The sequence below is a fragment of the Fodinibius sp. Rm-B-1B1-1 genome (assembly GCF_038594945.1).
GTDB lineage: Bacteria > Bacteroidota > Rhodothermia > Balneolales > Balneolaceae > Fodinibius > Fodinibius alkaliphilus.
The window spans coordinates 1,384,114-1,499,456 of sequence record NZ_JBCFYD010000001.1 but is presented as its reverse complement, the minus strand read 5'-3'; the positions used below and the strand labels follow the sequence as shown (position 1 = coordinate 1,499,456).

General features: G+C 42.9%; 101 protein-coding genes and 1 tRNA gene (2 of these 102 only partly in view). 50 read left to right on the top strand and 52 right to left on the bottom strand.

The window, feature by feature from the left end:
- From AAFH98_RS06785 to ftsZ, 9 genes are all read left to right on the top strand, one after another.
- Positions 1-1,026: the 3' portion of a UDP-N-acetylmuramoyl-L-alanyl-D-glutamate--2,6-diaminopimelate ligase gene (locus AAFH98_RS06785; protein WP_342521941.1), read on the top strand. 456 nt of this gene lie to the left of the window's left edge; only the last 1,026 of its 1,482 coding nucleotides appear in the window; its start codon lies off the left edge, out of view; it ends in the stop codon at positions 1,024-1,026.
- On the top strand, positions 1,026-2,162 hold the full coding sequence (gene mraY, locus AAFH98_RS06780) for a phospho-N-acetylmuramoyl-pentapeptide-transferase (protein ID WP_342521940.1): 1,137 nt from the start codon (positions 1,026-1,028) through the stop codon (positions 2,160-2,162). The genes AAFH98_RS06785 and mraY overlap by 1 nt, the downstream gene beginning before the upstream one ends.
- Positions 2,159-3,526 carry a UDP-N-acetylmuramoyl-L-alanine--D-glutamate ligase gene (gene murD, locus AAFH98_RS06775; RefSeq protein ID WP_342521939.1) on the top strand — a complete coding sequence of 456 codons (1,368 nt, stop codon included), beginning with the start codon at positions 2,159-2,161 and terminating at the stop codon, positions 3,524-3,526. The genes mraY and murD overlap by 4 nt, the downstream gene beginning before the upstream one ends.
- A 73-nt stretch (positions 3,527-3,599) precedes the next feature.
- Positions 3,600-4,790 (top strand): FtsW/RodA/SpoVE family cell cycle protein, encoded by a 1,191-nt coding sequence (locus AAFH98_RS06770; protein WP_342521938.1) that lies wholly within the window; start codon positions 3,600-3,602, stop codon positions 4,788-4,790.
- The gene (gene murG / locus AAFH98_RS06765; protein ID WP_342521937.1) at positions 4,783-5,943 is read left to right on the top strand and encodes an undecaprenyldiphospho-muramoylpentapeptide beta-N-acetylglucosaminyltransferase; all 1,161 of its coding nucleotides are present in this window, start codon (positions 4,783-4,785) and stop codon (positions 5,941-5,943) included. Before AAFH98_RS06770 ends, murG begins: the two co-directional genes overlap by 8 nt.
- Positions 5,944-6,071: 128 nt before the next feature.
- Positions 6,072-7,469 (top strand): UDP-N-acetylmuramate--L-alanine ligase, encoded by a 1,398-nt coding sequence (gene murC / locus AAFH98_RS06760; RefSeq protein ID WP_407935493.1) that lies wholly within the window; start codon positions 6,072-6,074, stop codon positions 7,467-7,469.
- A 119-nt stretch (positions 7,470-7,588) separates the two neighbouring features.
- Positions 7,589-8,338, top strand: coding sequence for a cell division protein FtsQ/DivIB (locus AAFH98_RS06755; RefSeq protein ID WP_342521935.1), 750 nt, complete (start codon positions 7,589-7,591; stop codon positions 8,336-8,338).
- Between the two features lie 160 nt (positions 8,339-8,498).
- The gene (gene ftsA / locus AAFH98_RS06750; protein ID WP_342521934.1) at positions 8,499-9,764 is read left to right on the top strand and encodes a cell division protein FtsA; all 1,266 of its coding nucleotides are present in this window, start codon (positions 8,499-8,501) and stop codon (positions 9,762-9,764) included.
- A gap of 101 nt (positions 9,765-9,865) precedes the next feature.
- Complete coding sequence (gene ftsZ, locus AAFH98_RS06745; RefSeq protein WP_342521933.1) at positions 9,866-11,206, top strand: cell division protein FtsZ; 1,341 nt, start codon at positions 9,866-9,868, stop codon at positions 11,204-11,206.
- Positions 11,207-11,357: 151 nt separating this feature from the next.
- Here the strand turns inward: ftsZ and AAFH98_RS06740 are convergent, their stop codons facing one another.
- Together AAFH98_RS06740 and AAFH98_RS06735 are read right to left on the bottom strand one after the other, a co-directional pair.
- Positions 11,358-12,167 carry a sulfite exporter TauE/SafE family protein gene (locus AAFH98_RS06740; RefSeq protein ID WP_342521932.1) on the bottom strand — a complete coding sequence of 270 codons (810 nt, stop codon included), beginning with the start codon at positions 12,165-12,167 and terminating at the stop codon, positions 11,358-11,360.
- Positions 12,167-12,946, bottom strand: a complete 780-nt coding sequence (locus tag AAFH98_RS06735; RefSeq protein ID WP_342521931.1) for a PhzF family phenazine biosynthesis protein — start codon at positions 12,944-12,946, stop codon at positions 12,167-12,169. The genes AAFH98_RS06740 and AAFH98_RS06735 overlap by 1 nt, the downstream gene beginning before the upstream one ends.
- Positions 12,947-13,161: 215 nt before the next feature.
- Between AAFH98_RS06735 and AAFH98_RS06730 the strand changes: the two genes are divergently transcribed.
- Entirely contained in the window at positions 13,162-15,567 is a 2,406-nt protein-coding gene (locus AAFH98_RS06730; RefSeq protein WP_342521930.1) for an endonuclease MutS2, read from the top strand.
- Here the strand turns inward: AAFH98_RS06730 and AAFH98_RS06725 are convergent, their stop codons facing one another.
- The 5 genes from AAFH98_RS06725 to AAFH98_RS06705 all read right to left on the bottom strand — a co-directional run bounded on the left by AAFH98_RS06725 (position 15,568) and on the right by AAFH98_RS06705 (position 20,065).
- Positions 15,568-16,119, bottom strand: a complete 552-nt coding sequence (locus tag AAFH98_RS06725) for a hypothetical protein (protein WP_342521929.1) — start codon at positions 16,117-16,119, stop codon at positions 15,568-15,570.
- Positions 16,120-16,122: 3 nt separating this feature from the next.
- Positions 16,123-17,376 (bottom strand): hypothetical protein, encoded by a 1,254-nt coding sequence (locus tag AAFH98_RS06720; protein WP_342521928.1) that lies wholly within the window; start codon positions 17,374-17,376, stop codon positions 16,123-16,125.
- 360 nt (positions 17,377-17,736) lie between these two features.
- Entirely contained in the window at positions 17,737-18,474 is a 738-nt protein-coding gene (locus AAFH98_RS06715; protein WP_342521927.1) for a uroporphyrinogen-III synthase, read from the bottom strand.
- Positions 18,475-18,540: 66 nt separating this feature from the next.
- The gene (locus AAFH98_RS06710; protein ID WP_342521926.1) at positions 18,541-19,617 is read right to left on the bottom strand and encodes a BamA/TamA family outer membrane protein; all 1,077 of its coding nucleotides are present in this window, start codon (positions 19,615-19,617) and stop codon (positions 18,541-18,543) included.
- Between the two features lie 76 nt (positions 19,618-19,693).
- Positions 19,694-20,065 (bottom strand): carboxymuconolactone decarboxylase family protein, encoded by a 372-nt coding sequence (locus AAFH98_RS06705; RefSeq protein ID WP_342521925.1) that lies wholly within the window; start codon positions 20,063-20,065, stop codon positions 19,694-19,696.
- 104 nt (positions 20,066-20,169) lie between these two features.
- Here AAFH98_RS06705 and AAFH98_RS06700 point away from each other — a divergent pair, with 104 nt between their 5' ends.
- The 5 genes from AAFH98_RS06700 to AAFH98_RS06680 all read left to right on the top strand — a co-directional run bounded on the left by AAFH98_RS06700 (position 20,170) and on the right by AAFH98_RS06680 (position 28,041).
- Entirely contained in the window at positions 20,170-21,669 is a 1,500-nt protein-coding gene (locus AAFH98_RS06700) for a hypothetical protein (RefSeq protein ID WP_342521924.1), read from the top strand.
- A 143-nt stretch (positions 21,670-21,812) separates the two neighbouring features.
- Positions 21,813-22,991: a DUF4856 domain-containing protein gene (locus tag AAFH98_RS06695; protein WP_342521923.1), complete on the top strand. Its 1,179-nt coding sequence runs from the start codon at positions 21,813-21,815 to the stop codon at positions 22,989-22,991.
- Between the two features lie 66 nt (positions 22,992-23,057).
- Positions 23,058-24,158: an imelysin family protein gene (locus AAFH98_RS06690; RefSeq protein WP_342521922.1), complete on the top strand. Its 1,101-nt coding sequence runs from the start codon at positions 23,058-23,060 to the stop codon at positions 24,156-24,158.
- 5 nt (positions 24,159-24,163) lie between these two features.
- On the top strand, positions 24,164-25,567 hold the full coding sequence (locus AAFH98_RS06685; RefSeq protein ID WP_342521921.1) for an HTTM domain-containing protein: 1,404 nt from the start codon (positions 24,164-24,166) through the stop codon (positions 25,565-25,567).
- Complete coding sequence (locus AAFH98_RS06680) at positions 25,564-28,041, top strand: TonB-dependent receptor (protein WP_342521920.1); 2,478 nt, start codon at positions 25,564-25,566, stop codon at positions 28,039-28,041. The genes AAFH98_RS06685 and AAFH98_RS06680 overlap by 4 nt, the downstream gene beginning before the upstream one ends.
- 82 nt (positions 28,042-28,123) lie before the next feature.
- Here the strand turns inward: AAFH98_RS06680 and AAFH98_RS06675 are convergent, their stop codons facing one another.
- Complete coding sequence (locus AAFH98_RS06675) at positions 28,124-29,179, bottom strand: iron ABC transporter substrate-binding protein (RefSeq protein WP_342521919.1); 1,056 nt, start codon at positions 29,177-29,179, stop codon at positions 28,124-28,126.
- A gap of 131 nt (positions 29,180-29,310) precedes the next feature.
- Between AAFH98_RS06675 and hemG the strand changes: the two genes are divergently transcribed.
- Both hemG and pruA read left to right on the top strand, forming a co-directional pair.
- Positions 29,311-30,669, top strand: coding sequence for a protoporphyrinogen oxidase (gene hemG / locus AAFH98_RS06670; protein WP_342521918.1), 1,359 nt, complete (start codon positions 29,311-29,313; stop codon positions 30,667-30,669).
- A gap of 107 nt (positions 30,670-30,776) precedes the next feature.
- Positions 30,777-32,408: an L-glutamate gamma-semialdehyde dehydrogenase gene (pruA, locus tag AAFH98_RS06665; protein ID WP_342521917.1), complete on the top strand. Its 1,632-nt coding sequence runs from the start codon at positions 30,777-30,779 to the stop codon at positions 32,406-32,408.
- A 160-nt stretch (positions 32,409-32,568) separates the two neighbouring features.
- On the opposite strand, the gene AAFH98_RS06660 is transcribed toward pruA, so the two are convergent.
- Positions 32,569-33,003: a sll1863 family stress response protein gene (locus AAFH98_RS06660; RefSeq protein WP_342521916.1), complete on the bottom strand. Its 435-nt coding sequence runs from the start codon at positions 33,001-33,003 to the stop codon at positions 32,569-32,571.
- A 141-nt stretch (positions 33,004-33,144) separates the two neighbouring features.
- Between AAFH98_RS06660 and AAFH98_RS06655 the strand changes: the two genes are divergently transcribed.
- From AAFH98_RS06655 to AAFH98_RS06640, 4 genes are all read left to right on the top strand, one after another.
- Complete coding sequence (locus tag AAFH98_RS06655; protein ID WP_342521915.1) at positions 33,145-33,960, top strand: SDR family oxidoreductase; 816 nt, start codon at positions 33,145-33,147, stop codon at positions 33,958-33,960.
- Between the two features lie 223 nt (positions 33,961-34,183).
- Complete coding sequence (locus tag AAFH98_RS06650; RefSeq protein WP_342521914.1) at positions 34,184-34,837, top strand: CDGSH iron-sulfur domain-containing protein; 654 nt, start codon at positions 34,184-34,186, stop codon at positions 34,835-34,837.
- Between the two features lie 261 nt (positions 34,838-35,098).
- On the top strand, positions 35,099-35,473 hold the full coding sequence (locus tag AAFH98_RS06645; RefSeq protein WP_342521913.1) for a DUF423 domain-containing protein: 375 nt from the start codon (positions 35,099-35,101) through the stop codon (positions 35,471-35,473).
- A gap of 211 nt (positions 35,474-35,684) precedes the next feature.
- Positions 35,685-36,050 (top strand): MmcQ/YjbR family DNA-binding protein, encoded by a 366-nt coding sequence (locus AAFH98_RS06640; protein ID WP_342521912.1) that lies wholly within the window; start codon positions 35,685-35,687, stop codon positions 36,048-36,050.
- On the opposite strand, the gene AAFH98_RS06635 is transcribed toward AAFH98_RS06640, so the two are convergent.
- From AAFH98_RS06635 to AAFH98_RS06585, 11 genes are all read right to left on the bottom strand, one after another.
- Positions 36,047-36,343 (bottom strand): DUF6787 family protein, encoded by a 297-nt coding sequence (locus AAFH98_RS06635; protein WP_342521911.1) that lies wholly within the window; start codon positions 36,341-36,343, stop codon positions 36,047-36,049. The two genes, AAFH98_RS06640 and AAFH98_RS06635, sit on opposite strands and share 4 nt — an antisense overlap.
- A 33-nt stretch (positions 36,344-36,376) precedes the next feature.
- On the bottom strand, positions 36,377-37,675 hold the full coding sequence (gene hemL / locus AAFH98_RS06630) for a glutamate-1-semialdehyde 2,1-aminomutase (protein ID WP_342521910.1): 1,299 nt from the start codon (positions 37,673-37,675) through the stop codon (positions 36,377-36,379).
- 95 nt (positions 37,676-37,770) lie between these two features.
- Positions 37,771-38,763 carry a porphobilinogen synthase gene (gene hemB / locus AAFH98_RS06625; protein ID WP_342521909.1) on the bottom strand — a complete coding sequence of 331 codons (993 nt, stop codon included), beginning with the start codon at positions 38,761-38,763 and terminating at the stop codon, positions 37,771-37,773.
- Positions 38,764-38,840: 77 nt separating this feature from the next.
- Positions 38,841-39,776 (bottom strand): oxygen-dependent coproporphyrinogen oxidase, encoded by a 936-nt coding sequence (gene hemF / locus AAFH98_RS06620; protein ID WP_407935492.1) that lies wholly within the window; start codon positions 39,774-39,776, stop codon positions 38,841-38,843.
- 108 nt (positions 39,777-39,884) lie between these two features.
- Positions 39,885-40,931 (bottom strand): uroporphyrinogen decarboxylase, encoded by a 1,047-nt coding sequence (gene hemE, locus AAFH98_RS06615; RefSeq protein ID WP_342521907.1) that lies wholly within the window; start codon positions 40,929-40,931, stop codon positions 39,885-39,887.
- A gap of 74 nt (positions 40,932-41,005) precedes the next feature.
- Positions 41,006-41,740: a uroporphyrinogen-III synthase gene (locus AAFH98_RS06610; RefSeq protein WP_342521906.1), complete on the bottom strand. Its 735-nt coding sequence runs from the start codon at positions 41,738-41,740 to the stop codon at positions 41,006-41,008.
- A gap of 95 nt (positions 41,741-41,835) precedes the next feature.
- A complete protein-coding gene (gene hemC / locus AAFH98_RS06605; RefSeq protein WP_342521905.1) occupies positions 41,836-42,753 on the bottom strand; it encodes a hydroxymethylbilane synthase in 918 nt (305 codons plus the stop codon).
- On the bottom strand, positions 42,746-44,008 hold the full coding sequence (gene hemA, locus AAFH98_RS06600) for a glutamyl-tRNA reductase (RefSeq protein ID WP_342521904.1): 1,263 nt from the start codon (positions 44,006-44,008) through the stop codon (positions 42,746-42,748). The genes hemC and hemA overlap by 8 nt, the downstream gene beginning before the upstream one ends.
- A complete protein-coding gene (hemH, locus tag AAFH98_RS06595) occupies positions 44,009-45,133 on the bottom strand; it encodes a ferrochelatase (RefSeq protein WP_342521903.1) in 1,125 nt (374 codons plus the stop codon).
- Positions 45,134-45,429: 296 nt separating this feature from the next.
- The gene (locus tag AAFH98_RS06590; RefSeq protein ID WP_342521902.1) at positions 45,430-46,824 is read right to left on the bottom strand and encodes a sensor histidine kinase; all 1,395 of its coding nucleotides are present in this window, start codon (positions 46,822-46,824) and stop codon (positions 45,430-45,432) included.
- Between the two features lie 86 nt (positions 46,825-46,910).
- A complete protein-coding gene (locus AAFH98_RS06585; RefSeq protein WP_342521901.1) occupies positions 46,911-47,612 on the bottom strand; it encodes a response regulator transcription factor in 702 nt (233 codons plus the stop codon).
- Between the two features lie 197 nt (positions 47,613-47,809).
- Here AAFH98_RS06585 and AAFH98_RS06580 point away from each other — a divergent pair, with 197 nt between their 5' ends.
- Positions 47,810-48,601: an SDR family oxidoreductase gene (locus AAFH98_RS06580; protein WP_342521900.1), complete on the top strand. Its 792-nt coding sequence runs from the start codon at positions 47,810-47,812 to the stop codon at positions 48,599-48,601.
- 54 nt (positions 48,602-48,655) lie between these two features.
- On the opposite strand, the gene AAFH98_RS06575 is transcribed toward AAFH98_RS06580, so the two are convergent.
- Positions 48,656-49,099, bottom strand: coding sequence for a fasciclin domain-containing protein (locus tag AAFH98_RS06575; protein WP_342521899.1), 444 nt, complete (start codon positions 49,097-49,099; stop codon positions 48,656-48,658).
- A gap of 103 nt (positions 49,100-49,202) precedes the next feature.
- Positions 49,203-50,123, bottom strand: a complete 921-nt coding sequence (locus AAFH98_RS06570) for a DUF58 domain-containing protein (protein ID WP_342521898.1) — start codon at positions 50,121-50,123, stop codon at positions 49,203-49,205.
- A gap of 178 nt (positions 50,124-50,301) precedes the next feature.
- On the opposite strand from AAFH98_RS06570, the gene AAFH98_RS06565 reads away from it, so the two are divergent.
- From AAFH98_RS06565 to mdh, 9 genes are all read left to right on the top strand, one after another.
- Positions 50,302-51,198 carry a dimethylarginine dimethylaminohydrolase family protein gene (locus AAFH98_RS06565; RefSeq protein ID WP_342521897.1) on the top strand — a complete coding sequence of 299 codons (897 nt, stop codon included), beginning with the start codon at positions 50,302-50,304 and terminating at the stop codon, positions 51,196-51,198.
- Between the two features lie 196 nt (positions 51,199-51,394).
- Positions 51,395-51,598 carry a CPXCG motif-containing cysteine-rich protein gene (locus tag AAFH98_RS06560; RefSeq protein ID WP_342521896.1) on the top strand — a complete coding sequence of 68 codons (204 nt, stop codon included), beginning with the start codon at positions 51,395-51,397 and terminating at the stop codon, positions 51,596-51,598.
- A 390-nt stretch (positions 51,599-51,988) separates the two neighbouring features.
- A complete protein-coding gene (gene carA / locus AAFH98_RS06555) occupies positions 51,989-53,107 on the top strand; it encodes a glutamine-hydrolyzing carbamoyl-phosphate synthase small subunit (protein WP_342521895.1) in 1,119 nt (372 codons plus the stop codon).
- An 86-nt stretch (positions 53,108-53,193) separates the two neighbouring features.
- Positions 53,194-56,031, top strand: coding sequence for a carbamoyl-phosphate synthase large subunit (gene carB, locus AAFH98_RS06550; protein WP_342521894.1), 2,838 nt, complete (start codon positions 53,194-53,196; stop codon positions 56,029-56,031).
- Positions 56,032-56,152: 121 nt separating this feature from the next.
- Complete coding sequence (recQ, locus tag AAFH98_RS06545) at positions 56,153-58,354, top strand: DNA helicase RecQ (protein ID WP_342522054.1); 2,202 nt, start codon at positions 56,153-56,155, stop codon at positions 58,352-58,354.
- Positions 58,355-58,475: 121 nt separating this feature from the next.
- Complete coding sequence (locus AAFH98_RS06540) at positions 58,476-59,684, top strand: D-alanine--D-alanine ligase (protein WP_342521893.1); 1,209 nt, start codon at positions 58,476-58,478, stop codon at positions 59,682-59,684.
- A 24-nt stretch (positions 59,685-59,708) separates the two neighbouring features.
- Positions 59,709-61,187 carry an ABC transporter substrate-binding protein gene (locus AAFH98_RS06535; protein WP_342521892.1) on the top strand — a complete coding sequence of 493 codons (1,479 nt, stop codon included), beginning with the start codon at positions 59,709-59,711 and terminating at the stop codon, positions 61,185-61,187.
- A 10-nt stretch (positions 61,188-61,197) separates the two neighbouring features.
- A complete protein-coding gene (locus AAFH98_RS06530; RefSeq protein WP_342521891.1) occupies positions 61,198-62,070 on the top strand; it encodes an NAD(+)/NADH kinase in 873 nt (290 codons plus the stop codon).
- Positions 62,071-62,213: 143 nt separating this feature from the next.
- Positions 62,214-63,170: a malate dehydrogenase gene (gene mdh / locus AAFH98_RS06525; RefSeq protein WP_342521890.1), complete on the top strand. Its 957-nt coding sequence runs from the start codon at positions 62,214-62,216 to the stop codon at positions 63,168-63,170.
- 114 nt (positions 63,171-63,284) lie between these two features.
- Here mdh and AAFH98_RS06520 read toward each other — a convergent pair whose 3' ends face one another.
- The 5 genes from AAFH98_RS06520 to AAFH98_RS06500 all read right to left on the bottom strand — a co-directional run bounded on the left by AAFH98_RS06520 (position 63,285) and on the right by AAFH98_RS06500 (position 67,674).
- Complete coding sequence (locus tag AAFH98_RS06520) at positions 63,285-64,094, bottom strand: LabA-like NYN domain-containing protein (protein ID WP_342521889.1); 810 nt, start codon at positions 64,092-64,094, stop codon at positions 63,285-63,287.
- Positions 64,095-64,198: 104 nt separating this feature from the next.
- Positions 64,199-65,671: a lipopolysaccharide biosynthesis protein gene (locus AAFH98_RS06515; RefSeq protein WP_342521888.1), complete on the bottom strand. Its 1,473-nt coding sequence runs from the start codon at positions 65,669-65,671 to the stop codon at positions 64,199-64,201.
- 61 nt (positions 65,672-65,732) lie between these two features.
- A complete protein-coding gene (locus AAFH98_RS06510) occupies positions 65,733-66,167 on the bottom strand; it encodes a type II 3-dehydroquinate dehydratase (RefSeq protein ID WP_342521887.1) in 435 nt (144 codons plus the stop codon).
- Positions 66,164-66,562 carry an HIT family protein gene (locus AAFH98_RS06505; RefSeq protein WP_342521886.1) on the bottom strand — a complete coding sequence of 133 codons (399 nt, stop codon included), beginning with the start codon at positions 66,560-66,562 and terminating at the stop codon, positions 66,164-66,166. The genes AAFH98_RS06510 and AAFH98_RS06505 overlap by 4 nt, the downstream gene beginning before the upstream one ends.
- 167 nt (positions 66,563-66,729) lie before the next feature.
- A complete protein-coding gene (locus AAFH98_RS06500) occupies positions 66,730-67,674 on the bottom strand; it encodes an MBL fold metallo-hydrolase (RefSeq protein ID WP_342521885.1) in 945 nt (314 codons plus the stop codon).
- Positions 67,675-67,856: 182 nt separating this feature from the next.
- On the opposite strand from AAFH98_RS06500, the gene AAFH98_RS06495 reads away from it, so the two are divergent.
- From AAFH98_RS06495 to mscL, 4 genes are all read left to right on the top strand, one after another.
- A tRNA-Lys gene (locus AAFH98_RS06495) sits at positions 67,857-67,929 on the top strand.
- Between the two features lie 171 nt (positions 67,930-68,100).
- Positions 68,101-70,140 carry an ATP-dependent zinc metalloprotease FtsH gene (gene ftsH / locus AAFH98_RS06490; RefSeq protein ID WP_342521884.1) on the top strand — a complete coding sequence of 680 codons (2,040 nt, stop codon included), beginning with the start codon at positions 68,101-68,103 and terminating at the stop codon, positions 70,138-70,140.
- A gap of 99 nt (positions 70,141-70,239) precedes the next feature.
- A complete protein-coding gene (locus AAFH98_RS06485) occupies positions 70,240-70,410 on the top strand; it encodes a hypothetical protein (protein WP_342521883.1) in 171 nt (56 codons plus the stop codon).
- 102 nt (positions 70,411-70,512) lie between these two features.
- The gene (gene mscL / locus AAFH98_RS06480) at positions 70,513-70,968 is read left to right on the top strand and encodes a large-conductance mechanosensitive channel protein MscL (RefSeq protein ID WP_342521882.1); all 456 of its coding nucleotides are present in this window, start codon (positions 70,513-70,515) and stop codon (positions 70,966-70,968) included.
- Between the two features lie 125 nt (positions 70,969-71,093).
- Here mscL and AAFH98_RS06475 read toward each other — a convergent pair whose 3' ends face one another.
- Positions 71,094-72,644: a Na+/H+ antiporter NhaC family protein gene (locus AAFH98_RS06475; protein WP_342521881.1), complete on the bottom strand. Its 1,551-nt coding sequence runs from the start codon at positions 72,642-72,644 to the stop codon at positions 71,094-71,096.
- Between the two features lie 143 nt (positions 72,645-72,787).
- On the opposite strand from AAFH98_RS06475, the gene AAFH98_RS06470 reads away from it, so the two are divergent.
- The 5 genes from AAFH98_RS06470 to AAFH98_RS06450 all read left to right on the top strand — a co-directional run bounded on the left by AAFH98_RS06470 (position 72,788) and on the right by AAFH98_RS06450 (position 79,146).
- Positions 72,788-73,555: a lysophospholipid acyltransferase family protein gene (locus AAFH98_RS06470; protein WP_342521880.1), complete on the top strand. Its 768-nt coding sequence runs from the start codon at positions 72,788-72,790 to the stop codon at positions 73,553-73,555.
- Between the two features lie 115 nt (positions 73,556-73,670).
- Positions 73,671-74,186, top strand: a complete 516-nt coding sequence (locus AAFH98_RS06465) for a class IV adenylate cyclase (RefSeq protein WP_342521879.1) — start codon at positions 73,671-73,673, stop codon at positions 74,184-74,186.
- Between the two features lie 88 nt (positions 74,187-74,274).
- Positions 74,275-75,837, top strand: coding sequence for a glycerol-3-phosphate dehydrogenase/oxidase (locus AAFH98_RS06460; RefSeq protein ID WP_342521878.1), 1,563 nt, complete (start codon positions 74,275-74,277; stop codon positions 75,835-75,837).
- Between the two features lie 198 nt (positions 75,838-76,035).
- Positions 76,036-78,552 carry a glycoside hydrolase family 31 protein gene (locus AAFH98_RS06455; protein ID WP_342521877.1) on the top strand — a complete coding sequence of 839 codons (2,517 nt, stop codon included), beginning with the start codon at positions 76,036-76,038 and terminating at the stop codon, positions 78,550-78,552.
- 102 nt (positions 78,553-78,654) lie between these two features.
- Entirely contained in the window at positions 78,655-79,146 is a 492-nt protein-coding gene (locus AAFH98_RS06450; protein ID WP_342521876.1) for a hypothetical protein, read from the top strand.
- Positions 79,147-79,370: 224 nt separating this feature from the next.
- On the opposite strand, the gene AAFH98_RS06445 is transcribed toward AAFH98_RS06450, so the two are convergent.
- The 4 genes from AAFH98_RS06445 to AAFH98_RS06430 all read right to left on the bottom strand — a co-directional run bounded on the left by AAFH98_RS06445 (position 79,371) and on the right by AAFH98_RS06430 (position 87,436).
- Entirely contained in the window at positions 79,371-80,327 is a 957-nt protein-coding gene (locus tag AAFH98_RS06445) for a flagellin (protein WP_342521875.1), read from the bottom strand.
- Between the two features lie 503 nt (positions 80,328-80,830).
- Positions 80,831-81,799 carry a flagellin gene (locus AAFH98_RS06440; protein ID WP_342521874.1) on the bottom strand — a complete coding sequence of 323 codons (969 nt, stop codon included), beginning with the start codon at positions 81,797-81,799 and terminating at the stop codon, positions 80,831-80,833.
- 221 nt (positions 81,800-82,020) lie between these two features.
- Entirely contained in the window at positions 82,021-83,016 is a 996-nt protein-coding gene (locus tag AAFH98_RS06435; RefSeq protein ID WP_342521873.1) for a hypothetical protein, read from the bottom strand.
- Positions 83,009-87,436, bottom strand: coding sequence for an FkbM family methyltransferase (locus AAFH98_RS06430; protein ID WP_342521872.1), 4,428 nt, complete (start codon positions 87,434-87,436; stop codon positions 83,009-83,011). Before AAFH98_RS06430 ends, AAFH98_RS06435 begins: the two co-directional genes overlap by 8 nt.
- A gap of 509 nt (positions 87,437-87,945) precedes the next feature.
- Here AAFH98_RS06430 and AAFH98_RS06425 point away from each other — a divergent pair.
- The 5 genes from AAFH98_RS06425 to AAFH98_RS06405 all read left to right on the top strand — a co-directional run bounded on the left by AAFH98_RS06425 (position 87,946) and on the right by AAFH98_RS06405 (position 92,132).
- Positions 87,946-88,266 (top strand): flagellar export chaperone FliS, encoded by a 321-nt coding sequence (locus tag AAFH98_RS06425; RefSeq protein ID WP_342521871.1) that lies wholly within the window; start codon positions 87,946-87,948, stop codon positions 88,264-88,266.
- A gap of 38 nt (positions 88,267-88,304) precedes the next feature.
- Positions 88,305-89,702 (top strand): flagellar filament capping protein FliD, encoded by a 1,398-nt coding sequence (gene fliD, locus AAFH98_RS06420; protein WP_342521870.1) that lies wholly within the window; start codon positions 88,305-88,307, stop codon positions 89,700-89,702.
- A gap of 58 nt (positions 89,703-89,760) precedes the next feature.
- Positions 89,761-90,048, top strand: coding sequence for a hypothetical protein (locus AAFH98_RS06415; RefSeq protein WP_342521869.1), 288 nt, complete (start codon positions 89,761-89,763; stop codon positions 90,046-90,048).
- 40 nt (positions 90,049-90,088) lie between these two features.
- The gene (locus AAFH98_RS06410; protein WP_342521868.1) at positions 90,089-90,442 is read left to right on the top strand and encodes a hypothetical protein; all 354 of its coding nucleotides are present in this window, start codon (positions 90,089-90,091) and stop codon (positions 90,440-90,442) included.
- A 265-nt stretch (positions 90,443-90,707) separates the two neighbouring features.
- The gene (locus tag AAFH98_RS06405) at positions 90,708-92,132 is read left to right on the top strand and encodes a sigma-54-dependent transcriptional regulator (protein WP_342521867.1); all 1,425 of its coding nucleotides are present in this window, start codon (positions 90,708-90,710) and stop codon (positions 92,130-92,132) included.
- A gap of 282 nt (positions 92,133-92,414) precedes the next feature.
- On the opposite strand, the gene AAFH98_RS06400 is transcribed toward AAFH98_RS06405, so the two are convergent.
- From AAFH98_RS06400 to AAFH98_RS06355, 10 genes are read right to left on the bottom strand one after another with little or no spacing between them, the layout of a single operon-like run.
- The gene (locus tag AAFH98_RS06400; protein ID WP_342521866.1) at positions 92,415-93,770 is read right to left on the bottom strand and encodes a tetratricopeptide repeat protein; all 1,356 of its coding nucleotides are present in this window, start codon (positions 93,768-93,770) and stop codon (positions 92,415-92,417) included.
- Between the two features lie 42 nt (positions 93,771-93,812).
- Positions 93,813-94,697, bottom strand: a complete 885-nt coding sequence (locus AAFH98_RS06395; protein WP_342521865.1) for a flagellin N-terminal helical domain-containing protein — start codon at positions 94,695-94,697, stop codon at positions 93,813-93,815.
- A 3-nt stretch (positions 94,698-94,700) separates the two neighbouring features.
- Complete coding sequence (flgK, locus tag AAFH98_RS06390; protein ID WP_342521864.1) at positions 94,701-96,071, bottom strand: flagellar hook-associated protein FlgK; 1,371 nt, start codon at positions 96,069-96,071, stop codon at positions 94,701-94,703.
- A gap of 2 nt (positions 96,072-96,073) precedes the next feature.
- Positions 96,074-96,577, bottom strand: coding sequence for a hypothetical protein (locus AAFH98_RS06385; protein WP_342521863.1), 504 nt, complete (start codon positions 96,575-96,577; stop codon positions 96,074-96,076).
- Positions 96,578-96,620: 43 nt separating this feature from the next.
- Positions 96,621-96,905 carry a hypothetical protein gene (locus AAFH98_RS06380; RefSeq protein WP_342521862.1) on the bottom strand — a complete coding sequence of 95 codons (285 nt, stop codon included), beginning with the start codon at positions 96,903-96,905 and terminating at the stop codon, positions 96,621-96,623.
- Between the two features lie 43 nt (positions 96,906-96,948).
- Positions 96,949-98,076, bottom strand: coding sequence for a flagellar basal body P-ring protein FlgI (locus AAFH98_RS06375; protein ID WP_342521861.1), 1,128 nt, complete (start codon positions 98,074-98,076; stop codon positions 96,949-96,951).
- A 31-nt stretch (positions 98,077-98,107) separates the two neighbouring features.
- Positions 98,108-98,674, bottom strand: a complete 567-nt coding sequence (locus tag AAFH98_RS06370) for a flagellar basal body L-ring protein FlgH (RefSeq protein WP_342521860.1) — start codon at positions 98,672-98,674, stop codon at positions 98,108-98,110.
- A 38-nt stretch (positions 98,675-98,712) separates the two neighbouring features.
- Positions 98,713-99,441, bottom strand: coding sequence for a flagellar basal body P-ring formation chaperone FlgA (gene flgA / locus AAFH98_RS06365; RefSeq protein WP_342521859.1), 729 nt, complete (start codon positions 99,439-99,441; stop codon positions 98,713-98,715).
- 6 nt (positions 99,442-99,447) lie between these two features.
- Positions 99,448-100,245: a flagellar basal-body rod protein FlgG gene (gene flgG / locus AAFH98_RS06360; protein ID WP_342521858.1), complete on the bottom strand. Its 798-nt coding sequence runs from the start codon at positions 100,243-100,245 to the stop codon at positions 99,448-99,450.
- 20 nt (positions 100,246-100,265) lie between these two features.
- Positions 100,266-101,129 (bottom strand): flagellar hook-basal body protein, encoded by an 864-nt coding sequence (locus tag AAFH98_RS06355; RefSeq protein WP_342521857.1) that lies wholly within the window; start codon positions 101,127-101,129, stop codon positions 100,266-100,268.
- An 84-nt stretch (positions 101,130-101,213) separates the two neighbouring features.
- Between AAFH98_RS06355 and flhB the strand changes: the two genes are divergently transcribed.
- From flhB to AAFH98_RS06330, 5 genes are all read left to right on the top strand, one after another.
- A complete protein-coding gene (gene flhB, locus AAFH98_RS06350; protein ID WP_342521856.1) occupies positions 101,214-102,449 on the top strand; it encodes a flagellar biosynthesis protein FlhB in 1,236 nt (411 codons plus the stop codon).
- 8 nt (positions 102,450-102,457) lie between these two features.
- A complete protein-coding gene (flhA, locus tag AAFH98_RS06345) occupies positions 102,458-104,560 on the top strand; it encodes a flagellar biosynthesis protein FlhA (RefSeq protein WP_342521855.1) in 2,103 nt (700 codons plus the stop codon).
- A complete protein-coding gene (locus AAFH98_RS06340) occupies positions 104,557-106,059 on the top strand; it encodes a hypothetical protein (protein ID WP_342521854.1) in 1,503 nt (500 codons plus the stop codon). Before flhA ends, AAFH98_RS06340 begins: the two co-directional genes overlap by 4 nt.
- 94 nt (positions 106,060-106,153) lie before the next feature.
- A complete protein-coding gene (locus tag AAFH98_RS06335; RefSeq protein WP_342521853.1) occupies positions 106,154-106,387 on the top strand; it encodes a hypothetical protein in 234 nt (77 codons plus the stop codon).
- Between the two features lie 2 nt (positions 106,388-106,389).
- A complete protein-coding gene (locus AAFH98_RS06330; RefSeq protein ID WP_342521852.1) occupies positions 106,390-107,154 on the top strand; it encodes a sigma-70 family RNA polymerase sigma factor in 765 nt (254 codons plus the stop codon).
- A 512-nt stretch (positions 107,155-107,666) separates the two neighbouring features.
- Here the strand turns inward: AAFH98_RS06330 and fliR are convergent.
- The 10 genes from fliR to AAFH98_RS06280 form a co-directional block, all read right to left on the bottom strand.
- Entirely contained in the window at positions 107,667-108,443 is a 777-nt protein-coding gene (gene fliR / locus AAFH98_RS06325) for a flagellar biosynthetic protein FliR (protein WP_342521851.1), read from the bottom strand.
- 34 nt (positions 108,444-108,477) lie between these two features.
- Entirely contained in the window at positions 108,478-108,747 is a 270-nt protein-coding gene (locus tag AAFH98_RS06320) for a flagellar biosynthetic protein FliQ (RefSeq protein ID WP_342521850.1), read from the bottom strand.
- Between the two features lie 15 nt (positions 108,748-108,762).
- Positions 108,763-109,560: a flagellar type III secretion system pore protein FliP gene (gene fliP, locus AAFH98_RS06315; protein ID WP_342521849.1), complete on the bottom strand. Its 798-nt coding sequence runs from the start codon at positions 109,558-109,560 to the stop codon at positions 108,763-108,765.
- A 1-nt stretch (position 109,561) separates the two neighbouring features.
- Entirely contained in the window at positions 109,562-110,128 is a 567-nt protein-coding gene (locus AAFH98_RS06310; RefSeq protein ID WP_342521848.1) for a flagellar biosynthetic protein FliO, read from the bottom strand.
- Complete coding sequence (fliN, locus tag AAFH98_RS06305; RefSeq protein ID WP_342521847.1) at positions 110,112-111,119, bottom strand: flagellar motor switch protein FliN; 1,008 nt, start codon at positions 111,117-111,119, stop codon at positions 110,112-110,114. Before fliN ends, AAFH98_RS06310 begins: the two co-directional genes overlap by 17 nt.
- Positions 111,120-111,127: 8 nt before the next feature.
- Positions 111,128-112,066 (bottom strand): flagellar motor switch protein FliM, encoded by a 939-nt coding sequence (locus tag AAFH98_RS06300; protein WP_342521846.1) that lies wholly within the window; start codon positions 112,064-112,066, stop codon positions 111,128-111,130.
- A 31-nt stretch (positions 112,067-112,097) separates the two neighbouring features.
- Positions 112,098-112,583, bottom strand: coding sequence for a flagellar basal body-associated FliL family protein (locus AAFH98_RS06295; RefSeq protein ID WP_342521845.1), 486 nt, complete (start codon positions 112,581-112,583; stop codon positions 112,098-112,100).
- Positions 112,584-112,603: 20 nt separating this feature from the next.
- On the bottom strand, positions 112,604-113,338 hold the full coding sequence (locus AAFH98_RS06290; protein WP_342521844.1) for an OmpA/MotB family protein: 735 nt from the start codon (positions 113,336-113,338) through the stop codon (positions 112,604-112,606).
- Positions 113,296-114,180: a motility protein A gene (locus tag AAFH98_RS06285; RefSeq protein WP_342521843.1), complete on the bottom strand. Its 885-nt coding sequence runs from the start codon at positions 114,178-114,180 to the stop codon at positions 113,296-113,298. Before AAFH98_RS06285 ends, AAFH98_RS06290 begins: the two co-directional genes overlap by 43 nt.
- Before the next feature lie 172 nt (positions 114,181-114,352).
- Positions 114,353-115,343, bottom strand: the 3' portion of a protein-coding gene (locus tag AAFH98_RS06280; protein WP_342521842.1) for a flagellar hook protein FlgE. 647 nt of this gene lie beyond the right edge of the window; the window shows 991 of its 1,638 coding nt (coding positions 648-1,638); the start codon falls outside the window, past its right edge; the stop codon is at positions 114,353-114,355.

Here is a 115,343-nt window from a genome sequence, read left to right as displayed (position 1 = left end):
ACCTCTGACCCTATTGAGCTTGCAGCTGATATGGCTCAAATGGTCGAAGCTGGTTCTACACACCTGGTGATGGAAGTTTCCTCACATGCTCTTGATCAACTGCGTGTTCGTGGAATTGATTTTCAAATTGCTGCCTTTACAAACCTCAGCCACGACCATCTGGATTATCACGAAGATTTAACCTCCTATGCCGAGGCAAAGAAAATATTATTTGATAACCTTGACCCCGATGCTACAGCTGTCATTAATGGTGATGATGATAAAGCCAGATTTATGGTGATGGATTGCCCAGCAAAGGTTATAGACTTCAGCTTTAAGAAAGCACTCAACGTTGATTGTCAAGTGCTTGAAAACACCATGGATGGGCTTATCATCCGTATCGATAAAACAATGGTTGAAAGCCCACTCGTTGGCATCTTCAATGCCTATAATCTGGCGCAAGCATTTATCATTTGCACAGTTATGGGATATAGTAACCAAGAAGTAAAAGAAGCCTTAGAAAATGCCCCGGGGGCAGCAGGTCGGCTCGAGCGCGTTGCTGGCTCAGAAGCAGAATACAATCCCGTTATTCTCGTGGATTATGCTCACACTCCCGATGCTTTGGAAAATGTAGCCTCTACCCTGGCTGCTGTCAAAGCTGAACAACAGCAACTCCATATTGTATTTGGATGTGGCGGGAATCGGGATAAAACAAAGCGCCCTACAATGGCGCAGATTGCCGAACAGTATGGCGATAACATAACCGTTACTTCAGACAATCCCCGGGACGAAGATCCTGATGCTATCATTGATGACATCATGAAAGGCTTCGAGAATCCCCAAAAGGTTAAGCGCATCACAGACCGCAAAAAAGCAATCGAATATGTAATAAAACATGCAGCGCCCAATACCATGATTTTAATTGCGGGCAAAGGTCACGAGACCTATCAGGAAATTAGAGGAGAGCGATTTGATTTTGATGATCGATTAATTGCTCGTAATGCATTAGGAAACCGAAATGTGAACCCTAAAAATGAGGATTCCTAATGTTATACGAACTCTTACATTGGTTGGAAGTAACCTATGAGCCACCGGGCTTTGGTGCTTTTGAATTTATCACTACGCGTGCCGCTATAGCTGCTGCTATGGCATTGTTTATCAGCATCATGATAGGCAAACGTATTATCGAATGGCTCGAAAAGATGCAGCTGCGCGAAGTCATCCGTGAAGATATTGGACTCGACACCCACTTGGGGAAGGCTCATACCCCAACTATGGGAGGACTAATCATCTTGTTGGCAATCTTGATTCCAGCCGCTTTCTGGATGAAAATGGACAGTATTTACACTTGGATGATTATTTTAGTCACACTCATTTTGGGGATCGTTGGCTTTGTAGATGATTATATCAAAGTAGTTAAAAAAGATAAATCTGGACTAAGTGGAAGGCTCAAAGTAGCCGGGCAAATATCTGTAGGATTAATGCTCGGCATCACGCTCTATTTGTGGCCCGACTTTCAGGACTTTAATACACTTTCTACCGTTCCGTTTCTGAAGAACGTAAATATCGATTACGCCATTTTAGGCGAAGCACTCGGATGGATTATATATATCCCCATGGTTGTTTTTGTGATTACTGCCGTAAGTAATGCCGTCAACTTAACCGATGGTCTTGATGGACTTGCGGCGGGTACGTCGGCCATTGCAGGACTTATTCTTGGTATTTTTGCTTATGTCTCCGGGCGAACCGACTTCTCAGATTTTCTCGATATCATTTACCTGCCGGGAGCTGGCGAACTCACCATTTTTGCAGCATCCCTGGTAGGAGCCTGCATGGGCTTTTTATGGTATAATACGCATCCCGCTTCGGTGTTTATGGGTGATACCGGATCGTTAGCCCTTGGTGGATCATTTGGCGCCATTGCATTGATGCTGCATAAAGAACTACTACTGCCCATTATCTGTGGGATATTTTTCGTAGAAACGATATCCGTAATCATCCAGACAACCTATTTCAAATATACCCGGCGAAAATATGGTGAAGGTAAGCGCGTATTTTTGATGACGCCAATCCATCACCACTTCGAAAAAAAGGGACTTCCAGAATCTAAAATCGTCGTACGTTTTTGGATTATTGCGGTACTTCTTGGAATTCTAAGCCTCTTAACTCTCAAGTTACGATGATAGATGTAGCAAATAGACATATCGTCGTTGTCGGTGCCGCCCGTAGCGGACTGGCCGCAGCATCGTTGCTTAAGCGCAAAGGGGCAGCCGTATTTGTAACTGATCACGGCCCGATTGAGGATTCTGCAAAAGAAAAATTGAGTCGCCTTAATATCAACTTTGAAGAACGCGGACATACTGAAAAGGCTAAAGGGGCAGCATTTTTAGTCATTAGTCCCGGCGTACCTACGGAAGCACCCTTAGTACAAGAATATTTAAACAACGGGAAAAAAGTATTTTCAGAAATTGAAGTGGCCAGCTGGTTTAACAAAAGCCCCATTGTGGCCGTAACTGGTAGTAACGGAAAAACAACAGTCACAAATTGGCTTGATCACACTTGGAAAAAAGCCGGCCGTAAACATGTAACCGCTGGCAATATCGGGTATGCATTTTCTGATACTGTGGACAGCACTACTAACGATGGTGAGGCGCTGTTAGAAGTAAGCAGTTTTCAGCTGGATCACATTGCTACTTTTAAACCGCATATCAGTCTGTTACTGAATATTACCGCTGATCATCTGGATCGCTATGACGAGGATTTTTCGAAATATGCAGCTTCAAAATTTCGCATTACCGAAAACCAAACTACAGACGATTGGTTTATTTACAACTACGATGATCCTACGATTACAAACCATGTATCATCACTGAAAAAAAAAGAAAATGGACCACGTCTCTTGGCTTTCTCGAACAAGCAGGAGATTCAAGAAGAAGACGGAGCATTTGTTCGAGACCAAAACATCATCCTAAAAATAGACCAACAGGAAGAGGTGCTCATGCCAACTAATGATGTACGACTTTCAGGTAAACACAATTTAAATAACGGGCTGGCAACAGCTCTTGCGGCCCGGGCTTCTGAAATCAAAAGTGATATTATTCGCGAAAGTCTGCGCACGTTCGAAGGAGTTGAACATCGCCTCGAACAAGTGCGAACAGTGAATGGAGTGAAGTATATCAACGATAGTAAAGCCACGAATATAAATGCAGTTTGGTATGCGCTGGATAGCTTTGATGTACCTCTAACCCTGATTTTAGGCGGACGTGATAAAGGAAATGATTACTCGGAATTGGTAGGCCAGATCCGCGAAAAAGTACATACGGTTATTGCGATTGGAGAAGCAAAACCCATGATTGAAGAGCAACTAAAATCGATAGTTCCGCACTTTAAAACGGCAAAAACCATGAATGATGCAGTACGATCTGCTAAAGAGGGAGCAAAGCGCGGCGAGGTAGTTTTGCTAAGCCCCGCCTGCTCTTCATTTGATATGTATGATAACTACGAACATCGAGGTAATGAATTTAAAAAAGCAGTAAATCGACTTTAATAACTCAGCCTTGAGTTTTCAGTTATCTGCTCATTATCAGATAGCTGAAAGCTGAAGACTGAAAACAGAAATTATGCTATACACAACGCCAAAAAATAACATATCATCGATACTGGGCACCAGCCCGGACGACATCGATACACCCAAGCAGGGTAGTGATCGTTTCTTGCTGGTATCGGTAATACTGCTGATGATTTTCGGCATGCTGGCGGTGTATTCGTCTATTGCCTTTTTTGCGGAGACGAAACATACCACTGCAGGCAGCCTTGTAGTAGGGCATGCCGTAAAAGTGGGTATTGCCTTTCTGGCTATGCTTATTGTTTCAAAAATTGACTATCATCTGCTGGCTAAATTTAGCCGACTGGGCGTTATTGTCAGCTGGATACTCCTGATTATAGTTCTTGGATTTGGGAATGAAGTATTTGGAGCAAAACGATCTTTAAATATTGGAGGATTTTCATTCCAGCCAGCGTCATTTGCAATCCCCACCCTGTTAATTCATATCTCAGTTTTATTAGAGCGAAAACAGGATTATATCAAAGACTTTAAACGCGCCTTCTTGCCCATCATGTTTTGGGTGATTATCACCTGTGGACTTATTGGTATCGAGGATTTTAGTAGTGCAGCACTACTCTTTGCACTTTCACTATTGGTGATGTTTGTGGGTCGAGTCAGTATGACGCAGTTGAGTACCCTGGTATTGATTGGCCTGCTTGGCGCCAGTGCCTTTGTGTGGCAATCCCCAGAACGCCAGAGCCGAATTGACCAATATGTAGATCAAATTGTTGATATCAACAGCACGGAATTTAACGTCAGTGAAGGATATCAGGCACAACAAGCTCATATTGCCATTGCGCAAGGTGAACTATTCGGAGTAGGAATCGGAAAAAGTACACAACGCAATTTCCTGCCAGCTCCTTATAATGATTTCATCTTTGCCATCATCGCTGAAGAGTATGGCCTTGTAGGTTCTGGGCTGGTTATTCTGATATTCACTGTTATCCTATTCCGCGGCATCGCGAAAATTGCCAAAAATGCCCCGGATATCATGGGAATGCTCATCGCCGTGGGCTGTACCCTAACTATTGTTCTATATGGATTTATTAATGCCGGCGTAGCAAGTGGATTGCTGCCCGTTACTGGTCTGCCTATGCCATTTGTGAGTTACGGAGGTACCAACATTCTCTTTGCAGGCATTATGATAGGTATCCTAATGAATATTTCGAAATACGACAGTAGCAAAAAAGCGGTGTTTTATGCATAGCGCTGCAACAAAGAACATATCATCGCACGACGGTCCAGACTCCGCTGCTATGGGTGCTGTTAAAGTACTCATAGCAGCCGGGGGTACTGGCGGTCATGTATACCCGGCCATCGCTATTGCTGATGCGCTACAAGATTCTCGTGCCGATACGGAAATACTCTTTGTGGGTACTAAAAGTCACATGGAATGGGAAGTCGTTGCCAAGGCTGGTTATGATATTACCAGCATCTGGATTAGCGGATTTCATCGCCGATTTACGCTTAAGAACCTGCTATTCCCAATAAAACTGGGAACAAGTATTGTTCAAAGCTTTGCGACTGTCAAAAAGTATAACCCTGATGTGGTTATCTCTTGCGGCGGTTATGTGGCTGGACCCGTCGGATGGGTTGCCGGTAAAATGGGTATCCCATTGATTATCCAAGAGCAAAATAGTTATCCCGGCGTAACCAATCGCATACTGGGGAAAAAAGCCGTACGCATTTTTACGGCCTTTGCTGATGCTGAAAAATATTTTCCGACAGATAAGGTAAAGTTAGCCGGAAATCCTACAAGAAAATCGTTGAGTATAAAAGATCGTAATGAAGCCTTACAAACGTTTGAGTTCAACAGTGATAAAAAGACGCTTCTCATCTTAGGTGGAAGTGGTGGTGCCAAAAGCATCAATGAGGCGATGCAGCAGAATATAAACAGGCTGCATAATGAATTGGATCTACAGATTATTTGGCAATGCGGAAAACGATATTTCGATAAGCTTAATAGTAAAATCGATACAACAGCTTTTAGCCATTTACGACTCAAGGATTTTATCCACGATATGCCAGCTGCTTATGCAGCGGCAGATTTAGTAATAAGTCGTGCCGGGGCCCTCTCCTGTTCGGAGCTGGCTCTAACGGGCAAGCCAAGCATCTTGGTCCCTTCGCCAAATGTAGCCGGTGACCATCAAACAAAAAATGCACGTTCAATGGTGGAAAATGGAGCTGCCGAATTACTGACTGACGATGAGTTAAATGATAAGCTGATAAATACAGTCAAAGAAATCATTAATAATGATCAAAAACTGGATAGTATGAACAAGGCTGCAAAGCAATTAGCGCGACCCGATGCAGCCAATGAAATCGCAACTGAAATCGTAGAATTGGTTAAATCAAAATAACTACGGTGTCATGCTGAACTTGTTTCAGCATCTAATAAAACGATGTTGAAGATCCTGAAATGAATTCAGGATGACACAGTTACAAAGTGATAAGACAAAAGATGAGTAAAAAAATACAAACACAACCTATTTTCGGGCGCACCCGCCATATCCACATGGTTGGTATTGGTGGCATCGGTATGAGTGGCATGGCTGAGATCCTGCTTCAAAAAGACTACAAAGTAACTGGCTCGGATGCCAACATGGGAGAAACGATTGAGCGTCTGCAAGAGCTCGGTGCTGATATTTCTATCGGCCACAATGCCCAAAATATCGAAGGCGCCGATGTAGTTGTGTTCACCAGTGCCGTGCAAGCCGAAGAAAATATTGAAACCAAGGCCGCACTGGAACAAGGTATTCCCGTTATCAAACGGGCCGAAATGCTGGCCGAACTGATGCGCATGAAGTATGGCGTAGGAGTAGCAGGAACCCACGGCAAAACAACGACTACGACTATGATTGGGCACGTGATCCAGGATGGCAGCTTTGATCCCACTATCATGGTTGGCGGCAAAGTGCACAGTTTTTCCAAGACCAATGCCGTAGTTGGTAAAGGTGATATTATCGTGGTTGAAGCCGATGAGTTTGACCGCACCTTTTTGCGGCTTACGCCAAGTTTGGGGGTTATTACAAATATTGAGGCCGAACATCTGGATATATATGACAACTTAGAGGATGTAAAGGATGCCTTTATCGAATTTGCCAACAAAGTTCCCTTTTACGGGGCCGTAGCACTTTGCCTTGATGATCCGAATGTACGGAGTATTATTCCATCGATAGAACGTCGCACAATCACTTATGGATTAACGCCACAAGCCCAGGTGCGTGCCGTTGATATTGAGGTAGATCATTTTACCAGCACCTTTACCGTAATTAATGAAGGCGAAGAACTTGGTCAAATCAACTTGGAGGCACCCGGCGAACACAATGTGAAAAATGCCTTAGCTGCTGTAGCTGTAGGACTTGAACTGGATATCGATTTCGAAGAGATAAAGTCCGGTCTGGAACGCTTTCAAGGAGTATTTCGACGTTTCCAGCTTAAAACAGAAACCGATGATGTGATGGTGATCGATGATTATGCGCATCATCCAACGGAAGTACAGGCTACGCTTGATGCGGCTCGCAAAGGATGGAAAGACCGTCGCATTATTGCGGTATTTCAGCCACATTTGTATTCGCGAACGCAAGAACTCTACAAAGAATTTGGAACTTCTTTTTTCGATGCCGAGGTGTGCGTTATTACAGATGTGTATCCATCACGCGAAGAACCCATCGAAGGTGTGACTGGAAAATTGATTGCCGACGTCGCCAAGGAATATGGCCACAGAAAGGTGCATTATGTAGAGGATAAAACCGGATTGCCGGACAAGCTTGAAGAAATTGTTGAACCGGGTGATGTAATCATTACGATGGGCGCCGGAGATATTTATAAATATGGAGAAGAATTTGTTGAAAAACTGGAAGCAGGAATATCAAAATTGAAATAAAAAAACTGAGCTAAATCGAAATAATTAACGTGTCATGCTGAACTTGTTTCAGCATCCATGATAGAAAAATAATTGCACCAGATCCTGAAACGAATTCAGGATGACATGAAGTAGAATAAATGACTAAAAACAAGCAACATACTAAATCCCAAAACAGCACAAGCGCCTGGCCGTGGATTGCCGGTGCGGTATTAGTGTTGGGACTGGCTATTGTTGGAGGACTTTATTGGAGCTCAACAATGAAGGTTGAGCAGGTACAGTTTTCAGGGAATCATTTTGTATCCGAAAAGGACCTGAAACTTATTGATGTACCTACCGGCATGCACCCTGACAGTATGGACTTCGGTGCTATCAGAAATGATTTTGAAAAGCTTGCTTACGTCAAACATGCCGACATCAGTGTAGCGCCAAATGGGAAAATGAGTATCGGCATTAACGAACGTGAACCAATTGCTCTGCTTGTTGACGGCAGCAAAAAAATCTATGTGGATAACGAAGGTATTCGACTGCCAATAGTACCTGGCAAGGCGGTGGATGTCCCCATTTTGTATGGGTTTTCGGCAGCCCCCATGCAGGATACGTTAAATAACGAAGCCTTTGGGACCGTTTCGGAATTTTTAAACTCGGTGCGTCAAAGTGATGTTTCGGATGCTACCATTAGTGAAATAGCATGGACATCCTCAAACGAAGGCATTGTCGCACTGACAAGCCAAAATGGTGTAAAACTGATTTTTGGGAAAGGAGATTTTAAGAATCGACTTCGCAACTGGGAAGCATTTTATGGCGAAGTCATCAAAAAGAAAGGTATTGAAAAGATGCGTTCTGTTGACCTTCGATTTGAGGGACAGATTGTAACTCGTGAACAATAAAACATGAATTAAAATAAGAACTACGGTGTCATTCTGAACTCGTTTCAGAATCTAACAAACGAAATGTGTAAAGGTGCTGAAACCCCGAAGAATCGGGACACAACAAGTTCAGCATGACATGATGACTAAATAAATCACATAACAGTACGTGAATAACATTATGGAAGAACAAGAAGACAGAATTGTCGTTGGTCTGGATATCGGTACTACAAAAGTATGCGCCATTGTCGCGTCTATCGATCCACAAGATAGAATCCATATTCTGGGCGTGGGTAAGGCGCCGAGTGACGGGCTCAATCGCGGGGTAGTTGTCAACATCGACAAAACCGTTAATGCCATTCAAACGGCTGTTGAACAAGCTCAGCTGGCATCTGGCATCGAAGTCAATTCAGTAAATGTCGGAATTGCTGGTGACCATATCCGTAGTATGCGCAGCAAAGGGGTCATCACAATCAACAACCGTGATAATGAGATTACTGTTGATGATGTTGAACGCCTGCTTGAAGATTGTCAGCGCATTATGCTGCCGACTGACCAGCAGATTATTCACGTAATTCCACAAGAATTTGTCGTTGACGGACAGGATGGCATCCAAGATCCTGTCGGTATGAGTGGCATGCGTATGGAGGCCGAAGTCCACATTATTACCGGACTTGTTTCCGCTGCCAAAAATATCTACCGATGCGTTGAGCGTGCTGGTTATCAGGTGGCCGATATCATCCTTGAACCACTTGCCTCTTCCTATTCCGTACTCGATGAAGAAGAGAAAGAAGCCGGCGTTGTGCTGGTGGATATCGGAGGCGGTACTACAGACGTGGCAATCTTCCAGGATAACACGATCCGTCATACAGCTGTTATCGCCATTGCCGGTAAAAAGGTTACTGATGATATCCGTGTAGGATTAAGCGTGTTGGATGACCAAGCCGAAAAACTTAAGCGTGAACACGGAGAAGCTTATGTGGATATGATTGAAGAAGACGAGGCCATTACTGTACCTGGCATTGCAGGACGTCCACCCAAAGAAATTACCAAAAGTATTCTGGCAAAAATCATCCAGGCGCGCATGGAAGAGATCCTGGAGATCGTAGCCATCGAAGTAAAACGCAGTGGCTATGCCGATTCGCTCAGTGCTGGTGTAGTACTTAGCGGCGGTGGTTCGCTGATTAAGAATGTATGTCCACTGGCCAACGAAATTTTGGGCATGGACGCCAAGATCGGCAAGCCAATTGGCCTGAGCGGCGGACTTATTGAAGAAGTTAATAATCCAATTTATGCAACAGGTGTCGGACTGGTTATGCATGCTATTAAAACTGGTTCCGGACCTACAAATCAGGCTATCGTCCCGTCATCCACCAAGGGATCAAGCGTGGAAAAGGTAATGAATCGTATTGCCGAACGGATGAAGAGCTGGTTCAAAGAACTTTAAAAAATATGCCGGCAGCCATATCTGCTGTCACAAAGAGAAAAACATATAGCAATCAAATAGCAATAAATAGTACACAGCAATCAAAAAAAGGAGTAAATATTATGTCTAACCTAAACTCTCGTTTTAGTTTTGACATCGACGGTCAAGACAATGCGAAAATAAAAGTGATAGGTGTTGGAGGCGGCGGAGGCAATGCCGTTAACAACATGATCGAGAAAGGCCTGACCAGTGTGGAGTACATCGCTCTTAACACCGATGCACAGGCACTAAAAAACAGCATGGCAGATCTGACCATCCAAGTGGGAGCAAACCTCACGAATGGACTTGGCGCCGGAGCACGTCCTGAGATTGGCAGAGAAGCCGTGGAAGAAAATCGACACGAAATTGAAGAAGCGATCGAAGGCGCGGATATGGTCTTCGTTACGGCTGGAATGGGCGGTGGTACCGGAACAGGGGGCGCTCCCGTTGTATCAGGTATTGCCAAACGCAAAGGCATTTTGACGGTTGGAATTGTGACTACGCCTTTCGATTGTGAAGGGCCCAAGCGAATGAAGTATGCCCTTGAAGGCATTACGGAACTCAAGAAAAACAGTGACACCGTAATTGTCATCCCCAATGAACGCCTGATGGATATTGCGGATGAAGATACGACGCTCTTGGAGGCTTTTGAACAGGCCAACCAAGTGCTCTATAATGCGACACGTGGTATCTCGGATCTCATCCTGATGCCTGGTCTTATCAACCTTGACTTTGCTGATGTACGCACAACCATGCTCGATGGTGGAGCTGCTATCATGGGTGCAGCCAATGCTACAGGAGAAGACCGAGCTGAAATTGCAGCGCGCGAAGCTATTAATTCTCCCCTGTTAGATGGGGTTAGCATTAATGGGGCGCGCAATGTGCTGGTCAATATTTCATCGGGTGCCGATCTCGGAATGAAAGAAACCAATACAGCCACGAGTATCATCCAGCAAGAGGCCGGCGAAAATGCCGAGATCATTCTGGGTACTGTACTTGATGAGAGCTTCGATGGTGAACTCCGCGTTACTGTTATTGCCACGGGGTTCGATCTGGCTGAAAGCAGTAAGGAAGCACGGGTTGCTCCAAATTCGCAAAAGAACCAACAGAAGAAAGAGGCAAAATCTGATGATTTAGATATGCCCAAGGCCAGTGACGTTACGGGACACAGCCGTTACTCTGCTACCAATGAACCATTTTATAAAGGTGAAAAGAACCTTAAGCAGATGGATCAACCGGCGTTCCATCGTCGTGGACTTAAAAATGTAAGCCCAATGAATAAGGATGAAGAGCAACAAAACAAGAACCAAAATGAAATGCAGGACGAGCAGGAAAAAAGCAATGAGTTGCTCAATAATCGCCGTGAACGAATCGACAAAACCGATTCCGATCAACCGGCATTCCTGCGCAAAATCATGGATTAAGACCGCTGATTACTATCCGGTTTAGATTGCTATGTACATAACGGAATGACCAACGTTAGTTGAACTCATTCCAATCCCTTTACTCTGGGATTTTGATTGCTATAAATTATGAAAGGAGTCCTTTGATCGGGACTCCTTTTTTTTATTCTGTCTAAAAAACTTCAACAATCAATTTTAAAGCCATCGCAACCGCCAAAAGGGAAAAAGCATATTGCAAATAACGGCGATTTATTTTCAGATTGAATAAAGCTCCCAGAAAACCTCCCAACAGACCTCCAACAGCCAATGGAAATGCCGCTCCAAAATCTACATAACCCCAGTGGAATGAGGAAAGCGTACCAATATCATTGCCTGTCAATCCAAGCTGTATCCATCCTGATAGTGAAATTAATACGATAGCCAATGAAGAGATACTAACCGAGCGGGCGAAGTTTTTTTTGAACAGAAGATTCATCAATGGCACCATTACGCCACCGCCACCAATACCGGCCAGGGCTGCAACAAATCCACCGAGACCACCTGTTACCAAAGACTGTGGCAACGTCATTTCATCATCATTTTGCTCAAGATCATTTTGCGATCTCGAACCCCGCCGATAAAACATATATGCCACGTAAATTAACAACAGACTAAAAAAGATAACGAACTCCTGCTGGCTATAATATGGAGATGTGATCACCAACTTACCCAGATACACACCTCCGGCTCCCATGAGTCCTACTTTGATGCCATCCCACCAGTAAAAATTCTGCTGCTGAAATTGTCGGACCGAACTCCCAAAAGCGGCAATAAACGTACAGAAAAGCGAACTTCCAATCGTTAAGACCACCGGATTTTCTATACCCGCATCATTAAATACGATAAACAGAATAGGGGTAAAAAGAATCCCACCCCCTAACCCAAAAAGTCCGGCTACTATTCCTGCAACAACGCCCAATAATAAAAGGATTACTATTTCCATCAGATACTGAACTCTCCTTGCATTACAGTACAGGTTTCTCCGGCTATTTCCACCCTACTTTCTTTATGATGACAATATACTGTGCCCCCTCTTTTAGAAACTTGTCGGCCGACCAACGTTTCTCTATCAAGCCTTTTACTCCAATAAGGTGTCAACATGGTATGCGCCGAGCCCGTCACCGGATCTTCATCAACGCCAGCCGCCGGGGCAAAAAAACGAGATACAAAATCGTATTCGTCGCTTGGAGCCGTAACAATAATACCACGCACATCGGCTTTAGCCAACGCTCGGATATCAGGATCTAAACTTCGAACTTGTTCTTCATTATCAACCACATACAAATAATCAGTATCCCGATAGAGCTCATTGGCAGAAATACCTACTGCTTTCTCTAAAAATGATGGTGTTTCGGCTTTATTTAGTTGAGCCGTCGGAAAATTCATTACCAGTCTATCATCTTCCTCCTGCACGTTTAGTTCACCACTGTTGGAATCAAACCGGATCGTTTTCTGATCGTAATTAAGATGCTCGAAAAGTACATGCGCCGAAGCCAGTGTGGCATGTCCACATAAATCTACTTCGGTTGTAGGCGTAAACCACCGTAGCCGATAGCCCTCATCCTGCTCAACAAAAAAAGCTGTTTCGGAAAGGTTATTTTCCATGGCAATCTGTTGCATCAGATCATCGGTCAGCCATTCATCCAGCGGACAAACAGCAGCAGGATTACCTTCGAAGGGGTTCGAAGCAAAAGCATCAACTTGGTAAATGGGTAATTTCATGAGATTAATAAGAATCTACATTTAGTTATCAAAAATTTCCCTCAAGGGGATTTACTCTGTGGAATTAACAATAATTTTGCTCTTTTCAAATTCATCATTTCCGCAACAAGAAGCTTATATTACGAACTATCTAAAACTATCAATCTACTTATACATTTACAGATCCTGATCCTGAACTACTTTCGGGACTGGATGACACGAGCCAGAAAACAAATATGCACTTATTCCCGGAACACCTGAGCGATAAAATTGGATTTGAGTCGATTCGAAAAGCTACACTCAAAAAAGCACAATCTGAGATGGCTCGTAATCAGCTCAATACCATGATGCCATTTTCAGATCGAGATGTTATTGAGCGACGACTGCAGCAAACCAAGGAAATGATGGATCTGCTGCTCAACGACTCGGCCTTCCCTCTTCGGAACCTGCACGACGTCCGTGATTACCTCGAAAAGGCTCGTCCCCAAAATAGCATTATTCCACTGCAGGCTTTTGTGGAAATCCTGGAACTTAGTATTACAGCCCGAATTGTAAAATCGTTTATCAATCAGCGTGAAGAACACTACCCGACCCTTAAAGACATAGCAGTAGGACTCATTCCGCTAAAAGATCTGGAAGACACCTTACAGGATGTCCTTACTGAAAACGGTGAGCTCCGCAGTGATGCCAGTCCCAAGCTCCAAAGTATCCGAAACAAAATTAACAAGCGTCGCAACGATCTTCGCACAACCATTAATCGGGTGATGGGACGTCTATCAAAAGAAGGAATGACGTCTGATGAGGGAGCCACGATCCGTAACGGACGCATGGTAATTCCCGTGCAGGCCGAATACAAACGCAAGGTCAAGGGCTTTGTGCATGATGTCTCTTCATCAGGACAAACGGTATATGTAGAACCGGTGGATGCGCTTGAAATTAATAACGAAATTCGTGAGTTGGAATCCGAAGAGAAACAAGAGATCGATCGTATTCTGCGTGAGCTCACCACTCATGTTCGCAAAAATCGCGATTCCATCCGCCAAAACCTGGAAACCCTTACTACCTTTGATGTTATCTCCGCAAAAGCGCGGCTTAGTATTGAGTTGGATGGATTTGTGCCCGTAATATCAGAAACACCACACCTGTATCTAAAAGAAGCATATAACCCACTCCTGTTGCTTAAAAATTTATCCCTTTCCGAAGGCCAACAGGAAAAAGTGGTACCGTTGGATATGGAATTGACTAAAGATGAGCGATGCTTGGTCATAACGGGTCCCAATGCGGGTGGGAAATCGGTTGCGCTTAAAACGTTGGGACTATGCTGTATGATGATTCAATCCGGCTTTGCTATTCCGGCCCGGGACAGTTCCGAGCTCCCTATCTTCGAAAGCATTTTTGTTGATATGGGCGATGACCAATCCATTGAAAATGATTTAAGCACCTTTTCGTCACGACTCGAATGGATGAAGCATACGCTGGCAAATGCTGATGAGGATAGCTTGGTGCTAATCGACGAGGCCGCGGCCGGAACTGATCCCGAGGAAGGGGGAGCGCTGTTTCAATCCCTCATCGAAATTCTAATGGCGCGTAATACCAAAACCTTAGTGACTACGCACCATGGATCGCTCAAAGTCTTTGCCCATGATCACGAATACGCCGTGAATGGCTCAATGGAATTTGATCAGGATACTTTGTCTCCAACTTATCGTTTTAAAAAAGGCGTACCGGGTAGCAGCTATGCTTTTGAAATTGCCGAGCGGATGAATCTCCAAAGTGTATTGCTGTCCAGTGCTCGCACGTTACTTGGCGAATCAAAAAGTAATATGGAAACGCTCATCAGTGAGCTGGAAGCTAAGACCCAAGAAGCTGAAGAGCTCAAAGAAAAATATGACGAGCTTCAATCCCACACCCAGAAAGAGCGAAATCGTTATGAAGAAAAGCGCTCCGCCCTTGAAAAAGAGAAAGAAGAAATTCGAGAGAAAGCACTGAAAGAGGCCAAAGAAATTATGGACTCCGCCAACCGGAAAATTGAGGAAGCCGTGGAGCGCATTGTTGAAAAAGGCCAGAAAGATGATGAAGCCATTAAAGAGGCACGCAAAGAAGTTGAAGCCCACCGCCAAAAGGTAGAATCGGATTTACACGAACTGGAAGAAGAGCAACAAGAGCAGTATCAGGATTCCTCAGAAAAGCCTAAGGTTGGTGACCTTGTCCGTCTTAAAGATGCAAACACAACGGGTGAGCTCAAAGAAGTAAACGGCAATAAGGCAGTTATTTCTGCAGGTGGACTGCGGGTAAAAACGAAGTACAATAAGCTCATTAAAGTGGAAGATGCCTCGGATCGAAAGCCGAAAAAACAAAAGGTGAAAGTGAACTTTGAGGATGGCAGTCGGTTTAAAATGGTAAAACCCCAACTCAGCATCCGAGGCATGCGTGGTGATGCTGCTATGAAGAAAGTACAACGTTATATTGATGATGCCGTTGCAGCCGGACGGAGTGACGTGCAGATTATCCACGGCAAAGGCGAAGGCATCCTAAAAAAGTTGGTGCACGAATATCTAAATAAGCGAAATGAAGTTAAGGGATACGAGATGGCGCCAATCTCTCAAGGCGGTGCCGGTTGTACAATAGTGAGATTTAAGTGATTACAAACCTTCAAATTGACCTACCCTTAGTGAAAACCCAATTCCACCAAACGGCTGCTCTGTATTAACATTTGCGAAACCATAAATTCCTAAAGCCATAAAAGATATAGGTTGCCATGAAAGTTGCCCTCTTAATGGAAAGCCAATACTTGTATCCACTGACTTTTTTGTTCCTTTACCAAGCAAATCAGAATATCCACTTCCTCCTATTACTGCTACTCCCGTCCCAGCAGAAAGATAAAAAGCACGATAACTCATACTTCGCCCATAGATCAAGGCTATATCCCAAGTCTCTGCTCCAAAGTCAAAATCTGTACTTGTAGTACTTATTGAAAAAAGATGGTTATTATAATCAGCCATTAGTCCTGCCTGTAAACCTGTCCCCAAGGTAGTAAGTGAAGGACCGCCCTCCACCCAATAGTTTACATCGGAATCACCTTTTTGAACTGACTGGCTATAGCTATTTGAAACACCTGTCATAAATATGAAAGATAACAAGATAAAAATGGATCGTAATCTTACTATAGGAAATTGATCAAACCTGAAAATCATATCTTAAAACCTTGTATTTACAACATTCGCAAAATCAGAACCAAAGGTATATGAAAGGGAAATAGCCCCGTAAATTGAATAATCAGTAGCCAACTCTTTTTGTTGTAAAAGTACATCCTCAATAGATGTATCACCTTTTGGCAGTGAAAGCTGATCTTGAATCATTTCAATACGAGTGTAGAAACTAAGTGAGAGCCCTTCTGTTAATCGAACAGAAATATCCCCAAACATTTCTGTCCGACGTTGGCTAAAGTCATGAAAATAATGAGAGCCTTCAACTCCACCTTGAATCTGGCCCCATGGCTGTTTTATGCGAACAGAAGCTGATAACTCTTGATTTAACAAATTCTCAGTATACTGTTTATAAATCGTCTGCTCATAATAATCAGCATAAACATATCCTACCCGATACGTGAAAGTAAATGATTTTCGCGTTGCCTGTTGGTAGGGAAATATATTGTATTCAATCCCTGGTGTTAATCGAAATCGATGTCGATAATTACGATCATTTCGGGTTAGATAATCACTGAAAACTCCTAAAGACCAATGATCATTAAGGCTCTTGATAACATAACTATTAATTCCATGTCTGTGCCGTCTACTTGTTATGGGAGCGTCTTCTCCCTCCTGATCTATTTCATCATATTCATAATTAAAGTACGGTCGAAACCTGATTTTCCACTCATCAGTTACATGATCAGCATAAAATCCCCACCTTGAATCAAACTCCTTTTGGTTCGACTCTAAATCTAACCGCAGACTTCCAGCATAAACCCTAAATACCCAGTAATTCCAAGGATCATTTATTTCTGAGTCAGTACGTTGATTAGATTCACTCCCGAGATATTCAAGTTGATACATTGATGGGTCAGAAACTTGTATTACATATCCCACAAGCCCTATTTTTATAACCTCATTTAACCCCTCCCTTCTTTCATCAGCAGAAGCTTCACGGCCTACATCATGATTTAATGTATATTTAATGCCGTTGAAATCGCCATAACCAATAAAAGTCAGTTCGTATCGCCGACCGCCACTCCCTGTATTTTCATAGGTTATAAAGAGGTGAATATCTGCCGGCTTCGGATCTCTTACATAATTGACAAACTTAATTTGACGACGTATGTGATTATAATCGCAAGATTGGCAATCTATATAAACACTAAGCTCTGATGATCTGCTATTATCAAGCGTATCCTGTTGGTCTTGAGCACCCACAGCCGAAGAAATAGCAACAAAAATAAATAATAGTCCCATCCAAAACTTTCCTTTCTGACTACATAAGCAAAGAGAAGAAAAAAGGTTGTACTGGTTTTCCAAACTCTTTGTATTCGCTGTAATCATCCTATAATTCTCCATCAATTTACCCCAAAAAAACCGCTCTTTATTTTTGAAAAATCCCTAACTTAAAACAAATAAAATACAGGCAGGCAGATGGTAATAAACAAATTAGGACTAATCATCATTAATAAAATATTAATACATTTATCCTCTGCTATTAATATATTTTTACAACCAGCAAAAATTACTGATCATTATTTTATCTTTTGGTCAGTTTTATTTTGCTCTCTTTCTGAAATAAAGACTTTTCAAATAATTTATCTATTACTTGAATAATCATTCCTTTTTAATAATCTCTAAAATAGAATCCCAGCTGCCTTCGGCCTGTTGATCAACTTCAATACCTTCGGTCGCTAATTTGTCAGTTACCGCCTGATCCCCAGAAATTACCATAGCATCCTCATAATTGGCATTGGGGAAGGCCGCCAACGTACGATTAACGGAACGACGAGAATGAAAAATAATGAACTCTGGCTGATGAGCGGCAAAATCTTTGCGATACTCTTCTAAATTCAACTCTTCCGGCCCCTCCAAAGTAAACAAAACCAATTCATCCACTTCGATATCCAACTCTCGAAGCAATGCCGGCAGGTCTTCTGCGGTTTTATCCCCACAGGGATACAACGTTTTACCAATGCGTTTTATACGAAGCATAAATTCGAGCAGATTAATCGCCTCCCCATCAGCGTGTGGATGTACCGCAGGAATGCCCTGTTCTTCGAGGTAACTTGCTGTATGCTGATCAAGTGCCAGATTCAACTGGTTTCTCGCCTCTTTTATTTTATCAAATTCCTGTAACCACTCAATCCAGAATTGTGCATTCCGCTTACTGCCATGTACGATATTTTCATACTCTTCTAAATTCTCCAACGCATCCAAGATATCTCCATTGTCTTCCAGCGACTGATATCGCTCTAACGGATAATGCAATACCGAAACGGGTTGCTCTTCAAGCTTTGACCGAAACACTTCGGTGTCTTCGTGTGCTGCGGTAAGTAAAACAGAATGACTCATAAAATCTAAATACGAATTTTTATTTACACTTAAATAAGTATCACGTAGAGACGCGAAGGATATCTCTTAAAACATATAGCCTACGCCAATGTAAATTCGGGTAACATCTTCCGAAAAACCCATTTCTCCGCGCAGTATAAAATCAGGATTTAGGATTGACATCGCACCGCCAAACCCTACCGTTTGGTGATATCTCTCAAACAGATCATTGGCATCATCCGTTTCGGTAAATACCCGTCCCGTATCAGTAAAAAGTTGTCCGCCAAATTTGAGACCATAAAAATCAGGAAATTTTAGCAACCAAGTACGTAATTCCAGCGTGTAAGCAACCGAAGTATTGCCCTTAAATCTGTTGAGAGGATATCCTCGAAGTGTGTTTTTGTTTCCAAGCGTTGACATTTCCCAATAGGGAATATCGCCTTCGGCGTGACGTGCTTCAAAGCGATTGGCGACCGTTAAAAAATTAAAAAGATAAAAATACTGACGTAATTCCAATCGCGCCGTTGCCAAACCGTAATTACTGATCAAATTGGGGGCGCCCCGTAACTCCAACTCTAAACGATTTCCACGACGGGGATCAAATTCACTATTACGATTCTCCCAAACCAATCCCGTATTTATATTATTCGTCCAGCCACCATCGCTCCCCACAGGCATTGCCTGTACAAATGAAGATTGCTGCTGTCGCACATATGGGATATGATATTCAGTAGCTGCCCCAAATTGCAGGTCCAGCTGACTTCGACCCTGTTCATATATTGGCTTCCTAAACCTGTAATCAAAACTAAATCCAATGGAGCGGAAAAAATAATATTCATTATCCCATTGTTGATCACTAAAAGTCGTCTCATTTCCTATACCAAAAAACTGATCTTGGGTGTAACGATAAAAGTAAAAATTAGCAATTGATCGAAGATCACGTCCAAACGTTTTTGTTTGCTCGTATGTAGCTTCTACCTCAACAAATCCCTTAGTTGTCGCAATAGCCGAACTCTCAAATAAATTGTTAAACGGAGCTACATTGCCGCGATAATCATAACGACTGTAAATCAGCCCACCCAATAGACCTTCATTCGAACTGTATCCAATGGCCGGTACCAAAGCTGTTGAAACAGAATCCTGTCCCACCTGGGGATTCATCATTTGCGCCATTACAGCTGATGACAGGCTACATAAAAAAAGAAGAATGAATAAAAAGTAACGAATCAAAATGGCTGTTTTATGATTGTAGATGACCTTCTTCCTCCAATATTTCCAACGTATCAACAGCATGACGCAAGTGCGGAATTACGATACTGCCCCCCACCACTAAAGCCACATTCATAGCATCAACAATTTCATCTTTGGAATATCCACTTTTAGCACACTCCTCCAAATGATAATCAATACAATCATTACATCGCATCACGGCTGATGCTACTAAACCTAACAACTCTTTCGTTTGTGCAGGCAAAGCACCGTCTTTGTAAGTATTATTATCGAGATTGAAAAAGCGTTTAATTCCAAGATGATCTAAGTCAAAAACTTTTTCGTTAGCCTCTTCGCGTTCTTTTCGAAATTTCTCTAACCGGTTATTTTCAATTTTGCTCATCCTTTTACTACATTCTTATTTGAAAAAAGACCTGTTAAAATACCACATATTCTCAGGAAGTTTAATCAAAATTTTAAACAGTCGGCTAAGATTCTATAAATACTGTGAGTCGCAAGAAATCGTCCCCAAAACATAAGTTAGCTGTACTGGGTGATAGTATAAGCCAAGGATTTCAAAACGGTGGTATCTATCGCACCGATCTGAACTTTCCCAACTTTTTACGCCAATCCTGGGAACCGGACGCCACGTTCGAGCAACCTCTTTTTACTGCCCAAGCAGGAATTCCACTAAACCTGGAGGTACTGGCACGTGGGCTTTCGGATGAATTTGGGGATTCGATTGAGTGGAATGAATATCTGCCAGCCCTAAACCATCTTTACTCAACCCTTCGAAGAGTAAAACGATACTGGGAAGGTAAAGTTAAACCCCTTCAACAAAATCGGGACATGCCCTATCATAACCAATCGGTGTGGGGGTTTGCCATGAACGATGCTTGGCTGGTAACCGAAGAAAGCAGCCGGCACCATATAGAAACACAGCCCGAGACATTCTCAATTTTTGATATGCTACCCGATCATGCTATGTATACAACGGCACGATTGGTTCTAAATCCATCATTTAATAAAAAATTTAGTCATCATACCCAGCTCGACAATATCCAATTTTTACAAGACCACGGTGGTATAGAAAATCTCATCGTATCGATGGGGCATAACAATGTAATTGGCGCCGTATCTGATTTAAAATTCGTACTTTCTGAAGAAAAAGATTTAAATAAATTTCCCTCCGAACGAGATTATACCGTATACCGCCCAGAACATTTTGAACATGAGTTCCGGAAACTTGCCGAACGAGTCAGTAAGGTAGGCCCCGAACGTGTCATCACTCAAACTATCCCTTATGTCACCATCCCTCCCGTTTCGCGCGGAGTCAATGCTGATAAATCTCGTGAAGGCCATACCGGCTATTTCGATTACTATACCCGCTTTTGGATTTGGGATGCTGATTTCAATCCCGACAAACACCCCCATCTTACAAAAGAGGAAGCCATTTCACTTGATCAACATGTTGATGAATACAACAATATTATCCGGGAGGTAGCTGACGAATATGGATGGATCACCGTTCCCCTTAATCGCTATGTCTCTGGTATTGCTCACCGCCGGTTGGGAGGAAAAAAACGCATACCCTATCCCGATGAGTTCTGTGAAGCAATAAAGCGGAACCCGAATACTGCACATCTCGTCCAAAATGATAACAATGCTAACCTGAGTACTCAATATCCCCGCATCGACCGGGACACCGGGAAACTATACAAGGGAGGGATTTTCAGCTTGGATGGCCTACACCCAACAACTATTGGATATGGGCTGATCGCATACCTTTATAAAGAAACCATGGAAGACAATGGGGTAACATTTCACCAATCACTGGACTGGGACCATATCATCAAAAGTGATACGCTTGTTACTGATCCACCCTTCATTCTTGTAGAACTCCGCAAATTCCTTCGATTCCTTTCACTTGGTCGACAAGAAAAACTCTCCTTTGTAAGCAATGGGGTTCTCAACCAGCTTATGGATCTGTTTTCAGACAGGGATTGATTCTGAACATTTCCTCAGGTCAGTCTTACACCAGCCGACTCACCAACAATCAAAAAAAAGACTAATTTTTATTTAGAATTAGTCTACATAGTTCTTTATCTTCGCCATTAATTAGAACTAATATAAATAAAAATTAGGGATAAATGCACTTTTCAAATCGTACCCAACTACTAATAACTGTACCCATGTTGGCTATTGCTTTGCTGATTTCTTCTTGTGACATCAGCGGCAGTGACGGCGACAACGATAACACCATCCAGGCTCCAGACAATTATGAATTCACCCGTAATGGTGAGTCGACTGTAGCTTATCCCGGTCAAAATGATCGATTGGATATGGTAGAAGAAATGAAAGCTTATATCGCTACTGCTAATGATGGAGAAATTCTGTCTGAACAAGCACTCAACGATATGTTTGAAAATACCGGTGGAAATGGCGGCGAACATTTCTCTTTTGACTCTGAAAAACAGCTCAAAAACAAAACCTTTGGGCCCGATCTCGACAATAATCTTTTTGAGAACATTTTTGCTGATGCTGAAGCTGCCAGTGAAAATGGAAGCGCCGGTATTCGAGCTAATGAAAATGGCACTGCTGGACTTATGGAACGAGAAGACAGCGGCAACGATATCCTTGTAGATGAAAAGGGACGTGAATTTACCCAGCTTGTTGAAAAGGGATTAATGGGCGCTGTGTTTTATAACCAAATTTTCAATGCCTACCTCACTGATGAAAAAATTGGTCCGAATATTGAAAACAGTGAGACCGAAGAAGGGGCTAATTACACCGCCAAAGAACACCACTTTGATGAAGCATTCGGTTACTTTAACGCTCCCGCTGATTTCGAATCAGACTGGCCTGACGATCGCTCCAACGAGCTTCGCTTCTGGAGTAAATATTCTAACGGCTCTGACGCTCAACTCGGCTTTAACGATACCATTATGGATGCGTTCATCATGGGACGGACTGCGATCGTTAATGACGATCAAAGTGAGCTGAATAACCAAGTTAATGTACTCTATGAAGAGCTTGAGTTACTCTCGGCAGCAACGGCTGTACATTACATTAATAGTACACTTGGTCACCTGAATAATGGAAATCGTGGCGAAGCTCACCATGCATTATCAGAAGCTTGGGCATTTGTGAATGCACTTAAATATAGTCCAGTCAAAAAAATTACGCCTGAGCAAATTAACCAAATCATAAACACTGATTTTGGTGATAATGGCAACTTCTGGAATGTTACGCCAGAAGGCTTGAACAATGCTAAATCTACTCTTGTAGAAACGTATCCTGATCTTGAATCAGTACAAGGTCAACTGTAAGCATTTAGAATATAAGGGGCCGGATCTTAAAAACAGGATTCGGCTCTTTCTTAATCATCATCTCTTATGTTACAACACAAAACGCCCTACTTTTCAATACTGCTACTTTTCTTTGTAGTTGCATGCAGCAGCAGTACCAATCCCGATGAAACAACAAACTTTGACCGTGCAGCAATGCTGGAAAATTATGGCAATAATATTATTTTGCCAGCATTTGAAGATATGCAATCCGCTGTTAATGAATTGCAGACAGCCGCAGATAATTTTAAAACTGAACGTACTACAGGCCAATTAGAAAACCTCCAGACCACCTTAAAACAAAGCCGGTTGGCCTGGCAAAATGTAAGTCCATTCCAATTTGGACCCGCAGAGTCTGTTTTATTACGAGCCTCGCTAAACACCTATCCCACAGATACGGATAAAATCAGCGAAAATATAGAATCCGGCGACTATTCCATGGAATCGATCAGCAACCAAGATGCAGCCGGACTCCCTGCCCTGGACTATTTGCTACATGGCGTAGGGGGTACCAATGAAGAGATTTTAGCCGCATACACTACTGATCCCAATGCTCAGAATCGTCTCGATTATCTGCTCGAAAATATCAACTATATCAAAAGTAAGGTTGACAAAGCAACCAGCGAATGGCAAACATCTGGTGGCGATTACATTGGTATGTTCTTAAGTGAAGATAACGCAGGCACCGATGTAGGAAGTTCGCTGGGTATGCTTATCAACAGCTACGTTATGCACTATGAGCGGTTTTTACGTGATGGGAAAATTGGCATACCCGCCGGTGTTCGCAGCGCTGGGACCCCACGTCCTGTAACCGTAGAAGCATATTATGGAGGCTACTCTGCTGAATTAGCTGTTGCCAATTTTGAACAAGTTGAACGCATTTTTACTGGTGGCAACAGCCGTGGACTTGATGACAATCTTGAAGCGCTCAATGCCGGTGATTTGGCGGATGAAATCCAAACACAAATTGATGAGACCAAAACTGCTTTGGAAGCACTTAACGATCCACTTTCGCAGCAGATCGAAGAAAATAAGGATCCAGTCCTCACTGTTTTTGAGGAGATGCAGCAAGTCGTAACACTCGTAAAGGCAGACATGACTTCCATCCTTGGCATCACCATCACCTACCAAGATAACGACGGCGACTAAAACTCATGATCCCCGAGGCGATTAAAAAACATATTTCAGGCCAGGTATCTATTGCCCCACTGGCGGTTTTTCGCTTCCTATTTGGATTCATTATGCTCGTCAGTGTTCTCCGCTTTGCCGCCAACGGCTGGATATACGAGCTCTATGTTAAACCCGATTACTTCTTCACCTTTTATGGCTTTGATTGGGTAACCCCGCTGGGCGAAACCGGCATGTACCTTCTTTTTTTGGGGATGGGACTCGCTGCCATCTCCATCATGTTGGGTTATTACTACCGCCTTGGAATTACCTTTTTCTTCCTGGCCTTCACCTATGTTGAACTCATCGATAAAACCAATTACCTGAACCACTACTACTTTGTCAGCATTATCAGTTTTCTGCTGACGTTCGTCCCCGCCAACCGTTACTTTTCACTGGATGTCCTTCGCAACCCTTCGCTTAAAAGAGAGAAGGTACCGGCCTGGACGATCAACATCTTCAAACTACAATTGGGACTTGTCTACTTCTTTGCGGGAGCAGCCAAACTGCACCCCGACTGGCTACTCAACGCCATGCCCATGCGTATCTGGCTACCCGCCAACGCCGATCTTCCGATTATTGGATCGCTACTGGAATATACCTCCACAGCCTACATTTTTAGCTGGGCCGGCGCACTCTATGACCTCACCATTGCGTTTTTCCTCCTCTGGAAACCTACGCGAATCTTTGCTTATCTCACCGTCATCATTTTTCACCTGATGACGTACGCCCTGTTCCAGATCGGCATGTTTCCCTTTATTATGATTTTGTCTACACTCATCTTCTTTTCAGCTGATTTCCATCAAAAAATAATTATTACCCTTTCGAAGCTGGCCAATCACCTTCCTTTCAATTTCAGAACTTCATCCTCCTGCAGAAAAGAAGAATGGAAGCTTAATAAAAATGGTACCACGCTAATTGCAGGAATTCTGGGAATCCATTTCATCCTACAGTTATTATTACCACTGAGATTTGCCTTGTACCCTGGCAACCTCTTTTGGACAGAACAGGGCTATCGGTTTTCATGGCGGGTAATGCTGATGGAAAAAGCAGGTCATACCACTTTCACCGTCACAAATCCCAAAACGAACAAACAATGGCAGGTACAGAATTACAATTACCTGACTCCAAATCAGGAAAAAATGATGGCTACCCAGCCGGATATGATTTTACAATTTGCCCATTTTCTCGAAGAAGAATACCAAAAACAGGGGATAACAGACGTCAAAGTTACAGCTGAAAGTTATGTGACACTTAATGGACGACGTAGCCAGCCAATGGTTAATCCCAACATAAATCTTACTAAAAAAGAACGGGGATTCGCCCACAAAGAATGGATACTTCCATTTAACGAAAATCAACAAAATTGGTTCAGAAATCTACAGGAATGAACGTTCGTATTTTAACAACTTTTCTACTTTTTGTTTTAGCCTCGACCTATCCAAGTCAAGCACAAAACTTTGATATTTCGGGCATAGTAACTGACGAGAGCAATTCTCCCATAGCCGAGGCAAATGTTTATCTTTCCGAAAGTAGACCGGATACAACTGGGGCAATGCCTGTAGAATACAAAGTAAAAACAACCACCGATGCTGAAGGTACCTATCACATCTCTGATATTTCACCCGGACAATATCAGCTTATTGCCTATTTCCCAGGGAAACGTACAAAAACCAAACACATTGAAATTGCTGACGGAGATTTAGAACAGGATATTCAGTTAGTTGGCTTCGAAAGCACCATGTCTGAAGTGGTAGTAGGGGGAGCAACTGCTCCAACCAATGGTATCACGCGGTTGCAATCTGTAGAAGGCGTAACAATCAACGAGAGCAAAAAAAATGAGGTTCTTGTACTCGATGATATGGTCGTCAATAAAGCCACCAATAATACGCGTCAGGTCTATGCCAAGGTACCTGGCCTCAATATTTGGCAAAGTGGCGATGCCGGCATCCAAACAAGCGTTGGCGGACGTGGGCTCAGCCCAAAACGAAACTCAAACTTCAATACCCGTCAAAATGGTTACGATATTGCTGCTGATGCACTTGGATATCCTGAAAGCTACTATACACCCCCTGTACAAGCTTTAAAACGGATAGAAATTATCCGGGGAGCAGCTTCGCTACAGTACGGTACGCAATTTGGTGGAATGCTCAACTTTAAATTCAAAGATGGGCCTGAAAACGAACCCTTCCAACTCAACACCAATCAATCGTACGGCTCCTTTGGATTATTTAATTCATTCAACAGCATCGGCGGCTCCACAGGCGATGTTGGCTATTATGGATTTTACCAGTACAAAACGAGCAACGGCTGGCGTCCCAATTCACAACTCGATCAACATACTGCTTATGCTTCCTTTGATCTCGAGCTAAGCCCAAACTTAGCTATTACGCCCGAATATACCCACATGTACTATTTGGCCCAGCAACCCGGCGGATTAACGGATACCCAATTTCGGGATGACCCCAGCCAATCAAATAGAGAGCGCAATTGGTTCAAAGTAAACTGGAATGTATTTGCTCTTGATGCCACTTATACCTTCACCAGTAAAACGAGAATCAATAGCCGCTTTTTTGGGCTGTTGGCCGGACGTGATGCGCTTGGAAACCTTCAGCGCATTGATCGACTGGATACCGGCGGCGAACGCGATTTGCTTAAAGATGATTTTCAGAATTGGGGTAATGAAACACGCCTGATCCACCGCTATAATTTTCTTAATGGGATCTCAGTCTTTTTGGCCGGAACTCGCTTTTATAACGGCTATACTCACCGTCGACAAGGTAATGGGCCCGACGGCAGCGATCCCGTATTCAACTACCTTTCTCCAGATAACTTAACTGGCTCAGATTTTGATCTACCCAGCCAGAACCGATCTGTTTTTGTAGAAAACATTTTTAACATCACCCCTAACTTCAGCATCACACCCGGCTTACGATTTGAATATATCAAAACCGAAGCTAAGGGCTATTATCGCAATACTATTCGCGACTTAGCCGGAAACACCTTAGTGGATGAACGCATTACTGAAAACCGTAGCCGAGAACGGTCGTTCCTGCTTTTTGGAATAGGATCGAGTTATCGTCCGAATCCGTCAATCGAAATTTACGGTAACTTTTCCCAGAACTACCGAGCCATGAATTTCAATGATATTCGGGTAGATGTGGGCAATTTAGAAGTCAATCCCGACATACAGGATGAACGCGGATTTAATGCCGATTTAGGCATTCGGGGACAGGTTAATGACCTTTTTCAATATGATATAACCGCCTTCCATCTTTCGTATGAGGATCGCATCGGCACCGTTTTGCGAACCGAACCGAATCCAAAATTCAACAACCTCGTCGATCGTACGTTCCGATATCGAACCAACATTGCTGATGCGAAAATTTATGGCATAGAATCTTTTGCCGAATTTGATATACTATCTCTTTTTGAGCGAGATCCTAAAGCCAAGCTCTCACTTTTTACAAACCTTGCGCTCATCCATGCCACGTACACTGATTCTGATGAACCCGGCATTGAAGGAAATGATGTAGAACTTGTTCCACCGATGAATTTTAAAACGGGACTTACCTTTGCCCAACATGGCTTCGAGGTTTCTTACCAATTCTCGTATGTAGCCAAACACTATTCGGATGCTTCCAATGCACGTCGTACTCCTACTGCAATCGAAGGTATCATTCCATCCTACAAAGTAATGGACCTGTCAGCCAAATATAGTTACAACAGATTCACATTTGAGGGGGGCGTCAACAATTTGATGGATGAAAAATATTTTACGCGCCGAGCGACAGGATATCCCGGTCCGGGTATTATCCCCGCCAAAGTTCGCAACTTTTATATCTCAGTAGGCATTCAAATTTAACATAATGTTGCTGAAACCTATCCCAATAAAAAAAGCCCTGCCAAAACCGACAGGGCCTAAATTACTGCACAAAAAGAACCAGTTAAATTAATCCAGCCTCACGAAGCAGATTCAACGTTCCTTCCAACTGCTGAAGCTGCTCGTAATCATACTCCGGACTCAATTGCGATGCCTTCTTCGCATCCCACATATAATCTGGCAATGAAACGTTATCTATTACCGGATACTCATTTACCGATTGAGCGGCATATTCTTGCGCTTGTTTTGAAAGCAAAAAGCTCAAAAACTGTTGTGCCAGTTCGGGATTATCTGCTGTCTGAAGTTGTGTAGCTCCCGTCACAAGAGCAAGATTCCCGATATCCCCTTCCTTAAAATGATAAGTCTCAATATTTGCATCAGGATTAGGCCCTTCTTCCCCATAATGCTCATGATCTTCAAAATATCCTTCTTTACCACCGTGCTTGGTTTGAATAACGTAGTAGTGATTTGTTAATCCCATATCAACCTCTCCGGCTAATATCGCCTGTACCATCGGGGGATTCGAGCTATAGGCTTTAGGATTTAAATTCTGCATATTATTCAGCCAATCCATTGCGGTATCATTACCCTCGGTAAGTCGAAGTGCTGTAATAAAATCATAAAAACTGGAATAGGTCGGCGTCCATCCAATTCGGCCTTCAAACTCATCCATTTCAGCCAAATCGAATACTGAATCAGGTAAGTCGGCCGTATCTACTGCCGTGGGATTATAAGCTAACACCCGAAATCTCACCGTTACCGGAACCCACTTGCCAGATTTAGACTGATATGAAGCCGGTTTTGAAGTCAATGAATCAGGTAGGGTTGTTAACATCCCCTTCTGGGATGCATTAGCTAATGCTCCAGTTGTATTGGCCCAATAAACATCAGCAGGACTTTGATCACCTTCTTCGCTCAACACCGCAAGTAACTCTGCATCATTACCATACCGTACTTCAATATCAATGCCGGTTTGTGCCCTAAAATCTTCAACCAACGACTCAACAAGCGCCTGACTACGGCCAGAATACACCACTAACTCATCATCGGATGTCTGTCCACATGAACTTAGGAAGAAAGCAGCAACACCCACTGCCAATATTTTTAATACATTTTTCATAGTTATGAATCCTCAATCTTCACTTATCATTTATATTGATTGCCTATCATTTCTTTAATTGTGTTAAAGTACACAAGGCTTAATTAGATTGAATCTAATTAAGATGCAGAATGTATTGAATTTATGGTACAATGACTAATAAAAAACCATCTATTGGGATCCTTGGCGCGGGCATATCTGGCTTGGCGATAGCCTACAAATTATCTTCCAAAAACTGCCCAGTAACAGTCTATGAAAAAGAGTCCGAGGTAGGTGGCGCTATTAAAACCCATCATGAAAACGGGTGGCTCGTTGAAAAAGGTCCTAACACACTTATGGCTAAATCTAAGGAGATCTGGGAGCTACTTGAGGATCTCGACCTAATGGACAAGAGCATAGAAGCGGGTAAGACAGCTAAGAAACGATTCATTATAAAAAATGGCCAACCCATTCCTCTCCCTATGTCATTGGGTAGTTTTTTGAAGACTGATCTCCTATCCATAAGTGGAAAGTTTCGTTTGCTTAAAGAACCGTTTGCCGCAACTTCAAATACTGATGATGAATCTATTGCTCAATTTATTAGCCGTCGCCTTGGTCAAGAACCGTTAGATTATGCTATAAATCCCTTTGTCTCTGGAATTTATGCTGGAGACCCCAAAACCTTATCTATCAAGCATACCTTTGGGTCGCTCTGGGAAATGGAACAACAACACGGCAGTTTATTCAAAGGAATGCTAAAGAAGAGCCGCAATGGGGAAAAACCCAAACGAGCGCTAATCTCTTTTGAGCAGGGACTTCAACAGTTACCATTGGCCATTGCCGACCGATTAGGAACTGCTGTACAAACGGGAACTGAGATTCAAACCGTGCAACAGCATGATGGGCAATGGATCGTAAAAGCCCAAAAAGATGGAGAATCAATTCACGAAAAGCATGATCTTATTGTATCAACGCTGCCCGTTCATGCCCTTGGAAATATTTTTGATAATCTGCAATTCAACTCCATATCCGACCTACCCTATGCCCCATTGAGTGTAGTTGCCTTAGGATTTTCTTCTGATCAAATTACTCACCCGCTGGATGGCTTTGGCATGCTCATTCCCGAGGTAGAGCAGTACCAAACACTCGGGACTTTATTTTCATCGAGTTTGTTTCCCGGTCGGACCCCTGATGGACATGTCCTGTTAACCAGCTTTATTGGAGGAGCAAGAAATCCTGAACTGGCCTCAAAAGGTCCGAACACCTTACAGTCTATCGTTCTAAAAGACGTTCAGAAACTGCTGGATATTTCAGGTAACCCAGTATTTACACATCATCAACATTGGCCAGCTACCATCCCACAGTATACTGTTGGCTATGACAAATATTTATCGGCAATTGATCAAATTGAAAAACAACATCCAGGTCTTTTCATACATGGGAATTTTCGTGGCGGCGTCTCAATACCTGATTGTATTACCTCAGGCTTTTCAATAGCACGATCGATCGTCAAAGAGGTAGAGCAAACATAAAATCTAACGGGAAGACCACCTCCAATTCTGCTAAATTTTTTGTACCTTCACCCACGAAAACAGCAACCACCTTTTTAGGAAATCCGAATTAAAAGCAACCTTACATTATGGCTAATGCATTTTTTGAAATTCGGGAACCGGAAAACGAATCCTACCATTCGTATGCACCCGGCACCCCCGAACGCGAAGAACTACGTAAAGAATTAGATCGACTAAAAAGTCAGGAGATTGAAATCCCGGCAATTATCGGTGGCAAAGAAGTAAAAACCGATCGCCAACAAGATGTTGTAATGCCCCATAATCACGGGCACAAGTTGGGTACAGTTCACCTTTGCGGTGAAAAGGAAGTTGAAATGGCGATTGAATCAGCCCTTGAAGCACGCAAAGAATGGGCCGAAATGCCATGGCAAGATCGTGCGGCTATCTATTTAAAAGCGGCTGATCTTATTACTGGTCCCTACCGTTATACCATGAACGCTTCAACTATGTTGGGACAATCAAAAACACCTCATCAGTCAGAAATTGAAGCCGTTGGTGAGTTTGCGGACTTCCTCCGGTTTAATGCGTATTATCTTCAGGAAATTTATAAGGATCAGCCTTATTCACCGGATGGCATGTGGAACCGTATGGAATATCGTCCGCTTGAAGGTTTCATCTTCGCTGTAACACCATTCAACTTTACGGCCATTGCCGGAAACCTCCCGCTGGCTCCTGCTCTGTGTGGCAACGTTGCCCTTTGGAAACCAGCCACCTCTTCTATCTATTCCAGCTACTTTATCATGGAGGTATTAAAAGAAGCAGGCATGCCTGATGGAGTTATTAACTTCTTGCCCGGAGCTGGTGCCGATGTTGGCAATCCTGTGTTGGAGAGCGAACATCTTTCAGGCCTCCACTTCACTGGGTCCACCGGAACCTTCCAGCACCTATGGAAAGAGATTGCTAACAATATTGAACATTACAACACCTATCCACGTATTGTCGGCGAAACAGGCGGCAAGGATTTCATCTTTGCTCATGAATCAGCCGATGTGGATGCTGTAGTTATTGCTGCTATCCGTGCCGCTTATGAATACCAGGGACAAAAATGCTCTGCAGCATCGCGTATGTATCTACCGGAATCAATATGGCCGGAATTCCGCGATAAATTTCTTGACGAAGTCAAAGATGTGAAGTACGGTGATGTTGAAGACTTCACCAACTTTATGGGCGCTGTTATCGACCAGAAAGCATTTGATAATATTACCTCATACATCGACTATGTAAAAGAATCTGATGATGGTGAAATCCTCTTCGGCGGTAACTATGATGATTCAGAAGGTTACTTCGTTGAACCGACGCTGGTTCTGGCACATGATCCCAAATTCAAGACGATGGAAGAGGAGATCTTTGGTCCAGTACTTACGGTGTATGTTTATGAGGATGAAAAGTTTGAGGAGACCCTTGAACTCTGTGATACCACTTCGCCATACGCGCTAACTGGTGCTATCTTTTCACAAGATCGCTATGCGCTTAACAAGATGGCCGATTACTTACGACAAGCTGCAGGCAACTTCTACATTAATGATAAGCCAACAGCGGCTATCGTAAATCAACAGCCCTTTGGTGGAGCACGTAAATCCGGAACTAACGACAAAGCCGGTAGTGCTGCCAACTTGATGCGCTGGATTTCGGTCCGATCCATTAAAGAAACGACCGTTCCGGCCAAAGACTGGACGTATCCCTATATGGAAGAAGAGTAACCATAGATCCTGAACCAAATTCAGGATAAGAAGTAAATTTTAAAGGCTCCCGCCTGTCGGTTGGGAGCCTTTTTTATTTGTCAAAATAAAGAGCTCGTCCCACAGCAAAGCTACGAAACGAGCAAAATATTGTTGTGAAGAGACTAAAAAATAAATCTGATTACGAATCCATATCTAAATCAGATTTCAACTCATCAAATGAATCTTTAATACTCTCGAGCTGATCATCAATATTTGTTTTCAGATCTTGCCAATTTTCATCGGCTTTGGCTCGCAATTCATCCAGATCATTTTCGAGCTGTTCTTTTTCATCCTGTAGTTCTTCCCATTTTTCTTCGAGCTCAGACTTTCTATCACCTGTAGCTTCATCAATTTGTTGTTTAACCTGATCCATCTCCTCTTCCATTGCCGAAAGCTGTTCATCAATAGTATTGACAAACTCCTCTTTCTGCACATTCACTTCTTTTTGAGCAGATTGTACCGTTTCCTCAACATCTTCTTGAGCTTGCTGCATGTTATCTTCTGATTTCTCACTGCATGCAACAAGGCCAATACTAACTAACGCTATTACTGAGTAAATTATTAATCGTTTCATATTGGAATAGTTTAATTTCTATTTCGTTAAATAGCTTATGCTTTCCCTTAAATTCTACAAAGCCCTATTTTGTTCCAATAATGATATTGGGATTTTCATTTTAGATATTTAACCGAAATTATTTCATCCAATTTTACTACTATGAGAATCAGCATTTTAGGATGTGGATGGCTTGGCCTCCCCTTAGCAGAACAACTCCGTGATCAAGGACATCACATAAAAGGTTCTACAACAAGCAAAAACAAACTCCAGATACTCAAGGGCAAAAAAATAACCCCTTTTTTACTGGAACTGACCCCCAACTTGCAATGTAATAATTGCGATAATTTTTGGGATGCCGATGTGCTTGTGCTCAACATTCCTCCGGGACGCGGCAGGGATAATGTTGTAGACTACCATCAAAAACAGATTAAGTCGGTCATCAATAAGGTAAACAGTTCATCTATTTCACTGGTGATCTTTATCAGCTCTACCTCCGTTTATCCAGAAACGGGAGGTATTGTGAGTGAAGAAGACACCAAAGCGGGCAAGGCATCACGACCCACAGGAAATGCCCTGTTAAAGGCTGAGCGCCTACTAAAAAAACAGTCGGCCTTTGATACGACTATCATCAGATTTGGAGGATTATATGGGCACGACCGACACCCCGTAAAATATCTTGCTGGAAGGAAAAAGCTACAAAAGGGCAATGCCCCAGTAAACCTTATCCATCAAGAAGATTGCATCAATATCATTCAAACAGTGATAGAAAACGATATTAAAGGGAACATATTTAACGGCGTCTCGGACGGACATCCCCCGAAAAAAATGTACTACCCGGCTGTTGCCAGAGCGATGGACCTGGAGCCGCCTACATTTGATGATGATGAAAACGAAGAGTATAAAATTGTATCGAATCGGAAATTAAAAATGATGCTGGATTATAAATTCCGTCATCCCAATCCCATGGATTTTTAGGTTAGGAGTTGTATAACCCATTCATTTTTTGTTTGTACTTTCAATCACCTTAAGGGTAAAATGGGGCTTACTAATAAAAGTGCCCCCTACCACGCCGTGGTGTACGTACTGCCAAAATCCTGAATTTTTATTAATTCTAAAATAGTTCATTCTGATATAGAAAGCTTGATGATCCAATTAAATCGCCTATCTTAATGCAAAATCAATCAAGGATTAGGATCTCATGGAAAAGAAGATACATAGTTACGAATCAGACGATATTACCGTAGAATTCGACAGCAAACGATGTATTCACTCGGCAGAATGCGTAAAGAATCTGCCTTCGGTGTTCAATCCCGATAACAAACCATGGGTAACCCCAGAAGAAGCTTCCGCTGAGCGGATTAAGGAAGTTGTCCACCACTGTCCCACTGGCGCCTTAAAATACAGCGGTACCGACACCGAAGAAAAGCCTTCTCGCAAAAATACTATCACCATTGTCCCCGACGGGCCACTGTACCTGCGGGGCGATATTGAGATCCAAAATGCGGAAGGCGAAACGTTGCTTGAAGACACACGTGTAGCTGTATGTCGATGTGGGGCATCCGACAACAAGCCGCTATGCGATAATACCCACAAAGATATCGACTTTGAAGCTCCCGCAGGATTTCAAAAAGCAAAGCTGCAACCTACCGACAGTGGAGAGACCTCTCAAGGCAAACTCATCTTAAAACTTATGGATGATGGCCCAATCCTGGTAGAAGGCTCCTACCGTGTCCACTCTATCGCCAACGAATCCGTAAACAGTTCCAAGAATGTAGCCTTTTGCCGCTGCGGACAGTCCTCGTCGAAACCATTCTGCGATGGAACGCATAAAGAAGTGGGATTTGAAGGGTAATACACATCCCAAATCGGCATTTAGAGCATCTTGTAGGATGATAGTGCGGAACCCTATAGGCAACTACAGCGAGTACCTATAGTAGTTCCCTGTCGATCCCTGTGGGATGATACGCCCCTTGCCCGTAGTACAAGTCTGAATTTTTTCGGTAGGTGAAAGACTACTAATAATAACGCTACACATCATTTACCGGATTCACAATAACTTCATGTAACTTCATTATTTACTGCCAGCAAAAATAACGTATAATGTAATGTTCTTATGCAGAAATTATTTTTGATCCTTGGCAGTATAGCCATGGCGTTGGCCACTGCCCTTGGAGCCTTTGGGGCACATGGACTCAAAGAAGTGCTTACTGATGAAATGCTGGATATCTTTGAAACCGGCGTCCGCTATCATTTTTACCATGCTATTGGATTATTGTTGCTTAGTTTTGCAGTCCAATTTATGCCAAACTCTTCACTTTTGCAGTGGTCGGGCTGGCTGATGATTGGTGGTATTCTGATATTCTCGGGCAGCCTTTACCTATTGTCTATATTAGGGATTCGCTGGCTTGGAGCTATCACTCCCGTTGGTGGACTTTGTTTTATCATCAGCTGGATTTTACTGGCTATGGCCGCCTGGCAAAACTTGTAAACCAGCTGTTTTTAAAGCAGATTGGCATAAGACTTGCAACTCCCGATCATTATTATATTTTATGACTAATTATTTAAAAACGTCTCACCATGGTTGAGACTCTTATTTATTTCAAACAAACGCACAGCATCACTACATAACAACGTTTGCTAAAGATAGAGTAGCTGTAAGCGTTTTCTTGTAACCAATCGTTATTAATTTATCCTTTTACATGAAACTCAAAGACTTTAAAGAATTTTGCCTCTCATTCAACGGAGTAACCGAAGATTTTCCTTTTGATGATGATAACATCATCGCCTTTAAAGTGATGGGGAAAATTTTTGCCATTACAAATGTTGATGAATTTGATGGCATAAATCTAAAGTGTGACCCCGTTAAAGCAGCTATGCTTCGCGACCTTTATCAAGAAGTACAGCCGGGCCAACATATGAATAAGAAACACTGGAATACCATCGCTCCCGAGGGTAAATTAGATGATGAACTTCTCAAAGAATGGATTAAAGATTCCTACAACTTGGTTGTCGAAGACCTATCTCGTAAAAAACAGAAAAAGTTAGAAAAGATGAGCGACGATTAATGATCGTCTCGCACAAATAAGTTTTTTATCCGTTTAAGACTCTTCTTTTCAAAATTCCATACAAATTGGAATTGTCCGGTAATAAAACCGAAAAAGAGGAACAACAACTGATAGGCCGGGAACACAATAAGCGCCCAGGCAATAATTTCTAACCACAATGGTGTTGCCGGTCCAATATTTATCCAACCAAAAACCAACTTTCGTACATAAAGTGTCGACATTCCTGTTATTGAAAAAATAAACAGGATTAACAACAGGCCGCCGAACGATTCGACGCCCCACCGCTTTTTCATTTTTTCAATTATTTCACCCAAACCTATCCTCATTTATACTTTCTTACGGGCTACTTTTATTGATTCATCAGCCGCTTCAAGTGTTTTCTTCAGATGATCCTCGGAAAGAGAATTAGCCAAAAACAAGGCTTCAAATGGCGATGGAGGCAAATAAACTCCATTCTCTAACATCTGATGGAAATACGATTTAAAGAATGCCTGATCTGTCGTATTTGCCGTTTTGAAATCAATCACCTCATCTTCTTCCGTAAAAAAGATACTCATCATCGATCCCACTTGGTTTAGCACAAAAGGCACCTCATGTTTTTGCAAAAGGTCCTTAAATCCTGTCGCCAGCTTCACCGTCTTCTCCTCCAGCTCATCATAATGTAAAGGGTTCTCATAAAGCTCAGTGAGCAGCGCATAACCTGCCGCCATAGCCAAAGGATTGCCCGAAAGTGTTCCCGCCTGGTACACATCACCAACCGGGGAGACAACGTCCATAATTTCTTGTTTGCCTCCAAATGCTCCAACGGGCAAGCCAGCACCAATAATTTTGCCATATGTTACCAAATCAGCCGTAACCCCATAGCGTTCCTGTGCTCCGCCAAGCGCTACCCGAAAACCAGTCATTACTTCGTCAAAAATAAGTACCACATCGTGAGCATCACAGAGTTCGCGCAGCCCTGAAAGAAATCCTTTTTGGGGAGGCACGCAACCCATATTTCCAGCAACCGGCTCTAAAATAATAGCTGCTACTTCACCTTCATACTCATTTAACAACTTCTTTACCGAATGCAGATCGTTGAAGTTGGCAGTAAGTGTGTCTTTGGCTGTACCTTCTGTCACCCCGGGACTGCTGGGTTGACCCAGTGTTAGCGCTCCACTTCCGGCATTAATTAGAAAGGAATCTCCGTGCCCGTGATAATTGCCTTCAAATTTGATGACTTTATCACGGCCGGTATAGCCCCGCGCTACGCGAATAGCACTCATGCAGGCTTCCGTGCCCGAGTTGACCATCCGGATTTTATCCACACCCGGCACCATCTGCTTCACCAACTCAGCCATCTTTACTTCAACTTCAGTTGGCGCTCCAAAAGAAGTAGACTTAGCTGCCGTTTTTTTAACAGCTTCAATCACAGGCTCGTAGGCGTGACCTAAAATCATCGGTCCCCATGAGCCGACATAATCGATATATTCCTTGCCATCTACATCAGTAAGAATAGAACCCTTGGCTTTTTCCAAGAAAACAGGCGTTCCACCTACCGATTTAAATGCCCGGGCGGGAGAATTTACGCCACCAGGGATAAATTGCTGTGCTCGCTCAAATAATTTTTTACTCTTTTCTAACATATCAGAATTCTTTCATGGAACGCAGATTATACGGACTAAGCTAACTGTCACAGATCACAACCTGTGATTATCCGTTTTACCTGCTCATTCGCATTCTATTGTTCTATTAATACCTTTGATGCTGCCTTGGCAAAATAGGTGGCAATCAAATCAGCACCGGCACGCTTAAAACCGACCAGCGCCTCTATCATAGCTTCTTCTTCGTTGAGCCATCCTTTCTCAGCAGCGGCCTTTAACATAGCATATTCTCCGGAAACATTATACACCGAGACCGGTACTGAGACGTTTTCTTTAACAGCTCGAATGACATCCATATATGGCAGTCCCGGCTTCACCATTACAATATCGGCGCCTTCCTGTTCGTCAAGCTTTGCCTCTTTGATAGCTTCCTGTACATTAGCCGGATCCATCTGGTAAGTCTTTTTATCACCAAAGCCGGGAGCAGAATCCAGCGCATCTCGAAACGGCCCGTAGTAGCTGGAAGCATATTTAGCACTATACGCCATAATGCCCGTATGTTCGAAACCTTCTTTATCCAGCGCCTTTCTCATTGCTCCGATACGTCCGTCCATCATATCCGATGGCGCTACCATATCAACCCCAGCCTTAGCATGGCTCACCGCCATTTTTGACAGTACCTCAACAGATTCATCATTCAGGATTTCCCCATCCTCAACAATACCATCGTGCCCATAACTCGAGTATGGATCCATGGCAATATCGGTCATCACCAACATCTTAGGAAACTGTTCCTTAACTTTGCGAACAGCTCGCTGCATCAGCCCATCCGGGTTAAGTGCCTCAGTACCTTTGTTGTCTTTCAACCCATCTGGTACTTTGGCAAATACCAATACCGAGCGAATACCCACGTCTTTAAGCTCTTGGATTTCATCCATTAGTAGATCCAAGGTGTAACGATAGTAATCAGGCATGGATGGAATTTCGACCTTCTCATTTTCGCCCTCCATTACAAAAACCGGGGCAATAAAATCAGCCGGCTTTAGGTTGTGCTCAGCCACCATATCGCGCATGGCTGCCGATGTTCTTAAACGTCGTCCGCGTATATAAGGAAATTGTCCGTGTGACATGATTCTCATTAAATTTAAAATTACATGTCATCCTGAATTTATTTCAGCATGACACATAGCTACTACAATATTCTATGTTAATCTGTGGCTAATTCTTTACTATACTCAATCCAGTCGATGGGATTTTTAAGCCGATCCAAAAGATACTCCTCGCGACTACCTTCTTCGATATCAAAATCGTAATCCCACCGAACGCGCGGCGGCAGGCTCATCAAAATCGACTCGGTTCGCCCGTTCGTTTTGAGTCCAAATAACGTACCGCGATCGTGAATCAAATTAAACTCGACGTAACGACCGCGACGAATCTCCTGAAAATATTGCTCACGATCGCTGTAAGGCTCCTCTTTCCGTCGCTCAACAATCGGCACATAGCTTTCCAAGAACGCATCGCCTACCTCGGTCGTAAAATCGTACCAGTCTTCAGCTGAACGACTTTCATCCGGTCGCAAATAATCAAAAAACAATCCGCCAATACCGCGCCCCTCCGAACGGTGACCGTTATAAAAATATTCATCACACTCTTTTTTAAACTGGGGGTATAGCTCTTCGCCATGCTCATCACATGCCCCCTTCAACACTTTGTGAAAGTGAATGGCATCTTCATCCCACAAATAATACGGAGTCAAGTCTGCACCACCCCCAAACCACTGGTCGCGCACTTCGCTCATTCCTGCATCATCATATAGCTCAAAATAACGATAATTGGCATGTACCGTGGGAATCATCGGGCTTTGGGGATGTATAACCAGCGATAACCCTCCAGCCCAAAACCAACCCTGCTCAACTTCAAAACGCTTGCGGATGAGCTCAGGCAGTTCACCATACACCGTCGAAATATTAACGCCGCCCTTTTCAAAGACATCACCTTTTTCGATCACGCGGGTGTGTCCACCTCCTCCGCCCTCACGGCCCCAATCATCATGACGGAACTTCGCCTTGCTATCAATCTGCTCTAACCTATCGCAGATTTCATTCTGCAGCTTCCGAATGTAGGCTTCGAATCGTGATTTAATACTTTTTTTATTCATTCAGTTTCATTTTAATAGAACACAGATTAAATGGATTTGACCGATTCCCACTGGTTCTCTGTACAAATCCGCAGCATCTGAACCCCCAGCGTTCTATTTCGGCTCATATTCTTTCACTGTATCTACAAAGGCACGGGCGTTATCTACCGGAATATTCGGCAAAATGCCATGTCCCAAGTTTGCGATATATTTCTGCGAGCCAAACCGATCAATCATTCGTCGTGTTTGATGAGTAATCTCATCACGCGGCATCATTAGTTTTGACGGATCAAAATTGCCTTGAAGCACAATGTCTCCACGTGTGGCTTCACGTCCGTATTCGGGAGTTATGGTCCAGTCGAGCCCCAGTGCCGAAGCATTACTTTTAAAACTTAGTCGCTCTAATGCATACCAGCTTCCTTTCGCAAATAAAATCACGGGCACTTCGTCAATTTCATCACAAATTTCCATCAAGTATGGCATTGCCCACTCGTTAAAATCTTCAGGGCTTAGCAATCCCGACCATGAATCAAAAAGCTGCACTACTTGTGCCCCTGCTTCAATTTGAGCTTTCAGATAATCGATTGTGGCTTTCGTCAATTCCTTCATTACATGCTTGGCCGCATCGGGATGCTGATACATAAACGCTTTAGCCTTAGCAAAATTTTTGGAACCTTCGCCCTGCACCATATAACAGAAAAGTGTCCACGGTGCCCCAGCAAAACCAATTAACGGTACGCGTCCGTTAAGTTCTTTACGTGTAAGCGTTATAGCCTCCATCACGTGATTGAGTTTCCCGGGAATATCTTCGGCTAATATCGAAAAGGCATCATCTACGCTGCGGATGGGGTTATCCATCACTGGTCCTTTGCCTTTTACCAAATCCACATCAATGCCCAATGCCTGCGGAATAGTTAGGATATCCGAAAAAATAATGGCCGCATCAGGCTCGAGCTCGTCAATGGGCTGAATGGTGATTTCGCATGCCAGCTCCGGCGTTTCAACACGCTCGAAGAAAGTATATTTCTTGCGAAGTTTCATGTATTGCGGCAAATAACGTCCAGCCTGACGCATCATCCACACCGGTGGACGTTCGACTTCTTCGCCACGGAGTGTTCGTAGTAATAAATCGTTTTTTAATTCTGGAAAATTGGTACTCATAAATAATAGAACGCAGATTTTACGGATTTAACTGATAACCACAGACTTACCTGTGAATATTCGCACAATTCGCGTTACCCGTGTTCAATGTTTTTTTGATTAAAAATGAAATCGGCAGTGGTGCGGAGAAGCACTTCGGTGTCAGGTTGCTTGGCAATTTCAACGTGCTGATCAGTTCGTTTCTTGAGTGCTCCCGCGGTAGTCGGACCGATGGCAAAAAGCGGAGGCAGCTCATCCTCAAAACCAGTGCCACGCGCAAACCCCTCCACCGCACTGGGACTGTAAAACAAGATCCCACTCACCGGCTTATTCGGCATTTCTACAGGATTGATAATCGTCTCATATACTTCCAGCTCAATTACTTCAATACCATCATCTTCAAGCTCGCTTGTCATCTCATCACGACTTAGATTGCCATGAAAATAGATAACCGAATTAATCTTTCCCTCCCGGATGATCAACTCAGCCAAATGTTTACCATCCTGCGTTCTGGGTATTTTTGCATTGAGTCCCAGGTCTTGAAGGGCATCACGGGTTTTGGCTCCCACCGCAAAAAGCTGTACTTCTGGACGTACTTGAAGTCCGGCCTTCATCAATTCTTCCAACGCTTTAACGCCATTGGCACTGGTAAACACCCAATCGGACTTGGGGTGCTCAGTAATAACTTTAAGCACACCATCCCAATAATCAGGGAAGTTGAATTCCAAAGCCGGTTTTATAATCGGCTCCAAACCCAGAATTCGGGCGTATTCCAATTGCTGTGCTGATAAAGGTCGCGTTACTAAAATATTTCGTTTGTTTTGTCTCATGATAACAACTTGCGTGTCATGCTGAATTTATTTCAGCATCTATTACAACTAGTTTATGCTGAAGATCCTGAAACAAGTTCAGGATGACACATTGTTTATCCTGATTTCATCTCTTCAATAACTTTAATAGCTCCTTCACTCAAAAGAGCCTGGGCCGCAGTGTGGCCAAGATCACCAGCTTCACCTACAGACATTCGCTTTTCATAATCATATTGCTCACGTCCATCGAGTGTAAGTGCTACTGCTTTAAAATGCACTTGGCTATCCTCAACAAACGCATACGCACCGACTGGTGCACTGCATCCAGCTTCCATATCGTGCAAGAAATCTCGCTCAATAGTGGTACAAAGTGCTGTCTCATCGTGGTTGAGCTGCGAAACAATTTCTTCCATCTCGCTATCTTCTTCGCGGATCATGACGGCCATGGCTCCCTGTGCAGCAGCGGAAACCATCCAGTCGAGATATGCACTGATATGATGACCAAGATCAATACGTTCAAGTCCCGCCGCCGCAAAAATAGCGGCATCCCAGTCATTTTTCTCTACTTTCTCGAGGCGCGTATTTACGTTTCCCCGAATGTTTACAATCTCATGATTCGGATAACGGTGCAACCATTGCGCACGGCGACGATTACTGCTTGTTGCAATAGTTGCTTTGTAGTTGGGATCATCCAGAAAGTCGGTACCATCGGGAGCCACCAGTGAGTCGCGCGCATCGGCACGCTCCATAATTGCTGCTACCTTGAGCGGAAGCGGATTCTCGGTAGGCAAGTCCTTAAAAGAATGAACTGCAATATCAATTTCGTCATTAAGCTGGGCATCATCGAGTGCCTTCGTAAATACCCCCTTCCCCCCCATTTCTGTTAGTGGAGTCGTCAGATCAATATCACCCTCTGACTTAACAAAAATAAGCTCGGTGTTATGGCCGAGCTTTTGAAGTTCTTTAGCAACCTGCTTGGCCTGCCATGTTGCAAGCTGACTATCACGGGTGCCAATGCGAATTTTCTTACTCATTTTCGGCTTTGGTTTCGAGCTTAAACATATCATTAACTACTTTCGTGACCTGCTCCGATTCGTGATGGTCACGCAGATGCTCAATAGAGTAGGCGGCAATTTTATTGACGATACGACGCGTCAAATTTTCGACCTTCTCCTTGTCTGTATCTGAAATTTTATTTTTAAAAAACTCATATTCATCCTCTCGGATGGAGTCAAACTTATTCGTCAGTGCTTTAATAGTAGGTACCACTTTTTGCTTGCTGAGCCAATTTTTGTAATCCGTTAGCTCATCCTCAATAATTTTCTTCACCAACGGAATATTTTCTTCCCGCTTCCGATAGGCCTCATCAGTTACATCCGTCAGAAAATCCATATTGGCCAGATCAACAAATTCCATTTCCCCAATTTCGGGATCAATATTGCGGGGTACCGACAAATCCACCATCACCTTGAACTTCGGATCAAGCAGTGAAGGCTTCATATCATCAAGTGTAATCACAGGTTCTTTCGCTCCGGTAGCTACGATAATCAGATCGGCCCCGGCAATTTCATTAGGCAGCTTTTCCATATCAGCTACCTGCAGGTCAAACCGGTCAGCCACAAACTCAGCACGTTCGCGTGTTCGGTTGATCAGCGTAAGTTTTTTTGCACCAAGATTAATCAGATTCTTGCACGTCACCTTGCCAATCTTTCCAGTTCCAACGAGCAGAATATTTTTATCCTTTAAATTCTCGAAGGTTTTAACCGCAAATTTTACCGCGGCATAAGCGGTTGTTGCAGCTCCCTCCCCGAGTGATGTCTCATTACGCGAACGTTTGTGCGCCCGGAAAACATGCTGCATCAATCGATGAAGTTCGCCATCCACAGCATCCATTTCGCCGGCTAATTCGTAACCTTCCTTCACCTGTTTAACAACTTGCAAATCTCCGAGAATCTGAGAATCAAGCCCAACCGTAACCTGGAAAAGATGCTCTACAGCACGCTGACCCTCTTTCTCAAACCCGTAGTTATGAAACTCTTCGAGCGAGGCATTTGAGTAGGCAATCAACAAACGCACCAGCTCTTGAGGGGTAACATCCTGACCGAAAACTTCGGTGCGATTACAAGTCGAAACAACGAACAGACTTGTAATTCCCTCGCGCTTGGCACCTTCAATAAGCTCACGTTTCTGTGTATCACTGAGGCTAAACCGTTCACGAACATCAATGGTAGCCTCCCAGTGATTGACACCGACCGCACAAAAATCTGCTATTTGAGGTTGCTCAGACATTTATTCGGCAGATACTGTTTTTGATTTCTGACCTTCCTGTTCAACTTGAATTTCATGATCCAGCTTATGCAATACCTGATCAGCCAGGGCCTCAATGTATTTGGGATGATCGTTGATCCCCTCCATCACTTTCAGGTTTTCAAACTCGTAGCCCTCTTCTTCCAGGTCTTCAACCAGCTCAACCCCCAATTCAAACAAGGTTTCCACATGGTCGGTCACAAAAGCGATGGGGATCATTAAAAAGTTCTTAATTCCGTATTCGATGTGACGTTCTACCAGCTCAGCGGTATTGGGCTGCGTCCATTTTTGCGGACCTACCTTTGACTGATACCCGAGCCAATAATCGTGATCGTAGCCGCGCATCTCCATAATCGCTTCCATGGTCTGGTTGATCTCCGTGGTATAGGGATCGCCGCTTCGCACTTCGAGCTTGGGCGTGCCATGCGCACTAAAAATAAAATGCGTCTTCTGGCGGGTTTCCTCATCCATCTCGGCCAGTGCCTCATCAATTCGGTCATTCATAGCCGAGAGATAATTCTCATCGAGATGATAATTCTTGACATGAAATTCTTTCCACGGCGTATCATGGCCAAATTTTTCTTCGCGCTTGGTTTCCCAGTCACGATAACTGCTTCCGGTCGTTGTCCACGAAAATTGTGGATACAATGGCACCATCACCGCATGAGTAATCCCGTCTTCTTCCATATCCTCAAGCGTCGTTTCCGCAAAAGGCAGCCAATAGCGCATGCAGGTATACACCTTCACAAACTGATCTTCCGGCAAAATATTTTTGAGGTACTTCTCAAGTCCACGCCGCTGTTTTTCTGTAAGACTATTGATGGGCGAACAGCATGTAGAGGTAATGCTTTTCTGTCTATTCAAACAGTGCTTGTTTCCCATACAGCCCCTGGGACAACCATTAATTTCCTCATAATCTTCCTGTACCGCAGGCGCACGAAATTTGGAGATAATCTTTGCAAAAAAGTCCTGAAATTTACCGCCCCCCATCTTGATAATATCTTCATCTCTAAAAAGATTATACAAAAAAGGACGAACGGCATAATCAGCGGTTGGACCGCCTAAATTCATCAAAACAACACCAATACGCTTCTCTTCTTCTGCCATGAAACTTAATCTTTGTTTACAGCCTTAAAGCTGATTTTAACTATCATATAAAGACATTTTTACAGCTTCTATTCTATCATGGTGAAGAAACAGATTCTTTGTGAAGGAAATTTGAAGAAAGAGGGGGAAATTCTATTTAGAATGAGTCTACCTACATAGTGATTTTAAACGCTGTGAAGTTTTATATCGTAACGATACTAATAGCCCCTAATAGGGTCGGGGCACGACAAGTTCAGCATTACACCAAAATCCTTACAAAGGAAGCTATTAATCGTCCATAACCTCTCGGGGATCAACTATCCCTTGGGCAACTCAAACCAAAATTGAGTCCCTTCTCCTACCTCGCTTTCAACCTTAATTTCAGTATCATGTGCACTTAAAATACTCTTGACTACCGCAAGGCCAAGTCCCGTCCCCCCCTTATCACGAGATCGTGCTTTATCAGTTCTGTAAAAACGATCAAAAAGTCGATTCAAATGCTCATCCGAAATACCGATACCGCTGTCTTCAACAATGATCTTAACATTATGCTCTTGGCATTGGTAAGTCAAGTTCACACCTCCATCGTTCGTATACTTGATGGCATTTGAAACCAAATTATCGAGCACCTGTTCAATTTTCCCGGGATCGCCAATCACTTTACAGCTGTGCATATCAATATTCAAAACAATGCCTTTTTCTTTGGCTTTTTCGGCATGCCAGTCTTCCATATGATGAGCGATGTTGGCCATATCAAACTCCTGCATCTCCACGAAATATTCGTCGGAATCATATCGCTGCAACGTCTTCAAATCCTTAAACAAATGAGATATCCGCTCCGTCTGTTTTTTCGCTGTGTTAATATATTTTGTCTTCTTTTCTTCCGGCAACCCATCTAATTCCAACATATCTAATGCCCCGGAAATGGTATGCAGAGGGTTACGAATCTCATGGGTGATATCCGCAAAAAACTGACGCTGTTTTTCGGCAAACTGTTTAATCTGTTCGGTATCAGCCCGGAGCTTGGAGGCCATCTGATTCAGCGAGGTCGCCAAGGTGCCAAATTCATCACTGCGACTGATATCAATTTCGCGATCCACATCACCATCAGCAATATCCTGAGCAGCATCTTTAATTTGGGTAATGGGTTTGGTTACGTATCGGGCAATCCAGATGCTTACAATCACCACTAATCCAATAGAAATAAACATACCATAGTAGATAATCCAGCGGATAGTTTTGATGGGCTCATAAATCTCATCCTTAAACTGGGCAGCTTGCAAATACGTTACCCCTGCTTTCGATTCGGAAAGTTTTACAAAACTGGTCAATACTTCAGATTCTGAATCGCGCGGCAAAAGCGGAATATTTTGGCGTGCATTGAGACTCTCTAAAATTCCAGCTGATAGTTTTTGTGTCGGCACAATGGTTGTATCGCTATTCTGAAAATAATTTACCAACCGTCCTGTAGAATCATACACCGCCAACTGGTAGCCAGATGTACGTGCCGTTTTGGTAAGTCGTTGCTCTAAATTATCATCCGACAAACTTGCGACCGTTACGGCCAGCCAGCGCGTGTCGCGCTCCATCTCGACCCGACCTTCCTCGAGCAGGTAATCCCGAATAAATAAAATGGAATAACTGCTAATGGAGGTAATCCCAAAAATAAGCAGCAAAATAAATGTCCACGCGAGTTTCGATCGAATCTTCATAGAACACAGGGTACGCAGATTAAATTTATTTTCGCTGATTTAATATCTGAGATAATTCGTTCCATCTGCAAAATCCGTGTTCTATATTAAACCTTCACAATTTCGCGGTTAAGTCCGTAGCCGATACCGCGGTATGTTTTAATCACTTCACCGGCATCCCCCATCTTAAGACGCAAATTTTTAACGTGCACATCTACCGTACGATCAAACACAAAACGTTCATCTTCGGTAATATGCTCTAAAATTTCTTGTCGCGTATATACACGCTTGGGATTTTTATAAAATAGTTCAATCAGCGTGTATTCGGTCGACGTTAGATCAATTTTTTCATCTTCGACATACAGCTCTTTGGCATCGGTATCGAGATAGGTATCCCCATACTGCAACCAATTAGCTTTCTGGGGATTCTGGCGGCGAAGCAACGACTCTACATGCGCCTTCACCAGCGGCAGACTGGCCGGTTTGGAGATGTAGTCATCTGCCCCCAGCTCAAGTCCTTCAATCTCATCCTCTTCTTCATCTTTAGCCGTCAAAAATATGACGGGAATATCATTCAATACCGGATGGCTACGAATGTGCCGGCAAATTTCTTTACCATCCACATTAGGAACCATGATGTCCAAAATAGCCAAATGAATTTCTCCGGCATGCTGCTCAATAAGATCCAGTGCCCGGTTACCTTCATGGGCCACCAGTACATCATAATCGTTCATCTCCAGAAAATTAGCCAGCATCTCGGCCGGCTCTTCTTCATCCTCAACTAATAATATACTATGCTTAGGTCTCACAATGTTTATTTTTACTTAATAATGGGATCAATAACAGCTTTGCACAGAAAATCGTTGATTGTCATAAAATAGTAAATGTTACCGAGTATCTGAACACAGTTCAGCCCTGCTAATATGATCCTTGTCATAATAGAACGGTTTCTGCATTTTTATAATGATATTCTCTGATCGAAATTTTACCGTTAACTTTTTGCTTGATGTCTTTTAATAATAAAATTATTTGGATTACCGGCGCTTCATCTGGTATTGGAGAAGCCCTTACCTATGAGTTAAATCAACAAGGTGCAAAACTTATCATTTCTTCGCGTCGGAAAGAAACCTTGGAGCAGGTCAAAAATAATTGCTCCAACCCATCAGATATACACATTGTCACACTTGATCTTGCTAAAACTGATGAACTTCCCTCCAAAGCCGAAGAAGCCATCAGTCACTGGGGGCATGTTGATTACTTATTTAATAACGGGGGTATCAGTCAACGCTCAAATGCTATTGATACTAACCTTGATGTTATTCGCACGGTCATGGAGATTAATTTTTTTGGATCTGTTGCCCTTACCAAAGCTGTATTGCCATCTATGATTGAGCGAGAATCGGGACATATCGTGATTACCAGTAGCGTGATGGGGAAATTCGGTACAAGATTACGATCCAGCTATGCAGCTTCGAAACATGCATTGCACGGTTATTTTGACTCCCTCCGCCAAGAAGTGTACGACAAGAATATTAAAATATCATTGGTTTGTCCGGGCTTCATTAAAACGAATGTCACCAAGAATGCTTTGGAAGGCGATGGCAGCAAGCATAATAAAATGGGCAAGGGACAAGAACATGGAATGCCCGCCGATGAGTTTGCTCGGAAGCTCATTCCCAAAATAAATCGAGGAAAAGAAGAAATATATATTGGTGGAAGCGAAATTTGGGCTGTTTATTTAAAGCGATTTTTCCCGCGCCTGCTCAACAAAATGCTCCGAAAGGTAAAAGTAACCTAAAATAAAAAAGGCCCTCCTTGCAGGAGGACCTTAAAATAAATTACGTAGTTAAACCTACCGGGTTACGACTTTATCAACCACATAAACAACGCCATTCGCAGGTGATTCATCTTCTTTCTGGACTTTAACACCCATAGAAGATTCTACCTCATCTGCTGAAATTTCTCCTTGATACAAATGGTTTTGTACAACCTGCTGCGCTTGCTTTTGGTTTTCTTTTGCTGACTCCACATCAACCTCTCCCTTTGCTAAGGCATCATTGCTGGGAGCCAATACAGTATATGGTCCCTGCTGGGCCAACACCTGCGCAAAGCCGGATTGTTCAAGTAGATCAGAAAAGTCTGAAGTGTCACTGTTTTCGCTAACTTTATCCACAACCGTTTCGCCTTGTACTTGTGACTGTCCTCCACCCTGGCCAACAGCAAAATTTGCACTTAATGCGAATACCAATAAAACTGCAAACGACGCTGAAATGAGCTTTTTCATTTTTGATGTCATAGTAAAATAGTTTAGTTGAAAATTGTTAGAGAGCTACTCACTCTTTTTGAGAGTAATTAAACACTCAAATATTTTCAGTATTCTACAAAACCTCTAATTGCTTTCAGCCCAGTCGTTTACGTTTATTCAAATAGGCCAATAACGCCAGATCAAATTCGCTTTGCGTGTCCAATTGTTCGAAATCAATCTGGAATTCGCTACAGGCCATCTTAAACTTATGGGTTAGCTCCTCAACTTTTTTCTGATAGTCTTCGCGAATTTGGGCCGGCAGTACTTCCATCTGTGATCCGGTCTCCATATCCTGCATACGCAATCTGCGATCGGGAAAGTCGAGTTTTTGTTCACTTTTTTCTTCCAGCACGTTAAAAAGCAATACTTCATGCTTGCGATGGCGCAGATGTTTTAGAGAGGAAATTAATTGATCATGCTGCTCAACATTTTCAAACAGATCTGTGAGCACAATTACCAGGCTGCGATGATTGAGCCGCTCGGCCACCTCGTGCAACACTTTTGATGTAGCTGTTTTCCGTTTTTCAGGATCTCCCTGCTGCTCTTCTTCTAACAGCTTTTCAAATTCCGAAAACAACATCCGCAAATGTGAATACGAAGACTTCGCCGGAATAAATTGATTAACTTCTTCACCAAAAGTAATCAGCCCACAGGCATCGCGCTGACGATGCATCAGATACATCAAAGACGAACCGAAATGGATGGCATAACGCAATTTACTCCACGGACTAAAATATTTAAAATACATCGAGCTGCTGGTATCCAGCAGTATATAACAGCGCAGGTTGGTCTCCTCTTCATATTTTTTGACATAAAGACGCTCCGTTTTTCCAAAAACCTTCCAGTCGATATGTTTTATTTCATCACCAGGATTATATGGGCGGTGCTCGGCAAATTCTACGCTGAATCCGTGGTGTGGACTTTTATGCAGTCCCGAAATAAATCCTTCAACAATTTTTCGGGCCCGTAACTCCAACGGCGCTAACTGTGATAATAATTCGTGATCTAATAACATATTTACTCCTTTGTCAAAAACTGGAACCGTAATCTAATAAAATATCAAGGTGAACCCTGAACCAACATCTAAATATAATTACAGGTAAAAAGTTTATTCTTTTCTACAAATGGTTATCTTAGGAACCCTAAATTATGGAAAAACCCTTTCTGAAATACTGTAACAAAGCTTAAAACTTATGGCGCAAGTAATTACCACTGCTGATCAAATTGATTTCACTGTTGATGATCGTCCATCAATGCCTTTGCCAACAGAAGTGTTAATGGTTCGCCCCCTTCACTTTTCAGTTGACTATGTGATCAATCCACACATGGCCGACCAGGTAGGGAAGGTCGATAAAATTGAAGCCAATAATGAATGGGAGCTCGTTCGCTCACTGTTCGATCAAATTGGGATGAACGTTCATGTCATTGAAGATCAGGAAGGATTGCCCGATATGGTTTTCTGTGCTAATCAAAGCTTACCCTATATTAATAGTGACGGCCAAAAACATGTTTTCATGAGCATCATGCATGCCAACGAACGCAAGGATGAAGTGCCTTATTTTGAGCAGTGGTATCGTCAGCATGGCTACGAACTGCACTATCTTGATGAGGAAAACATTAATGACTTTGAGGGCTGCGGTGATGCAATCTGGCATACAGGTAAACAATTGCTTTGGGGCGGATATGGCTACCGTTCATCCATGGAAGCATATGAGACTATTTCAGATACATTTGATGTGCCGGTATTAGCTCTCGAGTTAGTAGATGAATCATTCTATCACCTTGACACCTGCTTCTGTGTGCTGGATGAAAATACGGCCCTTATTTATCCCGAGGCTTTTACCAATGAAGGATTAGCTATGATTAACAAAATGTTTGAGAAGGTGATCCATGCCTCTAAATATGAAGCCGAAGAACTTTTCGCCTGTAATGCCTCTTGCCCCGATGGACGTAATGTGATTATCCAGCAAGGTTGTACGGATGTAAATAAAAACCTGCGCGATGCCGGATTCTCAGTCCATGAGGTAAGTACCTACGAATTCCTCAAAAGCGGCGGCAGTGTCTTCTGCATGAAAATGTTGTTGTGGTAAGGTAGTTATGAGTATTGAGTCGTGAGTAATGAGTAAACTCACTGCTTTCACTCACTTATAAATTAGATTATAATTTAGCACCGTTGCTCTGTGGCGGTGCCTTTTTTATAACTTATTCAATGGGTAGTAGCTTGTAATTTAAATTACTACCCGCTCGTTACTCATTAGCTAATAAAGAATATTGGGAAGGCATAAAATGAAGCATCCAGAAGAATCACAAGGAACGGAATATCGCTGCGCATACTGCGGAGAGATTAATCATACCTTTGTGGATCCCTCGCAGGGAAATACACAAAAATATATTGAGGATTGCCAGGTTTGTTGCCGTCCCAATGAACTTTCGGTCTCGTATGATCAATGGAATAAAGAATTCATTATTCAAAGCCGGCAAGCACAGTAAGTACTTAAGTGCTATCGTATTGGAGTTATAAAAGTTCAACCACTTCTATATAACGCTTTCCAACAATAGTGCTTTTCTCCTCTACCACTTAAATACTTTTCTAAATCTCCTTTGAAAATAGATGTTCGGATTTGTATCTTTCCACAGTTTTGCGCTGGAGCTAAATGAAGCGCACAAATTTTGAACACCAGATGCTATAACAGCAAACGTTGATATTCAAGTCTACGAAATTTAAAGCAGCTGGCAGGCTCAACTGCCATGAAAAATTTCCGAATAATACTTCGATTCGGAAAACACATATTCCATTCTCTTTTTTAAAATCCGACTCATTGTTAGTCGGATTTTTTTTATGTCTAAACTTTAATACCACAAAACCAATATATCCTCACTATGTCACTCTATCCCAGAGATAAAGCTATCATTGCTCTATCCGATGGCACCGTTGAACACGGATACGCCATTGGCAAAAAAGGCACTACCGGCGGTGAACTTTGCTTTAACACCAGTATGGTCGGCTACCAGGAAATCTTTACCGACCCCAGCTACTACGGCCAACTTATGATGATGACCTATCCCCATATCGGGAATTACGGCACAATGAGCCGTGACGATGAAGCCCGGAAGGTTATGATCGCCGGACTAATTGTCCGATCTTTTTCATGGGAACACAGTAACTCTCAGGCCGACAGTAACCTGCAGGAATACCTGGAGCGCAACGAAGTTGTCGGTATTACCGGTATTGATACTCGGAAGCTGGTCCGACACATCCGAAGCAAAGGTGTGATGAACGCCGTAATTTCTTCCACCGAACTCGATGAAGATAAATTAGTGGAAAAAGCCAAAAACTGGGACGATATGGTTGGTCTTGAATTGGCGACCGAAGTTACGCGCCGAGAACCGCAAACGTTCCATAGTGACGGCCCATTTAAAGTCGCTGCTTTTGACTATGGCATCAAACAAAGCATAATTGATAATCTTGTTGAACGAGGATGCACGCTCCGCGTTTTTCCCGCTAAAGGCGACTTCAAAGAAGAGCTTGACAACTGGAATCCTGATGGATTCTTCTTTAGCAACGGTCCCGGCGATCCCGATGCCACAGCAAAATATGCACTGGATGCTGTAAACTATGCGAAAGAAACCGGCAAACCGATGTTCGGCATTTGTCTTGGACACCAGCTAATGGCCCTATCTGAAGGGATCTCCACAACCAAAATGTACGTAGGACATCGTGGAGCTAATCACCCGGTTAAGAACCTCGAAAACGGTCTGGTAGAAATTACGACTCAAAACCATGGTTTTGCAGTAGATGAAGAAGCACTTGATAAATCTAAAGTGGAAGTGACCCACGAAAATCTGAACGACGGTACCATTGAGGGGCTCCGGTTCAAAAACTTTCCGGGGATGTCAGTACAATATCACCCCGAAGCATCACCCGGACCGCACGATTCTCGCTATCTCTTCGATCAGTTTTTGGATATGATCAAAGAAGAAAAAGGAGAACCAGCATAAAATATTGAGTACGGGGGATATCGCCATCACCCCAAGCATAGAATCCAAAGAAATCTTAATCTGTAATACAGAAGCTCACTAACCAAATGCCACGACGCAACGATATTAATAAAATTCTTATCATAGGATCAGGACCAATTGTAATCGGCCAAGCCTGTGAATTTGACTACTCCGGTTCCCAGGCCTGTAAATCGCTTAGAGAAGATGGCTACGAAGTTGTGCTCATCAACTCTAACCCGGCTACTATTATGACCGATCCTATGATGGCCGATGAAATTTATCTAAAACCTCTCACCGAAGAATCAATAAAAGAAATTGTAGAAATTGAAAATCCCGATGCCGTTCTACCCACGATGGGGGGACAAACGGGGCTAAATCTAACCAGAAATCTACAACAGGAAAATTATTGGACAGAGCGTGATATTAAAATTATAGGTGTAGACATTGATGCGGTTGATATTACTGAAGATCGCCAGCAGTTTCGCGATCTGATGGATGAAATCGATATCCCACAGTGTCGTAGTCGCGCCGCTGAATCGGTGCTCGAAGCCAAAGAAATTGCTGAAGATCTGGGCGGCCTGCCAATTGTCATTCGTCCTTCGTTTACAATGGGGGGAGCCGGTGGCGGTATCGTCTGGACTGAAGATGAGTTTGAGAAAAAAGTATTGCGCGGGCTGGAAATGAGTCCTGTACACCGCGTACTCATTGAAGAATCAATTTTTGGCTGGAAAGAATATGAGCTCGAATTGCTTCGCGATCCCAACGATAACGTCGTCATTATTTGCACGGTTGAAAATATCGACCCGATGGGTGTGCACACCGGCGACTCGGTAACCGTGGCTCCATCACAAACACTGACCGATAAACAGTTCCAAATGTTACGCGACGCGGCTATTAAAATGATGCGTTCAATCGGGACTTTTGCCGGCGGTTGCAATGTGCAGTTTGCCGTTGAGCCAGGCAGCGATCGCTTTGTCGCTATCGAGATTAATCCGCGCGTGAGCCGATCTTCTGCCCTCGCATCCAAAGCAACGGGATACCCCATTGCTAAAATTGCCACAAAACTGGCGGTAGGCTATAACCTTGACGAGCTACCCAACCCCATTACGGGTAATACCTCGGCCTGTTTTGAGCCCTCTATTGACTATGTGATTGTGAAGGCGCCGCGTTTCAACTTTGAGAAGTTCCCCAATGTAGATGAAGAACTTACCACACAGATGAAAGCGGTAGGTGAAGTAATGTCCATTGGCCGAAACTTCCCCGAGGCACTAAACAAGGCCTATCAATCGCTCGAAATTGGTCGATCCGGGCTGGGCGCTGATGGCTACAATGAGTTGCATCGTAAAGAAGTGCGTGAACGACTCAAAAAACCTTACTGGGATCGCATGCTGAACATTCGAAATGCCTTTAAATTGGGCGCCTCAGTCGAAGAAATTGCAGACATTACGAAAGTTGATCCGTGGTTCCTGCAACAGATTCGATACATGGTTTCCCTCGAAAACCGTACTGAGGGACAGTCGCTCGATACCATCTCCAAAGATGATCTTTTTGAACTTAAACAAGCAGGCTTTGGGGATGAGCAAATTGCTTGGCTGATGAGCCAGAGCAATGGAAAAGTCACGGAGAAAGAAGTACGAGAAAAGCGTCATGAATTTGAGCTTAAACCCTCGTTTAAAGTGGTTGACACCTGTGCTGCGGAATTCCCCGCCGAGACGCCCTACTTCTACTCCGCCTACGAAGGCGAAAACGAGAGTGAAGTAACCGACAAGAAAAAAGTAATGATTCTGGGAAGTGGCCCCAACCGTATTGGCCAGGGTATTGAATTTGACTACTCCTGCGTGCATGCCGTGAAAGCCGCCCAGGAAATGGGTTATGAAGCTATCATGGTGAACTGTAATCCCGAAACAGTTTCCACCGATTTCGACACCGCTGATAAACTCTACTTTGAGCCGGTGTTCTGGGAGCGCGTCATGGATATCTATGAACACGAACAACCCGAAGGAGTTATCCTCCAAGTTGGGGGACAAACGGCGCTGAAGCTTGGCAAAAAGTTTGTCGAAGAAGGCATTAAGATTTTCGGAACTGATTTCGAAATGATTAACTTTGCCGAAGATCGCGGCTCATTCTCTGAGTTTCTTAAAAAGCTGGACATCCCTTTCCCTTCATATGGAACGGCAGAAGATGTGGATGGAGCGTTAGAAATTGCAAACCGTATTGGCTACCCGGTACTCATCCGTCCCAGTTACGTACTTGGCGGACAGGGAATGCGCATTGCCGTAAAACAGGAGGAGCTCGAATTTTATACCGAGCGCGTCCTTGACACCCATCCCGAAAATGCCTTCCTCATCGACAAGTTCCTGGAACATGCCGTTGAGGTAGATGTGGATGCTGTATACGATGGTGATGATCTTCATATCGCAGGTATCATGCAACATATCGAGCCAGCAGGTGTACATTCGGGCGACTCCACAGCAGTTATCCCGACTTACTCGTTAAGTGATACAGCTATCGAAAAAATTAAAGAGTATCACGAGAAAATTGCTGCAAATATGAATATCAAAGGATTCCTGAATGTGCAGTATGCCGTTAAAGGAGATGATGTATATGTATTGGAGGCGAACCCACGTTCGACACGAACGATACCATTCCTTGCAAAAGCAACTGGACGTCCGGAAGCCCGGATTGCTGTCAAAGTAATGCTGGGTGCTAAGCTCAAAAACTTTGACACTGAGGATCTGACGTCAAAGCTCGATAAATGGGCCATTAAAGAACCGGTATTTCCGTTCGATAAATTCCCAGAGGTTAAAAAAGAACTTGGTCCCGAGATGAAATCTACGGGTGAAACCATCTACTTTATGGAAGACTTCAATGACGAACACTTCAAAAAACCATACGAGTTTAAAAACCTTTATCTGAGCAAATAATACTCTTATATTTAGCTACTTTTTAACAGATGCCATCGCAAAGTTGCGATGGCATCTGTATTCTATACCAACCACACTTAGACGTAATTTATAACTCCGATTTATTTGTCTAATCAGATAAATCAGATTTTATCAGCAACACATGATTACAGAAGCACGCAACAAACTTAATAACGTTTTTGGATTTGAGGATTTTCGCCCCCTTCAGGAAGATATCATTTCAAATGTTATGGACGAGAAAGATACGCTCGTCATTATGCCTACTGGCGGAGGAAAATCGCTCTGCTACCAAATTCCGGCCCTCCTCTTTGATGGGCTAACAGTTGTGGTATCTCCACTCATATCGCTGATGAAAGACCAGGTTGAACAGCTTCGTCAGTATGATATTCCCGCAATTTACCTCAACAGTTCGCTTACTGATGAAGAATATGAGTACAACATCCAGCGACTGAAAGACAAAAAAGTAAAAATGCTGTATTTAGCTCCAGAAACACTGCTCATGGAGCGTACGTTAAACCTACTGGATGATCAAAATGTAGATCTGTTTACCATTGATGAAGCGCACTGTATCTCGGAGTGGGGACACGATTTTCGTCCCGATTACCGCGAACTTACGACGGTCCGTGATCGATTTCCCAATGCCACCTGCATGGCGTTGACCGCTACGGCCACACCACGGGTTCGCCAGGATATTAAAGAGGTTTTAGAGTTTGAAGATTCCGATACTTTTCTGGCCAGTTTTGACCGTAAAAACCTGTTTCTGAAAGTCGCTGATAAAGAAGATCCACTGGAACAAACCCTTGATTTCCTCTATACCCGTAAAAAGCAATCTGGCATTATTTATTGCTTCTCCCGCAAGCAGGTAGAAGAACTTTTTGTGGAGCTCAAGAAAGCGGGACATTCGGTAAAACCCTACCATGCGGGCCTTTCGAAACGTCTCCGAAATCGCAACCAAGAGCTGTTTATCCGTGATGATGTAAGCATTATTGTAGCCACAATCGCTTTTGGAATGGGTATCGACAAGCCCAATGTGCGCTTTGTGATGCACTACGATATGCCCAAAAATATTGAGTCGTATTATCAGCAAATTGGTCGCGCCGGACGTGACGGACTTCGCTCTGACTGCCTGTTGCTGTACAGCCGATCCGATAAACAAAAGATTCAGTATTTTATTAATCAGAAAGAAGGCAAAGAAAAAGAGGTGGCTGAAAAGCACCTTAAAGACCTGATGAAGTTTTTGGAGACCGATGAGTGCCGCCGCGTTCCACTGATGAAATACTTTGGTGAAACTTATGAAAAAGACGATTGCGGCATGTGCGATAACTGTCTATCGGTAGATGCCGAAGTTGAAGATCTGACGGTGCAAGCACAAAAGATGCTCTCTTGTATTTCTCGTACGGATGAGGAATTTGATGCGTATTATATTGCTGATATCTTGCGCGGCTCCACCAAACACAAAGTGCTCGAAAATGGGCATGACGAGCTGTCAACCTATAATATTGGAAACGAGTGGGCCAAAGAACACTGGATTCTTTTAGCCCGATTGATGGTGAAACAGGGCTATTTACATACCGAAGAAGAGGCTGATGCACTGCACATCACGAAACAGGGACAAGCAGTATTAAGTGGAAAAGAAAATGTTTTTGGTGTGCTTGATCGTACAGATACGGTTGTAGATGATGAATCTATGGACCGGACCACAGCTGAAGTTGAGCAAAACTATGACAATGACCTTTTTGAACAGTTAGAAGCTAAACGAAAGGAATTGGCTGATCAACAGTCGGTACCACCTTATGCTATTTTCCCGGATACAACGCTTATGGAAATGGCCTACTACTACCCACAATCAAAAGATAACCTGATGCCAATTTATGGTGTGGGATCAGTAAAACTGAAAAAGTACGGCACTGATTTTCTGAAAATCATTAATAAATACTGCCGGGCCAATGATGTGGAAGAAAACAGTGAGGCCCTCAAAGAGAAACGGGAAAAACTGCAAGAATATGGCGAACCTTACCAGCGCATTGGCAAAGAATACAACGCAGGCAAATCCATTGAACACCTGGCCGAACAGTTTGGTGTTAAAGATGTGACCATCATCAAACATTTAAAGAAGTATCTGAAAGAAGGCAACCAAATTCGTCCAGAAGGTATTGTCAAAGTCTCATCCCTATCGCATCGAAAACGGGAAGAAGTCATGGACATCATGGACGAAGTGCCTACTCACATGCTTCGCAAAATATATACCGAGCTTGACAAGTCCGTAAGCTATAGTGAGTTACGAATCATCCAGCTATACTACATGGCCATGAATAAAAAATAGTTTTAAAGGATTAGCTATTATCCCTATCAATATCAGGTGATTTCCACCCGCCATTTATATCACATCTGAAGTGATCTTTTCTTATCATTCGGGTGCATCCATATAAATACAAAATATTGCTATGAGCTCTCGAAATTTAATCGTTGCCTTTGGCGGGGTATCACCGGAACATGAGGTATCCGTATTATCGGCCATGCAAGTAATTGCCTCGATGAAAGACACTCAGTTTAACATTGTACCCCTTTACATTTCCAAATCCGGACGGTGGTTAACGGGAGCTCCCCTTCTGAAGATGGAAAACTATCAAGACCTGGATGCACTTATCAAACAGGCTACCCCTTGTACCTTTTCACATGATGAATTGGGCAAAGCTGTTTTATTGGAAACCGAAAAGAGGGGCTTTTTCAGCTCTCCCCAGAGTTATTCTATCCATGCGGTAATTCCAGCCTTTCATGGATCTGAGGGTGAAAACGGATCATTCCAGGGAACCTGCGAGATGTATAACATCCCCTATGCCGGCAGCAATGTTTTTGCATCAAGCTTGGGCATGGACAAGGTTAAAGCCAAAGATATTTGTCGGGCACACGGAATTCCAGTGGTTGAGGGATTCGATTTTTATGAAACAGAATGGGTTAACGACCAAAAATCGATACTTAACATTGCCGAGGAATTAGGATATCCGGTTATTATCAAGCCTGTATCACTGGGCAGCAGCATTGGAGTGATGAAGGCAGCACATGAAGATGAACTCATCGATGCTGTAGAAACGGCATTCCGATATGATGAGAATCTCATGGTTGAAAAAGCGATTACTCCACTGATGGAAATTAATTGCTCGGTTTTAGGTCATGCCGATGATCTAAAAACCAGCGTATGTGAACGCCCGCTTGGAACAGATGAAACACTTTCTTTTGAAGATAAATATCAATCCGACAACGGATCACAAAAAGGAATGGCATCGGCTGATCGTGAAATTCCGGCTGATATTTCTGATGAACTCACTAAAAATATCCAATCATTATCCGCCGATATTTTTAAACTATTTCGTGCCAGCGGGGTAGCAAGACTCGATTTTTTGATCAATGCCAATAGCAAAGAACTCTATTTTAATGAAATTAATACTATTCCCGGGTCATTCTCTTTTTACCTTTGGGAAGAAAGTGGAATGAATATGCAGGAATTAATGCTAAAATTAGTTGATATTGCTACCAAACGGCATCAGAAAAAGGTAGGGCGAATTCGTTCTTATGATACCAACCTGCTTGATGAAAAAGCCGTTAAGGGGATTAAAGGATTAAAAGGAACGAAGAATAAGTCATCAGAAAATTAGTCGCTGCAACTAAATAAATCGGTTATGAAATCACTACATTTGTATCGGAATTTGCCTGTCTTTGCGTTACTCATTCTACTTCTTTGGGGATGCAAACAACCCGAAACCGTGATTATCAACGACGCTCCACGTACAACAGCAGAAGCTGATACTACTGATCAAACAACAGATGAAAGTGCCAGTTTTCAAAAACTCGTAATTGGCGAATATCAGTCGATCACCAGTTTTGACCCCCTGTTAGCTAATAATTCGGCAACGTTACGTGCGCTTCAACTGATTTACGAAGGGCTTGTACGTTTGAATAACACCGGTGACGTTACCCCTGCTGTTGCAAAAAGTTGGGAAGTTAGTCCCGACTCAACGCGCTACACCTTTCAACTAAATCGGAACATCTATTATCACGATAATGATGTATTTAGTACGGGTACGGGTCGGCGATTGACAGCTAATGATGTCAAGTTTGTTTTTGAGCGGATGGCCTTGAAGGGAGTTCCCAAAAAGGCAGCAAATTTATTTATGAATATCAGGGGCTTTGAACCATTCTTTCAAGAGCAACAACATATTTATGTCCCGAAGCAACGTACGCTTGCAGACGTTTCCGGGATCCAAACGCCCAATGACAGTACTGTTGTTTTTGAACTCAAACAAAAAGATCCCAGGTTCCTCAAAAAATTGGCAACGCCGTATGCCGTAATCTACCCTCATGAGGCCGTCAACTCATCACAAAACACTTTTGCTCCAGTTGGAACCGGCCCCTTCAGATTTTCAACAAATAGAAGTGACTCACTTTATGTCTTTTCAAAATCTGAAAAATACCGCCAACAATCGCAGATTCAGCTAAACCGTGCTGACATTATCACTGGTCAATCAGAAAAACAGCTGCTGCGACAATTAGGAACAGAAGATATTGGCGTACTCCCGCAGATGGGCCCGAACATGATTCAAAATCTCATCGGTAATAATGGAGAGTTAATCCCTTCATACAAAGGGCAATTCGTACTGAATAAGCGCAACCTTCCAACAACATTTGCTCTTTATCATAACGGCAACGCTCCCTTTTCTTCAGCAGATGCACAACGTCTTTCTGCCTTAGCATACGAACATACATCGCAATATTTTGGGCAACTGCCCACTTCAATAGTTTACCCTGATTCCCTGCCTCAGTCTTCACTATTCGATACAACTCTGGCAGCCGATCAGATAGATGTGATCTACTCTGATGATCCTTATGTTCGTACTTATTTAGGCTCTCTCTCTAAAGTCGTTTCGCAACAGAATACCAAATTACAGATGGTAGAGATACGGGTACCAACAAGCGATACGGAACTCTATTTTAAAAAAGGGCTGCCATTAATTGATAATAATGATAATAGCAACGAACCAATTTTTCGGTTTTATGTTCATCCCCCCTCATTACAACGAAGTGGAGTTCAAAATCTAAACTTCAATGATTATGTGTGGTGGATAGACCTTCGAAATGTAACCGTCCCAACCACTGATTAACAAACTTTCTATGACATTTGCCGTTATAGCAAATCCCACAAAATACTCAGTTAAAAAGCCGTTTATTGAGCTCTTAACATGGTCTGACGAAAACGATGTGCAGGTTTTTTTCTGCTCGGATCTGCAGGAACTATATAGTGGAGAAGAACATCCCTCTGCGGTGATTGTAGCAGATGAAGAAACGGCTATTGATAAGGCGGACATCATTATTGCTCTCGGCGGCGACGGGACGATGCTATACACAGCGCGGCTGATGAAAAGCATTCCAAAACCAATTTTAGGGGTCAACAGCGGACGGCTTGGGTTTATGGCTAATACCCAGAAAGAAAATATTCACGAGGCGCTTGATGATGTTCTGCAAGACAACTACCGTATCGAAAAACGATACCTGTTAGAAGCAAAGGATAACCAGGAAAATCTTTATCACGCTCTTAATGAGTTTCTGTTCTCAAAGCGAGATTCGACTTCGATGGTGAATGTCGGGGCCGAATATAATGGCATGTTTATCAACAATTACTGGGCCGATGGCCTGATTGTTGCCTCACCTACAGGTTCTACTGCCTATAATCTTTCTTCCGGTGGACCTATTGTAATGCCCAATACCAATGTAATGGTTGTAACTCCCATTAATCCACATACGCTAACTACACGACCGTTGGTACTGCCCTCAGACAAATATTTGAAGGTAACTATTAAAAAGCAGGATCACGACGTACTCTTTTCTTACGACGGCCAAATCAAAGAAATTGAGACCTATCCATTTGAAGTAAATATCAAGCGCTCCAACTTTACGATTGATCTGATTGAACTGCCTAACCAAAGTTATTTTGATACCCTCCGTAACAAGTTAATGTGGGGTATGGATTCGAGGCAACGATCATAGTGTTCAAGGTTGAAAGTTCAAGGTTCAAAGCCACAAGATTCAACATTTCAACATTTAACCTTCAACTGTTCTATCCCTGATATTCAGCTCATAAAATCGTATCTTCCACCTGAAATTTTTAATCCCCAAAAACTATTAGTCTCATGAAAGTAACAGTAGTCGGTGCCGGCGGTAATGTCGGTTCAACGGTATCAATGGCCGTAGCACAACGCGATTTTGCAAAAGAAGTTGTTATGGTTGATATCGTACAAGAGAAAGACGGAGATAAAATTTATCCATCAAAAGGACGTGCCCTTGACCAGTGGGAATCTTCGCCCATTCACCAGTTTGATACCAAACTGACCGGTACCGTTGATTATGAAGATACGGCCGGATCAGATGTATGCGTTATAACAGCCGGTGTTCCTCGTAAGCCAGGCATGAGTCGTGACGACTTGCTCGAAATCAATGCCAATATTGTTCAGGATGTTACTGAAAAGCTTGTTAAGCATTCTCCTAACACCATTATCATTGTCGTTTCCAATCCCCTTGACGTGATGGCACAGGTTGCCCTCGAAACCAGTGGACTTGATTCCAGTCGCGTAATGGGAATGGCTGGTATTTTAGATACGGCTCGTTACCGCTCGTTCCTTGCCGAAGAAATTGGCGTTTCTCCCAAAGACATTCAGGCACTTCTGTTAGGCGGGCACGGAGACACCATGGTTCCTCTTCCCCGCTTTACGACCGTTTGCGGAATGCCTATCACCCAGTTTATTGATGAAGATAAACTTGAAGAAATCGTTGAACGCACCAAAGGCGGCGGTGGTGAACTCGTCAACCTGATGGGAACCTCTGCATGGTATGCACCTGGCGCAGCAGCCGCACAAATGGTAGAAGCGATTATGCTTGACCAAAATAGGGTATTCCCTTGTGCTGCTCACCTAAACGGCGAATACGGACAGGAAGATCTATTCTTAGGCGTTCCCGTGAAGCTCGGCAAAGGCGGAATTAAAGAAATTATTGAGGTTGACTTAAACGACGAAGAACAAGAACTTTTAGATGAGTCAGCTGATCACGTGCACTCTGTGCTTAAAGATTTCCGTCAGCTGATGGATAAATAAATCGCAATAAATTTGAGGACGTAAGGCCCTCACTACTTGCATTTACAAAAAGGGATTTCGCCGACCATAGCGAAATCCCTTTTTCTTTTATAACCCTACCTAAACAACAAATTTTTACGGTGCTGAAATTAACACAATATCTTCAGCTACAAGCCCTTTCTCATTTTCGACCATGTCAAACTCAAAAATAAGATCACGGCTTGGTAAAAAATTTGTATCAAAATTGTCCTCAAATTGCGAAATATGTGCAAAAACAGTACTGTAAGGAGACTCATCAAAACGAGAATCGGTAATCCATAGATTTTTCCCTATACCCGTCAGAAATCGCAAAAATCCATACCCATCATCGTGGGAAAAATCATAGCAAACCCCACGTACACGCGAGCCCGGCTTTCCCCAGGCGTAGGGCGATTCAATAGGCAGGAGGCCAGGAATTAAATAACCCGAAATATAGACATCCGTTTCTTCTTTGAGATTTTTTGACATATCATCGAAACCGATAAGCTCAACACGTGCTCCCTTACGCTGAATAGCATCAATCACACTCACATAACTACCGTTATTGGTCAAAAGCAGCACTTTATCCAGATCATCAGCTTGCGTGACCATATCCACGGCCATATCCATATCGACGGTAGATTTCGTAATCGTCTCCTGTGTTTCCTCATCGCGATAGTACTGTACCGGTTTCTTGATCACCTTATACTCAAAATCGCGTAGCACCTCACTAAAGCGGGTCGTTTTATTTTTGTAATCCTGATCTTCTTCGGCTCGGCGTTCATCAAAAGCCAAGTATACATTCATACGAGAAGGTACCGAACCATCACGTGAAGCAAACTTTCGAAGAATATCATACCGCAGACCAAAACCACCATTCATAGTTACATTCACTGCATCAACATAAATACCTACTTTACTTTCCATAATAATATCACCAAATAGTTTTGAAATTATTTGATCAATAATTTTACAAGGCAGGAGACCGCTGAAACCATAAATGCTTTTACAACAAAAACGGAATCGTAGTCTTATCGCTTCTTATAATAATTTGGTAATGCCAGTAAGACTACTCCTGCACTACCTATTAATAACACGATGAAGCGACTCGTCCATTCCGACCCCATCCAATTAACTACCGATGGAAGAAAGTAAACAGAAGCTGCTCCAACAATCATCATCCCAAAAGCCCGAAACAGTTGGTAGTCAACCTGATATACCTGTACGCTTTTATAGTAGAGAAGCATAGCCATAGAAGCGTAACTGATCAGGGTTGCACCCGCCGATCCCATCATGCCGTAATATGGTATTAATATTAGATTGGCAACAACTGTAATACCAGCTCCGACAAGCGTAATAATGGGCAGAATCTTAGTTTCTTCTTCAATGAAGATACCCGCTGAAAAATTCATATACCATCCTTGAAACCAATAAGCACCCAATAGTAGCGGAACAATAGAAAGCCCCGACCAATACTGCTCACCTACTAAATATAAGTCGAGCCCAGGTATCTTTATTTGGACGATCTGCTGCGCAAAAAGAGCCACAAATAAAAAACAAATACCGGCAACCACATTAAAATATCGAAATACATCCCGATAAAGCTCAGGCGCATCAGGATCGTCCGATTCGCGTAAAAAGAAAGGTTGCCAAGCCATTCGAAACATCTGCACGAACAGCAGCATAAATACCGACAGCTTATAACAAGCACTGTAAATCCCCACGATATCATCGGGTGTCATGTCGGGACGGTATAACTCTGCCACTGTTGATTGGGATAGGTAATTGCCCAGAAAAAATCGGTCTAACGTTTCATTGATGGCATACCCCAATCCCGCAGGCACAAAGGGCAAACCAAATCGCAGTGCTTTCTTGAAAATAGGCGTATCCCAGCGGCCGGAAAGCATCGGCATCGTTACAACCCAAATCACCAAAAACGTTAATCCAGAAGCGATAAGACTGGCGAAAAAGACTGCTTCGATACCCCACTGCAATCCTAATATAAGGTAAAATTGCAATCCCACATTGACCAAGATATTACCTGTTTTCAGAATGGCAAACATCCATTGCCGACGGACCAGTCGAAGCTCAGCAAAAGGTACCAGCACCATCGTATCAAACCAGAGGATGCCGAGCATCATCCAATATAAATTTTTACTGCCTGTGGATTCCAAGCTCATTGCCGGCATTAAAACCGGGGCAAAAAACACCAATAACAGAACCAGTACGGACGAAAGTGCTCCTAATCCTAATTGTAGTGTTTTGAAAACATTTTTTGCCTGTTCCCGATCTTTGGCATAGCGCAGGTAAGCCGACTCCATCCCAAAAGTAAAAACAACATTCAAAAATGCCAGTCCGGCATAAACCAAACTTACCACACCATACTGAGAAGTAGCAAACTCAGCAGTATGCAGGGGCACAAGCAGATAACCAATGAATCGTGCTAACACACTGCTTATCCCATATACAAGCGTATCAGAAAGTAATTCTCGTAGCTTTTTCAAATGATGATATTATTTGTCTGGTATTATAGACTCTGAAACAAGTTTAGAGCGACGCTCTTTTTTAGTCTTCTCCAACCAGTTTTTCAAGGGCATGTACCCCAAGCACATAACTTTGTTTCCCAAACCCAGTGATAATTCCGGCAACAACTGCTCCGGTAAGCGTACGTTCGCGAAACTCTTCGCGCGCGTGGATATTCGAAAGGTGTACTTCCACAATAGGCATTTCAATTAAATCAAGCGCATCGCGAATAGCAACTGAGCTATGTGAGTATCCTCCGAAATTGGCAATAACACCATCGACATCACTTTCCATGAGCGATTGAATTGCCTCTACAAGTTCACCTTCCAAATTACTTTGAAAAAAAGTCATTTCGTGATTGGGAAATGAATCTATAAGCAGCTGTTCAATATCATTCAGTGTATCGGTACCATACTGTTTGGGATCACGTTTGCCCAACATATTTAAATTAGGTCCGTTAAGGATCGATACTTTCATAATGATATTTCGGCTGTAATTTTTCCTTTCAATTCAATCATTCGTTCTTCACTAACCGAAACATTGTGCCCTAATGCCATGACCTGATCTTCTTTGTAGAGTGGAATAAGATGTACATGCGCATGCGGAACTTCCAGCCCCTGTACAATCACTCCTGTTCGCAGTGGATTCAAAGCTTCATCAATAGCATGAGAGATATGTTTGGCTACTGACATCGTACTCTGCATGAGCTCATCCGGTAGGTCAAAAAAGTAATCAACCTCTTTTTTAGGAACTACTAAGGTATGCCCCTCAGCAATGGGATTGATATCCAAAAAAGCAATATGATCATCCGTTTCGGCTACCTTGTGACATGGAATTTCACCTTCAATAATTTTTGTAAAAATCGTAGACATAGTAGTTGTCAGTTGTCAGTTGTCAGTTGTCAGTTGTCAGTTGTCAGTTGTCAGTTGTCAGTTGTCAGTTGTCAGTTGTCAGTTGTCAGTTACAAGCTGGGTATTGGCTTCCTTATTGTCAAATGGAAGGGGTTAAATTCCATGTTAACTTAAATCGGACATTCCAATCAGTTTGTCACCCGATACTTCATATTTGATTCATCAACTTCAATAGTACCCTCTTCTCTCCCCCAATCCAAATACCCAAGCACTTCTGACAAAACCAAGAAAATGGCACCATTCTTAATAGCATCAGCAAACATTTCGTATGATAACTCCAGTAAGGTCCTCGGCTTTTCTTGAAGTATCTGCTTAATTTTTTGGTACCTCTTTTGGTGCTCACTCAAATGGTGGTCGGCCACAACTTTGGGATTTTCAATCACCTTACCATGCCCTGGTAGCACAAGTTTATGCTGCTCACGAACCCATTGTAGCGACTTTCGATACTGAAGTAAACTTTTATTTCGCTCATTCGTTTCTACGTCAAAATTGATAAGCGCATTGGTGCTAATGTGTCCCAACAAAAGATCACCGCCAAAGATAACATCTTGATCAGTTTTAAAAGCTACGTGTCCAGGAGCATGACCCGGGGTATGGTGAACACTTGCAGTTAATGTTCCGCTTGTTAACTCATCTCCCTCTTGTATCCATTCGGGCTCAATTGATAGCTGATACTGCTGCAACCAATCGAGCTGCTCTATCATCTGACGAGTAAAATCAGAGGGAATATTATGGCGGTTAAAAAAATATTCGAATAATTCACCATCATCATTACCAGCAAAATTTGCGCGCTCTAATGGATGACCAAATACCGTCGCATGCGCACGATCTGCAAGCAGCGCAGCTTGGCCATAGTGATCGGGATGCCCATGAGTAAGCCAAATCTCGTCAATATCCTCAATCTCTACCTCATGCTCATTCAGCCCCTTTTTCAAACAATCATACGCGTCATCAGCGTGGTGCCCGGTATCAACCAATACTATCTTATCATCTTTAATCAGATAGCAAAAAACATCTCCCACGGCAAATGGCGTAGGAATTTTAATTGAATGAACAAAAGAATTCGTGATCAAAACTGGGTTCAAATAGTCAATTAACTGGGATTCAATGTTGCCTTAAAGTATCATTTTTTAACCAGAAATCGATCTCATTTACAGTTCATTTTTCTAAAAAGAAGGTAATTAAAGAATTACTCAATTTTTGCTTGAAATTATTAGTAACAAACCCGTATATTTGGACTCTGTTTTTGACAGGAGAGTCGGTAGCTCAGTTGGTAGAGCAACGCCCTTTTAAGGCGTGGGTCGTGGGTTCGATCCCCTCCCGACTCACAATATGTAATGAATCTCTCTCTAAGCCTCTGCTGGTTGATAGCCTCAGAGGCTTTTTTTGTATAATATGTAATGATTGGTTTAGAATTTTGGAATTGCACAACCGTTAACTTTCGTTACATGTGATGTATATTTATCCCAACTATAGTTGATTGACTTTAAAACAATTTTATGGCTGAGAATAAGCAACAGAACAAAAACGAAGACAACAAGAAAAAAGGACTCAAAAGTCCCGGTGGTAACCAATATACTTTTTATTGGATTGTTTTAGCTGCCCTCTTTGGATTTTGGCTTTTCAGTTCGCAAGGCGGTGGACTTTTCGGTGGCCCTCCCACCATTGATTACAGTGAGTTTCGTAATCAAATCACTTCCGGCAATATTGAAAAAGTAGTGGTTCAGGGCGATCAGGTTTCCGGAGATCTTAAAGAACCAACACAACTTAATGCCGCTGAAAATGATACCACCCATTACAAAAGTTTTAATACGTACCTGCCGTCTTTCGGGGATGACAAGCTGATGTCTATGCTCGAAGAACATGAAATACAGGTTGAAACCCGCCCGAAGAGTGATTTTAACTGGTGGACGGTTCTGCTGTGGGGCTTGCCACTCATTTTCCTCATTATGATTGGCTTCCAGTTTTTCCGACAGATGCGCATGCAGGGACAAAACATGTTTAAAATCGGCGAAAGCAAAGCTAAACTGCAGGATGCTGAAAAAGTAAATACCACTTTTGATGATGTAGCTGGACTTGAAGGAGCTAAAACGGAGCTACAAGAAGTGGTAAGCTTCCTAAAAAATCCTAACAAATTTGATTCTCTCGGTGGTGAAATTCCCCGTGGTCTGTTGATGGTGGGCCCTCCCGGAACTGGTAAAACCTTGCTCGCACGTGCCGTGGCAGGAGAAGCCGGCGTTCCGTTCTTTACGATTACAGGCTCCGATTTTATGGAGATGTTCGTTGGGGTTGGCGCCAAGCGCGTTCGAGATATGTTTAATAAAGCCAAAGAAAAGGAACCGGCTATTATCTTTATTGACGAGATTGATTCCATTGGTCGTAAGCGTGGAGCCGGTCTTGGCGGTGGACATGATGAGCGTGAGCAAACTCTGAATCAGTTACTTTCAGAACTTGATGGTTTTGAAAAAAATGAAGGCGTTATCGTAATGGCGGCTACAAACCGGCCCGATATTCTGGATAAAGCCTTGCTTCGTCCCGGCCGTTTTGATCGCCAAATTACGGTTCACTTGCCTACACAAGAACACCGCGAACAGATTCTCCAAATTCATGCTAAGAACAAAAAGATTTCTGATAATGTAGATCTGGATGAAATTGCACGCTCTACCCCCGGTTTCAGCGGTGCTGACCTCAATAATCTTCTTAATGAAGCGGCCCTGATTGCTGCTCGTCATAAGCGCAAAGCAATTGAGCAACAAGATATTGATCAAGCGCGTGACAAAGTAATGATGGGACTTAAACGTGAAGGTATTCGATTGACTGAACACGAGAAAAAGCTTCTGGCTTATCACGAAGCTGGCCATGCAGTGGTTGCTGCCGTACTCCCTAATTCTGATCCCATCCACAAAGTAACCGTTATTCCGCGTGGAAAAGCGATGGGTGTTACTATGCAGATGCCTGAAAAAGAGAAATTTTTATACGAGAAAAAATATATGCTTGATCGTATGGCCGTAATGATGGGCGGGCGTGCTGCCGAAAACCTCATCTTTGATACTTCTACGAGCGGAGCTGAAAACGACCTCAAGCAAATACGTAAGCTTGCTCGCAAAATGGTACTCGACTGGGGCATGAGTGACAAGTTTAACAACATTGCCTTTGGCAGTCAGCGCGAACAAGTATTCTTGGGAGAACAGATGGGAAGTTCCAAGGAGTACAGTGAAAATACCGCCCAAGCAGTTGATGAAGAAGTGCAGCGTATTCTCAATGAGGCTTTTGATACAGCCATGAAAGCCATTACCGAACATCGCGATATCTTAGACAAACTGGCTGATGAACTTGTTGAACGCGAAGAGGTTCTGGGTAAAGAGGTCATGGAATGGCTTAATGGATCTTTAGAAGACGGCGTGTCTGAAGAAAAAAACGATAATATAGATGCTGAATCCAAATCGGACACATCTTCTAATAATCCCAAAAAGGAAGGCCAAGAAGACCTTTCTTCTAAAAAAGGTACAAAGCCTACCAATAACACAGAAGAGGAGTAACTTAACTTTAGGCTCCCTTCTATTGAATGCTTTTGGTTTTCAAACCATTAAGTAATGTAGAAACACATTACTTAATGGTTAATCAAAAGCTATAATTCGATGACCACATATAAAATAATTTTCCAAAGTGGAGTCACTACAGATATTGAGGCTGGATCTATTGAGTTAAACGATGTTCTCGACAAGGTCAAGGTACAAGACGACGATGGTCAAGAGATAGATGAAATGTACCTGGACTTTGACGATATATCTGCAATCATACCTCAATAGATTACCTCCCCACTACATGCATCTCTATAGGTATTAATCTGATATTTTCGTAACCTTATATTTATTAGGCACTTATACCACATATAAAACCAGAGAGGTCATATGCTGAAGGAGTTCAAAGAATTTGCGATCAAGGGGAACGTAGTAGATATGGCAGTAGGTATCATTATCGGTGCGGCTTTTACCAGCGTTGTTCAATCCTTGGTGAAAGACATGTTAATGCCTCCATTGGGATTGCTAATGGGTGGAGTCGACTTTTCAGAATTCTTTATTGTTTTAAAAGAAGGAACTATTCCTCCTCCCTATGCAACTATTGCCGCTGCACAAGAAGTTGGAGCCGTAACCTTGAATTATGGTGTTTTTATTAATGCTGTTATAAGCTTTCTTATTGTAGCATTTGCTGTCTTTATCTTGATTCGATACATCAACAAACTCAAAAGGCCAGAAGAAAAACCTGAACCTGTAGCTCCATCAATCAAAAAGTGTGAATTCTGTTTTTCAGATATTCCGGTTAAAGCCACACGTTGCCCAAACTGTACATCAGAACTGAGAGAATGATCATTTTGTGGCATGCTGAACTTCCGTGTCCCAGCCATTGGATGGGCATGTTTCAACGCAGGAGTATAAATTCTTCGTATAAACGGGGCTCGGCAGGGGGATATAAATTTTTCCTAAGACTTGTATTACACAAACAGGGCAACAATTAGCGTGTATAACACAGCACCAATGCCCGCAGCCGTGAGCGCTAACGGAATCTGCGTTTTCACGTGATCCATCAAATCACTGCCGGTAGCAAGTGAGGAAAGGATCGTCGTATCAGAAATAGGTGAACACTGATCCCCAAAAACACTACCACCCACAACCGCTCCAAAGCAGAGCGTTATGAAAAAGGGATCCGGCAGTATAGCCCAGGCCAGCGGCATTGCTACCGGGAATACTACCGCATAAGTTCCAAAAGAGGTTCCAGCCGCAAAAGCAATAATCATACATAATCCCATTAAAATAGCTGGCAAAAAGACCGGTGTAATTGCGTCCCCAACCAAGGCCACTACATACTCAGCAGTACCAACCGACTCGGCCACTTCTTTGAGTGTTACAGCTAAGGCTAAAACAATGGCTCCAATAGTAACCCCTTTACAACCATCAACAAATCCATCCATCACCGTTTTAAGCTCCATGCCTTTAGCCAAGGCAATGAACATTCCGGTAAGTACTGCCAGCACAAAAGCTTCAGCTATAAGCAGCATCGGATCTTCGGTATTTCCCATAATATAAAAAGTGGTGATATACGGGATAATGGCTACCCCCAGCAGCGTGCCAATGGGACCAAAGAAATCAATGAGTCCAGAGTTATAATCTTCGGGGATATCCATTTCGGTAAGCTCCTTGGATGACATTGGCTCAGAGCCATCACGATCCAGTTTCCCTTCTTCACGCGACCGCTTAATTGCATCCTTCATCTTCTTGCTGGGAATCCACGGTAGTAGTTCCCAAGCAAACAGCAGCGTCATTAGCAGAGCCAGAATCCCATAGAAATTAAACGGGATGGCCTGAAAGAAAAATGCTACAGCGTCTTGCGTAGTTTCAAACAGTGGGATGGTACCGACCACCAATCCCCCAATATAAATAGGCCATACATTGAAGGGGATGACCGTCGCGGCAGGCGATGCCGTAGAATCCACCATATACGAACTTTCTTCGTGCGAAACACCCTGCTCATCAGAAATTGGGCGAACGGTCGCTCCCGTTAATACGGTACTAATAGTTCCACCCTGATGAAAAATCAACCCCATCATCCAGGTAAAAAATTTGGCTGATTTTGGTCCTCGAACAATTTTACTTCCTGCCCAGTCTGCAAAGCGTTCAGCACCGCCGGTGCGCGTCCATATTCCAATGAGTCCGCCCAACGACCAAAGATAAACCAGCAAAATGAGGGCAAAATTCTCCGTGCCAATCGATGGAATCAGGTACGCATCCACAATATTAATATTGCCGGAAATAAATCCACCCAACATTATCCCAACAAAAAGTGAACTCACTACCTCTTGAGTCCAAAAAGCCAATACAATGGCGATTAATGGAGGTAACACCGACCAAACCCCATAGTGATCACCATACTGGGGTAAATCACCGGCAAAAATAACGCCCAGTACCATAATCACTAAGGCGATAATAATATTTATACGATTTCCTTTGGATAGCTGTCCAAGAATTGAGGTATCTGAGTCCGTCATATATTTTTAGCTGTTAGCGTTTGAAAAGTCACCGCAATCTGTATAAAAGCACACATCAAATCAAATTTCTTACCCATAGCATTCAATATTCATTTTGCTATATTAGGCCACTTGCACTATTTGCTGAATAGAATAGGGATTATATGAGTTATAATGACTTTGGTTTAAAGGAATACTTCCGCAGCACACTTGGAATTGCTACTTTTTTTCTAATCTTCCTTCTTTTTACGCCGATCATTCTATTTCTATTACTGATAACTTTTGGGAAGGCTTCAAATTTAGTTGTTGAAAAAATTGCGCCTATGATGGTGCGCCCGACGATGTGGATTAGCGGGATTTCTTTTGATGTGAAAAGGCACGCTGATGAAATAACGAGTCCAGCCGTTTTTATTATTAACCACAGCTCTACGCTGGATGTGCTTACCCTTTTGGCACTGGGCCTGCCCAAAATTCGCTTTGTAGCAAAATGGGAGTTCCAGTACAATCCTATTTTTTTGATTTTAGGTCGCTTAACGGGACAGATTTTTATCAAGCGCGAGAAGTCGGAGAAAGCCATTGCTACGCTAAAAAAGACCCATCGGCGGATTAAACGCGACAAACTTTCGGTGATGATGGCGCCCGAAGGTTCGCGAAAGCATCCCGGCATTATTGGCCCCTTTAAGAAGGGACCTTTTCGGATGGCAATGGATCTGGGATATCCCATTGTGCCTATTTATTTTGAGGGAAATCGTGAGCTCAGCAAAGGCGGTACACTAATCACAAAATCAGGACAAGTCACCGCTCATATTCATGAAGCTATTGATACTTCTGACTGGACACTCGATAATCTGCAAGGAAATATAAAAGAAGTACGAAACAGATATCTGGAATGGGCTGATGTCGAAGATGATGAAGTAAGACCCATTTCGTAATGATAAATTCGTTTTTCGGGAGTATAACTCCCTCTAAACCTTGAAATGTCACTTTTTCCAAGTGTGATAGCGTTATACTCCTGAAGCAAAACCAACTACAACCATTATCGTTTTCATGAGCATCTTAAACGTTGAAATAAAAGCCCAGTGTAATAATCCTGATCACATTCGCAATATTCTCAGTGAACACGATGCTGATTATAAAGGCACTGACCACCAGATCGATACCTACTTTAACGTGCCCGAAGGAAGGTTAAAATTGCGGCAGGGAAGCATTGAAAATAACCTTATTTTCTATCAGCGTGATAACCAGTCAGGCCCCAAATCTTCATCTATAAATTTGGTCCCTTCCGAGCATCCCCAAAAGTTACATGCCCTGCTGGATAATGCGTTAGGCACTAAAGTTGTGGTCGACAAACAACGGGAAATCTATTTCATCGATAACGTAAAATTCCATATCGATCAGGTTAAAGAATTGGGAAATTTTATAGAGATTGAGGCGATCGATGAAGATGGCTCTATTGGGGAACCCAAACTGCGGAAACAATGCCAAAAGTACATCAACCTATTTGATATTTCTGATGAGCAATTGCTTTCTCACTCTTACTCCGATATGATTATGGAACAATAACAATTTACCCCTAAGGCACTTAGGAAAGTACCTAATATTTTGTGTACTTAGTGACTTGGTGGTAAAACTTATCATTAGGTAGTCTACTATGGATCGAATTAAACTTATTCATCAACTGGAGAATGATCCTGAAATTTGGGATTTCATTATCATCGGCGGAGGCGCAACGGGGCTTGGTACAGCCGTTGAAGCGGCCTCTCGCGGATATAAAACCCTGCTCTTGGAACAGCATGATTTTGCCAAGGGAACTTCAAGCCGAAGTACAAAACTTGTCCACGGTGGCGTTCGGTACCTGCGACAGGGAAATGTGGCACTTGTGTTAGAAGCGCTGCGCGAACGCGGCTTGCTCCGTCAGAATGCCCCACACCTGGTTAAAAATCAATCGTTTATTGTCCCCAATTATGATTGGTGGGAAGGTCCTTTTTACGGCATCGGGCTCAAAATTTACGATAAGTTAGCCGGCGACTTGGGATTAGGCCCTTCAAAAAATCTATCCAAGGAGGAAACACTCGACCATATACCGACACTGGAATCCAATGATCTCAACGGTGGTGTCATTTATTACGATGCCCAATTTGATGACGCCCGTCTGGCTATAAACCTGATGCAAACTATTTTTGATCATGGCGGTCTGGCACTTAATTACATAAGAGTTACGGATCTACTCAAAGACAATGGATTCATTTCGGGTGTAAAAATAGAAGACCAAGAAGGTGATCACGAGATGGAGATTCAGGGACGGGTCGTCATTAATGCTACGGGTATGTTTACGGATGAAATTCGTCGGATGGATAACCCAGATAGCAAACGACTCATGAAACCAAGTCAGGGCGTACACATTGTTCTCGACAAATCTTTTCAACCGGGCGAAAGTGCTATCATGGTTCCCAAAACCGATGACGGACGCGTACTTTTTGCGGTACCCTGGCACAATCGTGTCATTGTGGGAACCACCGATACTCCACTTGATGCGCCCTCCCTGGAACCCCGAGCCAAAGAGAACGAAATCGAATTTTTACTAACTCATGCTGCTCGATATCTAACTAAAGATCCGGAACCCAAAGATGTACTAAGTGTCTTTGCGGGCATTCGTCCGTTGGTATCGCCTGAAGGTGATGACGATACCTCTTCCATTTCCCGTGACCACACCTTACTCATTGATCCGTCGGGACTGGTAACTATTACTGGAGGAAAATGGACAACCTATCGCAAGATGGCTGAAGATACTGTGGATGAAGCGGCTGTTGTAGCAGGACTGGAAGAACGAGAATCCGTTACTGAAAACTTACGTCTCCATGGTTGGCTCAAAAATACTGATCCCGCTGATCCCTATGAGCTTTACGGTTCGGATGCTCCCGCACTTAAAGAGATGACCAATAGAAATGATGGATGGGAACAACTAATTCATCCTAAACTCCCCTATACCCCAGCCCAAGTTATCTGGGCGGCTCGACATGAAATGGCTCGTACTGTTGAAGATGTCCTTGCTCGACGCACACGTGCTCTTTTACTGGATGCTCGAGCAAGCATTGAAATGGCTAAATCGGTAGCCCAATTTTTAGCTGATGAGTTGGATCGGGATGACACTTGGCAACAACAGCAGATAGAAGAATATACCGAGTTAGCAAAGGGTTATTTATTGACTTCGTAGCCCCTTTCACCATCATTGGTACTCCCCCTTTAAGTGTTAACTTTATGGCTTTCAAATATCCTGGCATAAAAATTGTGATCAAACCCCGCCTGGCGGCTATTTTTGCCGTCCGATGAAAGCAGCCACTAATTTGTTGCGTGGTATTCAAGCCATGTTTTTATATTTTCGGAAGTCCTTTAGAAACTTCAGTAACCTATCATGGCCGAGAACGATCCCGAAGCAAAGCAAAAACAATCTGACGAAGGTGACCAGCGTAAAACAGACGTCACCTACCGGCGCCAACCCAATGAGATAGCCAACTACCAAGTAGATGGACAACATATCTGTATCCACTCCAAAAATGATATCAAGCTTCGGATTACCGTACTTACGCCGGAAATCATTCAGTTAAAATATGTGCTCGAAGGTGACCAACCTTCCGACTTCTCCTATGCTATTGATCCTACTTTCAACCCTACAAACCCTGACTTCGCAATACGTGATAAAGAAAAATCAATTAAAATTGTCACGGATTCATTAGTCTGCCGAGTATCCCAAAAGGATATGAAAGTCAGTTTTCTGGATACCGAGGGTACACTGCTGTGCAAGGATGAAAAAAACTTCTTCCGCAAAGACAGTATTATGAAGGGGATTACTGAAGTAAAAATTACGAAAGAAGCCCCCCAAAATGCCCACTACTTTGGGCTTGGAGATAAGATCACTGAAAATGAACTTCGTGGAAATGCCTTCGAAAACTGGAATACCGATTCCTATGCTTATGAACTGGATGAGCATCGCGATCCCCTCTACCGGAGCATCCCTTTCTATACGACCATCAATCACGACGGCAATGCCTACGGCATTTTTCTCGACAATACCTATCGCTCACATTTTGATTTCGATTCCAATAAAAATGGTACTACTACATTCTCGGCCGAAGGCGGCTCCATGAACTACTACTTTATTTACGGTCCGGAACCCACAACCGTTACCGAACGCTATACCAAACTAACGGGCACGCCCGATCTGCCACCGCTCTGGGGACTTGGATACCACCAATGCCGCTGGAGCTACTATCCTGAGGAGCGGGTACGCAAACTGGCCAACACTTTCCGCGAAAAAGAGATTCCCTGCGACGCCCTCTACCTCGATATTGACTACATGGACGACTACCGGGTATTTACCTGGAATAAGGATCGCTTCCCCGATCCCAAAAACCTGATTGACAACCTCAACGAGCAGGGCTTCAAAACCATCGTAATGATCGATCCCGGCGTAAAAGTGGATAACGATTACCACGTATATCAACAAGGATTAGAAAATGACTACTTCTGCAAGCGTCCCGATGGTGAGCTAATGATTGGTCCCGTATGGCCGTCTCGAACCGTTTTCCCCGATTATACCCATCCCGAAGTACGCCATTGGTGGGGCAACCTCTACGAAGATCTGTTTACCGATAAAGGGATCAGCGGCGTGTGGAACGACATGAACGAGCCGGCCGTCTTTGAGGTTAAGTCCAAAACTTTTCCCAATAATATTCGCCACCATTACGAGGGCGAAGGAGCCAGCCACAGGAAAGCCCACAACATCTACGGCATGCAGATGGCCCGGGCATCCTACGAAGGTATCAAAAAACACAACCCCGACAAGCGCTCCTTCCTGCTCACCCGCGCCAACTTTTCCGGTGGACAGCGATATGCTGCACTTTGGACTGGCGACAACATCGCCAGCTGGGAACACTTGCGTCACGCCCTCGAGCAGTGCGTGCGCCTTAGCATCTCCGGCTATTCCTTCGTAGGCACCGACATCGGCGGCTTCGTCGAAGAGCCCAGTGCCGAACTCTTTACTCGCTGGCTGCAGTTGGGCGTCTTTCATCCCCTCTTCCGCAACCACACCATGGGCTACAACGTGGAGGGGGCCGCAGCCGTCCAGGAAGACCAGGTCAAGCAAAAGAAACTCCAATCCGACGCCAACCAGGAACCCTGGACCTTCGGCCAAAGATACACCAATATCAATCGCTCGGTCATTGAACTGCGCTACCGACTCCTCCACTATCTTTACACTGCTTTTTACCACTACGTGCAGCACGGTACTCCGATACTACGTCCGGTAGCCTTTCAAAACCAAGACGATGCCGAGGCCATTACCTCTCGCAATACCTTTTTGTTTGGGGATCAAATTCTGGTCGCGCCTATTATCAAGAAAGGTACCCGCGGACGAAAAACCTATCTCCCTTCGGGTCATTGGTACGACTATCGCACCAACAAGCTCTTCGAAGGCGGCCAAACCCACTACATTGATGCTCCTCTGTCAGAAATCCCCTTTTTCATCAAAGCCGGTACCGTACTGCCCCTTCGCGAAGTGATGCAATATACTGGGGAACGGGCCCCCGAACTGTTAGAGCTGAATGTGTACTACGGAACGCAAGTAAGCGAAAGCTACCTGTATGAAGATGCAGGAGAAGGGTTTACTTACAACGAGGGCGACTACCGTTATACTTGCTTCCACCTTAAATCGAATCCCCAAAAAAACACCGTGCAGCTAACAGCCGAACGAGAGGGAGCTTTTGTGCTCGACTACCAAACCGTAAAGATAAACCTCATTGGCTGGTCCGCAGGGTTAACGAACATCAGCGTTGACGGGCAGCAGGTTGATTTTGATCAGACTAAAGATAAGCCACAGCCTATATATACTTTTACTACCAATCCCGATTTTAGCACGATCGAAATTTTCTGATTGTCCCGACATAAACAGTAGGTATTTCCCTATGCCCTATCGGCAGTGATCTTTCTATCCTTGTTTTGATACTTATTAAAATCAACAAAGAGGGAGGATATTATGAGATCATTACTTGCGTTACTCATTTGTGTATGCGTTTCATTGTCGTACACGGCAGACGCTTTTGCACAAGAGATGGAAGCCAAGAAAATGGAAGGACATACTTGGCACCAGGTAGCCTTTGTAAAATTTAAAGCCGGCATGGCAGATTCTGCTATGAAACTTATTGACAATCACTTTATGAAGGCTGGCATGGCTATGGAATCGGATGCACCCGGCCCCAAAATTATGCGGATGCGTTCTGGCGAATGGGATATCATGATGCTCTGGCCAATGAAAGGGATTGAAGACCTGGAATGGGAAGTTTCCCCTGAAGATGTTGAGTGGTGGAATAAAATGGTTGAACAGGAAGGAAGTGAAGAAAAAGCCTCGAAGTTGATGAAGGCTTACAATGAACTTGTTGCTGATCATACCACTTACCTTGCAACATCTCAGATGCAAGAAATGGAGGAGGGAGAAACTATGGGCGCTGCGGATAGTAGTAATAATTAATCTTTTCCTGAAAAAAGCACAGTGTCATTACGAGGTAGTTTTGCACAACCGATTGTAATCTCTTTGTAAACAATCGCTTAGCTCTTTGGAATATTCCTTCTGCGGCCATCCATTCTATCCGTGTTCTATGATTCTATACCCCAAATAAAAAAGCCATACTACCCAACTGGTAGCATGGCTTAATATCTGATTCCTGGCTGCGAGCCAGAATATCTCGGCTACGATTATCCGCCGATAAATCCAAGTACTGACTGCGGACCGTTGTTGGCCTGCGCCAGCGAAGAGGTTGCCGTCTGCTGCAAAATCTGCAGTCTCACGGACTCACTCTGTGCTTTGGCAAAGTCAGTATCCATAATACGAGACTTCGCAGATTCATTCGCACTAATTGATTCGGAAAGCGTCTGCTCTCGTACCGACAGCGATGACTGCTTGATACCAATGTCATTCACATTATTTGACATTTCGGTAATTGCAGTATCCACGTGATCAATAAATTCACGATAATCAGCAGAATTTGCTGTGGAATCAAAAGTTAAGGAACCACCACCACCTGTTGTTGCAAGTCCAACAGTAATTGCTCCTGCAGTACTTCCTAAATCTGCACCAGCTGCACCGCCTGTATTAAACAATGCAGCTACATTTACAGCATTAATCGTTGCGGTAATCGTATCTTCTTTTCGCTCACCTACCTGAAACTCAAGATCTAATGATCCCGACTTTGTATTTGCAGCATTAGTATTATGATCACCATTCAACAGCTCATAATCTTGATACACTGTTTGGTCAGCAATCTTGTTAATATCTTCGCCAAGCGCTTCCAACTGGTCGCCAATAAATCCACGCTCTTCATCACCCAGCGTATCATTGGCCGCCTGCGTGGCCAACCCTTTCATTTCCACCAGGTTATCCATAACCGTTCCATAGCTGGACTCAGTAATATCCAAGACGGACTTGGCATCACCCACGTTCTGCATCGCCTGGTTCAGGCCGCCAACACGACTGCGTAGTTTAGTAGCAATAGAAAAACCTGCCGAGTCGTCTTCGGCGCGGTTAATCCGCTTACCGGTCGACATCTTCATCTGGTTTTCCGCCATCTGCTTGTTCACCTGGTTCAGCGACAACTGCGAATCCAGGGACTGTATGTTCGTATTTACTCTGTTTAAATCTCCGAAACTTGCCATAAGCTCCTCCGTTTTTGTTCGTAATAAGTAAGTTGATTTCCTGCTTGCAGTATGGTTATCGGTGCCCCTCAGGCCGACTTAAATATTTTTTTCTGTATTCTTTTAGAAAGTTACAAAGTCGTATAGTAACAAAGGAAAACCTTAAGCTTCCGAGAAATAGAATAACATAAAGAACCCCTTCATAGCGCTATATTCCACGCGATTTAAAGATAACAAGAGCAGTTTAAAATCATCCCGTCCCGACAGTAGTCGAAAGAAGGATTTCCAGCCACCAGGTTAGCAAAGTACACCAAGCCCCCTTGGGGGATCACAAATTATACCTGTATGCAAACATTGCCATAAGGAGGGCATTTCTTCAATTATTCTTTCCCGCAGCCATCCATTCTATCCGTTTTATCTGTCTTCTATGATTCTATATCCCAAATAAAAAAGCCATACTACCCAACTGGTAGCATGGCTTAATATCTGATTCCTGGCTGTGAGCCAGAATATCTCGGCTACGATTATCCGCCGATAAATCCAAGTACTGACTGCGGACCGTTGTTGGCCTGCGCCAGCGAAGAAGTTGCCGTCTGCTGCAAAATCTGCAGTCTCACGGACTCACTCTGTGCTTTGGCAAAGTCAGTATCCATAATACGAGACTTCGCAGATTCATTCGCACTAATTGATTCAGAAAGCGTCTGCTCTCGTACCGACAGCGATGATTGAGTAATACCAATGTCATTCACATTATTTGACATCTCAGTAATTGCTCCATCTACCGCTCCAATAAATTCACGATAATCAGCAGAACCTGCTGTCGAATCAAAAGTTAAGGAACCACCACCACTTGTTGTTGCTGCATCGGCAATAATGGAATCTGTACCACCACCACTTGACGTACCAAGGTTTGCTGTACTACCACCGGGAGCAAAAAGCTCACCTACATTAACAGCATTAATCGTTGCAGTAATCACATCTTCTTTTCGCTCACCCACTTGGAAATCAAGCTCCAAACTACCCGTCTTTGCAGCTGTTCCAGGCGCAGTATTATGACCACCATTCAACAGTTCATAATCTTGATACACTGTTTGGTCAGCAATCTTGTTAATATCTTCGCCAAGCGCTTCCAACTGGTCGCCAATAAATCCACGCTCTTCATCACCCAGCGTATCATTGGCCGCCTGCGTGGCCAACCCTTTCATTTCCACCAGGTTATCCATAACCGTTCCATAGCTGGACTCAGTAATATCCAAGACGGACTTGGCATCACCCACGTTCTGCATCGCCTGGTTCAGGCCGCCAACACGACTGCGTAGTTTAGTAGCAATAGAAAAACCTGCCGAGTCGTCTTCGGCGCGGTTAATCCGCTTACCGGTCGACATCTTCATCTGGTTTTCCGCCATCTGCTTGTTCACCTGGTTCAGCGACAACTGCGAATCCAGGGACTGTATGTTCGTATTTACTCTGTTTAAATCTCCGAAACTTGCCATAAGCTCCTCCGTTTTTGTTCGTAATAAGTAAGTTGATTTCCTGCTTGCAGTATGGTTATCGGTGCCCCTCAGGCCGACTTAAATATTTTTCTTTTTTAAAAGGAATTCTTACGAGGGGGAGCAGTAATCTACTTTGTATAAGCTCGCTCATACGTTAGTCAATCACTTTGGAGAGATTACAACATCGTCCTGTCTTTTTTAACCTACAAGATCTTTATATGCTAATTACTTTGCACCAATTTCTTCAACAGCGTATCAATGACCATCGCTTCATATTTTTCAACGGTTTCTTCGCTGGGTACTTTATAAATATCTCTTACCGAGGCTTTGCCATTTTCAAAGGTGGTGAAATCTGACAACTCATCTGTCCTCGGATAATCTTGTAGAAAATCAATACCGTACTCTTCTTTTAGCCATTCGAGATCACCTCGATGATTATTGTAAACAACTATTTTTACCCAATCCTGAATTTGAGGCTTATGAGTAAAAGAATCATCAATATGTGAAACTATACCTAATTGGTTTTTGAATCGATCTTCATAGTCCTGATAAAAATGATGCTGAATCTTTTCCAATAAATACATCTGCCCTATAGATAATGACGTATTACTATTCTTATCAGGTGTTGAAAGCTTCTCAAAATTTAATCCGATTTCCTCACACAATATTTCACAGGAATTAATCCCAGATTGATATGGGATCACTTCCAATTCTGCAACCTCATTCCAGGCCTTAGCAACTTTTTTAAATTCGTATTTAAAAAGATCGGGAGGAGTTAGATAAGATCTTGCTTTAATTTTTTGCTGTTGAAAAGACCTATAGTATTCTTCAGGAGAGCGGATAAAAAGATAGACTTTTATTTCCTGAAAATAATCACTTAGAAAGGAAATAACATTTTCTATATACGTAGAATTATGAATAAATAAATATTCCGTAGATATAAGTTGCTGCTTAGAATTCGAAGTAAAACCATTTTCTAATGAAGAAAAATATTTAGCAATTGCTTCTTGTAACCTCTTACCATTTAGACTTTTGAATTGTCGGGGCCAATTTTCCTGATTTGCCTTTGTAGCAAAATATAACAAATGGTCATTTTGAGTATTTCCCGGATAAACAAATCCCTGCTCATTCAGTGCTTCTTTATTGACAAAAAATGTTTTCTGAATAGAGGTTGTACCCGTTTTATAGGAACCAATATGTAAATGTAATTTACTCACCAATCAAATGTTTGTTAATATACTTTACGGTTCCTACTCCACATAAACCAGGCACATCAGCATCATAAATACAAAAATCATCCAATAACTCATCGATAGCACGACGATCCTCTTCTGTATGATACTCAAGCATTATTATTTTGGTATCTGCTAACAATTCACTCATACCCTTTAAAATAGGTATTTCAGCACCCTCGGTGTCAATTTTTAAAACGTCTATCTTTTTTATCCCCTTTTCTTTCAGTGCTTTTCCAGCTTCTTTCACCTCAACATTTACTTCATTTGCTCCAGCAACTTTACGAGAAGTGGTTGTTGCCCCCGTATTATACGGATGCTGAAATAACGTGAGTTCCCCCGCGCTATCACCCAAAGCACAAAACTCTTTTGTTATCCCATTTATATTTTTAGTATTTGCTTCAAGCATAGACCTCACCAGTGGATTCGGTTCAAAACAAAATATATCGGCCGATTTATTCCACTGCCTTGCATAAAGGGCAAAAGCACCAATATTGGCCCCGATATCTACAATTACCGCATTGTCTTGCAAACTATAGTTTCCAGGCAATGAGTATTCATGGTCATCAAAAATATTCCGCAACCTAAAAAGCTCTTTCTCAGGAATTCTAAAATAGGTGGTTCGCCCCTCATTCAAATAATTATAGTTTAATGCTACTTCAATAACTTGAGAAGGTGTATTATCTTCAGCATTTACTGTTTCTCCCTTGGTAATTCCCTTTTTCTTTTCTTCTATCTCATTCCAAAACCATCCATTTCGTCCTTCCCATCTTATTTTGGAAATTCCATCTTGCTCACCATTTAATCGCTTCCTTAGAAGTATTCTCTTCTCGACCTTTTTTAATATTTCAGGATTATCTTCTAATGCTTTTAACATCTTTTGCTCTTCTTTACTACTCATATAAGTAGTATTATCCTTTAGCATAATCCATGCCTCTACAATACGCACTGTTAACCAATTTGAAAATAGGGTTTTCACAACGGTCCTATCTTGCGCAGGCAGTGGAGGTAAAAATGGCAAACTAACTGAGATATCATTCCCGGAGTTTGCTGTCTCCATTAACTGCTTGGCCATTTCTACAGCTTGCGTACGTTTCCCCAACTGGTTCATTACCCTGACATAAGTCAACGCTGCAGCTATACCAGCCTTTCCACTATTGAATAATTCAATCAGTTTTTGAGCAGCTTCTAATAGCATTCTCCCTTTTCGAGAACGCGACCTGGGATCTTCACTCGAAACCTTTATCTGACCAGCTGCACAAACTAAGTTCAGTGCCCGCCGATATTCATCATGATCTCCATCAACGAAAGCCTGCTGCCAATCTTCTATTTTTTCTTTTGCCCAGGGAAGTCCTTCTAAAACTTCTTTCCATTTATGTGAATCCGGAATGTCATATTCTACTGACTCATCAAAAATCCATCCACTTTCCCTAATCTCTTCTATACTACTTTCAGGTATTGCAACCATATTCATCATATAGGGCTCAACGGCCGATCCGGCATCAAAATCAGCTAATAAACCGGATCCGGGTATATATTCATAAAGTTTATAATTCTGTTCCAAAAACTTCCTTTGAATATTTTTAAGGTCATTTTCATCTTCCCCGATCGAAGTAACCACCACAGGTTTGACACCAGCCAACAGATCTGAAGCCCCCTTTAATACATCAGCTTCCATTCCGTTGACATCCACTTTAATCATATCCACATCCGGTTGACCCGCGAAATTCCACCAGGCATCAAGAGTTGTTACACTAATCTTTTTATCCCCTTGTTCACTTACGTTATTCAATTCTGGCGATTCTTCTTCCTTAAGGGAAAGGTTCCCTGTTTCAAAAGACACGCCACGGCCAATAATATCCAATTGGCTCAAGTTGTTTTCTATCTTACTCTTCTCTAAGTAGCTTCGACTCTTGGATGACGGTTCAAAAGCGGTAATCATCCCTTGTTTTCCTACTGCCTTTGCCATCGGTAACGCATAACCACCAAAACAGGCTCCCACATCCAAAGCATGCATACCGGGTTCTAAGTAGGATTGCACAAAATCCAACTCAGACTCAAACCATTCTTCCTGCTCCAAAAAGGCATAGGTTGATAGCACCTCCAAATCTGGAGGAACAATAATAGAAATCCCCCCTTTAGCTTCTATAGAAAACGGTTCTTCCTCTTTATCTATTTCTTCTGCAAGCCTATCAACTTTACTATCCGAACCACCACCATTCTCTTCCGGGGTTAAAAGAGACATTTCTTCTGGTCCATCTGTTAAAGCCTCAACCTTCGCAGGTTTTAGAGGCTCAATATTTATTGGACGCTGCCAATCATTTGTATCATTTTCATAACCTGCAATCCATTGCTCCCACATTTCTCGAAAAGCAACAGTCAGATGGGCCCCAAACCTCTTATCTTCACAAACCCGTGAATTGCGTATTTTTTTTCGTAGCTGTCCCCGTTCTTTTGCTAAACTCTCGCGATCCTGAGCTAAGGCAACAGTCTTTTCTATATATTCATCCCAACTATCTGCGACCCAATCATCTAAACCAACATTAATTAAATGGGTTGCCGAGTGGCGCCCTGCAAATGTAGGTCCAGGCATTGTTATTACCGGTACTCCCATATAAAGCGCTTCACAAGTTGTAAGACCTCCGGAATAGGGCCATGGATCAAGGGCAATATCAACCTTGTTGTATTCATTTAGGTGGTTGGTGTGCGAGGTTTGACCTTCAAAAATCAATCGATCCTCTTCAATTCCTTGATCCGCAAACATATTGATTACCCTCTCCCGAAAAGAAGCAGTATCATACTGTTTGCTTTTCAAATAAAACTTACTGTTTTCTACCCGCAGCATTACTTTAGCCCACTGTTCAATAATCTTTTCATTTACTTTTGTTGGATTATTGAAGCACCCAAAAGTGATATAGCCATTGTTTAAAGCAGGTAAATCGTCAACCTTTGGGGCATAACCTGGTGGGGTAAAAACAATATAATCATCCGGCATGCGGACCAACTTTTCAGTATAATATTGATCCTCTCCCTTTGGGCTCTCATGCCAATCCGTAATCAAATAATCAAACGCATTAATACCAGTCGTATTAAAAAGTCCTCCAACCCATTTAACAATAATAGGGGCAGGCTCCCCAGCCATGACATCAAAGCGACTATGGCTTGCATGCCCAGAAAGATCAACAAGTATATCTATTTCGTCGTCTCTTATAATTTCTTCAACTACTTTTGAATCATAACCTACGATAGAACGCCATACGTCTATATTTTTGTGAATACGCCGGGTTACAAAATCAAACTTATTGTCTGCTGTGTAACCATAAAGTTCAAACTGTTGAGAAGACAATTGCTCCAAGGCGCCAACGGTCATAAAACCAACCGGATGACGTTTAAAACTTCCGGAAACAAAGCCAACTTTTAATTTCTTATCCTTAGATTTATTTGTAGGTATAGGTCTTTCACGCCGTTTATACTTATCGAACCTCTCTCCTAACCTAACATGTTCTTCAAAAATATATTCTTTGCTATTTTGGGGATTATAATGTAATCCCATAAGATAATTTGAAACCGGATTACTATGATCAGGCAATATTTCAATAGCATGCCTGTAATTTTTTTCCGATTCATCAAATCGCCCGACCTCTTGCAAGCAAATTGCATAGTTCACGTATAGTAGCCCATGGTCTGCTCCATTATGAATCAATTCTTCGTATATAGAAATAGCTTTATCATAATTTCCCTTCCCCTTATGGATCTCTGCTAATGCCACATCAGCTGCTGTACTACTTCCATACTTTTCTTTTGCTTCTTCTATATATTCCTCTGCTATTTCAAATCTCCTTGTACTTTTATATACATCAGCCTTCCCTAAAAAGGCCTTGTAATGATCCTCATCTACCTCTAACGCATAATCAAACAACTTATGAGCCTGCTTAAAATCTCCTAAATCTTTATAAATATTTCCGATATGATATGCTACATCTGCATTTTTAGGATCTAATTCATTAGCTTTTTTGTAACACCGTAATGCCTCATCAAGCTTTGCCTGAGCACGATATATCTTTGCTAAATTCAACCATGCCTTCAGAAAAGCGGGTTTCATTGCCACAGCTTCCTTCCCATATTTTTCTGCCTTCTTATATTCACCAAGGTTATAATAGTTCACCGAAAGCATGTGATAGGTTTCAGGCTGATCGGATCCATATGTAACTGCTTTTTTCAAATAACTGGATGAAGTCTCATGCTCACCTTTTAAAGATAAAGCAATACCCATCATATGATGAGGCAACCATGCAAACTCCTTTTGGATTTGATCACTATCTATTGTGGGCTTCAATTCGGCAATCGCCTGATCCGGTTTTTGCCACTCCAAATACTTTTGGGCCTGTTCAATTTTTTTCTGCAAGGGCTTAAGGGATTCGTTAATAATTATTGTCCTGCACATTCTATCAGAACAAATAAAATGCCATTACTCCACGATTACCCTACAGGCCTGCCTTAAGCATAAAATCCATTCAATATCCTCCTTCAAACGGAATTTTTTTCTATGGGATGGAAAGAATTGGCGGAATAGGTGAAATTAATAGTTCAGCCTGCCAGTGTCGGATCATTAATCTGCCAACATTTGCTTTTACGCCTACCCGAATGCTTTCGTTGGAAATCCCGAAACGAGTTTGGGATAACACTGCTTATATATGCTTATGACAAAATCAATAATAATCCGGGCAAATCTGTGGCTTTAACTAAATCAATGTTCATACTATTAAACATTCACTTGGCATATTCTTTGCACCTTCTCATAATAACTGAAGTTGTTTTGATTAAAAACTTCTAACCCAAAGACTCTTAAGAAATTTCAGTTTTTGTCGATAACAACGGATACCTAACGACTAATTTTATCGAAATTGTAAAGCTATGCAGAATCCACAACAGGTTTATCAGCAACAAGCGATCATGAATGCATCGCCATTACAACTGGTTGTTAAATTATATGACCTACTGCTGCAGGCGACTTATCGCAAAGATCAAAAGCGAGTACGTGAAGTACTGGACACCTTAACGGAAAGCCTGAATTTTGATCACGAGCCTGCTGAAGAACTTTTCCAGCTCTATCAGTATTGCCAGGATTTAGCCCGAGAAGAAAATTTCGAAGAAATCCGCGAGGTACTTGAACCACTGCGTGATGCCTGGGAACAAGCGGCCAAAGGCAAAACAGAAGAACAGGCAGCAAGCTAACTATATAATACTGATCAAACTATTGATGAGGTAACACCATGAATTCTATTAGTAATCTAATACAATCATCAAACCCCTATTCACAGTTTGTTGACCAGCTGGTAATGCTCGAAAGCCAAAAGAAGCTTCGACTTGAAGACCAGCAAAGCCAATTGAATGACAAACAATCTGCACTCAGTAAAGTTAGTTCGGTAATTTCTGACTTTACTTCCCAGGTTGATGAGCTTACCAGTGCTACCTCAAATAGCTTTAATCCGCTTAAAGCGACATCAAGCAATGAAGAAGCTATCCGGGTTGATTCTATATCGGGACTTGAAGAGCCCAATACCTATGACATCTCGGTCGGTCGAAAAGCCACTAAAGATATTATGCTGTCGAATGTAATGGATGGCACAGCAACTGATTTAGCAGGGAGCGGAGATGGTTCAGTGGATATCACTATCGGTGACAAAACGGAAACCGTTTCTATAACAGCTACGAATGATGATGGAACAGACAAAACGAATAAAGAGATTTTAGAATCATTTTCTTCTGCTATCAATAATATGCTGGGAGAAGAGTCTGACAGTGATGTGTTTGAAATTGATAATAATGGTAACGTCCAGCTTTCAGTTAAAAGCGCCCAAACCGGTTACGATGAACGTATCCAATTTGCCAATGCCACTGGAGCTTTGGCTGATGTGACCGGAAATATGTCACATCAAAAGGCTGACACTACCAATCTTGACGCTGAGTTTACGGTAGACGGCATCACGTTTAACCGAGGCCAAAACACGGTAGATGATGCCATTTCAGGCATGACGTTTTCACTATTGGGTTCTACTACAGAACAAGAGCAAATCACTGTAGATAAGGATGTTGAAACAGCCGAAAACAACGTTGATGATTTCATTGAAAAATTCAATGAAATGAATAAGACCATTCGCCAACAGACATTTATTAATGGTGAAACAGGAAATAAGGGTCCCCTTCAGGATATGCGTTCTATCCGAAATCTGACGATTAATTTGCGCCAAACAGCGCTTACGGATATGGCGTCGGCCGGGGCTGATGAACTGGATAATCTTTCAGAGATTGGTATTGGCTTCGAAAATAATGGGAATATGAAGGTTGAAGATTCTCAATTACTGAAAGAGGCCTTAACGGAAAAACCAGATGAAGTTAAGAATCTCTTTACCAGTGATGATTCACCTGTAACAAAGATGTACGAACGCGCCAGTACCTTCACGGAAACGGGGGGTACTATTTCATCACTTGAAAGCGGATTAGATCAAAAGATTGACTTTCTGGGCAACCGTATTGAATCAGAAGAGAAGTATTTGGAACGGTATGAAGAACGGCAGCGCGAAACCTTCGCCGAAATTTATCAAATGCAGCAAGAAGGTCAGCGTCAGCTTCAATCCGTGCAGAGCCAACAGTCTACATTAGGATTATAAATCAATGAATGCTATCGCAGAACAGCTTTCTAAGCTGATAAAAACAAACAGGAAAATAATGAACCAGTTTCATAAAGATGAAGCTAATATTGAATTATTGCGTGAGCGATTTGATGAGCGAGCGCAATATGTTGAAAAGCTTTCTGCTGTAACAGAAGATTTTGATGCTTCTACATTGTCTTCGGCTGAAAAAAAGCGTCTTAACTCACTTTTTGAACGATTTGAAGACCAACAACGTAACATTCAAGAAGCACTCGATTATATTTTAGCGGAATCAAAAGAACGGCTCGATAATGCCATTAAGAGTAATAAGGCTGAACAAAGTTATAGAATTTTAAATCGATAACAGCGATTCGTAACTTTTTAGCAATATTAATTAAAGGACTATGGATATTAATAAACTAAATAACATAAACGGTAATAACGTAAACAAAACCAATGAAACGTCTAAGGGAAAGGAATCTCAGGAGACCTCTTCAAGATCTTCTGCTGAGACTCCGACCGATAAGGTTTCATTAAACGATTACCAGTTTCGCAATAACGACCAACTTTTTGCCAAACTTGAATTGGAAAAACTAAACGAATCTTCCTCACAACAGTTTAAGGAAATGAAAGCCCAGGTATCTGAATACCTGGAGGCTTCACAAAATCCCGATGCTGATACCCAACAAACTGCAATGGGGCAAAAAGTTAACGACCCTTCGGTATGGGGCGATATCGCTAACAAGATACTTCAATAATTATTTCTTTTGGAAATACTTATTTCCATCGTTGCTAATTATATTTTTAGAATTGAGGGTAAACTAATCCCCAACTAATTACCATTGCCTTCCTTTTATAACCCCCTATTATAATAGCCTTAAGTTGGTAATTTTGTTGACCTTTACAACAAAAAAGCTTTTAATATCTATGCAATTTAATGGGGCCAAATCATAGTTATTCTTCTCTTATTCTGATATTATTCACCCCCACTTATATATGTAAACCATCATCAAAAACATAGATATGAAAGAGCGTGTTGTAATCGTTGAAGATGATAAAATGTTGCTCGAATTTTTGGTCGAAAATTTGAGCATGAACGGCTACGAGGTTGAAGCCTTTGAATCACCTATCGAAGCTACTGAGTATCTCAAAGAAAATGAGGCCGGACTGGTACTTACCGATGTTAAAATGGACGAGATGACCGGTGATGAAGTATTAGCTCATGTAAAGGAGAACTATCCTGACACGGGGGTTATTATGATGACCAGTTTTGGAAATATTACACACGCTGTCCGTGCCCTCCAGAAAGGAGCCTTCGATTATGTAACAAAGCCCTTTAAGGCCAAAGAAATCACCTTCCGAATTAATCGCTTTTTTGAATCTGATAAGATTGACTTTAATAAAGAACGCAAAATTCAGGCCTTATCAGAAACTCCTCAAAAAGATGATGAGCAATCTGCAACTCCCAAAAGTAGCGGAAAAGTTGTCCAACCCACTGACAAAAAGTTCATTGGTGAAGCGCCGAGTATACAGAAGTTAATGCAGATTCTCCCGCGTATTGCCGCAAGCACGGCCCCAGTGATGATTCAGGGAGAAAGCGGAACCGGTAAGGAGGTTTTTGCCAACCTAGTCCATCAGAACAGTAACCGGTCCGACCAACCCTACATTAAAATTAACTGTGCCAACTTGCCTAAAGAACTGGTCGAAAGCACGCTCTTTGGTCATGTTAAAGGCGCATTTACCGGGGCCATTTCTGATAAAACAGGTGCTTTTGAAGAGGCCAATGGCGGCACTATTTTACTGGATGAGATTACAGAGATCGATATCAACATCCAGGCAAAGCTGTTACGCGTTCTCCAGGAAAATGAATTTCATAAAGTGGGGAGCCAAGAGGCTATTGAATCTGATGTTCGTGTTCTTGCGACCTCAAATCGCAATATTGCAGAGGCCATTGCTGAAGATGAGTTCCGTGAGGACTTGTATTATCGGCTCAATGTATTTCCTATCTCTATACCGCCACTCCGTGAGCGAAAAGAGGATATCCCATTACTGGTAAATTATTTTGTAGATCGCTATACCGATCAATATGGGCTGGAATCCAAAAAAGTATCGGATGACCTGATGGAACACATGGTCAATAAAAAGTGGCAAGGCAATGTTCGCGAGCTGGAAAATAAGATCCACCGGGGCGTTATCTTATCCACGGATCAAGATACGATTACCCTCGATCATATTGAGAAAAATCTTTTCTCGAAAGTTGATCTTGAGGTAAGTAAAGAAGTACTTTCTGATCTACCACTGATGTCAATCGAAGACATGGAGCTTCAACTTATCAAAAAAGCACTGGAGCATACGCAGGGTAATCAAAAGGAGGCCGCTAAAATTTTGGGCATTACAGATCGGACCATCCGCAATAAGATCAAGAAGGCTCAGTCCGAAGAAGAGTAGTATCTTTTCGAACGCCTGCCTGCACGAAGCCTTACTACATAGAATTCAACTTTCTGTCAGAAGTTTCGGCATAGGCGGGCAAATCCAGCATCTATCTCCCAAATATTCAGACCCTGAAACAAGTTCAGAGTGACACAATAGTATTATTCAAATAATAATTGCATCACATCTGACACCTTTGTCTGATACTCGTTTTCAATGCTCTACGTTTAAACACAAAAATAATAGCTGTCTCGGAGTACCTACTCCGAAACAACTATTTCGTTGGGACAACATTCACCTCTAAACAATGTTTGCAACCATTTTCTTAGCTTGATCAAGCCTGTTTGTTTTGGTCAACGTTACAATAAGTTTCCGCTTATATTCTTGATCTCTGGGGTGAGCATTATGTAATTTTTTATACACATTCGATACATAATCGTACCAGTCTCGTTTCATAAATAACGTCATAACTTCGTCTATCTCCTCCCGTATCTGTTCCTCCATCTCATTTGGAGGCAACTGGTCGCCATACATCCGTTCAAATAAATATACCGCCCGTTCGTAATCTTCAAGCTCAATAGAAAGTAAAAGCGCTTTCTCCAGCATTCTGCGATCTGCTGCCCCCCGCTTAAACGAGAACAACTTATCAAAATAATCGGTAGCCTTTGAACGCTGACCTGCTTTCAAAGCTACGTTAGCTAAATTAATCAGTGTCTTTTCCTCATCAATCTTCCGATCAAAGTTGGCACGAGAAAAAAGTGAAAATCGATCGTAATACCGTTGAAGCGTATTTAGAGCATCATGCCACTCTTTGCGAAGCTCATGGATACGAAATTGTATTAAATATGGCAGACACTGCAACGATTCAGCTTCTAACGATTGCTTGGTCAATGAAAGCGCATTCTCCCATTTATGCTGCTCAGCCAAGCAGCTGGCTAATCCATTTACTGCTGCCAATCGATCAAAGGGTAACAACTTTTCTTTTTTCAACAGCTGACGGAACTGGGCTGCAGCCCGAACATACTTATTATCATTTAAATCTCGCTTACCTTGTACCAAATAAAGTTTGGGCGACTGGTTCTGCTGCGATAATTCTGCATCAATTTTAATATCTAAATGTGGTTTGGTCTCCCGTTCAATAACAATTGGCTTATCCGTCAAAATAATACCATTAGAACGCACATAGTCAGTAGCATCGGGCAAATTAAATCCAGAAAAAACGTCTGATACGTCTGCTTCAGAAGTGTTAACCAACCGCATCTGATAATACTGTAGCTGTGTTCCCTCTTTCTCTATTGTTATCAAAGCGGGAACCCATTGGTTATTTTCAATAGCTTGTTGGCCGGGCATATCACTAAAATGGATTTGCTCATCATCTTCCGCAAACAGCATCCATTGGCCACTATGCTCTCGGGCAATGGCATTCCAGACCTGGGCCTTTCCCATCTCCGGATCACAGCTAAACCAGTCAACGGCCTCTGGCAAATACTCAGGTGCTGTACCCATACCAGCCACTATTAGCGACCCAAAATAGTTATTCCACTGCGTTACTTTCTTGTGATCATAATATGATCGTTCCGAAAGAAAAAGGACGCCCGTTATCCAATCTGCATTCCGTTGGCTTTCGTGTGATATTGATTCGAGTCCCGATTCCATAATAGCCTCATTGTTTCGTTACAAAATAGTCCGTTTTTGTAATCAGATATAGTTCAATAATGTATTCTCGAACATCTTACTATGCACCGCCATAGCCGATTCATAAGCCACTTGTGTACGCTGCATATCGGAAAATGCTTGTGCATAATTGGTATCTACCAGCTCACTAATATCTGATTCTTGCGTAATCTTGGTAGATTCATACTGCTCAAACATAAAATCCATGCGGTTGATATTGTCCCCCAATTTCGACGTTAAATCTGTTACATGATTTATAACTTGGTCAGAGTCTTCGAGCAAGTTATTAAGATCATTCCCGTTATTGTTACGCAGGGCCGTTTCCACATCCTCAAGGAACGTAAACATATCTCCCACAGGAGTATTGGCAATTTCTTGGCCAGTTATACTGATATCAATCTCTACCCCATCGCCAGCCACCACATGCGGCGACTTATTATTACTATTATTCGTTACAGTGGCACCTGCTTGGTCAAAAGGTTTTTCGCCACTGTTTGTACCAGCAAACAGATAGCGATCACCATACTGAACATTTAAGCTATCAACAATCTGGCTGCGAATACCAGCAACTTCATCAGCTAAACTTTCTCGTTCCTGTGCCCCCAACGAATCTGACGATCCCTGAACCATATCGTTTTTGATATTCATCAAGTTGTCAACAACACCATCCATGGTTTCCTGGGCAAGCCTACCCTGGCGTAGTCCACTGCTGATATTACTTTGAAACTGCTCCACTTTTTTCAAGTCGGCTTCCAACACACGACTACTTTGAAAATCCACAGGGCCTTGTGATGGAACTCGTACTTCCTTCCCATTTGACAAATCAGACTGAATTTCAGCCATTTCACTGCGGTTTTTATTCACATCCCGCATAAAATTGTTGAAAATAATTTTTTGTGTAACACGCATATATTACCTCACTATACTAATTAAAGTGTCATACATTTGTTGAGCACTACTCATTACCTTGGCCGCTCCCTGGTAAGCATTTTGATGCTTAATCATCTTGCTAAGCTCCTCATCAATATTTACTCCAGCCTCTTCTTGCTGCTGGGTTTTCAGCATTTGAATTTCAGAATCTCGAGCTTCCATCTGGTTATTTAAAGCATCAATATTCACCCCAGGCTCACTGATAGTACTAATGGTATAATTTGATAAGGTCTGGTTCTGTGTCGTATTTCCAATCACCTTTTCATTTCGTAGGCTTGCAATCTCCGAGGCAATCTCCCCATTTCCGGCTTCGCCATCGGTATCAGAGGCTGCAATGTGCTTTGAATTATCTACTAAATCCTGGTTAATAGAAATGCTTTCGGCTGTTGTTCCGGCAGGATTAAAGAAATTACGCTGAACATTATCCTCCAACCCATATCCACTGTTGTGGATGTTATTCACCTCCGAAACAATTGTCGAAGCAATATTATCAAGACGCTCCCTCATTTCAGGGATACCCTCTTCATACATCTCAATCTCGGCTCCAATCTTACCACTTTTAGGTTTTATAACATGACCGTTTTCGAGTCGAAGGCGATACTTCTTATTCGTATCATCCACTTCGGAACTAATATTATACACCTGATTCTCATCTACCACGCTGTGGCCATCAATTTGAATCTCCATCGCGCCGGTACTTGTTTCTCGACTCTCAAAGTCTACCAATTCCGACAGTTCATCCATTTTGGCCACACGCTTGTCCAAACTGGCAAAATCTGGCTCTCCTTTTGCCTGGGCTTGCTTTATAGAACCATTAAGCTCATTAATATCACTAAGCAAGCTATTAATAGAATCCAGCGTCTTGCCTGCAAAATTCTTAACGAGATCACTATTTTGCCTAATATTCAAACTTGTTGAACGCAGCTTACTTGTAAACTGCTGGGTCTCACTAATCAAATTATTTCGGACACTGACATCTTGTGGGCTACTGGCCAAGTCGGAAAAATTATCAAATAAATTATTTACCTGGGTATCCAAATCATCACCATAATCGGTAACCATTGAAGCTTCTAATTTCTCGTATACATTGGCCTTCTTTTCCAGGTAGCCCATATCATGCTGCTTTTTATTCAGCAACTTATCATTAATATCATCCCGTAACCGGGTTACCTCTTCAATATTGACACCCAAACCGGCATGATGTTGATCCATCTGCATACCGTTGGGCGATTTCTCAACTCGCTGACGGCTGTACCCGGGAGTATCGGCATTAATAATATTGTTAGATGTGACTGACATGGATCGCTCGGACCCACGAAGACCACTTTTGGCGATTTCAAATATTGATTTCATATCTAAGCTTCTTTATTAAGTGCTATTCCGGAAGAAATTTCCTCTTTACTGCCGCCGGCACTATATCGCGTGTTCTTTTTATTGTGCAGACTGTAAATAGAGTGCATTAACTGCATATTTTTTTCAACAGCGAATTCCAGCAGCTTGTTTAATTTCTGATGCTTTTCTTTCAGCATTGCCATCTGTTTTTCAAGGGTTACCTGCCAATCAATAATAGTATCCGTTGCTTCCGGATACGCTTCTTTCAAGTATTCCAACCGTATTTCGACACTGCTAACCCCTGCATTATTTAACATACTTTGCAGATGATCCATAAACTTATGCTCCTGCTCTTTGAACAAGCCTCTCAAATGGGTGTATTCTTCAACATGCTGCTCAATATCTTCTTCATTGGATGAGACCACGGCCTCAATCTGTTTGTCAATCACTTCCACCAGCTCGCCAGACAGTCTGCCGAGCCGATCAATAATGTCTTCAAATTCTGTAAACGCTTTTTTTGATTCCATAACTATCCTTTCTTAGCCCATTGTCATTGTTCGTTTCCAACTATCACACCTTGTGATATTTCGAGATCATATCAGCCATTCCTAATTTCCTTTGTTCAGCAATTTCTGTAGCAAGCGTATCCGTAATGTGATGCCGGTACATGTTATTAGCCTGTCCAGCAACACCATTTTTATCGCCCATTTTAAAAGAATCTTTAGTCATCTCGTTAACCAACTGCCGAGCGAACATTTTTTCGAACTCCATGGCAACTTCTTCCTTCTTTTCCTGGGCAAGGTCTTGTTTATCTAATCCCATTGGCACCGACTGTACTACATTACTAATATCCATAATGATCTTACTTTTTATGTTGTTGGTTCAAATTCGGTTAATCCTACATTACAATAAGTTCACCCTGTAACGCACCTGCACGATCAAGCGCCTGGAAAATGGAGATAATATCACGAGGACTTAGTCCCAATGAATCCAAAGCATTAGCCAATTGCTGTACATTGGTATTGGGTTCCAGTACGACATTCTGTGCCGACTCTTCACTAATCCCTACCTGTGGCACCGGCACAGTTTCTGTTTCCCCACCACTAAACGGAGGAGGCTGACTAATAAAAGGCGTCACCTGGGTACGTACCTGTACACTACCATGCGAAACCATGGCATCATCAATTGTTACACCGCCTCCGGCCACAATAGTGCCAGTACGCTCATTGATGACCACACGAGCCGGCTTATCCAGCTCAACCTGTTGATCCATAATGGTGCTAATAAACATATTCCGCATCCCAGGCTCTTGGAAAGCTTCCGGCCACTCTACCTGGATAAGTCCCGGATTATAGACCGAGGCCAGTTCTTCATCAAAATTCTCGTTAATTACTTCCACAACCTGACGCGCATTCGTATAGCCTGGCTGAGACATCACCAGCTGCAGCGGTTGTTCCGCATTTAGCTGAAAATCCGTATCATGTTCTACGATTCCACCGCCTGGAATGGTTGCCGTAAGTGAGCTGTTGCGGGAAAAGCGAGAATTGCCAACTTCTGCATTAATCCCCCCCACCACTAATGGCCCCTGTGCCAAGGCAAAAATTTCTTTTGTTTCTGGATTCAAAAGTGGGGTCTCCAATAATACCCCACCTTCAAGAGAACTTGCATCCCCCATCGAGGATATCGTTACATCAATTTCGCTGCCCGATGCGTGATAGGGTCCGATATCCGCCGTAACAATAACGGCAGCAACATTCCGCGTTCGCAAACGCTCCGAATCAACATTAATTCCAAAATTATTCAACATATTAGCAATAGAACGAACCGTAAACTGGGCCCCACGTCTGCTTATTGTCCGATCACCTGTTCTATCCAGCCCAACGACCAATCCATACCCCACTACTTTCGTAGCATTAGCGTCTTTTACTTTAAGCAATCGATTAAGCGGAGTTTGAGCATCGGTTTCAACCGGATGCATCATTCCCAAAAAAATCGCTGCCAATACTATGAGAATACTTCTTTTCATAACGTTTCGATTAATAAGATCACAATACGTTTTAATTCATCGCCTTTAAGACGGCTATAGCACTCAACCCAATTCCTGCCACCGTAAGGGCCGCTCGCTTAATAAATCCTTCCTTTTTAGTGATACGGTTTAGTCCACCCTCTTTTTCATAATTGATCTGAGCATTTGCTAATCGGTACGACAGAACTTCGTTGCGTCCGTTTATATCCTTGGGGCGCACCGTACCACTTATATCAATTTCATGCTTTTCACCATTTATCTCGGTTGACCGTGTTCCTTCGACAATTAAATTTCCGGCTGGCGTCATATCTGTAACCTCTACACTCATATAGCCTTCCAGCAACTGTCCCTGATTACTTGATACCTGCTCTCCGGATTCATAGTTCACTTCAGCATCAGCACCAAATGTCGGTTGAAAGGGCATAAAATTACCACCTACCGATCCCCCTGCTCCTGTACCAGCATTTGATGCGTTCTGAGCATCGGCACTGGTACTACCGGATATATTTTCCTGCAAGATAACCGTTAACACATCACCAACTTGTACGGCTTTATTATCTTTATATAATGAGCGCTGGCCATAGGATGTACTTGACATCCCTATAACCAGTACGAAGACTATAAAATACTTTCCAATCAAAGTGTGCTTTTCCATTGTATTACTCCCGGACGAAGAACTTCGCCCACATATTTTCGATTTGTTTCGTTACTATAAATTTTTATCCGATCTCCTTTGGCGCCATTTTCTCGCGCTTCACCAGAGACCTGCACTTGTATTCCTCTTCGTTTTATAAAAACTCGTACCTCGTCGCCAGCCCTGATGATTAAATCTCTACTTACATACGACTTACGGATAGGCTGGCCCGATAAAAGTGTGCGACGTAATGTCTTCCCAATCAATTCTTCGGTACTGGCAAAGTAAGAGGCTCCTCTTTGTACTACCGAAACCCATTGATAGGATAGCTCATCTTCTTCCAGTTTCGCCCCCTTTCGAACGCGATCTGTAACAACGGGCAGTTTTTGTTCCGCCTTAACTTTAAGCTGAATCTCAGTACGATGTTGGTCCCCCCGATGGGTATATACTACCTCAAAATTAGTATATCGTCGTACTTCTCCACTAAGCTGTACGCTTTGAATCTGCGTGGGAGATTGTTGCAACAACTGATTTGGGATCCATCGCGGTTGCAAATCAAAACGATATTCTCCGGCCGAAAAATGATGTTCTAATTGCTTATGAGCCTGTTTCATGAGAAAAGATTTCATCTCCTCCTCATCCGTTACAGCAATATCGGCCCGGGCCGGTACCACACCCAGACCAACAAAAACAAGCAAGCAAATAATGACAATTCGACCGTGCAAAATCATTGGAGGTTATCGCTTAATAGAATTAGTTACCGACATCATATCTTCAGCCGACTGTACCATCTTGGAATTGGTTTCATAAGCACGCTGTGCTTCGATAAGCTGAACCATCTCGGTCACAACATCTACATTCGATCCCTCCAGATAGCCTTGTCGAACATTACCAAATCCTTCAGCACCGGGATGATCAACAAAAGGCATTCCCGAAGCCTGTGTTTCGCTAAAGAGATTACCGCCCTCAGCTTTAAGTCCCGCTGGGTTTGAAAATCGAGCCAGCTCAATTTGTCCCAACTCAATTTCCCGGTTATCACCGCCCATCAAGGCCGTAACCGTACCATCTTGTGAAACTTCCACTGCCTTTGCCTCCATAGGCACTTCAATCTGTTCTGCCAGCGGCAAACCGGAACTGTTCACCAACATACCCGAAGAGTCGCGGGTAAAATTCCCGTCACGCGTATAGCCAATAGAGCCATCCGGCTTCTCAACTCGGAAAAAACCATCTCCACTAATTGCCATATCCAACGGATTGCCAGTTTCAGAAATCGATCCCTGCGTAAAATTCCTGATCGTTGATACTGCTTGCGAACCGTGGCCAAGCTGAAGCCGAGGACTGTCATTTGACATTCGGTTCGCCGAACCTCCTGATTTCGAAACAGCAATATCCTCATAAAATAGATCCTGAAAAGCGATGTTACTCTTCTTAAATCCTGTTGTACTTACGTTCGACAGGTTATTAGCAATATTATCTACCGATTTTTGCTGAGCGCTCATCCCGAGCGAAGCAGTTGTTAAAGCTCTAAAAGGCATAGTGTTATTCGTTTATTGATTTAAAATTTCCCTAATTCCTGTGTAGCTCGACCCATCATTTGGTCTGTGCTCGTCATCGCTCGCTGTTGCGATTCAAACATTTTTGTAGTTTTCATCATATCCACCATTTCGTTCAGCGGATCAACATTTGATGACTCATAGTAACCCTGCATGATCTTGCTCGAAGGATCATCAACCATAACTTCTTCGGGCGCACTTAAATAATTACTTCCTTTACGTTCCAACTGAGAAGTATCCTCAACCTTCACAATACGAAGCTGGTCAAACACCTCTCCGTCAAGTCGGATCGTTCCGTCGTCAGCAACTTCCAGGCTTGCCTCATTACCTCCTCGACCTGTTGCCTTCAGATACTCCGGCATGTGAATAGGTCCGGCATCCCCCATCACGCGCGAGCCATTTTCATCCACTAAAAAACCATTACTGTTAAAATGCATGCGACCGTCACGCGACAGTTGGGCTCCTTCCTGATTTTCTACCACAAAAAAGCCTTTTCCTTTAATCCCAAAATCAAGCGGATTACCTGTTGGCTCAAGTACCCCCTGCTGCATATCAACTTGTTGTTGGGGAACGGCTTTTGTCACCATTTGGCCGTCAATACGTTGCTGAACCATTTTCTGAAAAACGTTACTGCCTTTAAAACCCGGCGTATTAATATTCGCGAGGTTGTTGGCCGTAACATCTTGCATTTTGGTCAGCATCTGCATGGCCTGCATCTGGGCCTGAAGTCTATCAATCATGATGTCCTCGAATGCTTCGTTATTGCGTTGGTTTAAAAAGTCCGGTCGTACCGGCTGAGGTGTAAGACTTTCAAATTCTATGCCACCAATATTTTTGCATGACTGATACCGCTGCTTTCTAACCAAATAATCACCATGTGAAATGCTCCCTCTTTATATATAAGGGTGGTTAAGCCTCTCTTTTATTTGAGCTGAGCGGCTTACCCAAGAATGATTTGTGACGATATCATCGCAACGGTCAAAAACACCGCTGGAATGGAAATGTTTTCCGTCAGAGTGGATTATTTCTCCCTCATCCCGCCGAATCCTACGCCCAAAACACTTAAATCGATTATTACGGAGATGGTACCGTATTTGAATAAACAATACGTTATGGCCGATAAACAATCAGACCAAGAAAAAACAGAAGACCCCACGCAGAGGAAGCTTGAGAAAGCACGCGAGGAGGGGCAGGTTGCAATCAGCACCGAGATATCATCGGTGATGATTATGGTGGTTTCGGTATTGACGGTTATGGGGATGGGCGAATTTATTTATGGCCGCATAGAAATGCTCTTCGAAACATTCTTCCTGAATGCCCAAATGGCTATTGAGAATCAAAATCACGCGGCGGCTTATGTTGGGCTTGCTTTTCGATACGGCATTGAAGCGATGACGCCTATCCTAATCGTGCTTGTTGCCACAGGCTTAGTCGTAAACCTGATACAAACAAAAGCCGCTTTTTCACTTAAAGCGATAGAGCCCAAACCTGAAAAACTAAATCCCATTACCGGGATCCAAAATATTTTTTCGATGAAAGGTCTCGTCGAACTGGCCAAAGGATTATTTAAACTGTTAATCATAGGGGGCATCGTCTATTTCACGGTCTTTCCCAATATGGAGCACTTTGTCTCCTTTTCCGTGATGCCATTAAAGTACAATATAAGCGAGGCCGGAAGCTATGTACTCCTGTTTTTAGGCCGAACATTTGCAGCGCTGACGATCCTTGCTGTTGCTGATGCTATTTACCAGCAGTATCAACACAAAGAAGACCTTAAGATGAGTAAGAAAGAGGTTAAAGATGAGCGGAAGGAATCGGAGGGCGATCCCCAAATGAAAAATAAGCGGAAGGAAATGGGGCGTTCACTTGTGCAAAAACGCCTGGACCATGCGGTGATGGATTCGGATGTGGTCGTCACTAACCCAACACACTATGCTATTGCTCTGCAATACGATCCCGAAGAAAACAGCGCACCACTGGTAATGGCCAAGGGACAACGGCTGCGGGCTAAAAAGATTAAAGAATATGCCAAAGAATTTGATATCCCTATTGTAGAAAACAAACCTGTTGCCCAGGCCCTATTTGCCTCGGCTGAGGTTGATGAACACATCCCCGAAGATCTCTATCGGGCTGTAGCCGAAATTCTGGCCTACGTTTACAAGCTTAAAAACAAACACAACATTTAACTGTACGAATGTCTTTTACAAAAATTTCAACAAGCAAACTCAAGAACCGGTTTTTGCAAACTGATGTTCTGATCTCGTCGAGTATCATTGTCATTTTGCTGATAATGATTATTCCATTTCCACCGATGCTGATGGATTTCTTCCTGGCACTTAACGTGTCGCTGTCCATTATTGTAATGCTGGTGGCTTTTTATACGCTCAAACCGCTTGAGTTTGCCGTCTTCCCGGGCATGCTGCTCATTTTAACCCTATTCCGACTCTCGCTGAACATTGCCTCAACGCGACTCATTCTTAGTGAAGGCTACGCCGGTTCTGTTATTGAATCGTTTGGCGGATTTATTGTACAGGGCAACTATGTAATTGGAATCATCATTTTTGCCGTCCTTATTATTATCAACTTTGTAGTGATTACAAAAGGGGCAACACGTATTGCCGAGGTAGGCGCACGATTTACGCTGGACGCCATGCCCGGTAAACAAATGTCGATCGATGCCGACTTAAGTGCGGGACTTATCACCGACCAAGAAGCTAAAAAGCGACGCGAAGAAATTGCCCGTGAAGCTGATTTCTATGGCGCTATGGATGGTGCCAGTAAGTTTGTCCGCGGGGATGTTATTGCTGGTCTACTCATTACTTGTATCAATATTATTGGCGGGTTAGTAATTGGAACGGTGCAAAATGGCATGGAACTGGCCGAAGCCGCAAAGCTTTATACGCTATTAACGATTGGCGATGGTTTGGTCTCACAAATTCCCGCCCTGCTTATTTCTACCGCTGCCGGAATTATTGTTTCCCGCACCGCCTCAAAAGGCAACCTTAGTAAAGAGTTAACAAGCCAGCTATTGGGTGATCCCAAAACCCTTATGCTGGGCGCCTGCTTCGTACTTTTCTTAGGCATTATGCCGGGCATGCCATTCGTCCCATTTGGACTGATGGGCGGCCTGTTTATACTCCTCGCTTATAAACGCCATGAAACCGAAGAAAAGAAAAAACGAGCCGAGGCACAGCAACAACAAGAATTACCAGAAGGTGAAACTGATAGCGTAGAAGACTACCTCTTGATGGATACACTTGAACTCGAAATAGGCTATAGTCTCATCTCGATGGTTGAAGAACAACAGGGCGGCGACCTGCTTGACCGTATTACTTCGTTGCGAAAACAGCTGGCTTCAGAGCTGGGTATCATCATTCCATCGGTTCGTATCCGCGATAACGTACAGCTCGATGCCAACCGATATATCATTAAAATGCGGGGTATTGAACAAGGTGATGGTGAACTACTGCCCGACTACCACCTGGCCCTTGTGCCCTCTGATTTTGATGCCAACATACAAGGAATTGAAACCAAAGATCCTACTTTTGGGATGGATGCCATCTGGGTAAGCGGAAAAAATAAGTCGGAAGCGGAAAAATTTGGTCTTTCAGTGATCGAAGCCGGAGCCGTAATTACCACCCACTTGATGGAGGTACTCAAGAAAAATGCCCACAAGCTTATCGACCGTCAAATGGTTAAGCGACTTGTTGATAACATTGAGGAGCAGTCTCCCGCCCTTGTCGAAGAGCTCGTTCCTGAAGGCATGCGTATTGGCGAAATACAAAAAGTACTCAAGCGATTACTTCGTGAACGCATCCCCATCAATAACTTAGTTACGATCTTAGAAACACTGGCAGATCACTGTCAACAAACCCAAAACACCGATGTATTGACGGAATATTGCCGGGCATCGCTTTCCGAAATTATTACAGAGCGATTTGTTGGAGATGATAATGAAATTGTGGTCGTCATGATGGATTCCAACCTGGAGTCTCGACTGATCAAACAAGCGCAGCAAGGTGGACTTAATGCTAACACGCTTGGACTTGATCCAAACCTGGTAGAGCAACTTTATAAAAATGCTTCAAGCACATTTGAGAATATGATCCACCAGGGCTACGACCCTATTTTACTGACGTCTCCGGTACTGCGACACACCCTCTTTGAGTTTCTGGCACCAATTTTGCCTGAAATAAATGTGTTGTCGTATAACGACATCAGCCAAAATGTGCAGTTCCAGACATTCGATCGACTGCGCATTGAACAAGCAGAATTAAATGAAGCTGCAACAGTATGATACTTAACAAAGTTATAGACAAAACATTTAAAGCCGCCAAGCAAAGTGCACAGCAAATCTACGGGGATGACTTTTCGAAGATTAAGGATATGATGCCCGAAGAGGAGGAAAATGATGAAGATCATGCTTCCAAAAAACGAAAAAGGAAACGGCCTAAATCCCAAAAACAAAAACGTACGACCAAACAAAAAGCAAAGGGCGGCGTAGTGTTTGAGCGATCTGCACAGACGAAGCCAGACCAGCAAGATTCAACGAACAAAAAGCTGGATAAGAAGCTCGAATCTATTCGCAAGTATGCAGCGCAACAAACAAACGAGGATACTAAAAAATCTATTGACAAAACGGATGCTTCTGCTGATGCCGAACCATCTGTTACAAAAAACAAAAAGGAATCAACATCAGAGCAGCAGCCGGTGAATAACGTCTACAGCCGAAAAGATATTCGACAACGAACATCTGATGCCCAAAAAAAGGATTCCAAGAAGGAACTGCCCAAACAAGAACTTGATACGGTAACCTTAAACAATATGGAACCTCCATCAGAAAATGAACAGGAACCGTTATATGACAAGTTTGTAGAAGAACTGCCTAACGGCGTCTCTCCTATTATTGATACTCAAGAAGAGCAAGCAGGAGAAAACAATAACTCCAATGATATTCATAAACGATTAGATCGGCTGGAGTCGCTGATGCACTTGGCACTTTCTACGCCGGACACCGCCTATTCTGAGCACCCGCTCTTCCATAAACTGCTGCATAAAGGCGTATCTCAAAAACTAATTCGGGGATGGTTCGAAGCAATTATTGAGCAAGGCATTCAACCAGCCCAACAACCCAAGCTTTTTCAATCCAAATTACTGCAGCGTATTGATGAATTGCTGCAACAATCTAACGCAGACATTCCCGAAAAAGGATTGCTATTTGCCGGGCGGTCAGGTTCAGGGAAAACGCATTTAATAATGAAGTTAGCTTCATCGCCAAACTTTGGGGCGGGTAAAGAAATAGCTATCGCATCCTTTGCCCCAACCGATGGAAGTGCCAAAAACAGATACAGCATTCTTAAACCATTTTGCAACGATCAGGGGATTGATTTTTACCACATAGAAAGTACTCGGCAGGCAAAAGCATTTATCCCAAAGTGGAAAAACTATGACCATGTGCTAATTGATACCCCTTCTCTTGAAATGGACGGAGAATCCCTTATTGAAAGTATTACGACATTGAAAAAGGAATTACAGAAAGAGTTCAACACGGAAACCCATTACTTGGTCAATACAGCCGTCAACGGTACGGCGTTTAACGATCCATTGGCGAAAGATATTAAAGCCAACCACATTGCACTGACACACATCGACCAATCACTCAAATGGGGTAAAACCATGCAGCTTTTGGCAAACACCGATTACAAGCTGCGGTACATCAGCAGTGGTCCCTCTATTACGGGTGGCCTGCTTCCGTTTAATCCGGAAAAGTTTGCGCGCAAACTATTACGAGCTTAACAGTATGACATAAGGAATATTAAAAACACTACTTAAGCCTTCGCACAAGTCGTGCAACACACAAAATTGTAAGGAATAACAAAATCCAAGAACCATGTTACTACGAATTATAGCGGTTATATCTCTCATTCAGTTTCTATTGCTCATGGTATCAGGCGAAAGCATCAACATTGCCTTGTACCGTAGCTTACTGGTATTCCTGATTCTATTCTCTCTGGTATATATCTCGATGTTCTTGCTGAATATCGTGCAAGAAAACGGTAAAGCCATGACCGAGGGATCAACCGCCACAGAAGGCAATAAATCACAGAACAAGAGTGGAGAATAATGATGAGTAACAAATCACTACAGGAGCTTGCCGAGCTATACTGTGAGAATCCATCGGATGGATTGCGCAATGCAATTATCAGCAAATCCATGCCGCTTATCCGCAGTATTATTGGCAAAATCAACATACCCGATCAACCGTTAACGCAACAAGAAGATATCGAAAGTGCCGGCATCAGCGGACTTATCCAGGCCATGGATTCGTATGACAGTAGCCGAAACATCAAGTTTAACACCTTTGTCTACTACCGAATCCGCGGTAACATTATTGACTACCTCCGCAAAATTGATCAGCTTCCGCGCCAGAAACGAAAAGACTACGGCACTGTTAAAAATGCTATCAAAGAGCTATCGCAACAGCTTGGCCGCAAACCCAGCGACGAAGAAGTAGCGCGCGAACTCGACATGGATCTCGAAGACTATCGGAGCCTGCTCTCCAACGTGCAAACTCGCAACGCCCTGTCGCTCGACAGCAGCTTTAATAACGATGATTCAAATTCCTTTTATGAAGTTCACGAAAATCCCGATGTCAAGATGCCCGATCAGGATCTTGTCAACAAAGAACGAACCCAGATCCTCAAAGAAAAAATAGGCGAACTCGAAGAACGCGACCGTCTCATCCTCACCCTCTACTACTACGAGGATATGACTATGCAAGAAGTCGCCATGCTGCTCGAACTGTCAGAAGCACGTATTTCGCAGCTTATCGGGCAAATCCTCGTCCAACTCAAAGGCGATTTAATAAAAGAAAAAGTTACGGTAGGGTAATCTCTTTTCTACAAGAGATTATCTTCGCCGTGTAGTTCCCCCTTATTTTTCTGGGGATAGATACGCCTTCTGCCCTCCTCATAGTACACCGCCCCCGGCTTAAAAACCTTTTTCCCTTCCTCCATTGATGCAGTACAACTTCACTCCTATTTGGCCATTACATTTCGAGAATATAACACTCTCAAAACGTAAGATTTAAAATTGCTTACAGATGCTGAAACAAGTTCAGCATGACACTATCCTGTTCCGTTGCAGAGCTACGGCGCCAGAATTATCCTTTTTGATCAAAGACAAACCTCGATCATCCAGACCCTCTGCCTCACCGAGACTAAGCTTAACGACTTCAAACCTTGTTATTTAAATTAGGGAAACCCCAAGTTCCTCTTGGAGAAGAGGAATTTAGCTTGCTCTACGAAGCTTTAGTGTAGTAGTGGAAGATTGATAAGTCATTACCTTCAATCCTCCTGTTCTCCTTTTCTAAGGAGGACCTCTTAAATACTATTTGTAAACAATCAAGCCATGGTGCCAAGCATATTGACCAAATACTGGAACAGCCGGTCAAACATCTTGCCGAATGCATCGGGCATGTAGGGAAGCAACCACGAAAGCAGCGTAAATCCAAGTAACAACTTAATAGGAATGGCAATAAAAAGAATATTTGCCTGGGGCATAATACGTGCAAAAATGGCCAGAGAGAGATCTAAAATAAACAACACTACTAAGAATGGGGCCGCAATCTGTACGGCGATCACAAACAGGTAATTGGCCACTTCAAGCATAAAGGGCCCGGCCTGCTTTAACTCTGCCTGATTGAGGGGAATAACCTCAAAGCTTTTCACCAATCCATTAATAAAAATTTTATCCCCATCCATCGACAGAAATATAAGAATAGCCAACATGCTAAAAATGTTCCCCACCACATCCGTCTTCTGCTGGGTCATCGTATTCACAATCTGGGCAAAACTCAGCGTAATTTTAAGACTAATAAGCCGTCCCGCCATTTCGATACCTGCAAAAATAAGCTGTCCTACTAATCCCAATGCAACACCAACAAGCAACTCTAAAACGATCGCTGAAGCCACAAATGGAAGAGTCGGTTGCAGGGAACCCATCACACTTTCCTCGGGAATGACAAAAGATAAAATAAAGGAAAGAATAAGCGCTAAAAATAGTTTAACTCTTCGTGGAAAGGCAGCCGAATTAAAATAAGGAGCCGTCATAATCAGGCTGCTAAGCCGCACGAATATAAGGAATAGTCCCAGTATATACGTGGATGATAACAGCGTCATTATAACAGCATTAGTTTATGGCCCCGCAGGATAATTAATTTACCAGCTCGGGAATGATTTCTATGACGCGTTCGGTAAAACCAATAGCGTATTGGAGCATAAATCCAAACGAGAAAAACAAGATTAATGCAACAACGACCATTTTCGGAACATAGCTAAGTGTAAGCTCCTGAATGGATGTCGCCGCCTGGAAAATAGCAACACCTAACCCAATTATCACAGCGCCTATCAAAGGTGGAGCTGATAAAGCGACAACTGCCGTTAACATTTCTTGCAACCAAAATAACGCCGTTTCTGTATTCATAATCCTTTATTCTGTTTAATTAAAACTTTGCACCAGTGATTGTACAAGCAGATACCATCCGTCGGTAAGCACAAACACCAGTATTTTAAACGGGAGCGACACCAGCACCGGGGGCAAAAACATGATACCCATAGAAAGCAGCACCGAAGCCACCACCAGGTCGATAACCACAAACGGCAAGTAGATCATAAAACCAATCTGGAAAGCTACCCGCAGCTCACTCATCACAAAAGAGGGTACCACAATATAAAAAGGCATCTCCTCTACACTGCTTACCGACTCCATTTCAACCATATCCATAAAAAAGAGTAACTCTTTTTCGCGGGTCTGTTTTACCATAAACTCTTTGAGAGGCGTCGAAGCCTCTCCCAGCGCTTCCATCTGGGTAATCTCTTCATTCAAATATGGTTGTACCGCCTGATCATTGACCTGTTCAAAAGTCGGCATCATAATAAAAATGGTGAGGAACAGCGCCAGTCCAATCAGCACTTTATTCGGGGGCGACTGCTGTGTTCCCAACCCCATCCGCAGAAAGAAAAAGACTACTATGATACGGGTAAAGCTGGTCATCATCGTAATAAAGGCAGACCCAAACGATAAAATAGTTACCAGAACCAATGCCTGTATGGCTACCGAAAGATCTTCGCCTTCCATCATCCCCAAATCGATAGGGGGCGTTGCCTGCAAAAATGCCGTTACGTTAAAGCCAGCATAGGAGAGCGAACTTGCCCACGCGCTTACAGGCAATAATAATACCAGCAACCCGGCAATCGTCCCGATTTTTTTCCACGAAATAGTCCCAAAAAATTTCATACTACATCTGACTCTTAAAAAGCTTCCTAAATAAGTCCTTATCTTCTGAACCCTGCTCTTGATTTTTTTCCTGCCATTCCTCCTGCGAATATCGGTGTAACAAATTTACTGAACCCGAGGTAACGCCCATCACCCATACTTCTTTATTTATTTGGATAATTTTGAGCTTTGCCCCTTCGCCAAGCACGTGGCTATCTAACTCTCTGCCCCTGGTCTTTGAGCGCCCTGATTGTTTGCGATCAACCCAAAACCAAACCATGATCAGCACAACTAAGAGTACCAAAAAAGTAATGAGCCCATTGGTAAAAATCCCCGATGACTGCTCATACGATCGAACATCGTTGGGCTTGCTCTCGGTTATCTCCTTGTTCTCATTAGATGAGAAAACCTGTTCGGTAGAATCAGCGTTAGCCTTAATATATTCTTCGGCATCGGGGCCTTGATTGTAATCGATGTGTGATAAGGTAAATAACCACATCAGCAACAATACGACAGCAAGGCCGAGAACAATTTTTAAAATCTTGCTGGGCGGAACATCCAGCGAAGAAAGTTTATCCCTCAGATCCATTTTTAATTTTAGCTAATCGTTTCTTGGTTGTCACCAGACTGGAAATTCGAACCCCAAAATGTTCATCAATAACTACAACTTCGCCCAAAGCAATACGGTTACCATTTACTAACACATCTACAGGTTCACCGGCCAGTTTTTCAAGTTCAATAACCGATCCCTTAGCCAACTCCAGCACCTTACCCAGCGGCAACTCAATGCGGCCAAGTTCCACCGAAACATCAAGATCTACATCTTTCAGCAGATCCATACTGTGCACTTCACCATTGCCGTTGCCGTTCTCATCAGCAAATTCTGCAAATTCGATATGCCGTGCTGATATCACCTTCTCTTTCTTGCGTTCCTTGGGTTCCTTTTGGGTATTAATCGTTGAGAATTCGTCATCGTCATCGCTTTGCTCCAGCGAACTTAATTCGTCAACCGATGCTCCATCTTTGCCTTTCTTATCTTCTTCCTCTTCGTCAACAACCTCTTCCTCATCTACCTCTATTTCTGTTTCTGGATCCCCCAACAGAAATTCGGCCCGAACCACCTCATCGGCAATTCCTTCAATATCCAGCTTTGTCCAGATATATTGTTCGTGGGCCAGTTCTTCCTGCACTTCAACTTTTGAAAGAACCTGTACTTCTCCGAAGTCGAGCTCTAAGTCATTCGACTCAGCTTCCTCTTTAATCGCTTCAGCAAGATCATCCGAAAAATCCTCAAGCAAACCGATCGTTTGTTCATTCTTTTCTTTTTCCTCGATGCCCAGCATAATACTCGACAGCAACCCAAACCACTCTTGGTCGAGTACTACGATAACATCAGAACTGATATTTTGCTCGCGTGTATACAAGAACACATCCGTATTGTTGAGATGCTCTAACGCAAACTCATTTTCAACTTCTTCAAAAGCGTCTACCTCAATATCTGTCTCCTCAAGTAAAATTGAGGTCAAAAACTCTTCTATGGTTGGTAGATATTGCTCTAAGGTTTCTTTTGGAATATCCATAATTGAATTTATATAACTTCTTGTTCGTTAATCTCTTCTATCATATCGTAAATCTTGACTGCTCGGCGTCCATGTATGACTCCGGGGTAGGCCGACATCTTATGTACATTATTCACTTTCACTTTCAACGGTTGGTCGGCGCGCTGTTCAAGAGGTATTACATCGCCTTCTTGTAGTTCTATAATATCTTGTATAGAAAGGGTGGTCTCACCCAGCAATGGTTTGATGCTTACTCCCGCATCAGACAGAGTATACTTGTAGGATTCCAGCTGCTCTTCGGACAATTCAACGGTTTCGGTCTTTTTACCCTTTTTTAATACTGAGTTATTCATGGCCTCTTTCAAAAGGCTATAGGGATATGAAAGATGAAAGTTGGCTTTTTTATCCCCGAAAGACACTGAGATCTGTACTACAATGGTCGGATCAACCGAAGCCATATGAATGTTTTCGGGCTTACTTTCAAAAGTTGACGACCTTATCTCAAACTCCATATAGGGTTCCCAGGCCATCAAGATCTCGTCGTTGATGTTGCCTACAATACGAGAGATGATCTTTTCTTCGATCGTGGTAAGCGTTCTACGCTCCGAAATTTCTCCGCCATATCCTCCACTTTGGCGCTCTACCAGATGAATACAAAATCCCGGCGGCATCACCATAATAATATTACCCGATGATGAATCATCAACCGATAACAAATAGATGACGCTCGGACTTTTTATTTTATTGATAAACTTGCTCGAGGAAAGTTGATCAATCTTTTCAAGACTAACATCAACTTTTGTACGCAGCGCACTACCAAAAATTCGGCTGATACTGCGAGCAAACATATCATGCAACGAACGGAGATTACGCATGATCTCTTTACTAAACAGCTTAGGCTGCTTAAAGTCGTACGTCTCTACATATTTAACATCCCCAAGCTGCTGCCCGGGCTTTTGCGATTCCATAAATGTTGTTTCGTTCGGATATTTATTAGCATCATTGCATTACGTATTTAGAATAATACAAATTGCGTACCGAACGGGAATCTATCGCCTGATTAATTAACTGTATCAGCTCAACCCTCAAGTCTTCTTTGCCTTTGATACCCTGAAGTTCGGATACCGTTTTGGCAGAAAGGTATTTAATAATGTTGTTTCGAATTTTCGACCGATGCTCTTCAATCAGCTCCAGATCATCCTTATTGTCCAACTCAAGGGATAATTGAACCAATAAATAGCGTTGTCCATTGGTATCGGCCGGATTTATTATAATTTCTTTCATCTCAGCTTTGCCGCGTTCTTCAGGTATCAAATTCTGCGTATAGCTATAAATAGCATCATAATTTTTGTCAATAATCGAATACGCAACAAAGGCTTGTCCCAACACTAAAAACAAGATTAGGAAATATTTTCCAAATCGTCGGAAAATTAACTGCTTCGATTTCTTCTTATCTTTTATAGAACCTTTCTTTTTATTTGCCATAACGACCTCTTTTCCATCATTCAGTTTTGCAACACAATACTTTTTATCGAATCAGGATCTATCTTCGTTGTATCAATTTCTATTCTTTCCTTTTCCTGCTCGTAGTTGATATATATTTCTACTCTCCTGTTTCTGCGACGTCCTTCCGGGGTGTCATTTGATGCTACGGGCCGAAATTCTCCATAACTACTTGCCTCAAACTTATCCGACGCAAGCTCCGACTCACTATTTAAAAACAATACCACTGATACCGCTCGTGCTGCCCCCAAATGCCAATTCGTACGATATATTGAGTTCTCCGAAATGGGGACATCATCGGTATGACCATGGGTTTTAACCTCCCGAACATCGGCCTTAATAGCTTTCGCAATACGCTCTAATACAATTTCTGAGCGTTCTAAAAGCTCTGCAGAGCCACTATCAAAAGTAAGCGAGTCGTTCAGTGTAATCTTGACTCCCTCCTCTGTTTTTTCGATATCTACTTCCTGCGAATATCCACGCTCTTCTAAAAAACTCTGTACCTGCTGCCATTCCTGGCGAAGCGTTTTATCATCACTTTCTTCACTGGAACTACTTTTCTCGAGTACAACACTATTCGAATTCTGAAAATGGGCAATAATATCATTGAACGTAGATTCGTCAATCCCCGGTGTCATCACATACAATAACACGAAAAATACCAGCAACAGCGTAACTAAATCGCTATAGGTCGTCAGCCAGTTTCCACTTCCAGATTTTCGTTCAAAGTCTCCCATTCTTTATTCTGATATTTAGTCCATTCTTGGAAAAGTTTTTCTTCACGATTAGTACCATAAGGCAATTTCTCATGATACTTTTTATATTCAGCCCGCTGTTTTGGCTCGAGGTAAATCAACATCTTGTTTTCCATAATTCGTGGATTTTCTTCTTCTACCATCGAAAGAATCCCCACGCGGAACATCTCTTTTCGGTTCAAATCCAACTTGCTCAAATATTCCAATTTTCCAGCTAATGGTCCCAGTACCATATTCGACAAAATGGTACCATAAAGCGTTGTAATAAGGGCTACAGCCAAACCGGCACCAAGTGACTCGGGATCATTAATATTTTGCAACATCAAAATCATCCCAATAAGGGTTCCGATCATCCCAAAAGCCGGGGAATATTCCGACATCGAATCTAACACTTTTACCGATATTGACAGCTGACGTTCGTGGCTTTGAATTTCATCATCTAAAATATTACCGAGGCTTTTTCTGTTGTAGCCATCAACTGCCAGTTGCAAGCCATTCTGTAAAAAATCGTTATTGAGATCTTTAATTTCATCATCGATAGTTAAAATTCCTTCGGTACGCACTTTTTTAGCAAACATACGCATCAATTCCATATCGGTGCGCAAATCCACCGATTTAGCTCCCATCATTCTGCTGATCGTTAAAAAGCTGTACTTGATGTTTTCGTAGCTGTAATTCACTAATGTTGCGGCCAAAACACCGCCAACGACAATTAAAAAGGCAGACATACTGGCAAACACCATCAAGTCACCCTGTAGCACAATGGCCGACAGAATTAAGGTAAACCCAGAAATAAATCCGATAATCGTTGATCTATCTAACATAGATATGCTTATCGTCTAATAACTTAACTTCTTAATAAAAAATATTGGCTGAGCTCATTAAAAATCTTCTGAAGAATAGCATCAAAATAAAAACGCCCCGAACTTGTACCTACCAATACAAGCACGGAGCGTTGACCTACCTGTCGATTGTGAAGTTAGCTTCGTTACCTCATTATCGTTTTAGATTTACAGCCTCAGTAAGCATTTCATCAGAAGTGCTAATAACACGTGCACTCGACTGATACGCTCTTTGCGAGGTAATCATTTCGGTAAACTCCTGAGCCAAATCAACATTAGACCCTTCAAGAGATCCCGACCGAATATTACTGTTGGCAATATTATCGGCGCTATCTACAAAAACTTCACCGGCCGCTGAGGTTGCACGGAATAATCCGCCGCTTACCATTTCCAGACCGTCTTCGTTTTGTACATCGCCCAAAGCCAACTGTGCCAGGTCCTGATTTTCACCATTGTCATAAACTCCCTGAACACGTCCATCTCCGTTAATGCGCACATCAACTAAAGAACCCTGGGTATAACCATCCTGGTTCAATACTTTGGCCGTATTCGCTCCAGAATATTGGGTGAAATCGGTACCCTCAGCGCCACCGAGACCTACATTAAAATTAACATTGCTGCCTCCATTACCCGGGTCAAACTCGATGTTAAAGTTATTATTTCCATCGATCTGTCCAGCTTCATCAAAATTGATAGTTCCAGTAGCCGCACCACCGGTCATACTCTCTCCATCGGCAAATTTAGCTTCATACTCCCACTGACCTTCTCCAGTTTGGGTAAAATCAACTAACAGGGAATGCTCTTCACCAAGTCCGTCATAAACGGTCGTACTCATGGTTTGAGTTCCCGTATCTCCTTCCTGTGATACTTGAAAACCAGGAAAGTTTACGGAGTCTCCAGCAGCATCACCACTAACATTATTTATTGAAACAGAATCCACATTAAGCTGGCTGTCGCCTACCGTATCAGACTTCAACCTCAACATACCGTCAACCAAAGCGAATTCGCCCTCTCCGCCAATATCATTATTAAGGGCTGTCACCATATCATCAAGGGTCGTGCCATCAGTACCATACTCAAAATCTGCCATTGCTGAGGTGCCATCATTTTGTGTGTAAGAAACCTCAATAGCATCAGTCCCTTCA

Bases quoted from the DNA above. Each gene is read 5' to 3' on its own strand.
- mscL (WP_342521882.1), top strand. From the start codon at position 70,513: ATGCTGAAGGAGTTCAAAGAATTTGCGATCAAGGGGAACGTAGTAGAT.
- AAFH98_RS06520 (WP_342521889.1), bottom strand. From the start codon at position 64,094: ATGGAAAGTAAAGTAGGTATTTATGTTGATGCAGTGAATGTAACTATG.
- AAFH98_RS06405 (WP_342521867.1), top strand. From the start codon at position 90,708: ATGAAAGAGCGTGTTGTAATCGTTGAAGATGATAAAATGTTGCTCGAA.
- AAFH98_RS06465 (WP_342521879.1), top strand. From the start codon at position 73,671: ATGAGCATCTTAAACGTTGAAATAAAAGCCCAGTGTAATAATCCTGAT.
- AAFH98_RS06330 (WP_342521852.1), top strand. From the start codon at position 106,390: ATGAGTAACAAATCACTACAGGAGCTTGCCGAGCTATACTGTGAGAAT.
- AAFH98_RS06635 (WP_342521911.1), bottom strand. From the start codon at position 36,343: ATGAAAAAGCGGTGGGGCGTCGAATCGTTCGGCGGCCTGTTGTTAATC.
- carA (WP_342521895.1), top strand. From the start codon at position 51,989: ATGTCACTCTATCCCAGAGATAAAGCTATCATTGCTCTATCCGATGGC.
- AAFH98_RS06710 (WP_342521926.1), bottom strand. From the start codon at position 19,617: ATGATGAATCCCCAGGTGGGACAGGATTCTGTTTCAACAGCTTTGGTA.
- AAFH98_RS06510 (WP_342521887.1), bottom strand. From the start codon at position 66,167: ATGAAAGTATCGATCCTTAACGGACCTAATTTAAATATGTTGGGCAAA.
- hemH (WP_342521903.1), bottom strand. From the start codon at position 45,133: ATGGCAGAAGAAGAGAAGCGTATTGGTGTTGTTTTGATGAATTTAGGC.
- AAFH98_RS06675 (WP_342521919.1), bottom strand. From the start codon at position 29,179: ATGAAAAATGTATTAAAAATATTGGCAGTGGGTGTTGCTGCTTTCTTC.
- AAFH98_RS06380 (WP_342521862.1), bottom strand. From the start codon at position 96,905: ATGGATATTAGTAATGTAGTACAGTCGGTGCCAATGGGATTAGATAAA.
- AAFH98_RS06460 (WP_342521878.1), top strand. From the start codon at position 74,275: ATGGATCGAATTAAACTTATTCATCAACTGGAGAATGATCCTGAAATT.
- AAFH98_RS06485 (WP_342521883.1), top strand. From the start codon at position 70,240: ATGACCACATATAAAATAATTTTCCAAAGTGGAGTCACTACAGATATT.
- AAFH98_RS06310 (WP_342521848.1), bottom strand. From the start codon at position 110,128: ATGGATCTGAGGGATAAACTTTCTTCGCTGGATGTTCCGCCCAGCAAG.
- ftsZ (WP_342521933.1), top strand. From the start codon at position 9,866: ATGTCTAACCTAAACTCTCGTTTTAGTTTTGACATCGACGGTCAAGAC.
- AAFH98_RS06570 (WP_342521898.1), bottom strand. From the start codon at position 50,123: ATGTTATTAGATCACGAATTATTATCACAGTTAGCGCCGTTGGAGTTA.
- AAFH98_RS06375 (WP_342521861.1), bottom strand. From the start codon at position 98,076: ATGAAAAGAAGTATTCTCATAGTATTGGCAGCGATTTTTTTGGGAATG.
- AAFH98_RS06715 (WP_342521927.1), bottom strand. From the start codon at position 18,474: ATGAGTCATTCTGTTTTACTTACCGCAGCACACGAAGACACCGAAGTG.
- flgG (WP_342521858.1), bottom strand. From the start codon at position 100,245: ATGCCTTTTAGAGCTTTAACAACTGCTTCGCTCGGGATGAGCGCTCAG.
- mdh (WP_342521890.1), top strand. From the start codon at position 62,214: ATGAAAGTAACAGTAGTCGGTGCCGGCGGTAATGTCGGTTCAACGGTA.
- AAFH98_RS06370 (WP_342521860.1), bottom strand. From the start codon at position 98,674: ATGTCAAGTACATCCTATGGCCAGCGCTCATTATATAAAGATAATAAA.
- AAFH98_RS06385 (WP_342521863.1), bottom strand. From the start codon at position 96,577: ATGGAATCAAAAAAAGCGTTTACAGAATTTGAAGACATTATTGATCGG.
- AAFH98_RS06400 (WP_342521866.1), bottom strand. From the start codon at position 93,770: ATGGAATCGGGACTCGAATCAATATCACACGAAAGCCAACGGAATGCA.
- AAFH98_RS06415 (WP_342521869.1), top strand. From the start codon at position 89,761: ATGAACCAGTTTCATAAAGATGAAGCTAATATTGAATTATTGCGTGAG.
- AAFH98_RS06575 (WP_342521899.1), bottom strand. From the start codon at position 49,099: ATGACATCAAAAATGAAAAAGCTCATTTCAGCGTCGTTTGCAGTTTTA.
- AAFH98_RS06730 (WP_342521930.1), top strand. From the start codon at position 13,162: ATGCACTTATTCCCGGAACACCTGAGCGATAAAATTGGATTTGAGTCG.
- AAFH98_RS06650 (WP_342521914.1), top strand. From the start codon at position 34,184: ATGGAAAAGAAGATACATAGTTACGAATCAGACGATATTACCGTAGAA.
- flgK (WP_342521864.1), bottom strand. From the start codon at position 96,071: ATGAAATCAATATTTGAAATCGCCAAAAGTGGTCTTCGTGGGTCCGAG.
- AAFH98_RS06655 (WP_342521915.1), top strand. From the start codon at position 33,145: ATGAGAATCAGCATTTTAGGATGTGGATGGCTTGGCCTCCCCTTAGCA.
- mraY (WP_342521940.1), top strand. From the start codon at position 1,026: ATGTTATACGAACTCTTACATTGGTTGGAAGTAACCTATGAGCCACCG.
- hemG (WP_342521918.1), top strand. From the start codon at position 29,311: ATGACTAATAAAAAACCATCTATTGGGATCCTTGGCGCGGGCATATCT.
- AAFH98_RS06580 (WP_342521900.1), top strand. From the start codon at position 47,810: ATGTCTTTTAATAATAAAATTATTTGGATTACCGGCGCTTCATCTGGT.
- pruA (WP_342521917.1), top strand. From the start codon at position 30,777: ATGGCTAATGCATTTTTTGAAATTCGGGAACCGGAAAACGAATCCTAC.
- fliP (WP_342521849.1), bottom strand. From the start codon at position 109,560: ATGAAATTTTTTGGGACTATTTCGTGGAAAAAAATCGGGACGATTGCC.
- AAFH98_RS06690 (WP_342521922.1), top strand. From the start codon at position 23,058: ATGTTACAACACAAAACGCCCTACTTTTCAATACTGCTACTTTTCTTT.
- AAFH98_RS06565 (WP_342521897.1), top strand. From the start codon at position 50,302: ATGGCGCAAGTAATTACCACTGCTGATCAAATTGATTTCACTGTTGAT.
- hemB (WP_342521909.1), bottom strand. From the start codon at position 38,763: ATGTCACACGGACAATTTCCTTATATACGCGGACGACGTTTAAGAACA.
- AAFH98_RS06340 (WP_342521854.1), top strand. From the start codon at position 104,557: ATGATACTTAACAAAGTTATAGACAAAACATTTAAAGCCGCCAAGCAA.
- AAFH98_RS06530 (WP_342521891.1), top strand. From the start codon at position 61,198: ATGACATTTGCCGTTATAGCAAATCCCACAAAATACTCAGTTAAAAAG.
- flhB (WP_342521856.1), top strand. From the start codon at position 101,214: ATGATTTGTGACGATATCATCGCAACGGTCAAAAACACCGCTGGAATG.
- AAFH98_RS06755 (WP_342521935.1), top strand. From the start codon at position 7,589: ATGACTAAAAACAAGCAACATACTAAATCCCAAAACAGCACAAGCGCC.
- AAFH98_RS06720 (WP_342521928.1), bottom strand. From the start codon at position 17,376: ATGGGACTATTATTTATTTTTGTTGCTATTTCTTCGGCTGTGGGTGCT.
- hemC (WP_342521905.1), bottom strand. From the start codon at position 42,753: ATGAGTAAGAAAATTCGCATTGGCACCCGTGATAGTCAGCTTGCAACA.
- murD (WP_342521939.1), top strand. From the start codon at position 2,159: ATGATAGATGTAGCAAATAGACATATCGTCGTTGTCGGTGCCGCCCGT.
- AAFH98_RS06660 (WP_342521916.1), bottom strand. From the start codon at position 33,003: ATGAAACGATTAATAATTTACTCAGTAATAGCGTTAGTTAGTATTGGC.
- ftsH (WP_342521884.1), top strand. From the start codon at position 68,101: ATGGCTGAGAATAAGCAACAGAACAAAAACGAAGACAACAAGAAAAAA.
- fliD (WP_342521870.1), top strand. From the start codon at position 88,305: ATGAATTCTATTAGTAATCTAATACAATCATCAAACCCCTATTCACAG.
- flgA (WP_342521859.1), bottom strand. From the start codon at position 99,441: ATGATTTTGCACGGTCGAATTGTCATTATTTGCTTGCTTGTTTTTGTT.
- AAFH98_RS06320 (WP_342521850.1), bottom strand. From the start codon at position 108,747: ATGAATACAGAAACGGCGTTATTTTGGTTGCAAGAAATGTTAACGGCA.
- AAFH98_RS06335 (WP_342521853.1), top strand. From the start codon at position 106,154: ATGTTACTACGAATTATAGCGGTTATATCTCTCATTCAGTTTCTATTG.
- flhA (WP_342521855.1), top strand. From the start codon at position 102,458: ATGTCTTTTACAAAAATTTCAACAAGCAAACTCAAGAACCGGTTTTTG.
- AAFH98_RS06295 (WP_342521845.1), bottom strand. From the start codon at position 112,583: ATGGCAAATAAAAAGAAAGGTTCTATAAAAGATAAGAAGAAATCGAAG.
- AAFH98_RS06440 (WP_342521874.1), bottom strand. From the start codon at position 81,799: ATGGCAAGTTTCGGAGATTTAAACAGAGTAAATACGAACATACAGTCC.
- AAFH98_RS06680 (WP_342521920.1), top strand. From the start codon at position 25,564: ATGAACGTTCGTATTTTAACAACTTTTCTACTTTTTGTTTTAGCCTCG.
- ftsA (WP_342521934.1), top strand. From the start codon at position 8,499: ATGGAAGAACAAGAAGACAGAATTGTCGTTGGTCTGGATATCGGTACT.
- AAFH98_RS06560 (WP_342521896.1), top strand. From the start codon at position 51,395: ATGAAGCATCCAGAAGAATCACAAGGAACGGAATATCGCTGCGCATAC.
- AAFH98_RS06740 (WP_342521932.1), bottom strand. From the start codon at position 12,167: ATGGAAATAGTAATCCTTTTATTATTGGGCGTTGTTGCAGGAATAGTA.
- AAFH98_RS06455 (WP_342521877.1), top strand. From the start codon at position 76,036: ATGGCCGAGAACGATCCCGAAGCAAAGCAAAAACAATCTGACGAAGGT.
- AAFH98_RS06685 (WP_342521921.1), top strand. From the start codon at position 24,164: ATGATCCCCGAGGCGATTAAAAAACATATTTCAGGCCAGGTATCTATT.
- AAFH98_RS06735 (WP_342521931.1), bottom strand. From the start codon at position 12,946: ATGAAATTACCCATTTACCAAGTTGATGCTTTTGCTTCGAACCCCTTC.
- AAFH98_RS06695 (WP_342521923.1), top strand. From the start codon at position 21,813: ATGCACTTTTCAAATCGTACCCAACTACTAATAACTGTACCCATGTTG.
- carB (WP_342521894.1), top strand. From the start codon at position 53,194: ATGCCACGACGCAACGATATTAATAAAATTCTTATCATAGGATCAGGA.
- AAFH98_RS06425 (WP_342521871.1), top strand. From the start codon at position 87,946: ATGCAGAATCCACAACAGGTTTATCAGCAACAAGCGATCATGAATGCA.
- AAFH98_RS06395 (WP_342521865.1), bottom strand. From the start codon at position 94,697: ATGCGTGTTACACAAAAAATTATTTTCAACAATTTTATGCGGGATGTG.
- fliR (WP_342521851.1), bottom strand. From the start codon at position 108,443: ATGACGCTGTTATCATCCACGTATATACTGGGACTATTCCTTATATTC.
- AAFH98_RS06290 (WP_342521844.1), bottom strand. From the start codon at position 113,338: ATGGGAGACTTTGAACGAAAATCTGGAAGTGGAAACTGGCTGACGACC.
- AAFH98_RS06540 (WP_342521893.1), top strand. From the start codon at position 58,476: ATGAGCTCTCGAAATTTAATCGTTGCCTTTGGCGGGGTATCACCGGAA.
- AAFH98_RS06640 (WP_342521912.1), top strand. From the start codon at position 35,685: ATGAAACTCAAAGACTTTAAAGAATTTTGCCTCTCATTCAACGGAGTA.
- AAFH98_RS06475 (WP_342521881.1), bottom strand. From the start codon at position 72,644: ATGACGGACTCAGATACCTCAATTCTTGGACAGCTATCCAAAGGAAAT.
- AAFH98_RS06645 (WP_342521913.1), top strand. From the start codon at position 35,099: ATGCAGAAATTATTTTTGATCCTTGGCAGTATAGCCATGGCGTTGGCC.
- hemL (WP_342521910.1), bottom strand. From the start codon at position 37,675: ATGTTAGAAAAGAGTAAAAAATTATTTGAGCGAGCACAGCAATTTATC.
- AAFH98_RS06450 (WP_342521876.1), top strand. From the start codon at position 78,655: ATGAGATCATTACTTGCGTTACTCATTTGTGTATGCGTTTCATTGTCG.
- AAFH98_RS06285 (WP_342521843.1), bottom strand. From the start codon at position 114,180: ATGTTAGATAGATCAACGATTATCGGATTTATTTCTGGGTTTACCTTA.
- AAFH98_RS06705 (WP_342521925.1), bottom strand. From the start codon at position 20,065: ATGAGCAAAATTGAAAATAACCGGTTAGAGAAATTTCGAAAAGAACGC.
- AAFH98_RS06535 (WP_342521892.1), top strand. From the start codon at position 59,709: ATGAAATCACTACATTTGTATCGGAATTTGCCTGTCTTTGCGTTACTC.
- AAFH98_RS06445 (WP_342521875.1), bottom strand. From the start codon at position 80,327: ATGGCAAGTTTCGGAGATTTAAACAGAGTAAATACGAACATACAGTCC.
- fliN (WP_342521847.1), bottom strand. From the start codon at position 111,119: ATGGATATTCCAAAAGAAACCTTAGAGCAATATCTACCAACCATAGAA.
- AAFH98_RS06590 (WP_342521902.1), bottom strand. From the start codon at position 46,824: ATGAAGATTCGATCGAAACTCGCGTGGACATTTATTTTGCTGCTTATT.
- AAFH98_RS06410 (WP_342521868.1), top strand. From the start codon at position 90,089: ATGGATATTAATAAACTAAATAACATAAACGGTAATAACGTAAACAAA.
- AAFH98_RS06470 (WP_342521880.1), top strand. From the start codon at position 72,788: ATGAGTTATAATGACTTTGGTTTAAAGGAATACTTCCGCAGCACACTT.
- hemA (WP_342521904.1), bottom strand. From the start codon at position 44,008: ATGTCTGAGCAACCTCAAATAGCAGATTTTTGTGCGGTCGGTGTCAAT.
- AAFH98_RS06725 (WP_342521929.1), bottom strand. From the start codon at position 16,119: ATGATTTTCAGGTTTGATCAATTTCCTATAGTAAGATTACGATCCATT.
- hemE (WP_342521907.1), bottom strand. From the start codon at position 40,931: ATGAGTACCAATTTTCCAGAATTAAAAAACGATTTATTACTACGAACA.
- murG (WP_342521937.1), top strand. From the start codon at position 4,783: ATGCATAGCGCTGCAACAAAGAACATATCATCGCACGACGGTCCAGAC.
- AAFH98_RS06610 (WP_342521906.1), bottom strand. From the start codon at position 41,740: ATGAGACAAAACAAACGAAATATTTTAGTAACGCGACCTTTATCAGCA.
- AAFH98_RS06300 (WP_342521846.1), bottom strand. From the start codon at position 112,066: ATGGAATCGCAAAAGCCCGGGCAGCAGCTTGGGGATGTTAAATATGTA.
- AAFH98_RS06770 (WP_342521938.1), top strand. From the start codon at position 3,600: ATGCTATACACAACGCCAAAAAATAACATATCATCGATACTGGGCACC.
- AAFH98_RS06505 (WP_342521886.1), bottom strand. From the start codon at position 66,562: ATGTCTACGATTTTTACAAAAATTATTGAAGGTGAAATTCCATGTCAC.